General features: G+C 59.6%; 106 protein-coding genes and 1 tRNA gene (1 of these 107 only partly in view). 55 read left to right on the top strand and 52 right to left on the bottom strand.

The window, feature by feature from the left end; genetic code table 11:
* Positions 1–173 precede the first annotated feature (173 nt).
* The 11 genes from V7650_RS10555 (at position 174) to V7650_RS10505 (ending at position 7,283) form a co-directional block, all read left to right on the top strand.
* Positions 174–1,019 (top strand): pyruvate, water dikinase regulatory protein, encoded by an 846-nt coding sequence (locus V7650_RS10555; protein ID WP_335656206.1) that lies wholly within the window; start codon positions 174–176, stop codon positions 1,017–1,019.
* A complete protein-coding gene (locus V7650_RS10550) occupies positions 1,012–1,617 on the top strand; it encodes a Maf family protein (protein WP_335656205.1) in 606 nt (201 codons plus the stop codon). Before V7650_RS10555 ends, V7650_RS10550 begins: the two co-directional genes overlap by 8 nt.
* The gene (gene aroE / locus V7650_RS10545) at positions 1,614–2,432 is read left to right on the top strand and encodes a shikimate dehydrogenase (RefSeq protein ID WP_335656204.1); all 819 of its coding nucleotides are present in this window, start codon (positions 1,614–1,616) and stop codon (positions 2,430–2,432) included. Before V7650_RS10550 ends, aroE begins: the two co-directional genes overlap by 4 nt.
* Positions 2,429–3,037, top strand: a complete 609-nt coding sequence (gene coaE / locus V7650_RS10540; protein WP_335656203.1) for a dephospho-CoA kinase — start codon at positions 2,429–2,431, stop codon at positions 3,035–3,037. The genes aroE and coaE overlap by 4 nt, the downstream gene beginning before the upstream one ends.
* A gap of 27 nt (positions 3,038–3,064) precedes the next feature.
* Positions 3,065–3,763 carry a DNA polymerase III subunit epsilon gene (dnaQ, locus tag V7650_RS10535; RefSeq protein WP_335656202.1) on the top strand — a complete coding sequence of 233 codons (699 nt, stop codon included), beginning with the start codon at positions 3,065–3,067 and terminating at the stop codon, positions 3,761–3,763.
* 46 nt (positions 3,764–3,809) lie between these two features.
* Positions 3,810–4,382 (top strand): ribosome hibernation-promoting factor, HPF/YfiA family, encoded by a 573-nt coding sequence (gene hpf, locus V7650_RS10530; RefSeq protein ID WP_335656201.1) that lies wholly within the window; start codon positions 3,810–3,812, stop codon positions 4,380–4,382.
* Positions 4,383–4,506: 124 nt separating this feature from the next.
* A complete protein-coding gene (locus V7650_RS10525) occupies positions 4,507–4,974 on the top strand; it encodes a PTS sugar transporter subunit IIA (protein WP_335656200.1) in 468 nt (155 codons plus the stop codon).
* A 7-nt stretch (positions 4,975–4,981) separates the two neighbouring features.
* Positions 4,982–5,449 (top strand): PaaI family thioesterase, encoded by a 468-nt coding sequence (locus V7650_RS10520; RefSeq protein ID WP_335656199.1) that lies wholly within the window; start codon positions 4,982–4,984, stop codon positions 5,447–5,449.
* Complete coding sequence (locus V7650_RS10515) at positions 5,442–5,780, top strand: DUF1491 family protein (RefSeq protein ID WP_335656198.1); 339 nt, start codon at positions 5,442–5,444, stop codon at positions 5,778–5,780. The genes V7650_RS10520 and V7650_RS10515 overlap by 8 nt, the downstream gene beginning before the upstream one ends.
* 204 nt (positions 5,781–5,984) lie before the next feature.
* The gene (locus V7650_RS10510; RefSeq protein WP_335656197.1) at positions 5,985–6,692 is read left to right on the top strand and encodes a cell wall hydrolase; all 708 of its coding nucleotides are present in this window, start codon (positions 5,985–5,987) and stop codon (positions 6,690–6,692) included.
* A gap of 75 nt (positions 6,693–6,767) precedes the next feature.
* Positions 6,768–7,283 (top strand): MmcB family DNA repair protein, encoded by a 516-nt coding sequence (locus tag V7650_RS10505; protein WP_335656196.1) that lies wholly within the window; start codon positions 6,768–6,770, stop codon positions 7,281–7,283.
* A 10-nt stretch (positions 7,284–7,293) separates the two neighbouring features.
* On the opposite strand, the gene V7650_RS10500 is transcribed toward V7650_RS10505, so the two are convergent.
* The gene (locus V7650_RS10500) at positions 7,294–7,947 is read right to left on the bottom strand and encodes an ankyrin repeat domain-containing protein (protein WP_335656195.1); all 654 of its coding nucleotides are present in this window, start codon (positions 7,945–7,947) and stop codon (positions 7,294–7,296) included.
* 94 nt (positions 7,948–8,041) lie between these two features.
* On the opposite strand from V7650_RS10500, the gene V7650_RS10495 reads away from it, so the two are divergent.
* The 3 genes from V7650_RS10495 to V7650_RS10485 are packed head-to-tail and all read left to right on the top strand — an operon-like array spanning position 8,042 to position 9,841.
* Positions 8,042–8,674 (top strand): SCO family protein, encoded by a 633-nt coding sequence (locus V7650_RS10495; RefSeq protein WP_442955282.1) that lies wholly within the window; start codon positions 8,042–8,044, stop codon positions 8,672–8,674.
* On the top strand, positions 8,662–9,108 hold the full coding sequence (locus V7650_RS10490) for a YcgN family cysteine cluster protein (protein ID WP_335656193.1): 447 nt from the start codon (positions 8,662–8,664) through the stop codon (positions 9,106–9,108). Before V7650_RS10495 ends, V7650_RS10490 begins: the two co-directional genes overlap by 13 nt.
* Entirely contained in the window at positions 9,095–9,841 is a 747-nt protein-coding gene (locus tag V7650_RS10485; RefSeq protein WP_335656192.1) for a M48 family metallopeptidase, read from the top strand. Before V7650_RS10490 ends, V7650_RS10485 begins: the two co-directional genes overlap by 14 nt.
* Before the next feature lie 9 nt (positions 9,842–9,850).
* Here the strand turns inward: V7650_RS10485 and V7650_RS10480 are convergent, their stop codons facing one another.
* The gene (locus tag V7650_RS10480) at positions 9,851–11,965 is read right to left on the bottom strand and encodes a transglycosylase domain-containing protein (RefSeq protein ID WP_335656191.1); all 2,115 of its coding nucleotides are present in this window, start codon (positions 11,963–11,965) and stop codon (positions 9,851–9,853) included.
* 85 nt (positions 11,966–12,050) lie between these two features.
* Positions 12,051–12,449, bottom strand: coding sequence for a peptide-methionine (R)-S-oxide reductase MsrB (gene msrB / locus V7650_RS10475; RefSeq protein WP_335656190.1), 399 nt, complete (start codon positions 12,447–12,449; stop codon positions 12,051–12,053).
* Between the two features lie 116 nt (positions 12,450–12,565).
* Between msrB and V7650_RS10470 the strand changes: the two genes are divergently transcribed.
* On the top strand, positions 12,566–13,111 hold the full coding sequence (locus V7650_RS10470; protein ID WP_335656189.1) for a DUF4402 domain-containing protein: 546 nt from the start codon (positions 12,566–12,568) through the stop codon (positions 13,109–13,111).
* Position 13,112: 1 nt separating this feature from the next.
* Here the strand turns inward: V7650_RS10470 and holA are convergent, their stop codons facing one another.
* Genes holA through V7650_RS10450 form a run of 4 tightly spaced genes read right to left on the bottom strand, consistent with a single transcriptional unit; the run spans position 13,113 to position 17,715 of the window.
* The gene (holA, locus tag V7650_RS10465; RefSeq protein ID WP_335656188.1) at positions 13,113–14,141 is read right to left on the bottom strand and encodes a DNA polymerase III subunit delta; all 1,029 of its coding nucleotides are present in this window, start codon (positions 14,139–14,141) and stop codon (positions 13,113–13,115) included.
* A complete protein-coding gene (gene lptE / locus V7650_RS10460) occupies positions 14,138–14,659 on the bottom strand; it encodes an LPS assembly lipoprotein LptE (protein ID WP_335656187.1) in 522 nt (173 codons plus the stop codon). The genes holA and lptE overlap by 4 nt, the downstream gene beginning before the upstream one ends.
* The gene (gene leuS / locus V7650_RS10455; protein WP_335656186.1) at positions 14,656–17,238 is read right to left on the bottom strand and encodes a leucine--tRNA ligase; all 2,583 of its coding nucleotides are present in this window, start codon (positions 17,236–17,238) and stop codon (positions 14,656–14,658) included. Before leuS ends, lptE begins: the two co-directional genes overlap by 4 nt.
* Before the next feature lie 27 nt (positions 17,239–17,265).
* A complete protein-coding gene (locus V7650_RS10450; RefSeq protein WP_335656185.1) occupies positions 17,266–17,715 on the bottom strand; it encodes a DUF3576 domain-containing protein in 450 nt (149 codons plus the stop codon).
* A gap of 353 nt (positions 17,716–18,068) precedes the next feature.
* Here V7650_RS10450 and V7650_RS10445 point away from each other — a divergent pair, with 353 nt between their 5' ends.
* Complete coding sequence (locus tag V7650_RS10445) at positions 18,069–18,812, top strand: hypothetical protein (RefSeq protein WP_335656184.1); 744 nt, start codon at positions 18,069–18,071, stop codon at positions 18,810–18,812.
* On the opposite strand, the gene V7650_RS10440 is transcribed toward V7650_RS10445, so the two are convergent.
* Entirely contained in the window at positions 18,809–19,396 is a 588-nt protein-coding gene (locus tag V7650_RS10440; RefSeq protein WP_335656183.1) for a thiamine phosphate synthase, read from the bottom strand. The genes V7650_RS10445 and V7650_RS10440 overlap by 4 nt on opposite strands.
* Before the next feature lie 35 nt (positions 19,397–19,431).
* Between V7650_RS10440 and V7650_RS10435 the strand changes: the two genes are divergently transcribed.
* Positions 19,432–20,112 carry a YggS family pyridoxal phosphate-dependent enzyme gene (locus V7650_RS10435; protein ID WP_335656182.1) on the top strand — a complete coding sequence of 227 codons (681 nt, stop codon included), beginning with the start codon at positions 19,432–19,434 and terminating at the stop codon, positions 20,110–20,112.
* A 9-nt stretch (positions 20,113–20,121) separates the two neighbouring features.
* Here the strand turns inward: V7650_RS10435 and V7650_RS10430 are convergent, their stop codons facing one another.
* The 5 genes from V7650_RS10430 to pdeM are packed head-to-tail and all read right to left on the bottom strand — an operon-like array spanning position 20,122 to position 25,803.
* Entirely contained in the window at positions 20,122–21,969 is a 1,848-nt protein-coding gene (locus tag V7650_RS10430; RefSeq protein WP_335656181.1) for a cation:proton antiporter, read from the bottom strand.
* A 57-nt stretch (positions 21,970–22,026) separates the two neighbouring features.
* Positions 22,027–23,292 (bottom strand): adenosylmethionine--8-amino-7-oxononanoate transaminase, encoded by a 1,266-nt coding sequence (locus tag V7650_RS10425; RefSeq protein ID WP_335656180.1) that lies wholly within the window; start codon positions 23,290–23,292, stop codon positions 22,027–22,029.
* A complete protein-coding gene (bioD, locus tag V7650_RS10420; protein ID WP_335656179.1) occupies positions 23,289–23,918 on the bottom strand; it encodes a dethiobiotin synthase in 630 nt (209 codons plus the stop codon). Before bioD ends, V7650_RS10425 begins: the two co-directional genes overlap by 4 nt.
* Positions 23,915–25,057, bottom strand: coding sequence for an 8-amino-7-oxononanoate synthase (locus V7650_RS10415; RefSeq protein ID WP_335656178.1), 1,143 nt, complete (start codon positions 25,055–25,057; stop codon positions 23,915–23,917). Before V7650_RS10415 ends, bioD begins: the two co-directional genes overlap by 4 nt.
* A gap of 17 nt (positions 25,058–25,074) precedes the next feature.
* A complete protein-coding gene (gene pdeM / locus V7650_RS10410) occupies positions 25,075–25,803 on the bottom strand; it encodes a ligase-associated DNA damage response endonuclease PdeM (RefSeq protein ID WP_335656177.1) in 729 nt (242 codons plus the stop codon).
* An 81-nt stretch (positions 25,804–25,884) separates the two neighbouring features.
* On the opposite strand from pdeM, the gene trhO reads away from it, so the two are divergent.
* Both trhO and V7650_RS10400 read left to right on the top strand, forming a co-directional pair.
* The gene (trhO, locus tag V7650_RS10405; protein ID WP_335656176.1) at positions 25,885–26,823 is read left to right on the top strand and encodes an oxygen-dependent tRNA uridine(34) hydroxylase TrhO; all 939 of its coding nucleotides are present in this window, start codon (positions 25,885–25,887) and stop codon (positions 26,821–26,823) included.
* Positions 26,820–27,476, top strand: coding sequence for a glutathione S-transferase (locus V7650_RS10400; RefSeq protein WP_335656175.1), 657 nt, complete (start codon positions 26,820–26,822; stop codon positions 27,474–27,476). Before trhO ends, V7650_RS10400 begins: the two co-directional genes overlap by 4 nt.
* Before the next feature lie 256 nt (positions 27,477–27,732).
* Here V7650_RS10400 and V7650_RS10395 read toward each other — a convergent pair whose 3' ends face one another.
* The 4 genes from V7650_RS10395 to V7650_RS10380 form a co-directional block, all read right to left on the bottom strand.
* Positions 27,733–28,704, bottom strand: coding sequence for a retroviral-like aspartic protease family protein (locus tag V7650_RS10395; protein WP_335656174.1), 972 nt, complete (start codon positions 28,702–28,704; stop codon positions 27,733–27,735).
* Between the two features lie 103 nt (positions 28,705–28,807).
* On the bottom strand, positions 28,808–29,758 hold the full coding sequence (locus tag V7650_RS10390; RefSeq protein WP_335656173.1) for an aspartyl protease family protein: 951 nt from the start codon (positions 29,756–29,758) through the stop codon (positions 28,808–28,810).
* Between the two features lie 60 nt (positions 29,759–29,818).
* The gene (locus V7650_RS10385; protein ID WP_335656172.1) at positions 29,819–32,338 is read right to left on the bottom strand and encodes a ligase-associated DNA damage response DEXH box helicase; all 2,520 of its coding nucleotides are present in this window, start codon (positions 32,336–32,338) and stop codon (positions 29,819–29,821) included.
* A gap of 23 nt (positions 32,339–32,361) precedes the next feature.
* On the bottom strand, positions 32,362–33,306 hold the full coding sequence (locus V7650_RS10380) for an MBL fold metallo-hydrolase (protein ID WP_335656171.1): 945 nt from the start codon (positions 33,304–33,306) through the stop codon (positions 32,362–32,364).
* Between the two features lie 220 nt (positions 33,307–33,526).
* Here V7650_RS10380 and V7650_RS10375 point away from each other — a divergent pair, with 220 nt between their 5' ends.
* The gene (locus tag V7650_RS10375) at positions 33,527–34,618 is read left to right on the top strand and encodes an AI-2E family transporter (RefSeq protein WP_335656170.1); all 1,092 of its coding nucleotides are present in this window, start codon (positions 33,527–33,529) and stop codon (positions 34,616–34,618) included.
* On the opposite strand, the gene V7650_RS10370 is transcribed toward V7650_RS10375, so the two are convergent.
* From V7650_RS10370 to V7650_RS10345, 6 genes are all read right to left on the bottom strand, one after another.
* Positions 34,602–35,522, bottom strand: coding sequence for a histone deacetylase family protein (locus V7650_RS10370; protein ID WP_335656169.1), 921 nt, complete (start codon positions 35,520–35,522; stop codon positions 34,602–34,604). The two genes, V7650_RS10375 and V7650_RS10370, sit on opposite strands and share 17 nt — an antisense overlap.
* A 12-nt stretch (positions 35,523–35,534) precedes the next feature.
* Entirely contained in the window at positions 35,535–37,238 is a 1,704-nt protein-coding gene (locus V7650_RS10365; protein ID WP_335656168.1) for an N-acyl-D-amino-acid deacylase family protein, read from the bottom strand.
* 13 nt (positions 37,239–37,251) lie between these two features.
* Entirely contained in the window at positions 37,252–37,650 is a 399-nt protein-coding gene (locus tag V7650_RS10360; protein ID WP_335656167.1) for an MAPEG family protein, read from the bottom strand.
* A 108-nt stretch (positions 37,651–37,758) separates the two neighbouring features.
* Positions 37,759–39,168 carry a phosphoglucomutase/phosphomannomutase PgmG gene (gene pgmG / locus V7650_RS10355; protein ID WP_335656166.1) on the bottom strand — a complete coding sequence of 470 codons (1,410 nt, stop codon included), beginning with the start codon at positions 39,166–39,168 and terminating at the stop codon, positions 37,759–37,761.
* Positions 39,169–39,259: 91 nt separating this feature from the next.
* The gene (locus tag V7650_RS10350; RefSeq protein ID WP_335656165.1) at positions 39,260–39,694 is read right to left on the bottom strand and encodes a J domain-containing protein; all 435 of its coding nucleotides are present in this window, start codon (positions 39,692–39,694) and stop codon (positions 39,260–39,262) included.
* 3 nt (positions 39,695–39,697) lie between these two features.
* Positions 39,698–40,522: a division plane positioning ATPase MipZ gene (locus tag V7650_RS10345; protein ID WP_335656164.1), complete on the bottom strand. Its 825-nt coding sequence runs from the start codon at positions 40,520–40,522 to the stop codon at positions 39,698–39,700.
* Between the two features lie 101 nt (positions 40,523–40,623).
* Between V7650_RS10345 and panC the strand changes: the two genes are divergently transcribed.
* Positions 40,624–41,463 (top strand): pantoate--beta-alanine ligase, encoded by an 840-nt coding sequence (panC, locus tag V7650_RS10340; RefSeq protein ID WP_335656163.1) that lies wholly within the window; start codon positions 40,624–40,626, stop codon positions 41,461–41,463.
* 173 nt (positions 41,464–41,636) lie between these two features.
* On the top strand, positions 41,637–41,933 hold the full coding sequence (locus V7650_RS10335) for a hypothetical protein (RefSeq protein ID WP_335656162.1): 297 nt from the start codon (positions 41,637–41,639) through the stop codon (positions 41,931–41,933).
* On the opposite strand, the gene V7650_RS10330 is transcribed toward V7650_RS10335, so the two are convergent.
* The 5 genes from V7650_RS10330 to V7650_RS10310 are packed head-to-tail and all read right to left on the bottom strand — an operon-like array spanning position 41,930 to position 45,300.
* Positions 41,930–43,090, bottom strand: a complete 1,161-nt coding sequence (locus tag V7650_RS10330) for a GNAT family N-acetyltransferase (protein WP_335656161.1) — start codon at positions 43,088–43,090, stop codon at positions 41,930–41,932. The two genes, V7650_RS10335 and V7650_RS10330, sit on opposite strands and share 4 nt — an antisense overlap.
* Before the next feature lie 14 nt (positions 43,091–43,104).
* Positions 43,105–43,863 carry a glycerophosphodiester phosphodiesterase family protein gene (locus V7650_RS10325; protein WP_335656160.1) on the bottom strand — a complete coding sequence of 253 codons (759 nt, stop codon included), beginning with the start codon at positions 43,861–43,863 and terminating at the stop codon, positions 43,105–43,107.
* Positions 43,860–44,327, bottom strand: coding sequence for a RidA family protein (locus tag V7650_RS10320; protein WP_335656159.1), 468 nt, complete (start codon positions 44,325–44,327; stop codon positions 43,860–43,862). The genes V7650_RS10325 and V7650_RS10320 overlap by 4 nt, the downstream gene beginning before the upstream one ends.
* Before the next feature lie 12 nt (positions 44,328–44,339).
* The gene (locus V7650_RS10315) at positions 44,340–45,017 is read right to left on the bottom strand and encodes an HAD family hydrolase (RefSeq protein WP_335656158.1); all 678 of its coding nucleotides are present in this window, start codon (positions 45,015–45,017) and stop codon (positions 44,340–44,342) included.
* Positions 45,010–45,300, bottom strand: a complete 291-nt coding sequence (locus V7650_RS10310; RefSeq protein ID WP_335656157.1) for a DUF3572 domain-containing protein — start codon at positions 45,298–45,300, stop codon at positions 45,010–45,012. Before V7650_RS10310 ends, V7650_RS10315 begins: the two co-directional genes overlap by 8 nt.
* A gap of 52 nt (positions 45,301–45,352) precedes the next feature.
* On the opposite strand from V7650_RS10310, the gene V7650_RS10305 reads away from it, so the two are divergent.
* On the top strand, positions 45,353–45,721 hold the full coding sequence (locus V7650_RS10305) for a response regulator (RefSeq protein ID WP_335656156.1): 369 nt from the start codon (positions 45,353–45,355) through the stop codon (positions 45,719–45,721).
* Positions 45,722–45,738: 17 nt separating this feature from the next.
* Here V7650_RS10305 and rpmG read toward each other — a convergent pair whose 3' ends face one another.
* A complete protein-coding gene (rpmG, locus tag V7650_RS10300; protein ID WP_332042690.1) occupies positions 45,739–45,906 on the bottom strand; it encodes a 50S ribosomal protein L33 in 168 nt (55 codons plus the stop codon).
* A 198-nt stretch (positions 45,907–46,104) separates the two neighbouring features.
* On the opposite strand from rpmG, the gene V7650_RS10295 reads away from it, so the two are divergent.
* From V7650_RS10295 to V7650_RS10275, 5 genes are all read left to right on the top strand, one after another.
* Positions 46,105–46,440 carry a hypothetical protein gene (locus V7650_RS10295; RefSeq protein ID WP_335656155.1) on the top strand — a complete coding sequence of 112 codons (336 nt, stop codon included), beginning with the start codon at positions 46,105–46,107 and terminating at the stop codon, positions 46,438–46,440.
* Positions 46,424–47,011 carry a TMEM165/GDT1 family protein gene (locus V7650_RS10290; RefSeq protein WP_335656154.1) on the top strand — a complete coding sequence of 196 codons (588 nt, stop codon included), beginning with the start codon at positions 46,424–46,426 and terminating at the stop codon, positions 47,009–47,011. Before V7650_RS10295 ends, V7650_RS10290 begins: the two co-directional genes overlap by 17 nt.
* Before the next feature lie 121 nt (positions 47,012–47,132).
* Complete coding sequence (locus tag V7650_RS10285; protein ID WP_335656153.1) at positions 47,133–47,597, top strand: Dps family protein; 465 nt, start codon at positions 47,133–47,135, stop codon at positions 47,595–47,597.
* Positions 47,598–49,022: 1,425 nt separating this feature from the next.
* Positions 49,023–50,309, top strand: a complete 1,287-nt coding sequence (locus V7650_RS10280; RefSeq protein WP_335656152.1) for an autotransporter outer membrane beta-barrel domain-containing protein — start codon at positions 49,023–49,025, stop codon at positions 50,307–50,309.
* A 135-nt stretch (positions 50,310–50,444) separates the two neighbouring features.
* Entirely contained in the window at positions 50,445–51,392 is a 948-nt protein-coding gene (locus tag V7650_RS10275; protein WP_335656151.1) for an autotransporter outer membrane beta-barrel domain-containing protein, read from the top strand.
* Between the two features lie 140 nt (positions 51,393–51,532).
* On the opposite strand, the gene V7650_RS10270 is transcribed toward V7650_RS10275, so the two are convergent.
* Complete coding sequence (locus tag V7650_RS10270) at positions 51,533–52,204, bottom strand: cold-shock protein (RefSeq protein WP_335656150.1); 672 nt, start codon at positions 52,202–52,204, stop codon at positions 51,533–51,535.
* Between the two features lie 440 nt (positions 52,205–52,644).
* Here V7650_RS10270 and V7650_RS10265 point away from each other — a divergent pair, with 440 nt between their 5' ends.
* The 5 genes from V7650_RS10265 to rpoN all read left to right on the top strand — a co-directional run bounded on the left by V7650_RS10265 (position 52,645) and on the right by rpoN (position 56,984).
* Positions 52,645–53,262 (top strand): ribonuclease D, encoded by a 618-nt coding sequence (locus tag V7650_RS10265; protein WP_335656149.1) that lies wholly within the window; start codon positions 52,645–52,647, stop codon positions 53,260–53,262.
* Positions 53,263–53,319: 57 nt separating this feature from the next.
* Positions 53,320–53,964: an LPS export ABC transporter periplasmic protein LptC gene (gene lptC / locus V7650_RS10260; RefSeq protein ID WP_335656148.1), complete on the top strand. Its 645-nt coding sequence runs from the start codon at positions 53,320–53,322 to the stop codon at positions 53,962–53,964.
* Positions 53,965–54,513: an LptA/OstA family protein gene (locus V7650_RS10255; protein WP_335656147.1), complete on the top strand. Its 549-nt coding sequence runs from the start codon at positions 53,965–53,967 to the stop codon at positions 54,511–54,513.
* A 198-nt stretch (positions 54,514–54,711) separates the two neighbouring features.
* Entirely contained in the window at positions 54,712–55,473 is a 762-nt protein-coding gene (gene lptB / locus V7650_RS10250) for an LPS export ABC transporter ATP-binding protein (protein WP_335656297.1), read from the top strand.
* Between the two features lie 2 nt (positions 55,474–55,475).
* Complete coding sequence (gene rpoN / locus V7650_RS10245) at positions 55,476–56,984, top strand: RNA polymerase factor sigma-54 (RefSeq protein ID WP_335656146.1); 1,509 nt, start codon at positions 55,476–55,478, stop codon at positions 56,982–56,984.
* Here the strand turns inward: rpoN and V7650_RS10240 are convergent.
* From V7650_RS10240 to V7650_RS10215, 6 genes are all read right to left on the bottom strand, one after another.
* Positions 56,981–57,499: a GNAT family N-acetyltransferase gene (locus V7650_RS10240; protein ID WP_335656145.1), complete on the bottom strand. Its 519-nt coding sequence runs from the start codon at positions 57,497–57,499 to the stop codon at positions 56,981–56,983. The genes rpoN and V7650_RS10240 overlap by 4 nt on opposite strands.
* Complete coding sequence (locus tag V7650_RS10235; RefSeq protein ID WP_335656144.1) at positions 57,496–57,684, bottom strand: DUF5818 domain-containing protein; 189 nt, start codon at positions 57,682–57,684, stop codon at positions 57,496–57,498. The genes V7650_RS10240 and V7650_RS10235 overlap by 4 nt, the downstream gene beginning before the upstream one ends.
* 17 nt (positions 57,685–57,701) lie before the next feature.
* A complete protein-coding gene (locus tag V7650_RS10230) occupies positions 57,702–58,673 on the bottom strand; it encodes an oxidoreductase (protein WP_335656143.1) in 972 nt (323 codons plus the stop codon).
* A gap of 115 nt (positions 58,674–58,788) precedes the next feature.
* Positions 58,789–59,901, bottom strand: a complete 1,113-nt coding sequence (ald, locus tag V7650_RS10225; protein ID WP_335656142.1) for an alanine dehydrogenase — start codon at positions 59,899–59,901, stop codon at positions 58,789–58,791.
* An 86-nt stretch (positions 59,902–59,987) separates the two neighbouring features.
* Positions 59,988–60,968, bottom strand: a complete 981-nt coding sequence (locus V7650_RS10220; RefSeq protein ID WP_335656141.1) for a peptidylprolyl isomerase — start codon at positions 60,966–60,968, stop codon at positions 59,988–59,990.
* 533 nt (positions 60,969–61,501) lie between these two features.
* Positions 61,502–62,476 carry a peptidylprolyl isomerase gene (locus V7650_RS10215; RefSeq protein WP_335656140.1) on the bottom strand — a complete coding sequence of 325 codons (975 nt, stop codon included), beginning with the start codon at positions 62,474–62,476 and terminating at the stop codon, positions 61,502–61,504.
* Between the two features lie 219 nt (positions 62,477–62,695).
* Between V7650_RS10215 and V7650_RS10210 the strand changes: the two genes are divergently transcribed.
* A tRNA-Ser gene (locus V7650_RS10210) sits at positions 62,696–62,783 on the top strand.
* A gap of 157 nt (positions 62,784–62,940) precedes the next feature.
* Here the strand turns inward: V7650_RS10210 and V7650_RS10205 are convergent.
* Positions 62,941–65,568 (bottom strand): DEAD/DEAH box helicase, encoded by a 2,628-nt coding sequence (locus V7650_RS10205; protein ID WP_335656139.1) that lies wholly within the window; start codon positions 65,566–65,568, stop codon positions 62,941–62,943.
* Positions 65,569–65,571: 3 nt separating this feature from the next.
* Positions 65,572–67,380: a site-specific DNA-methyltransferase gene (locus V7650_RS10200; protein ID WP_335656138.1), complete on the bottom strand. Its 1,809-nt coding sequence runs from the start codon at positions 67,378–67,380 to the stop codon at positions 65,572–65,574.
* Between the two features lie 125 nt (positions 67,381–67,505).
* Here V7650_RS10200 and V7650_RS10195 point away from each other — a divergent pair, with 125 nt between their 5' ends.
* Entirely contained in the window at positions 67,506–68,159 is a 654-nt protein-coding gene (locus V7650_RS10195) for a GIY-YIG nuclease family protein (protein WP_335656137.1), read from the top strand.
* Between the two features lie 111 nt (positions 68,160–68,270).
* Here the strand turns inward: V7650_RS10195 and V7650_RS10190 are convergent, their stop codons facing one another.
* The 5 genes from V7650_RS10190 to V7650_RS10170 all read right to left on the bottom strand — a co-directional run bounded on the left by V7650_RS10190 (position 68,271) and on the right by V7650_RS10170 (position 70,062).
* Positions 68,271–68,765: an ImmA/IrrE family metallo-endopeptidase gene (locus V7650_RS10190; protein WP_335656136.1), complete on the bottom strand. Its 495-nt coding sequence runs from the start codon at positions 68,763–68,765 to the stop codon at positions 68,271–68,273.
* Positions 68,758–69,156, bottom strand: a complete 399-nt coding sequence (locus V7650_RS10185) for a hypothetical protein (protein ID WP_335656135.1) — start codon at positions 69,154–69,156, stop codon at positions 68,758–68,760. Before V7650_RS10185 ends, V7650_RS10190 begins: the two co-directional genes overlap by 8 nt.
* Before the next feature lie 53 nt (positions 69,157–69,209).
* The gene (locus V7650_RS10180; RefSeq protein WP_335656134.1) at positions 69,210–69,623 is read right to left on the bottom strand and encodes a hypothetical protein; all 414 of its coding nucleotides are present in this window, start codon (positions 69,621–69,623) and stop codon (positions 69,210–69,212) included.
* Between the two features lie 104 nt (positions 69,624–69,727).
* Positions 69,728–69,877, bottom strand: a complete 150-nt coding sequence (locus tag V7650_RS10175) for a hypothetical protein (protein ID WP_335656133.1) — start codon at positions 69,875–69,877, stop codon at positions 69,728–69,730.
* A gap of 5 nt (positions 69,878–69,882) precedes the next feature.
* Positions 69,883–70,062 carry a terminase small subunit gene (locus V7650_RS10170; protein ID WP_335656132.1) on the bottom strand — a complete coding sequence of 60 codons (180 nt, stop codon included), beginning with the start codon at positions 70,060–70,062 and terminating at the stop codon, positions 69,883–69,885.
* A 906-nt stretch (positions 70,063–70,968) separates the two neighbouring features.
* On the opposite strand from V7650_RS10170, the gene V7650_RS10165 reads away from it, so the two are divergent.
* A complete protein-coding gene (locus tag V7650_RS10165; protein ID WP_335656131.1) occupies positions 70,969–71,271 on the top strand; it encodes a hypothetical protein in 303 nt (100 codons plus the stop codon).
* A 238-nt stretch (positions 71,272–71,509) separates the two neighbouring features.
* On the top strand, positions 71,510–71,830 hold the full coding sequence (locus V7650_RS10160; RefSeq protein ID WP_335656130.1) for a hypothetical protein: 321 nt from the start codon (positions 71,510–71,512) through the stop codon (positions 71,828–71,830).
* A gap of 329 nt (positions 71,831–72,159) precedes the next feature.
* On the opposite strand, the gene V7650_RS10155 is transcribed toward V7650_RS10160, so the two are convergent.
* The 4 genes from V7650_RS10155 to V7650_RS10140 form a co-directional block, all read right to left on the bottom strand.
* Positions 72,160–73,497 carry a phage/plasmid primase, P4 family gene (locus tag V7650_RS10155; RefSeq protein WP_335656129.1) on the bottom strand — a complete coding sequence of 446 codons (1,338 nt, stop codon included), beginning with the start codon at positions 73,495–73,497 and terminating at the stop codon, positions 72,160–72,162.
* A 2-nt stretch (positions 73,498–73,499) separates the two neighbouring features.
* Positions 73,500–74,465: a toprim domain-containing protein gene (locus tag V7650_RS10150; protein ID WP_335656128.1), complete on the bottom strand. Its 966-nt coding sequence runs from the start codon at positions 74,463–74,465 to the stop codon at positions 73,500–73,502.
* Between the two features lie 179 nt (positions 74,466–74,644).
* Complete coding sequence (locus V7650_RS10145; RefSeq protein WP_335656127.1) at positions 74,645–74,833, bottom strand: helix-turn-helix domain-containing protein; 189 nt, start codon at positions 74,831–74,833, stop codon at positions 74,645–74,647.
* Between the two features lie 108 nt (positions 74,834–74,941).
* Positions 74,942–75,544 (bottom strand): hypothetical protein, encoded by a 603-nt coding sequence (locus V7650_RS10140; RefSeq protein WP_335656126.1) that lies wholly within the window; start codon positions 75,542–75,544, stop codon positions 74,942–74,944.
* Positions 75,545–75,901: 357 nt separating this feature from the next.
* Between V7650_RS10140 and V7650_RS10135 the strand changes: the two genes are divergently transcribed.
* Entirely contained in the window at positions 75,902–77,512 is a 1,611-nt protein-coding gene (locus V7650_RS10135; RefSeq protein WP_335656125.1) for an AAA family ATPase, read from the top strand.
* A gap of 281 nt (positions 77,513–77,793) precedes the next feature.
* Here the strand turns inward: V7650_RS10135 and V7650_RS10130 are convergent, their stop codons facing one another.
* Positions 77,794–79,047, bottom strand: a complete 1,254-nt coding sequence (locus V7650_RS10130; protein WP_335656124.1) for a tyrosine-type recombinase/integrase — start codon at positions 79,045–79,047, stop codon at positions 77,794–77,796.
* A 334-nt stretch (positions 79,048–79,381) separates the two neighbouring features.
* On the opposite strand from V7650_RS10130, the gene V7650_RS10125 reads away from it, so the two are divergent.
* Entirely contained in the window at positions 79,382–80,557 is a 1,176-nt protein-coding gene (locus V7650_RS10125; RefSeq protein ID WP_335656123.1) for a tyrosine-type recombinase/integrase, read from the top strand.
* Between the two features lie 1,910 nt (positions 80,558–82,467).
* Here the strand turns inward: V7650_RS10125 and V7650_RS10120 are convergent.
* Positions 82,468–82,632, bottom strand: a complete 165-nt coding sequence (locus tag V7650_RS10120) for a hypothetical protein (protein ID WP_335656122.1) — start codon at positions 82,630–82,632, stop codon at positions 82,468–82,470.
* Positions 82,633–83,679: 1,047 nt separating this feature from the next.
* Here V7650_RS10120 and V7650_RS10115 point away from each other — a divergent pair.
* Positions 83,680–85,593 carry a M1 family metallopeptidase gene (locus V7650_RS10115; RefSeq protein ID WP_335656121.1) on the top strand — a complete coding sequence of 638 codons (1,914 nt, stop codon included), beginning with the start codon at positions 83,680–83,682 and terminating at the stop codon, positions 85,591–85,593.
* Between the two features lie 55 nt (positions 85,594–85,648).
* On the opposite strand, the gene V7650_RS10110 is transcribed toward V7650_RS10115, so the two are convergent.
* Together V7650_RS10110 and V7650_RS10105 are read right to left on the bottom strand one after the other, a co-directional pair.
* Entirely contained in the window at positions 85,649–86,656 is a 1,008-nt protein-coding gene (locus V7650_RS10110; protein ID WP_335656120.1) for an NADP-dependent oxidoreductase, read from the bottom strand.
* Positions 86,657–86,672: 16 nt separating this feature from the next.
* Positions 86,673–87,878 (bottom strand): lipid-transfer protein, encoded by a 1,206-nt coding sequence (locus V7650_RS10105; RefSeq protein ID WP_335656119.1) that lies wholly within the window; start codon positions 87,876–87,878, stop codon positions 86,673–86,675.
* 117 nt (positions 87,879–87,995) lie between these two features.
* Between V7650_RS10105 and V7650_RS10100 the strand changes: the two genes are divergently transcribed.
* The 11 genes from V7650_RS10100 (at position 87,996) to V7650_RS10050 (ending at position 107,833) form a co-directional block, all read left to right on the top strand.
* Complete coding sequence (locus tag V7650_RS10100; RefSeq protein WP_335656118.1) at positions 87,996–90,692, top strand: LuxR C-terminal-related transcriptional regulator; 2,697 nt, start codon at positions 87,996–87,998, stop codon at positions 90,690–90,692.
* 111 nt (positions 90,693–90,803) lie between these two features.
* On the top strand, positions 90,804–92,678 hold the full coding sequence (locus V7650_RS10095) for a hydantoinase/oxoprolinase family protein (RefSeq protein ID WP_335656117.1): 1,875 nt from the start codon (positions 90,804–90,806) through the stop codon (positions 92,676–92,678).
* A 2-nt stretch (positions 92,679–92,680) separates the two neighbouring features.
* A complete protein-coding gene (locus V7650_RS10090) occupies positions 92,681–93,091 on the top strand; it encodes an acetone carboxylase subunit gamma (RefSeq protein ID WP_335656116.1) in 411 nt (136 codons plus the stop codon).
* Complete coding sequence (locus V7650_RS10085; RefSeq protein ID WP_335656115.1) at positions 93,088–95,244, top strand: hydantoinase/oxoprolinase family protein; 2,157 nt, start codon at positions 93,088–93,090, stop codon at positions 95,242–95,244. The genes V7650_RS10090 and V7650_RS10085 overlap by 4 nt, the downstream gene beginning before the upstream one ends.
* Positions 95,241–97,502 carry a hydantoinase B/oxoprolinase family protein gene (locus tag V7650_RS10080; RefSeq protein ID WP_335656114.1) on the top strand — a complete coding sequence of 754 codons (2,262 nt, stop codon included), beginning with the start codon at positions 95,241–95,243 and terminating at the stop codon, positions 97,500–97,502. The genes V7650_RS10085 and V7650_RS10080 overlap by 4 nt, the downstream gene beginning before the upstream one ends.
* 3 nt (positions 97,503–97,505) lie before the next feature.
* Positions 97,506–98,240, top strand: a complete 735-nt coding sequence (locus V7650_RS10075; protein ID WP_335656113.1) for a hypothetical protein — start codon at positions 97,506–97,508, stop codon at positions 98,238–98,240.
* Positions 98,237–99,814: a long-chain-fatty-acid--CoA ligase gene (locus V7650_RS10070; protein WP_335656112.1), complete on the top strand. Its 1,578-nt coding sequence runs from the start codon at positions 98,237–98,239 to the stop codon at positions 99,812–99,814. Before V7650_RS10075 ends, V7650_RS10070 begins: the two co-directional genes overlap by 4 nt.
* Before the next feature lie 162 nt (positions 99,815–99,976).
* A complete protein-coding gene (locus V7650_RS10065; protein WP_335656111.1) occupies positions 99,977–102,244 on the top strand; it encodes a TonB-dependent receptor in 2,268 nt (755 codons plus the stop codon).
* A gap of 241 nt (positions 102,245–102,485) precedes the next feature.
* Positions 102,486–103,817: a surface lipoprotein assembly modifier gene (locus V7650_RS10060; protein WP_335656110.1), complete on the top strand. Its 1,332-nt coding sequence runs from the start codon at positions 102,486–102,488 to the stop codon at positions 103,815–103,817.
* A 31-nt stretch (positions 103,818–103,848) separates the two neighbouring features.
* Entirely contained in the window at positions 103,849–106,770 is a 2,922-nt protein-coding gene (locus V7650_RS10055; protein ID WP_335656109.1) for a hypothetical protein, read from the top strand.
* 226 nt (positions 106,771–106,996) lie between these two features.
* Positions 106,997–107,833: an SH3 domain-containing protein gene (locus V7650_RS10050; protein WP_335656108.1), complete on the top strand. Its 837-nt coding sequence runs from the start codon at positions 106,997–106,999 to the stop codon at positions 107,831–107,833.
* Positions 107,834–107,908: 75 nt separating this feature from the next.
* On the opposite strand, the gene V7650_RS10045 is transcribed toward V7650_RS10050, so the two are convergent.
* Positions 107,909–110,704 (bottom strand): CHAT domain-containing tetratricopeptide repeat protein, encoded by a 2,796-nt coding sequence (locus V7650_RS10045; protein ID WP_335656296.1) that lies wholly within the window; start codon positions 110,702–110,704, stop codon positions 107,909–107,911.
* A gap of 333 nt (positions 110,705–111,037) precedes the next feature.
* Here V7650_RS10045 and V7650_RS10040 point away from each other — a divergent pair, with 333 nt between their 5' ends.
* The 4 genes from V7650_RS10040 to V7650_RS10025 all read left to right on the top strand — a co-directional run.
* Positions 111,038–111,721 (top strand): response regulator transcription factor, encoded by a 684-nt coding sequence (locus tag V7650_RS10040; RefSeq protein WP_335656107.1) that lies wholly within the window; start codon positions 111,038–111,040, stop codon positions 111,719–111,721.
* A 2-nt stretch (positions 111,722–111,723) separates the two neighbouring features.
* Positions 111,724–113,061, top strand: coding sequence for a sensor histidine kinase (locus V7650_RS10035; RefSeq protein ID WP_335656295.1), 1,338 nt, complete (start codon positions 111,724–111,726; stop codon positions 113,059–113,061).
* Between the two features lie 4 nt (positions 113,062–113,065).
* Positions 113,066–113,692 carry a hypothetical protein gene (locus V7650_RS10030; protein ID WP_335656106.1) on the top strand — a complete coding sequence of 209 codons (627 nt, stop codon included), beginning with the start codon at positions 113,066–113,068 and terminating at the stop codon, positions 113,690–113,692.
* 299 nt (positions 113,693–113,991) lie between these two features.
* A protein-coding gene (locus V7650_RS10025; protein WP_335656105.1) for a TonB-dependent receptor crosses the window boundary here: on the top strand, positions 113,992–114,735 show its beginning. The gene runs 1,554 nt beyond the window's last position; 744 of the gene's 2,298 nt are visible here — the first part of the coding sequence; its start codon is at positions 113,992–113,994; the stop codon falls past the right edge of the window.

Below are 114,735 nucleotides of genomic sequence, written 5' to 3'. Positions count from 1 at the left end.
AAATTTAACCGATTCCCGAAATCCATGCCCGCTATCCACAGACTGTGGATGGAATCTGTCAATGTTGGCGGGCTGTGGATGGATTGGCCGGAATCGGGGATGAACCTGGCTGGAGCCGTTATCCCCGCTTTCATCCCTTGCTTTATCCCCCGTGAAATCACAAAGCTTAGGCCATGAATCGTCTCCACCTCCATCTGCTGTCGGATTCCACCGGCGAGACCCTGGAAAATATTGCCAAGGCCGCGCTGGCGCAGTTTGATGGCGTCGAGATCATCAAGCATTTCTGGCCCATGGTCCGTTCCGAGAAGCATCTCAACCGGATCCTCGCCGAAGTGGCAGACAATCCCGGTCTGGTCATCTTCACCATCGTTAATCGCGACATCCGGGCCAAGCTCGAGCGCGAATGCCGCCATCTCGGCCTGCCGTCGGTGCCCGCTCTGGATACTGTGACCGATGCGCTGTCCAACATGCTCGGGCAGGAAGCCAAGGCAAGGCCGGGCCGGCAGCATATTCTGGACGCTGCCTATTTTGCCCGGGTCGAGGCAATTCAGTTTACGATTGCGCATGACGATGGCGTGGGCTGGGAGAACTGGGAAGCGGCCGATATCGTGCTGGCCGGCGTATCGCGAACCTCGAAGACGCCAACCTCCATCTATCTGGCCAATCGCGGCTACAAGACTGCCAACATCCCAATCGTGCCGGAATCACCGCCCCCGGATTCGCTGTTTCACCTGAAAAATCCGCTCGTGGTTGGCCTGATCACCGGTGCCTCGCGGCTGGTGCAGGTCCGGCGCAACCGCCTGCTGTCACTGAACCAGGCCCCCGAAACCGATTATGTCAACGAGGAGAAGGTCAAGGCCGAGACCCAATATGCTCGCCGGATGTTCGCTGACAACGGCTGGCCGATGATCGACGTCACGCGGCGTTCGATCGAAGAATCGGCAGCGGCGATTATCAATCTCTACAATGAACGGCATGTCGAATCCGGCAGCGGCGAGGGGGGCGGAGGCGATGAATGACCGAGTCCTCATCCTTGCTTCGAACAGCAGCGCGCGCCTTGCCATGCTTTCGGCGGCGGGGGTCCCGGTCGAGGCGATGGCGCCGAATGTTGATGAAGACGCACTGAAGGCGGGACTGCGAGAGCAAGGCGTCACCGCGCGCAATCTCGCCGATGCGCTCGCCGAAGCCAAGGCGGTTCGCCTGTCCCGGCGGGTTGGTCCCGGTTTGGTGCTGGGGGCCGATCAGGTGCTGGCGCTGGAAGACGGGACGATGCTCGACAAGCCATCCGATCCCGCCGATGCCATCGCGCATCTGAGGAGGCTGTCGGGCAAAAAGCACAAGTTGTTCAGCGCGGCGGTGATCGCGGACCAGGGTCTTCCGGTATGGCGGCATATCGATGTGGCAACCCTGGCTGTCCGGCCGCTCAGCGATGATTTCATCGCGCAATATGTTGATTCGGAGTGGGACCATATCCGTCACTGCGTGGGCTGCTATGAAATCGAGAGAAAGGGCGCGCAGATGTTTTCCGCGATCAGCGGCAGCCAGTTCACGATCATGGGTCTGCCGCTGCTGCCCGTGCTGGACTATCTGCGCATCCGGGCTATTCTGCCTTCATGACCAATCCCATTCCCTATGCCGAGGTGATCGGCGACCCGATTGCGCACAGCAAGTCGCCGCTGATCCATAAATTCTGGCTGGACCGGCTGGCCATGGAGGCCGATTACCGTGCCTGCCATGTCTCGCCCGGGGAGTTGGCCGGCTATATCGCGGAGCGGAAAGCCGATCCGGCTTGGCGCGGCTGCAACGTCACCATACCGCACAAGATTGCGATGCTCGACCTGGTTGCCGATCCTGGCGGGGTGCGTGAAAAAATTGGCGCCGTGAACACGGTCTTTCGGCAGGAAGACAGCAGTCTGGTCGGCACGAATACCGATGCTGCCGGCTTCCTGGCACCGATCGCCGACGGGGACTGGACGGGCAAGCATGCGATCGTGGTCGGCGCAGGAGGAGCCGCAAGGGCCGTGATATTCGCTCTCAAGCAGGCCGGGATCGGGGAGATAACGCTGCTCGCCCGCAATGGACTGAAAGCCTCAGGCCTGCTGATGCAGTCGTCCGTGAAGGGCGGGGTATTGGCCATGGATGCGCGGTTGCCGGAGGCGGATCTGCTCATCAATGCGAGTCCGCTCGGCATGACGGGACAGGCGGCGCTCGAGGTGAATCTGGATCCCCTGCCGGCCGATGCGCTGGTTTATGACTTGGTTTATGCGCCTCTGGAAACCGGTCTCTTGCGGGCCGCGAAACAGCGGGACCTGACGGTTGTCGATGGTCTCGAGATGCTGATCGGTCAGGCGGCGCTGGCATTCGAACTGTTCTTTGGCGCGACGCCGCCCGTGGAGCATGATGCCGAACTGAGAAAATTGCTCGTTGCATGATCGCGCCGGATCGACCTTTCGTCATCGGCCTGACGGGCTCCATCGGCATGGGAAAATCGACCGTCGCGCAGATGTTCGTCGATGAAGGAATTCCTCTTTTTGACGCCGATGCGGCGGTGCACCAGTTGCAGGGACCGGACGGCGCGCTGGTCGATGAAATCGAAGTATTGTTCCCGGGCAGCACGACCGGCGAAGGCGTCGACCGGCAGAAGCTGGGTGCTGCGGTGCTCGGAGATCCGGGTGCCTTGCAGAAGCTGGAGCGCCTGATCCATCCGGCGGTGGGGGAAATGCGAAAGGCCTTCTTGGAAAAATATCGCGACCAGCCCTTGATCCTGTTCGACATCCCGCTGCTGTTTGAGAAGGGCGGGGCCGACCGTGTCGACCATATCGTCGTGGTGTCGGCTGGCCCCGACCAGCAGCGGCAGCGTGTCCTTTCCAGGCCCGGCATGACGGAACAGCGGTTCGAACAGATTCGGGCGCTGCAAATGCCTGATGCGGATAAAAGACAGATGGCTCATTCGGTCATCGATACCTCGCTGCCCCACGCGGAAACGCGTCAGCAGGTGCAGAAACTTGTCCAAAAACTGAAAGCCTCTCTTGCGTAACCCTCGTTTCGGTCCGATATCGTTCTTATGCGGGAAATAATATTCGATACCGAAACGACCGGCTTTGATCCGCAAAGCGGCGACCGGATGGTCGAAATTGGCTGCATCGAAATGATCGACCGGATCGAAACCGGCCGGACCTTCCATTGCTATTATAATCCCGAGCGGCCGATGCCGAAGGCGGCCGAGAATGTGCATGGCCTGTCCGATGTGTTTCTTTCGGACAAGATGTTGTTTGCTGCCGGCGCGGAAGAGCTGCTGGCCTTCCTTGGCGATGCCAAGCTTGTCGCACACAACGCCCAGTTTGATTTCAATTTTCTCAACGCCGAGCTGGTTCTCTGCGGATATCAGCCGATTTCCCGCTTTCGGATGGTGGATACGCTGGCGATCGCCAAATCCAAGCATCCCGGTGCCAAGCTTTCGCTGGACGCGCTGTGCTCGCGCTACGGCATCGACCGCAGCCACCGGGTGAAACATGGCGCCCTGCTGGATGCCGAACTGCTGACCCAGCTGTATATCGAACTCACCGGAGGCCGCCAGATCGGACTTGGCCTAGCAGAGGACCGGAACGATAGTGCTGCTATGGCCAGTGCGCGACCGGTGCTGAGGCAGCCCGAGCGGAAGATATTTATCGAGCCGCGCGCGCACGCCGCAGATGCAGATGAACTCGCCAGACACGCGATGTTCATTCAAGGGATTGAAAATGCCCTGTGGAGAGAGATTTGACGGTATCGCCGTTGGCGCAAGAGTACAGGAAGCGAAGGAGAACAAAATGGAAATTCGTGTTTCAGGACATCAGGTAGATACCGGCGATGCGTTGCAGACCCACGCCGAGGACCGCATGAATGCGATCGCCAGCAAATATTTTGCCAAGGCCATATCGGCCAATGTCACGATCAGCAAAGCGCCGCATGCGCATTTCCGATGCGATATCGTGACCCACGTGATGCAGGGGCTGATGCTGAAGGCAGACGCCGAGGCGGGCGACGCCCATCAGGCGTTCGAACAGGCGGCCGACAAGATCGAAAAGCAGCTGCGCCGCTATATGCGGCGGCTGAACGATCATCACGTTCAGGCGCAATATGCCGCTAAGCAGGAAGAGGCCGCCTATCGGGTGTTTGAATCCTTCGAGGAGGAGGATGAAAGCGAGTTCAACGGCGAATCGCCGCCCATCATTGCCGAAACCAGCACCGACATCCCCGAAGCAAGCGTCTCCAATGCGGTGATGATGATGGATCTGCGCAATACCAGCGCACTTTTGTTCAAAAACTCTGGCACTGGCGCCCATAATATGGTTTATCGCCGCTCCGACGGCACCATCGGTTGGGTCGAACCGCATCGCTGACCGCGATGAGGGCTTGTCATCAGGTCCGACCAGCGGTTTTGATACCGGCCTGAAACCTGCCGATATCTGCAGTCAGGCCTGATTGCTGACCGACGGAAATTTGCGGGGACAAAAGGAAAGATTGATGACTGACTTGTCCGTTCGCTTGGAACTCGCAGCAGTGCGGGATTGTCCGGAGGTTGCCGGCAAGGGGCAACTTCTTCGGATGATCGCAAGCATAGCGCAGGACTGCTATGGTCTTGATGCGGAAGCCATCCACTCCGGTCTGACGGCACGCGAGGGTCTGGGGTCGACGGGCTTTGGCCGCGCCATTGCCATACCCCACGCAAAGCTGGACGGCCTCGATCGATGCGTGGGCATTTTCCTGCGCCTCGCCGAGCCGGTTGACTTCGCCGCCCATGATGGAAAGCCGGTCGACCTGATTTTTGCCCTGCTGTCGCCGCAAAAGACCGGCGCAGAGCATCTGAAGGCGCTGGCGGCCGTATCCCGCTTTCTTCGGGACGACCAGATGGTGGCCAAACTGCGCGGTGCAACGGGCCAGGATGCGCTCTACGCGCTTTTGAACCGCCAGCCGGAACAGCGGGCAGCCTGATCGGGCAATGATCGGCAATATCGACAATGATGGCGCACAAGAGCATTTTCGCGCCTTGGAGCGACTCTATGACGCGGCGCCGATAAACCAGTTGTTCAATTCGCGCCTAGAAATTGCCAAGGCCGGCGAAGCCAGGATCTTCTTCGACGTCGACCAGCGCTATTATCACGCCGCCGGCGCGGTCCACGGCACGGCCTATTTCAAGATGCTCGACGATGCCGCCTTCTATGCCGCCAACAGCCTTGTGACAGACCGGTTCATCCTCACCACTGCCTTCAACCTGCTTTTTACCAAGCCGCTCAGGTCCGGTCCGGTCACCGCCGAAGGACGCTGGGTCAGCGGCAAGAGGCGGGTGTTCGTCGCGGATGCGCGGCTGATCGATGCCGAAGGCGAGGAAATCGCCCGGGGGACGGGAACGTTCATGCGTTCGCATATCCCGCTCGCCTCGTTGCCGGGCTACAAGAAGAATGATTGAACCGCGGCTTTCTGCCGAAATGAAGATCCAGACGCTTCTGAGGCTGGTCAACCAGAACGGCGGCTTTGGGACTGTTCTTAAAAAGGGCGACAGAATATCCGGCTCGCTGCTCATTCAATGCATGGAAAAGGGCCAAAACCCTAGGCTCCTGGAGAATATGCCGTCGCTGGATGGTCGTCCCAATTGGCAACGAATCTGGCCCCAAGATACTGATAATGCTAGAGAATTATCCGAATATCTGGCTCAGCGATTCCGCTTTGACCCCGATATCTGGTTAATTGAACTGGACATCCCGGATGCGGAACGGCTCATCGCCGAAATGGGTCAGTAAACTTGACTTTATATCCCCCGGCCATATTTGGCGCTCAACTTTGATGCGCAGGTGGCCGGCAGGGTGTCAGAAATGACGGGCGGCAAACACGCAGACGGGGAGAACAGAAACAGGTCCGCGCTTTGGGTTTTCAGGGTCTGTTTTTTGCGGTTTCGACGAGAATGTCGGGGCTGCTCTGGTCTCACCGCATAATGTTATAGGTTAATGAGCAAAATTTTTCGTGCAACAAGCGCCTTGTCGCTTGCCTTTACCGCGGTGGTTGCCTTGTCCTTCACCGATGCGTCTTTCGCGTTGGAAGCAACCGACGAGACGCCTGAAACCGAGATTTTCGTTGATCCCGCCTTGCTGGCCGAAGACGAAGCGGATCAAGCCATTATATTTGGCGACCATCAGGAAGTTGTCGCAGACATTCCCCAGGATGTTGTGCAGTCGGACAGAATGGCCAACGGCGAAGTCCCGAGCGACCTCGCTGGCGGAGACACATTCAACAACGACGGGGCGGTTTCCTTGCAGCAGCTGGTGCGCCAGCAGTCGACAACCGGATCCCTGGACAAGGAAATGCAGTGTCTGGCCGGAACCGTCTATTTTGAATCCAAGGGCGAGACCCTGCAGGGCCAGCTGGCGGTGGCAAGGGTTGTTCTGGCCCGGGTCGAATCGTCCCGGTTCCCCGACAGCATTTGCGGCGTTGTCTTCCAGCGCAGCCAGTTCTCCTTCGTTCGGGGTGGTAAAATGCCTCCGATCAGAACCAGCCAGCGGCATTGGCACGATGCCGTGGCGATCGCCAAAATTGCGATGAACGATGGCTGGGAAAGCTCCGCAGAAGGCGCGTTGTTCTTTCACGCCCGCTATGTATCGCCGGGCTGGCGGCTGAAACGCATGGCCGCGATCGACAATCATATTTTTTACCAATGATTGTCCGCAACGACAAAGCAAAGGCTCCCTCACGGGGGCCTTTGCTTTGTTCTTTTTATGTTCTAGTCATCGCTGATGACGATGGATCCTGATTCGCTTGGCCTGTTGACCGCTTCCGGCGAGCTGACCGCAGCTCAAGCCGTGGCGCGCGGCGTCGCGCGCATGTTCTTGCGCCACGATATCATGGTGCTTCCCGAGGTGAGTTTGCGAAACCGGCGCCGTGCGGATCTCATGGGAATCGACGCCAGAGGCCAGATCGTCATTGTCGAGATCAAGGTGGCACGGAGCGACTTGCTGAGCGATGCGAAATGGAGCGAATATCTGGAATATTGTGACCGGTTCTACTGGGCGCTGCCGATCGGTTTCGACGCCTCTCCAGTCAACCGGCCGGAGTTCCTGCCCGAGCGGACGGGGTTGATCATCGCCGATGCCTATGACGGGGAGATGGTGAGGCCGGCAGCGACGGAAACGCTCGCCCCGGCCCGGCGGAAGACGGAAACCATGCGACTGGCGCGCCGTGCCATGCAGCGTTCAGCCATCTGCGAAGGATGGACCGGTCCGGCCTCGGAACTGTTCGACCGGGGTCGCTGAGAACAGTCGTTCACCCTTCGGGCCCGAAAAACCGTCCTTCGGATTCGGGTTTCTGGCTGGCGTCGGCCTTCTCTATTTCAGCCAAGATACTCGCAGCACGGCGATCCCGCTTGGCATAGTCCCGTGCCGACAGGCCCGCCAGCGTGTCGGTCCGGTCCGGGTTGGCACCGCTGGCAAGGAGCAGCCTGACCAGCTCCGAGTCTCTCAGTTGTACGGCCCGAATGAGCGCCGTTTCGCCCTGCTTGTTGGTCTCGTCCACCGCCGCGTCCTTGGCCAGAAGGATCTTCACGCCTTCGACGAAACGAAGCTGCGTCGCCATCATCAGCGGGGTCAGTCCTTGCTTGTCGCGAATATTGGGATTGGCTCCCTTCTGCAGGAGGAACGCCAGCCAGGTCGAATCCTTGCGATCCACCGCGATGTGCAACGCACCGCGTCCGGTTGAATTGTCCCTTGTGTTGATGATCACCGTGCCGGGCCGGTTGAGAAACTTGTTGGCTTCCTCGCCATCGCGGTCGTCAACCGCCTTCAGGAAATTGTAGCTGTCCGAGAATTGCGCCGCCGCCGGAACGGCAAACGCAAAGGCAAACGCGGGGATCACTGCACAGCGCAGGAAGCCAAGCAACTTCCCGCCCAACATCATCCGTGACAAATTTTTACTGAACATGTTTGGCCCCGTTTCTTCCGTCGGCAACATCTCGCTAGCGTCGCTGGCTTTGCCGCTCATCGATTATCTGTTGAATTTCATGCCTTAGCAGACCATGTCTGGCCCCGTAATGAACAAATTCAACGATATCGCAAAAAACCTGATGGCTGCAGGGCTTCTGCTGCTGGTGGCCGCCTGCAATCCTGCGCCTGGAGGCGGCGCTTCGGCTGACGCCGAGCCGCCTCTTGCAGGAGCAAAAATAGGGGGTCCGTTCACCCTGACCAATCAGGATGGCGGAAAAACGTCCGACGCCCAGTTCAAGGGTCAGTATCGGATCATTTATTTCGGCTACAGCTATTGCCCGGATGTGTGTCCCGTGGATCTGGCCAATATCATGCTGGGATTGAAGCAGGCGGAAAAGGAAGATCCCTCTCTTGCCAAGAAAATCCAGCCGATTTTCATATCGGTCGATCCCGGCCGCGATACACCAGCCGTGCTGAAGCAATATGTGGCCGCATTTCATCCGCGGCTGATCGGCCTGACCGGGAGTTCCGAGGAAATTGCCGACGTCGCCAAAAAATATCTTATCATCTACGATATCCGCAACGACGAAGGCGCGAGCGAATATCTGGTGGACCACAGCCGCCAGGCCTATCTGTTCGGTCCCGAGGGAGAACCGCTGGCGTTGCTCCCCTTTGACGGCACACCGCGGCAGGTCGCGGACGAAATCGCCCGATGGGTGCGCTAGGATCTGAAAAGCCGTTCTGGGAAGCACCGCTCGAATCCTTGGATCGCGGCCAGTGGGAGGCGCTGTGCGACGGTTGCGGCAAGTGCTGTCTTCTGAAAGCCGAAGACGAGGATGACGGCCAGATTTATATGACGAATATCGCCTGCAAGCTTCTCGATCTGCAGGATGCGCGGTGCAGCGACTATCGCCACCGGAAATTTCATGTGCCCGATTGCGTCCGCCTGACCCGCAACAAGCTAGAGGAATTTGACTGGTTGCCCGACAGTTGCGCCTATAAATTGCGGGCGCGCAACCTGCCGCTGCCGGCTTGGCATTATCTGGTTTCCGGCGACCGTGAAACGATCCATGCCGCAGGCCAGTCGATCCGTGGCAAGGCGATACCGGAAAGCCGGGCCGGACCCCTTGAACAGCATATTGTCGATGCGCCTTTTTAGGACATCACTGCCCGAGACGCTTGCGATCAGTCTGGACGGGGTCAGCTATCCGCTGCACCTAAGGCGATCAAGGCAGGCCCGGTCGATCATCGTTTCGGCGGATACGGTGAAGGGCATCGTTCGGCTGACTCTTCCTGCGCATGCCTCGGAGCAGCAGGCGCTGCGCTTTGCCCAGTCAAAATCCGCATGGCTTCACGCGCGCTTTGCTGAAGCCGTGCCGCCGGTTCCGGTGGCGGATGGTAGCCAAATTGCCTTTCTGGGCGAACCGCGTGTTATCCGCTGGTCTCCGGAATTTTCGCGCAATCCCTTGCTGACAGATGATGAAATCCGGCTGGGCGGACCTGTGGAACATGTCGAGGCGCGGGTGCTGCGCTGGCTCAGAGCCCAGTCCCGGCTCATTTTTGCCGAGGACCTACAATTCTACTGCGCGCGGGCCGGAACCGATTTGCCCCGCCTGGCCGTTGGTGATGCGCGACGGCGCTGGGGCAGTTGTTCCGCACGCCAGTCTATCCGCCTGAACTGGCGCCTGGTCATGGCGCCTCCTCATGTTCGCCGGTCTGTCGTGGCGCACGAAGTCGCCCATCTCCGCCATATGGATCATAGCAAGCGATTCTACGCCCTGCTCGACGAGATATTCGAATCCGATCGCCGGTCGGCGGATCGCTGGCTCAAGGATCACGGGCGCGGCCTGCACATGGTGGGGGCCGAGCGGCAACCCGATCCGCCCCACTGAGGCGGAGGTTTACTGCGGTTCGATGCGCGCCGCTTCGGGCAACAAGGATTCTGGCTGGTTTTGCGGCGGCTGCGGCTTGGGTCTCTTGACGGGGGGTGTCTCAGGCTTGCGCGGAGCAGAATCGCCGCCGCGGCCGAGCACGTTATCGATCCACTCCTGATCGAGCTGCGGGTTGTCGGCAGCCTCGCCATCTTCCAGATCATATTCGACGCCGCCGCCGGTTTCGATCGGCATGCCATTTTCATCGACATAGATCCCGTCCTCCGGCGCGCCGAACAGCTCGCCATCATCCGGTTCTAGTTGCCATTCCGGCAGGACCAGCTCGGTATCAAATTGCTCCACCTTACGCTTGGCCACCGCCATTTTCATGAACTGGGCGAACGCGGACGCGGGAGCACGGCCGCCCTGAAGGCCGCCGACGGGTCTCGCGTCATCGCGGCCCATCCACACGCCCGTCGTCAGGCCGCTGGAAAACCCAAGGAACCAGCCGTCCTTGTTGCTGCTGGTGGTGCCGGTCTTGCCCGCCACGGGTCTGCCGATCTGGGCGGCCCGTCCGGTACCGGTGTTGACCGCGGTTTGCATCAGATCGGTAATGCCCGCTGCGACCCAGGGATCGACCAGCACGCGGCTTCCGTCAAACTTGCTCTGATACAGCAGCTCACCCTTCATCGTCTGCACCTTGGTGATGCCAAAGGGGGTGATCGCGATGCCCTTGGCACTGATCGAGGCAAAGGCACGGGTCATGTCGAGAACCCGCACGTCGGACGTGCCGAGGACCATCGACGGATTGGTGTCGATCGGGGTGGTGATACCGAAGCGACGGGCCATGTTGGCAATGGAGGACGTGCCGATGTCGTTGCCGATCGCTGCTGCCACCGTATTCTTCGAAAAGGCAAAGGCGGTGCGGACATCGATGTCGCCGGCATAGCGGTCGCCGCTGTTGCGCGGCGTCCAATTGCCAATGGTGATCGGTTCGTCGGTTACCGTGTCGTCGGGCGCATAGCCGGCTTCCAGCGCGGCCATGTAGACAAACACTTTCCACGCAGAACCGGGTTGACGAACCGCCTGGGTGGCGCGGTTGTAGTTGGAGGTGACATAGTCGGTGCCGCCGACCATCGCGCGCACCGCTCCATCGCGGTCGATTGCCACCAGGGCCCCTTGCGCGCCGGATGGCACGTTGGCCTGGATAGCCGCCGTAGCGCTGCGCTGCATGTCAAGATCCAGCGTCGTCCAGACCTCGATCGGCTCGACGCTCTCGTCGATCAGCAAATCGAGTTGCGGCAGTGCCCAGTCGGTGAAATAGCGGACGCTGTTTTGCCGCGGCTCGGGGGCCAGCTTGACCGCGGCGGGGTCGGCGCTCGCCGCTTCGCCGGCGGTTATCGCGCCGGCATCCTGCATGACCTTCAGAACCACCGACGCCCGTCCGATCGCCGCGGTTGCGTCTGCGGTCGGCGAATATCGCGAGGGGGCCTTGACCAGACCGGCGATGATCGCCGCCTCGGCGAGGTTCAGTTCTCTCGCGCTGTGCGCGAAGAAGCGGCGGGAAGCAGCATCAATGCCATAAGCACCGCCGCCATAATAGACCTTGTTCAGGTAAAGCTCGAGAATCTGTTCCTTGGAGAATTTTCGCTCCATCGCCAGCGCAAGCAGAATTTCCCGCCCTTTCCTGCCGAACGTCCGGTTGTTGTTGAGGAATATATTTCGGGCGAGCTGCTGGGTGATCGTCGATCCGCCCTGGGCCCAGTGACCGCGCTGCATTCTGACCTGTAGCGAACGCGCAATGCCGATCGGATCCACGCCAAGATGGCTATCGTAGCGCCGGTCCTCGACCGCCACCATCGCCGCTTTCATGACTTCGGGAATGTCGTCGTACTGCAGCCATTCGCCATAGCTGGGACCCATGGAAAATAATTCCGTACCGTTGACGTCAAGCACCCGGATCATCTGGCCGTTGGGCGAAGATTTCATGTCCTCAAAACCCGGGAGGGATGAGCGAACCACCAATATCGCCACCACCAGAGCAATCGCCGCAAGAAGGCCGGCGACCAGCCCGGCTTTCAACAGGCGCCAGCCCCATTTCTGCACCGGCCCCTGTGGTTTGCTGCGTTTTTTGCCCCGTGCCATATTGATCCGTCCGTTATTCGCTGAATTCAAGATTTTCTAGCGAGTTGACGCCTTACTGCAGGCTGAATGGGGAAGCACGGGAAAATCAGTCCGAACTGGGTTCGAAAGCCATGGCAGCGCTGTTCATGCAATAGCGCAGCCCGGTTTCGGTGGGGCCGTCCGGAAAAACATGGCCAAGATGGCCATCGCAATTGGAGCAGCGTATCTCGACCCGACGCATGCCCAGACTGTGGTCCTCGAGTTCGGTAACCGCTTCCGGGTCGACGGGTTCGGAAAAGCTTGGCCAGCCACAGCCGCTGTCAAACTTGCTTTGCGATTCAAACAATTTGTTGCCGCAGCCCGCACAGAAAAACTCGCCGTCGCGATATTCCGTGTTCAGCGAACCGGTAAAGGCCCGCTCGGTGCCGGCTTCGCGCAGCACGTGATATTGTTCGGGGGACAGCTGCTGCCGCCATTCTGCATCGCTCAATATTGTTTTTTCCATATTCCGTAAATGGGCGCTCAAATGCAGTCGGTCAAGGGATCTGCCGAAGAGAATCAGGGTCCGACCATTCCGGCGCTTAACGGGATATTAGGCATATATCGGCAGGATGTGGAGCTATGAAAAGGGTGGGAAAATCGCTGCTGCTGACGATGGCCATGATCGTTTGCCTTGCATGGCCGACGGGCAGATCACATGCCCAGTGCCGCCTCTGCGCTGACACCGGCCCTTCTGGCAGTATTTCCGGTCGAGATGCCGGGACCTCCGACATCCCGCTGCGGATCGAAATTACCACCGATCTCGATTTCTCTCGCCTCGCCGTACTGGGCAGCGGCGGCGGCAGGGTCATTATCGACCCAACGTCCGGAGACCGGCAGATCCGCGGCAGCATCGCCAATCTCGGCGGTATCGCCCTACACGGCGAAGGCCGGCTGACCGGGGAGCCGGGACGCAATGTCAGGATATTCCTGCCACAGCGCATCCAGCTCAGCGCTCCCAATGGTGCGGTGGCAGAACTTGAACGGCTGGAGACCAATTTGCCGGAACTGGCGAGGCTGGACCAGACGGGGCGGCTGAATTTCGCTTTTGGCGGCGAGTTGAGCGTGCGGGGCGACGCCAGCGGGCAGTTCCGGGGCCGGATTGCCATTACCGCCGAATATGAGTGAGCTAGCGCGCGCTGGCGGCCTTGCGCGCGATCAGCAGCAGTTCTTCCTCGAGCAGCACCTGATCGGGCTGGCCGCTGCTTTTCATCGCGATCTCCAGCTGCAAGACGCGCTCGATCAGCCGTGCGATATGGGCTGACGACCAGATCCGCAGCTGGCGCTTGAAATGCTTCTGTTCCTTGAAAAAGACGCTCGGATGGCCCGCTACGGAATCGATCGTGCCGCCATTGTCCACCTTGCTGCGCAGCTCTGCCAGCTTTGACAGATGGCGGAGCATGATCCGTATGAGACCAATTTCGCTGATGCCCTGCGCACGCGCGTCGGCGATTTCCTCGGCCAGACGAGCGGCATCGCCATTGAGCGCGGCTTGAATCAGAAGATTGATGTCCTCTTCATCATTTTCGGCTCCGAGCAGCGAGAGAATATCGGCATCGGGTTCGCTTGGATTTTCGGGAGACGCGTCGAGAAACAGAGCGATTTTTTCCACCTCCAGCCGCGCCAGGACCAGATCATTGCTGGTCAAAACGGCTATTTCCTGCGCCATTTCACGACTGAGCCGTACGCCTTCCCGTTTTGCCATTGCCAGAATCGCCGTCGCTGCCTCTGCCGAACTTGTTTCATAGCAAGTGGCCATCAGGGCATCGGGTGCTGCGGCGATGGTTTTGGCGAGCGCCGTCTTGTCGCCCATGCCTGGCGCAATGACGAACACGGGATCGCCTCCGGTCTCGCTTGCCAGCAGGGTCTCGATCGCAGTGGCCGCCCTCACCGCTTCGCCACTGTTCAAACGCAACACGATGAAACGCTTGTCGCCGAACAGGGAGGCCGAATTCGCTTCATCGTTCAGGCGCCCCGGCCGTTCGCTGATATCACCGATAGACAGGTCGACCCGTTCTGCCGACTGGGCCAGCGGCCGCACCAGTTCGTCGACCAGTGCCTGGCAGCGGGTGACGTTCGGACCGCACAACAAGGTCAGCCGCGGAGGAATCGGGGTGCCGCGATAGCGCCTGACAATATCCTCCGGCTTGCTTTTCATGGTTCGGGAGAGCTGCTGGCCTCGTTTCGGGCGAAGAGCGAAAGCCGCGTCACAATCTGGTTCGAAACTCGGGTCGCCAGATTTTCCAGCGCGGTATCTTCTGCCGCCAGCGTCGCATATTCCGAGGAGACCACGTCGATTCCGGCATCGGAACCCGCGGTGGCATCCAGCACGACGACCGAATCGGAGAGGCGGACCAGCTGATAGCGGGCGCGCAGGGTCCGGCGTTCGCGCGTGATCCGGTCATCGCTGCGCACACCAAAACCGGCGATCTTGTCGTCCAGCGCAACCTTCAGCCGATATTTAATCTCTTGCCCCTCAAAAGTCTCGAGCTGGTCCTTGAGCGCATTGCGCATCAGCCAGCCCGCCTTGCCGGCAATCGGCTCGATTTCGACATTGCCAAGCTCGCTGGCCACCACGCCGCCGGTTCCACCGGCATAAAGCGGACGCAGGTTGCAGCCTGCCAACAGGAGGGACAAGGCCAGCATGGCGGCGATCCGGGCTACCAGCTGCGTCATATAACGATATTGACCAGTCGATCGGGCACAACAATCACCTTCTTTATCTCGGCACCATCCAGACTACGCTGCACCTTCTCGGAGGCAAGGGCAAGGGCTTCAAGCTGGTCCTTGCTGCTGCCCTTTGCGGTGGTCAGGGTATCGCGCAGCTTGCCGCGCACCTGAACCGCGATCGTCACCTCGTCCTCGACCAGCAGGCTTTCTTGCACTTTCGGCCAGGGTGCGTCCGCGATCAGGTCGCTTTCCCCTAGCAACGCCCAGGCTTCCTCAGCGATATGCGGCACCATCGGCGCGACAATCCGGGCGAGCGTTCTGATCGCATCATTGCGGTCGGCGGACGGTGCGGATTTCTCGATCAGGTTGACCAGTTCGAAGATCTTGGCCACTGCCTTGTTGAACGAGAGCGCCTCGATATCATCCGCCACCCCGGCGATGGTCTGGTGCAATTTGCGGTTGAGCGGCTTGTCCTCGGCAGCGGGTGCATCAGCCGCCTCGGCGACCGAGATGAACAGGCGCCACAGCCGCTGGACGAACCGCCAGCTGCCTTCAATCCCGGCCTCGGACCAGGGCAGGTCGCGCTCGGGCGGGCTGTCGGACAGCATGAAGAAGCGCACCGCATCGGCACCATATTGTTCGATGATCGGGTCGGGGTCGATGACATTTTTCTTCGACTTCGACATTTTCTCAATGCGGCCGATATTAAGTTCTTTTCCCCCTTCGATTAGGAACGCACCGTCTTTGTTTCGCTCTATTTCATCAGGAGGGTAGTACGTTATTTGAGCAATAGGTTGCCCATCATCGTCAAGCGGCCCTGCCATCGAGAAATGTTTGATGGAATAAGTCTCGTGCGTCACCATTCCCTGGGTGAACAGGCTCTCGAATGGCTCGGCAAAGTCCAGCTTGCCAATGCTGGCCAGCGCGCGCGTCCAGAAGCGGGCGTAGAGCAGATGCAGGATCGCATGCTCGACGCCGCCGATATATTGCGTCACCGGCAGCCATTGCTTCACGACCTCCGGATCAAAGGGCCGGTCGTCCGGCTGGCTGGCAAAGCGCAGGAAATACCAGCTGCTGTCGACGAAGGTGTCGAGCGTATCGGTTTCGCGCCGCGCTGCTTTGCCGCATTTGGGGCAGTCGACATGCTTCCAGGTCGGGTGCCGCTCCAGCGGGTTTCCCGGCGTTTCAAAATCGATATCCTCGGGCAGCACCACCGGCAGCTGGTCCTTCGGCACCGGCACCGGCCCGCAGCCGTCGCAATGGATGATCGGGATCGGCGTGCCCCAGTAGCGCTGGCGCGAAACGCCCCAGTCGCGCAGCCGCCAGGTGGTCTGGGCCTTGCCCCATCCTTCCGTGTCGGCCCGCGCGATAACAGCTTTCTGCGCGTCTTCGATCGTCATGCCGTCCAGGAACGCGCTATTCACGACCTTGCCGGGCCCGGTATAGGCCTCGTCGCCAGCGAACAAGGCGTCGGCTTCCTCGCCATCCGAAACCACGCGCTTGACCGGCAGATCATATTTGCGGGCAAAGTCGAGATCGCGCTGGTCGTGCGCCGGGACACCGAACACGGCACCCGTACCATAGTCCATCAGCACGAAATTGGCGACATAGACCGGCAGCTGCCAGTCGGGATCGAGGGGGTGGGTGACGGTCAGGCCGGTATCGAAACCCTTTTTCTCCATCGTCTCCAGCTCGGCCGCGGTCGTGCCGCCCGCCTTGCATTCTTCGGCAAACGCCGCGAGGGCCGCGTTTTGGCTGGCCAGTTTCTGGGTCAGCGGATGATCGGCCGCCAGCGCGACGAAGCTCGCGCCGAAAATCGTGTCCGGTCGCGTGGAAAAAACCTCGACGGTGGCAATATCGTCTTGCGGCTCGGCCAAGGCAAAATGGAATTGCAGGCCCTGCGACTTGCCGATCCAGTTTTCCTGCATCAGCCGCACCTTGTCGGGCCACGCCTTGAGCTCGCCCAGTCCGGCGAGCAGATCCTCGGCGAAATCGGTGATCTTCAGGAACCACTGGCTGAGCTTGCGCTTCTCGACCGGGGCGCCGGAACGCCAGCCCTTGCCGTCGATGACCTGCTCGTTGGCGAGCACGGTCATGTCGACCGGATCCCAGTTGACCGCCGATTCCTTGCGATAGACCAGGCCGCCCTCGAACAGGTCGATGAACAGCGCCTGTTCCTGACCGTAATAGTTCGGTTCGCAGGTCGCCAGTTCCCGGCTCCAGTCAAAGGCGAAGCCCAGCGTCTTCAGCTGGCTGCGCATCGCCGCGATATTGGCTCTTGTCCATTCGCCGGGGTGAACCTTTTTCTCCATCGCGGCATTTTCCGCCGGCATGCCGAACGCGTCCCAACCCATCGGGTGCAGCACCTCAAAGCCCTGCATCCGCCGGAACCGGGCCAGCACGTCGCCCATCGTGTAATTGCGGACATGGCCCATGTGGATCCGGCCCGATGGATAGGGAAACATTTCCAGCACATAGCTGCGCGGCTTGCTGCTGGCGTCATCCGCCTCGAACACGCGCGATTCGGACCAGCGCGCTTGCCAGCGTTTGTCCGCCGCCAGTGGATTGAATCGCTGATCGGTCATTGCGGCCCCATTATGTCGCAGGAAAAATTAGTTGGTGATTGCACCGCGCCGCAAGTCGCGGGCCTTGGTGAGGATGATCTGTTCCAGCTTCTGGGTGGTCGCGGCCTTGACCGGCGCGTCCACCCAGGTGCCGTTTGTGGAGACCTGGCGCGAGGCGCCCACGCGCAACGCATCGGCGCGCAAATCCTGATCGAGGATCGAGACGTTGATTTTCATGCGTTCACCGGGATTCTGCGGGTTCACATACCAGTCGGTCAGGATAACCCCGCCATTGCTGTCGGTCTGGGTGAGTGGCATGAAGGAAAGGGCGTCCAGAGAGGCGCGCCACAAATAGCTGTTCACACCGATGGTCGTGACCTGCGAAGCGGCCAGGTCGGCTTGAGGACGTTCCTTGCCTCCGCAGGCAGACAGCAGGGACAAGGCCACCAGACCGATGGTGGCAGGCCGCAAAAAGAGAGACGGTTTGAGGCGGGACATGAATCGCTCCTGATTGTATTTTATCCCGGCACGCATCACTTGCTGCGCACGATTTGTGCCGGACCTGAATTCATTTCAGCGCTCTCTATAAATGCTTTGCCGCAAGGGGCAAGCACAAGCGCATGTTTTGCTCTTGTGCAGACGCGAGTGAACCCCAGTTGAATGGGGGGGTAAATCATCTTTGGTTCATCTTCTTTTTGTTAGGAGGCCGCCCGATCACTGGACAAAAGCGTAACCGAACTGCAACAGAAACTCGCTAGTTTGGGAAAATCGGACAAAAACAGTATGTTGACTCGTGCAGATGGACAGATTTTGTTATATCTACGGTCATACAAAGGGGAAGCATTTTCATCATGACGAAAAAGGTCAGTCATTTCGGATGGTTAGCGACGGGACTCGCGATCTCCGGCCTTGTCATGACTCCTGCTCTGGCGAAGGTGCTTTCTGACGACGACAGCATCGTATCGCTCAAAACCCTTGGATCGATCGGTTCCTTCACGGTGGCGGGTGCTGATCCCGAGCTGGCGGCAAAATATAATCTCAGCGCGCTGCGCGGCAACGCGAGTTTCAAATTCACGCCGGCCGGCGGTATGCGGGACGGTGAACGTTCGGTAACCGTGGTGGTCCGTCAGAAATCCGATGCCGGTGCCGTTTCCATCCGCGAGAACATCCTTGCGGCAACTGCCGGATCGGGAATTGCGACCGCAGCGAAAATCGCACCTGTTTCCTATAGTCTTGGTTCTGCCAAGGGGCTGAAGAGCTTTGCGATCCCGGTCAAGAAGCTGGGCAGCAATCTGCCGGACTTGTCCGAAATCGGTGCCGGTAGAGGACTCGGAGACGACGATGGCGGCAAGAAGAGCCGCTTCAATCCGCGCATGTCGATTGATGCCAGCGCACCAATCAATGCCGCACCGCGCGCGCTCGATGCAAGCCAGAAGGATTACACGCTCGATGTCGGTGGCAGCTATTCGCTCACGCGCAATCTGGATGTGACCGCCGGTGTCCGCATCAATAACGAGCGCGACCGCATGGCTCCGCTGACCGACAATCGCCAGGACAGCCAGGCGGTATATGTCGGAACCCAGTTCCGCTTCTAACCCTCGCTCTGGCTTAATCCATCAATCGCAGCCCAGCCATGGGTCCTGCTTGTTGCGCGGATCTGATAGCGCCGCCGATTCATTCCACCCAGATATATGACCGGGCCATTGCACAGAGCTTCCAGCTTCCTGACCTGATGCGGGTTCAGTGGGCGCTGGCCGGGATGCGATCTGGTCGCAAATAGCGGCGAGAGGAAAAACAGGTCGGCGCCGGTGCGGTTGGCCTGCCGGATTTCCCGCGCGTCATGGACCGGAACGCTAAGCAACAGACCACCCTTGGTCGAGGGGCGCAACCGTCGCCCATGCGCACCATCGGCGCGCCATTTTCGGGCCAGAGCGGCGGACCCTGCCAGAAACAGAATATGTCCCCGACGTCGGGCCAGTGTGCGGACCGTTTCAAATCGCGTCCGCCGCGCTTCCTCCGGCAAATGATAATGCCGAAAGACAATGCCACTGCCCCGCGGCAGACCAAGGATCGCCTTTTCGAGCCTCGCGTCGTTGCGCTTGTCGGTAAACAGCCATATTCGGGGAAGAACCGACCGAGCCGGTTCACGCGAAGGGGGAGAGGGCTGGTCTCGCAACATAAGCCAGCCTATAGACGCAAGCTTCACGAAAGAGAATGACCGAGAGAGGCTTACCCGTGGCACATGCGGCGCTGACAGAAATATCCGAAACAATCGAAAAGGCCTGTCGCATAGCGGACCGCAAGGCGTCCGATATCGCGCTTGTCGCCGTGTCCAAGACCCGCAGCAGCGAGGAGATACGGCCGTTGCTTGAAGGCGGTCATCGCCTGTTCGGCGAGAACCGGGTGCAGGAAGCCGCCGAAAAATGGCCCGCGCTGCGCGCGGAATATCCCGAGGTCGAACTGCACATGGTTGGCCAGCTGCAGTCCAACAAGGCGGCAGAAGCGGTTGCCCTGTTCGATTATATCCATTCCGTGGATCGCCCCTCGCTGATCAAGGCGCTGGCTAGCGAAATGAAACGGCAGGATCGGCATATTCCCTGTTTCGTGCAGGTCAATATCGGCGAAGAACCGCAAAAAGGCGGCTGCGATATCAAAGCGGTTCCCGACGTGCTGGCGCAGGTCAGGGACGCCGGGATTCCCGTAGCCGGACTGATGGCGGTTCCCCCCGATGACGCCAACCCTGTTCCCTATTTCGCGCTGCTGGCCCGTCTGGCGCGCGATGGCGGCGTTGCCGGGCTCAGCATGGGGATGTCAGGCGACTATCCGCAAGCGATCAAGCTGGGGGCTACGCATATACGGGTCGGTACGGCCCTCTTTGGCCGGCGCGACCCGTAGATGGCCTAGTCAGCCGCGGCTCTTGTCACCGTTTTTCTCGCTGTCTTTCGCCGCCCGGTCCGCCTTGCGTTCTTCGGGCGTATCGGCGGCGACATAGCTGATCACGACATCGCCATCTTCTATCACCGGTCGTGCATCGGTCGCGAAAAACAGCAGGCGCCGATCCGGCTTATAGACCGCCAGCGGTTCCTCCCCTTCTTCTAGATTCTTGCGATAATCATCGGCGGTGAATTTCTCGGTAATATTGGTCTTGCTGAACCGCCACCCGGCCAGATCACGGTCGAGCAGCGTGGCAAAGTCGGCACCCGACTGGAACAGCAACCGTCCGTTTCCGACCCGGCTTTTGCTCTGCCCGTCATTGGCCAGCCGGCTGATTTGCTCGTAGCCCATTTCCGGCCCGAGATCGGCCGTGATCAGCTGGTTCTGGCTGTCGTTGTCGGTGGCGGCAATCAGGTGCTGATATTCGCCGAGGTCGATATTGTCGTTGTGCGCCTCGTCCAGCACATCGCCATGACGGATGGCAAGCCCTTCGCTATGTGCACGGCGCAGCGCAAATCTGCTGCTGTCGGTGATGAGAACATCGATATCGAGCGATTTCAGCATTTTGCCGAGTGCGATCGACCAGCGATTGGCACCCGCAATCAGGACGCCCTCGCCCTTGCCTTCCGAAATGCCGAGCCGCTCGGCGACCCAGGATGCGGAAAATCCATGCGCAAATATGGTCGCGATAACAACGGCGAAGCTGAGCGGAACCAGCGCTTCTGCCCCGGGCAATCCGTAGTCGACCAGCCGGATCGCAAACAGGCCGGTGATCGCGACCGCCACGATACCGCGCGGCGCGATCCAGGCGATGAACAGACGCTCGCGCCACGGCACTGAACTGAACAACAGGGCAACCAGCACGGATATTGGCCGGACCACGAACAGCAGCAATATCAGGAATATGACAAACTGCGGCCGGAACTGCTGTACTGTTTCCCAATCAAGCGTGGCAGACAGGATGATGAAGACGCCGGAGATCAGCAACACTGCGAGATCTTCCTTGAAGCGGTAGAGCGCCTGGCTGGAATAGATCTGGCGATTGCCCATGACGATACCCATGACTGTGACCGTGATCAGCCCGGTTTCATGCTTGATCAGGTCGGCGATGACAAAACCGGCAATCACCGTAACCAGGAGAAACGGTGCCTTCAGATATTCCGGTACCATCCCTCGCGGAAATAGCCAGGTGAGAGCGAAGCCAAGGCCGGCGCCGATCAGCCCGGCGATGAAGCTTGCAGCAAGCACATCCATGCTGATCACGGCGATATTGGCGTTGGCGCCCTCGTAGGTGATATAGGCATAAATGCCGACTGCCAGCAGCGCGCCGATCGGATCGTTGACGATGCCTTCCCATTTCAGGATGTTGCGGACCCGCGAAGGAACGCGCAGCGTGCGGAGCATCGGCCCGATCACGGTCGGTCCGGTTACGATCATGATGCCGCCAAGCAAGGCGGAAATCTCCCATGAAAGCCCCGCGCCATAATGGGCGGCGGCCGTCCCGAGCCCCCAGGCAATCGGTCCGGCGATAAACACCATGGTGGTCACTGCGCCGCCTGCCTGTCTCAATTCGCGAAAGTTCAGGCTGAGCCCGCCTTCGAACAGGATCACCGCGACCGCCAGCTTGATGATCGGCTCCTGCAGGGCACCGAAATCACGCTCGGGGTCGATGATGCCGAGCACCGGACCCGCGATAATGCCGACGATTAGCATCAGCGCAATCGCGGGACGACCGGTCCGCCAGGCAATCCATTGGGCGCCGATACCGAGAAGGCCGATCAGCGCGATCTTGACCATGAGTGAATCTATTATTTCCATGTTCAGTCCTTGGCCGGTTTTGCGGGCGGATGCAAAAAGCTTTCCGGTGCGGCGGGATCAGCCTTTGGCAAAATGGTCGATCGCCTCCTCGATAGCATCATAGATGGATTTCAGATCCTCGCCACCGATACAATATGGGGGCATGACGTAAACGGTATTGCCCAAGGGGCGAAGTAAAATGTTACGATCCCTGAAGAAGGCGAGCAGTTTCGGTCCGAGATCCGAAAGATAGCCGTCCGCCCGATTGTCGATTTCCAGAGCGAAAATGGTTCCGCACTGACGCACCCCGCTAATCCCCGTTCTGCCGTTTAGCCTTTCCGCAAACTCGCGGTGGCGGCCGATGAGGCTGTCGATCCGCTGCTGGACGGGTTCGTCGCGCCATATGCCGAGATTGGCACCGGCCGCGGCGCAGGCGATCGGATTGGCGGTGAAGCTGCTGGAATGGAAAAACATCTTCGCGCGATCGTCCGAAAAATGAGCCTGATAGATGGCATCGGTGGCGACAGTTGCCGCGAGCGGGATGACACCGCCGGTCAGGCCCTTGGCCATGCACAGGATGTCCGGCGCCACGCCGGCCTGTTCAAAGGCGAATATCGTTCCGGTGCGACCCCAGCCGGTCATCACTTCATCGGCAATGAACAGCACGCCATGGGCGCGGCAGATGGCGGCCATCTGCTTCAATATGGCAGGTGTGTAGATTTTCATTCCCCCGGCGCCAAGGATCAACGGCTCCACGATCAGCGCCGCCGGCGGGCTTTCGCCATTTCGGCAAAACGCCTCAAGCTGGGCGAGTGTTTCCTGTTCCGTCCCGGCTTCCGGAAAGCCGATGGTGCCTACATCGAACAACAGCGGCGAATAGGCCTGATTGAACACCCCTCGGGCGCCGACCGACATCGCGCCGATCGTGTCGCCATGATAGCTGTGTTCCATGACCAGAATCTTCTGCCGTGGCTCCCCGCGGTTGTGCCAATAGCCAAGGGCCATCTTGAGCGCGACCTCGACCGCGGTCGACCCGCTGTCGGAAAAGAAGATATGGCTGAGCGAATCAGGGAGAAAATCCGCTAGTCCTTCGGCCAGTTCGCGGGCCGGCCCATGTGTCCAGCCGGCGAAGATCATCTGGTCCAGCCGGGCGCTTTGCTGCTGGATAGCGGCGACGATCCGGGGATGGCAATGGCCGTGGGTCTGCACCCACCAGCTTGATATGGCGTCGATGATCCGGGTGCCGTCCGCCTGATAGAGCGCGGCGCCCTCGGCGCGGGCAATTTCCGGAATTGGTTCGCCGAGGCCGTGCTGGGTGAAGGGATGCCAGATACCCAGGCTCATGACCGGAAATCCGCAATATCGAAATGCGCGTCGAAGGCGGCATCGAGAGTTTCGGGCGAGAGGCGGTCGAGCATCGGCAACCAGCCCAGTCTGCGCACCTTGCCGATCCGGCAGATGATATTCTCGCTGTCGGCCTGTTCCGCGCCGACAAAGGCAATACCATGGATGGCTATATCGCGATTGCGCAGAGCCTCGATGGTCAGCAGGCTGTGGTTGATGGTGCCGAGCCGGGTCGATGCAACGATGATCACCGGCAGGCCCCAATGGGCAAAGAGGTCGGCAAACAGCAGCTCGGGATTGATCGGGACCAGCGCACCGCCGGCGCCTTCTATGACCAGCGGGCCGTCGACCGGAGGAATGGTCAAATCGTCGAGACCAATATTGATTCCCTCCTGCGCGGCGGCAAAATGCGGCGAGGCCGGGCTGCGAAGCCGATGGCGTTCGGGCAGGATTTTGTCGGGATCGATCCCGCCAATATGCGCCACCGTCTCGCTGTCGGTCCCGTCTGCCAGGCCCGCCTGCACCGGCTTCCAGTAGCAGGCGCCCAGCGCTGCCGTAAGCGCCGCAGCAAAGACGGTCTTGCCAATATCGGTATCGGTACCGGTGATGACGAATCTTGCGCTCATGCCGCTTCGGCCATTGCCAGCGCTTCGCGCAGCGCGATCGCAAGGCTGCGGATATCGTCCGCCGTGATATTCAGCGTCAGCGAAACCCGCAGTCGCGCGGTACCGGCGGGCACTGTCGGCGGGCGAATGGCGCGGACGTCATATCCCTGGCTCTGCAACCGTTCGGCCATGGCAACGGCCGTCCCGTCGTCGCCGACGATCACCGGGAAGATCTGGCTGTCCTGTCCGCTGGCAAGATTGAGGCCGGCGAAGCAGCTTCGGGCCAGCGCGACATGATCGGCCAGGCCGGACTGAAGCGCGGGATTTTCGGCGACATGGAGGATTGCCTGATGCGCGAGGTGCGCGGTCAGCGGGCTGGGGGCGGTAGAGAAGATGAACGGCCGGGCGCGGTTGATGAAGAATTCGCGCAAAATGGCGGGCATGGTGAGCAGTCCGCCCTCGCCGCCCAGCGCCTTGCCGCAGGTGCGCAGGACGATGACATTTTCCTGCTCGCCGATCCGTCCCGAAAGCCCTGAACCGCGGGCACCGAACACGCCGACGGCATGGGCTTCGTCGATCACCAGCATCGCGTCATGGGCATCGGCGATTCGCGCCAGATCGGCGAGCGGAGCCCGGTCGCCGTCCATGCTGTAGAGGCTTTCGACCGCGATCCACGCGGTCCCGGTGCCGCCTGCCGCGCGCCAGGCCCGGATCTCCTGATCGAGTGCGTTGCAATCATTGTGTGGGAACGTCCGGTATGCGGCACGTCCCAGCTTCATGCCGTCATGGACGCTGGCATGGACCAGCTCGTCGTGGAGCACCAGATCGCCGGTCTGCGGCAGGGTCGCAAACAGCGCCGTGTTGGCGGCGAATCCCGAGCCGAAGAACAGGCTGGTTTCGGCCCCATAATGGGCGGCGGCAAAGGCCTCCAGCGCTTCATGCTCGGGATGGTTGCCGCCGAGCAGCCGTGAGCCGCCGGAGCCGTGCGCGATACCCTTGGCGATGGCTGCTTGCGCCGCTTCTTGCAGAAACGAACTGCGCGCCAGCCCGAGATAGTCGTTGGACGAGAAATCCCTGCCCGCCGATGTCGCAAGCCGCCGCTTGCGACCTGCCCTGTCCAGCTCTGCCAGCTGGTCGCGATAGGGTTTGAATCGATCCATCAGCAGGCCGCTAGCATCTACCGGTGGCCGGAGGCCAGAGGCAATGCCAGCTGTTGGTCATTGATCCGGTCGATCGCCGACTCGGCAAAGGGCAGGGGAAAGCACAGCGGCTGGCCTTTCAGACCGATGACCGCCTCTGCCGGTCCGCCGACACAGGCCTCGATCACCGGATCGCTCGCCGCCATGCCTCCGGTCAGCGCGCCAAAGGCCGGCAGGATCAGATGCTGGCGACCCCGGACGAAGCAGCGCCGCGAGACATGGCGACCGCGCACCGCAATGCGGAGCTTGGGATGATAATGGCCCGATATTTCCGGCAGTTCGCTGTCCGCCGTCGCCTCGTGCCGCAGCGCCAGACCGTCTCCGGTCCATTCTTCGACCACCGACCCGCCCCAAAGCCCGGCCACATCGCGGTCATGGTTGCCGGTGATCCAGATCCATTCGAGCGCCGCGGTCATCGCGGTAAGCTGTCTCGCCGCTTCCGGCTCCAGCCGCGCCTCGCCGCCGCCGTCATGATAATTGTCGCCGAGACAGAAGACGGTCGTGGCGCCGGTATCGCTGACCAGGCCGGCCAGTTCGTCGAGCGTCGCCTGGCTGTCATAAGGCGGCAGCATCTGCCCCTGCCGCGCGTAGAAGCTCGCCTTCTCCAGATGCAGGTCGGCTACCAGCAGCGCCTTGCGGGCTGGCCAGTAGAGCGCGGCCGGAGCGACGATATCGAAGCGGTGACGGGCGAACAGAAGGGGAACCATGGCGCCGCTATGCGATGAACATAGTCGGGATGCAAGCGGCTCTATTGGAATTTTCCGGCCAACCATCCTATATGCCCTGCCATGACCGAATCCGTATCTCCCGTCAAAGTTGCCGCGCTCTATCATTTTGCCGTGGTCGAAGATCCCGCCGCGCTCCGGCTGCAGGTGTTGCCGCTGTGCGAGGCGCATGGCCTGAAAGGCACGATCCTGCTGGCCACCGAAGGCATGAATGGCACGATCGCCGGTGTGCCGGCGGCCATCGATGAGGTCATTGCCGGGCTGCGGTCGCTGCCGGGCTTTGCCGATCTCGAGGTCAAATATTCCGAAGCCAGCACGATGCCCTTTCTGCGGATGAAGGTCCGGCTGAAGAAGGAGATCGTCTCGATGGGTGTCGACGGCGTCGATGCCGCGACCGAGAAGGGGGCCTATGTCGACCCCAGCGAGTGGAACGCCCTGATCGCCGACCCCGCCACCATCGTGATCGACACCCGCAACGCCTATGAAGTGGCGATTGGCAGCTTTGCCGGGGCAATCGACCCGAAGACCGAATCCTTCCGCGATTTCCCGGCCTGGTTCGACGATTTTTCCGAGCAGCTGCGGCAGAATGCCAAGACCAAGCCGAAGATCGCCATGTTCTGCACCGGCGGCATCCGCTGCGAGAAGGCGACCGCCTATGTGAAGGCGCAGGGTTTCGACGATGTGCGTCATCTCAAGGGCGGCATCCTCAAATATCTCGAACATGTGCCCGAAGCCGAGAGTCTTTGGCAGGGCGACTGTTTCCTGTTCGACCAGCGGGTGGCCGTCGGCCACGGGCTGGTCGAGGCCGATTATGACCAATGCTATGCCTGCCGGATGCCGCTGAATGCTGCCGACCGTGCCTCGCCCGACTATGTTCCCGGCGAAGCCTGCCCGCATTGCATCGACCAGCGGACCGACGAACAGCGGGCCCGCTATCGCGAGCGCCAGCGGCAGGTCGAGAAGGCCGCAGAGCAGGGCAGGCAGCATCTGGGCACGGCATGACCGATCTGGCCGAACTGCCGATCCTCTACAGCTTCCGCCGCTGCCCCTACGCGATGCGCGCCCGCATGGCGCTGCTGGTCAGCGGTGCTGCCGTCCGCCTGCGCGAGGTCGTGCTGCGCGACAAGCCCGACGCGATGATCGCGGTCTCGGCCAAGGCCACCGTGCCGGTGCTGGTGCTGCCCGACGGCCAGGTGGTCGACGAAAGCCTGGCGATCATGCGCTGGGCCCTGGGACGCAACGATCCGCAAGGCTGGCTGCAGGGTAATGCCGCCGAAACCGAGCTGATCGCGGAGGCTGATGGCCCGTTCAAGCATCATCTCGACCGTTACAAATATCCCGTTCGCTACGAAAATGTCGACCCGGAGGAGCATCGCGCCGGAGGCCTTGCCTTTCTCGAGAAGCTAGACCGCCTGATCCAGCCGTCGGGTCAGCTCAACGGAACCAAACCCAGTCTGGCCGACCATGCCATTTTCCCGTTTGTCCGCCAGTTCGCCAACAATGACCGCGGCTGGTTCGATTCGCTGCCGCTGCCGGCGCTGCAGCAATGGCTGAGCGACCATCTCGCCTCGCCGCTGTTCGCCGTCACCATGCAAAAATATCCGCAATGGCAAAGCGGGGATGAGGAACCGGTTTTTCGCCTTCCAGACGCCTGAAACCCGAAAAAACAAAATCAGGGTCACACAGGGTCACACCCCCTAAAGCAGAAAAACCTTCTGGGGTGAAAACTGGCTATTTCCTCATAGATTCAATCTCCGCCATGATGATGGAACGCGCAGCTCTGATACCCGGATCATCGCCGATGGACGGAGGGATGGGGGTACCGGACCGATTCTGATGCTGTCGAGTCATTTGGCCAGTGTACCAGAAAGGCGGAGCTGTAGGAAAGAGGCTCTGGGCCCATCGCGGGGGTCAGGATGGGATCAGGCTGTTCCTCGGTTGTTCGATATGCTGGCGCGCATTTTTCGGAGCCAGAAAATGGATTTTCCGATTGGGAAAGTCGATTGCCACCTGGTCAAAATTGCGCAGCACATCCATGCCCAGCAACAAGGTTGGCTTGTCGGCCAGTCCGAACCGTTCAAACGGCGGCGGATCCGCAAAGGCCACCAGCAGGCTGGCAAAGCGCGCGCGGCCGATGCGGAATTCCCGCAATCTGCCAAATTCCACACCGAGTGTCTCGCCGGTAACAGCGATCAGGAGATTGTCGTCGCCGAGTTCCTTGGCCCGGCTGAGCAGTCTCTTGTGCAGTTTTCTGTTGGCGATCGACACCTGTGCTCCGGTATCGACGATAACATTCACCTTGATTCCGGAGACCGTGGCATCGGTGAAAATCAGTTGGCCAGACCGGCGCTTTGCTGTGACCACAATTTCGCGGGAGGTCGGTCGGCTACGAGATTCGTCCGCATTTTCGATGACAATCTGATTGGCGAGAAAATCAAACAGGATGCGCTGATCCTGAAGGCCGTCGAGGCCCAGGATGCCATCACCGCCGATATGCTGCGCTGCGAGGACTGGCGAAATCAGGCCGTTGTAGCTTTTCCTGCCCATGGTCAGGCTGGGCACAAAAACCATGTCCACCATGCTGGTGCCGGCAATGCTCATCAACATGGCGGGATCTTCGCGCTCCAGTGCCAGCTTGTCCGCGACCCGGCGAGAGATCACGGTGCGTTCTGCGCCGGTATCGATGACAAAGGAGAAGGGCCCCTTGCCCTCGATGCTGACCGGTACGGTCATCCGTCTGGCGCGGTCTTCGTCAATATCGACGATCTCGCCTTCCGGACTGATTCGGTCACCCGGTTCCACCGGCTGACCGAAGGGCAGCGGATAGGCCATCGCCAGGATCGAGGCCGCCAAGGCAGGCAGGCTCGCCAGAAATGAAGACATGATCTTTCCTCTCCCATTTCCTTTATTGCGTCAGCATAATATCAGCCGCGGCGATTGCCAGCGCAATATCGCCGACGGTCGTCCTGCCTCGACCAACAACGGTCTATGAACCCTCCGGCAGCAGGAAATAGATCTTCCGCTGGGCAAAATCGATGGCGACCCGGTCAAATTTGCGCAGCGCGTCCATGCCCAGGAACAGCGCCGGCGTCTTTTCCAGCCCCAGGGCCCCGAAGGGCGCGATGTCGGCGAAGGCGATCGGGATGACGCCGAAGCGGGCGCGGCCGATCAGCAATTCCTCGGCGATACCATAGTCGGCCGGGATCGAGCGGCCGGTGACGTCGACGAGACTCGTCTGTTGCATCGCGGAGGATTTCAGGCGCAGGCGCCGTTGCAGCATCTTGTTGCCGATCGACAGCTCGCCGCCGGTGTCGATGATCACGCTGGTCTTGACCCCGGCAATCGTGGCGTTGGTGAAGATCAATTGTCCCGAGCGCCGCCTTGCCGTCACCACGATTTCGCGGAGCGAGCGGCTTTTGAGCGGTTCGCCGGTATCGCCGACGGAGATATTCCGGGCCAGAAAATCGAACAGGATGCGCTGCCCCTGCAGGCTGTCGAGACCGAGCACGCCGTCCGCGCCGATATGGGCGGCGCGGAAGGTGGGCGCCACCAGCCCGTCGTAGCTGCGCTGGCCAAGCGTCAAGCGGGGGACATAGACGGTCTGCACCACCGTGGTGCCCGCCAGTGCCACGATCGTCACTTCGTCCTCGATATCGAGCGCCAGCGCGCCGGCAATTTCGCTGGACAGGATCGTTCGCTGCGAGGCGGTATCGATGATGAAGGCATAGGGGCCACCGTCGTCGATCCGGACCGCGACGGTCATCCGGGCGATCCGGTCCTCGGCTATCGCGATCCGTTCGGCATCCGGCTGCAGAAACTGGTCCGGCAGGCTGTCCGCTATATGGGCTTCGGTCTCCGGCTCGATCGGGCCGGACGCCGCCAGCTGCGCCGCGAACAGTGACGCACACGCGGAAAACAGCAGGATCGGACTGGTCATGCGGCCATATTATGCCAAAAAACGGATTCCGCCAAATGGCATCCGGACCGGCGAGCGCGGCTAGTCGACTTTCATCGCCTCGTTGATCAGCGATTCCGCCTCGATCAGCAGCGCATCGTCGGTCGCGCCCTGGGCGACATGTTCGCGCCCGATCATCACCAGCACCGGCACCGCCAGCGGGCTGACCCGGTCGAGTTCGACATGGATCATCGACCCGGCGGCGCGGTCGAGCAGATCCCCGAGCCGCCCGACATCGGTCATCCGCGCCCTGGCATCGGCCCAGGCGGCCTGCATCAGCAGATGGTCGGGTTCATATTTGCGCAGCACATCGAAGATGAGATCGGTGGAGAACGTGACCTGCTTGCCGGTCTTGCGCTTGCCCGGATGCTGCCGCTCGACCAGGCCGCTGATCACGGCCACTTCGCGAAAGGCGCGTTTCAGCAGATTTGATCCTTCGACCCAGTCGAAAAACTCGTCTTCCAGGATGTCGGCGCTGAACAAGGGTGCGGGGTGGGTCACCGGCTCGACGCTGTAGCAGGCCAGCGCATAGTCATTGGCTACAAAGCCGACGGGTTTCAGTCCGCGATCCTCCATCCGCCGGGTCAGCAGCATGCCGAGCGACTGGTGCGCGTTCCAGCCCTCGAAGCTGTAGGCGACCATATAATGCAGGCCCCTGTGCGGGAAGGTCTCGACCAGCAGCTGTCCGGGTTCGGGCATCACCGACCTGAAATCCTGCATCTCCAGCCATTCGCGGACATCGTCCGGGAAACGCGCCCAGCCGGCGCGGTCGGTCAGAAAGGCGCGCACCCGGTCCGACAGATGCGTGGTCAGCGGCAGCCTTGCCCCCATATAGCTCGGGATCATCGCGGCTTTCTTCGCGGCGCGGACGATCACGTCGCTGCTGTCCATCTTGATCATCTCGAGGCTGAGTCCGGCGAAGAAGAAGGTGTCGCCGACCGACAGCATGGCGGCAAAGCCTTCCTCGACCTTGCCGAGGCTGCGGCCGTTCTTGAACCGCACGGTCATCATCGCCGCATCGACGATGATCCCGGCGTTGAGGCGGTGTTGGGCGGCAAATTTCGGGTGGGTCAGGCTCCACACCCCGTCCTTGTCGCGACGCAACCGCTGGAACCGGTCATAGGCCTTGAGGGCGTAGCCGCCATCGCGGGTGAAATTCAGCACCCGCTCAAACTGCTCCTTGTGCAGGGCGCTGTAGGGCAGGGCGGACTGCACCTCGTCGAGCAGCGCATCTTCCTGAAAGGGCGCGGCGCAGGCGCAGCTCATCACATGCTGGGCAAGCACGTCGAGACCGCCGGGGCGGAACGGCTCGCCGTCGCGGCGGCCCTCGTTGACTGCGTCGAGCGCCGCCTGCGCCTCCAGATATTCGAAGCGGTTGCCCGGTACCAGCAGTGCCTTTGACGACACGTCGAGCCGGTGGTTGGCGCGGCCGATCCGCTGCAGCAGCCGCGATGATCCCTTGGGTGCGCCCATCTGGATGACGCAGTCGATATCGCCCCAGTCGACGCCGAGGTCGAGCGAGGCGGTGCAGACCAGGGCCCGCATCCGGCCTGACGCCATGGCGTTTTCCACCTTGCGCCGCGCCTCCCGCGACAGGCTGCCGTGGTGGATACCGATGGCGAGCGTCTCGTCGTTGATGTCCCACAATTTCTGGAAGGTCAGCTCGGCGAGGAAGCGGGTGTTGCAGAAGATCAGCGTCATCCGGTTGGCGCGGATCTGCTGCATCACCTGCGGGATGGCATAGGCACCGGCATGGCCAGCCCAGGGCACCCGCACCGGATCGCCCTCTGGCGTTTCCGGCAGCATGATCGACAGGTCGGCCGGCGCCCCCTCGGCACCGAGGACATGGGTGACGGTGTCGATATCGCCATAAGGCGCGAGCCAGGCGCGGAAATCATCCGGCTCGGCCACGGTCGCGGACAGCGCGACACGCTGCAGACCGGGAGCGATTTTCTGCAGCCGGGCCAGCGACAGGGCAAGCAGGTCCCCGCGCTTGCCGGTGGCAAAGGCGTGGACCTCGTCGATCACCACCCGCCTGAGTCCGGCAAACAGCGTGAAACTTTCCGGCTGGCTGAGCAGCAGATTGAGCGATTCGGGCGTGGTCAGCAATATCTGCGGCGGTTTCACCCGCTGCCGCGCCTTGCGGCCCGCCGGCGTGTCCCCGCTGCGGGTCTCGACCGTGATCGGCAGCCCCATTTCCTCGATCGGGGTCAGCAGGTTGCGCTGGACATCGACCGCGAGCGCCTTGAGCGGGGAAATATAGAGGGTGTGAAGTCCGCTTCCTGACCCCCGTTCGTGCTGAGCCTGTCGAAGCACCTGGCCGGGCGTGCGGGACCCTTCGACAGGCTCAGGGCGAACGGGTTTCTTTTCGGTTTGCTCGACCAGATCCACCAGCGTCGGCAGAAATCCGGCCAGCGTCTTGCCCGCCCCGGTCGGCGCCGTCAGCAGCGCATGGCGTCCCGCCCGCGCCGCCGCCAGCATCTCCAGCTGGTGCCGCCGCACCGTCCAGCCACGGGCGGCGAACCAGTCGCTGAGAATGGTGGGAATATTATCTTCGGCCATTGCTCTGGAATGGCGCTTCGTTGCTATTGTTTCAACTCCGCCATCAGCCCGAACAGCTGCACGACATCCGGCGGGGAGGAATCCCCGGCATATTCGCGGTAAAGCGTCGAGACATTGACCGCGATCCGCTCGCTGTCGCCCCAGGCAGAAAAATCACCCAGCCTTATGTCATGCGCGGCATCCCGCACCGAAAGCCCGGCGTCGAAGCGCTTGCGCGCTTCCTGGTCGATATAGCGCAGATAATCCTGGACCCGCCGCACGCCGTGGACATCGGTGATCGGGCCGTGGCCGGGCACGATGGTTTCGGCCTTGAGATCGATAATCGTGTCGCAGGCGGCGATCCAGTTGGACACCGGCCCCGCCCACATGATCGGCGTGCCCTCGATGAACAATATGTCGCCGGTGAAGACGGTCCTGTCGCCCGGGACATGGACCAGCACGTCGCCGGAGGTATGCGCCGGTCCGACCTCGATCAGATCGACTTTCTTGTCGCCGACCGAAAGACCGTGATGGCCGCTGAAGGTCTGGGTGGGCAATTTCTCCTCGACATCGGTAAAGTCGAAGCTGCCGAATATATCGACCAGATATTGCCCGGCGGGCCCCATCGCCCGCGCCTGCGCCATGATCGCGGCGAGCTGGCTGGCCGGCAGTTCGGACATTTCGCGCGCGCTGGCTTCCGAGGCGATCACCTCGGCATGGGCGCAGCAGCCGTTGCCATGCGTATGGTCGCCATTGGCATGGGTGTTGACGATGACCCCGATATCGTCCGCTGCCACCCCGGCCGCATCCGCCATGACGCCAAGCATCTCACGGGTCAGGCTGGCATCGAACAGGGTATCGACGAGCAGGGATTCGCCGTCATCGGTGATCAGGCCGGCATTGGACCAGCCCCAGCCGCCATCGGGCTGGAGATAGGCGTATAGGCCGAAGCCGGTCTCCACCAGACCTTTCTGAAAGGGAATCGCCATCTTCGTCTCTCCCGCCTTGCCGGCAATGTGCCAAATATTGTTACAGCATTTGCGCGATTTGAACAGGGCGAACAGGCCGCAGGTGCGAGCCGCCGTGGCGCTGCAAAATCGGCGCGCCGGATTGCGGGCCTGCTTGCCGGGGCCGCAATAATCCCGTATCTGTCGGGCCGGGTATTTTCAGCACCAGCCCCGTATCTCACCCAAACACGAGCGACAGCCAATGGACAATCCCCCAACCTCTAGAAGGCGCGTTGAATGGGGCTTCATGATCGCGCTGCTGGTGATCATCTCGCTCGCCTTTGCGGTCCTGATCGAGCCGTTTTTCGGCGCCATCGTCTGGAGCGTGGTTGTCGCCGTGCTGTTTCGTCCGGTCTACGAAAGCCTGCTAGGCTATTTCCCGGGACGCACCAACCTGGTCGCGGTGACGACCCTGATCCTCATATTATTGCTGGTCGTGGTTCCGACGATATTGCTCGGCATGGCGCTAGCCCAAGAAGCGGCGAGCATCTATTTGCGGATTCAGGAAGGTGACATCGATTTCGGGGCGGTATTCGCGACGTTTGAAAATTCCCTGCCCCGCTGGATGCAGTCGCAGCTGGCGGCTTACGGCTATGGCGACTTCGCCAGTATCCGGGCCGAGATCGAGCAGTCGATTTCGGCGATTCTCGAATTTCTGGTCAGCCAGTTGCTGAGCGTCGGACAGGGGGCGTTCGAGCTTTTGCTCGGGCTTGGCGTGATGCTCTACCTGACCTTTTTCCTGCTGCGCGACGGACGGGCGCTGAACGAGCGGATCGGCGAGATGATCCCGCTCGACAAGGAGAAGCGCCAGATATTGATGGAGCGGTTCCTGGTGGTGATCCGGGCGACAATCAAGGGAAGCCTGGTGATCGCGATCATCCAGGGCGGTCTCGGCGGCCTTGTGTTCTGGGCGCTCGATATCCGCGGCCCATTGCTCTGGGGGGTGCTGATGGGCGTGTTCTCGCTGGTTCCGGCGATCGGCACCGGCTTTGTGTGGGTGCCGGTAGCTTTGTACCTGCTGGTGACTGGCGATATCTGGCAGGGGATCGCGCTGATCGCCTGCGGCGTGTTCGTGATCAGCATGGTCGACAATATCGTGAGGCCGATCCTCGTCGGACGGGACACGCGGATGCCCGACTATGTTGTGCTGATCTCGACGCTCGGCGGGCTGCAGCTGTTCGGCATCAACGGCATCGTGATCGGACCGCTGGTGGCGGCTCTGTTCATTGCGATATGGAGCATCTTCGCGGAAATGCACCGGGGGCCTGCCGGCCCTGTCAGAGCGGACGAATAGCCGGCGTTCGCACGGCCTCGTCGGCCATCGCGATCATCGAGCGGGCGTGGCGCAGCGCCACCGCGCGCTGGTCCCGGCCATAGCCGCCGCCGAGGGCGCTGGCGACGGGGATGGCGCGGTCGCGGGCGTGTCGGATGACCATGCGGTCGCGGCGGTCGAGCCCCGCATCGCTGAGCGCCAGTCGCCCGAGCCGGTCATCGACATGTGGGTCAACCCCGGCCTGATAGAGCAGCAGATCCGGCTGGAAATCGGCCAGAATCTCAAGCAGGGCGGCATCCAGCAGGGCGAGATAGGCATCATCGCCGATCGCATCGGGCAAGGCGATATCCCGGGTGGAGCGGGCCTTTCGCGTCGGGAAATTGCGCTCGCCATGAAGGGACAGGGTGAAGACGTCCTCGCGCCCGGCAAGCAGCTGCGCGGTGCCATCGCCCTGATGCACGTCGAGGTCGACGATCAGGATCCGGCGCGCGTCGCCTTCCGCCAGCAGCCGGTTCGCGGTGATCGCCAGATCGTTGAACACGCAATAGCCGGCGCCGGTGTCGGCCAGCGCATGATGGCTGCCGCCGGCGCTGTTGGCGGCATAGCCATGGTCCAGCGCCAGCCGGGCGGCCAGCCAGGTGCCGCCCGAGGTATAGCATACGCGGCTGGCGATGGCGGCGGATACCGGAAAGCCGATGCGGCGTTCCTTGTCGCGCGGCACCGTGGCGGTCAGCACCTGCTCGACATAGGCGGGGTCATGGATCGCCTCGATCCACACCCGCTCCATCGGCATCGGTTCGTAACTCTTGTGGAGCGGGGCATGCTCGCGGACCGCGTCCATCACCAGCTGATATTTGTCGAAGACAAAGCTGCCGCTTTTCGGGCGCGGCGCAACATAATCGGGATGGTGGACGATATGCAGCATGATTGCGCGGAGTCAGGCCCCCCGGATCAGCTGCCCCGGTCGTGCACCGGTGGACTGGTCAAAGCGCCGGATGATTTCCCCCGAGACGATGGTGGCGTCATAGCCGGTCGCCCTTTGGTGGAGTCGCTGGCCGCCCGCCGGCAGATCCCGGACGATTTCGGGCAGGTGCAGTTCCAGCCGGTCCATGTCGATGACATTGATATCGGCCTTGGCACCGACTTGCAGCAGCCCGCGCCCGTTCAGGCCGACCGCGCAGGCCGCCTTGTGCGACAGCATGTGGACCGCTTCGGCCAGGTCAAAGCGATAGCCATTGGCCTTCTGCACATATTGCTTGAGCAGATAGGTCGAGTAGCTGGCGTCGCAGATTGCACCATAATGGGCGCCGCCGTCGCCGAGGCCCGGGATGCAGTGCGGGTGGCTGAGCATTTCATGGGCGCTGGCCAGCGTGCCATTTTCATAATTGCCGAGCGCAGCGAGAAACAGGCCCTTGCCGTCGGTCTCGAGCAGCCGGTCATAGGCGATTTCCTGGGGCGTGCAGCCCTTGGCCGCAGCCTGACCGGCCATGCTCATTTCCTTGGGCGGCGCATAGTCGGGCGGATTGTCGAGCGGGAACAGCCAGTTCCAGTCGCGGGCCAGCGCGTTAAACGGATGTCCGGGCTCGAATTCCTCGCTCAGCAGGGCTTCGCGCATGCCGGGGTCGCGCATCGCGGCAACCTGCTGGTCGATCGGCAGCTTGGCGATCTTCGCCCAGCTCGGGCATAGGATGAACGGGTGGACGGTCAGTTCGAGCCCGGCGATCAGCCCGATCGGGCGCGGCATGATCTGCGCCGTGGCCTTGCCGCCCGAAGCATTTGTGCGATCGATCATTTCCAGCACCCGGCGCCAGCGCGGCGGCCCGTCATTGCCGGACGCGAGCGTGAAGGTGGCGGGCCGGCCCGAGCTTTCCACCACCCGTTCGATCACCTGATATTCCTTGTCCCAGCCGACAAAGGCATCGAGCACGACCTGGAAGGTGCCGGTCCCGGCATCGGCCATGCCGCCGCAAATTGCCTCCAGTTCCGCGATATCGGCCTCGAAGGTCGGTATGCTGCCACCGTCGGCGGTCTTGTGGATCGACAGCCGCGAGGTAGCGAAACCGAGCGCGCCGGCCTCCATCGCTTCGCGGCAGAGCTTGCGCATCGTCGCCAGATCGTCGGCCGTGGCCGGTTCGCGCGCTGCGCCGCGAGCGCCCATGGCGTAGACGCGCAGCGGCGAGTGCGGCAGATAGGCGGCGACATCGATATCGCGTTTGCCGCTGGCGACAACGTCGAGATATTCGGGAAACGTCTCCCAGTTCCACGGCAGGCCGTCAGACATCACCACGCCCGGAATATCTTCCACGCCCTCCATGACATTGATCAGCATGTCGTGATCGCCCTTGCGGCAGGGCGCAAAGCCAACACCGCAATTGCCCATGATCGCCGTGGTGACACCGTGCGACGAGGACGGGCTGAGTTCTTCCGCCCAGATTGACTGGCCGTCATAATGGGTGTGGACATCGACAAAGCCGGGGGTGACGATCTTGCCGGAGGCATCAATCTCTTCGCGCCCCTTGCCGGCCACCTTGCCGATGGCCGTTATCCGGCCGCCACTGATCGCGATATCGGCGTCGAGAAGTTCGCCGCCGCTGCCATCGGCGATGGTCCCGCTGCGGATTACCAGGTCATGTTCGCTCATCTTATAATGCCTCTCAAGCTTGGAACCAGTGTACAATGCTGCCGACCAGCGATCCCAGCACAAAAATATAGATGGGCGGCATGCTGACATAGAGCCAGCGCAACCGTTTCTCGGGGGCCTTGTGATAGCCCAGCGCATAGCCGACCCGCATGAACGGCCAGATCAGGCCGATGCCCGCGGCCCAATAGGGGCTGACGACATAGGCGAACAGCCACAGTCCGGGGAGGAACAGCACCAGATGCTCCAGCGTGTTCTGGTGGGCCCGGACATAGCGTTCATATTCCGGCGGACCGTTATGCGACGGCACCGCGATCTTGAACCGGCCGCGCGCCAGACCCGCCATCAACAGGGTGAAATAATAAGCGAGCAAGGCAAGCGCGCTGACAAAGCTGACGTAGATATAGGGGTCCATGGCCGATGCGCTTCCTCTCTCAAGCCGCCGATCATAGGAGGCTCAAAGAGGATGGCCATACTGCAAATGGATAAGGCGCGGACGGGTGGATCGGCGGGTTCGCCCCGGTCAGTGCCCCGCCTGCTCGCCCCGCTCGAGGCCAGACAGGGCCAGCTGCTCGTCAATCTGCGCCATCAGCCGGTCGAGACCGTCCTGCGATTTGCCTTCGGCGCGGGCGACCAGCACGTCCTGGGTGTTGCTGGCGCGCAGCAGCCACCAGCCGTCCTCGGTGTTGACCCGCGCGCCGTCGGTGTCGTTGACCTCCGCGCCACTCGCCGACAGGCGCTCCAGCACTTCTTCGATGACCGCGAACTTGCGGCTCTCGTCGACCTGAAAGCGCATTTCCGGGGTGTTGATCATCTCCGCCATGTCACTGCGCAATTGCGTCACGCTCTTGCCGATATTGGTTGCCGCCTGGATCAGCCGGATCGCGGCATAGGGCGCGTCGTCGAAACCATAATAGTCATGCTTGAAAAACACATGGCCGCTCATCTCGCCGGCCAGCGGCGAGCCGGTTTCCTTCATCTTCGACTTGATCAGGCTGTGGCCGGTCTTCCACATCAGCGGCTGGCCGCCCAGTGCGGCGATCCGGTCGTAGAGCGCCTGTGATGCCTTGACGTCGGCGATGATCGTCGCGCCGGGCTCGCTTTTCAGCACATCCTCGGCATAGATTTGCAGCAGCTGGTCGCCCCAGATCACGCGGCCTTCGCCGTCAATCGCGCCGATGCGGTCGCCATCGCCATCAAAGGCGACGCCAAAGTCGAGTTTCCTGTCCGCCACCAACGCCTTCAGATCGGCGAGATTCTTTTCCTCGGTCGGGTCGGGATGGTGGTTGGGAAAATTGCCGTCGACTTCGGTATAGAGCAGATGATGCTCGCCGGCGCCGCGTTCGGTCAGCAATTTGGTCAGCTTCTCGATTACCGGCCCCGCGGCGCCATTGCCGCAGTCCCAGCCCACCCGGAACGCGTCGCCGGTGAAATTCTTCAGTAGCCGCCCGACATATTCGTCGATGATGTCATGGCTTTCCGATGTCCCGGTGCCCGTATCCCAGTCGCCATTCTCTGCCATTGTCCCGAGCCCGAGAATATCGGCGCCGAAAAACGGGCGGCCCTGAAACACCATCTTGAAGCCGTTATAGTTGGCCGGATTGTGGCTGCCGGTGATCATGATGCCGCCCTGGACCTGAACCAGCACGCATTCGGCATAATAGAGCATGGGTGTCGGGCCCATGCCGACCGAAACAGCACTGACCCCGGCGTCGTTGAGGCCGCGGATCAGCGCCGCTTCCAGCATCGGCGAACTGGTCCGGCCGTCAAAGCCGGTCGCCACCGCGGTGCCGCCATCGCGCGCGATCAGCGTTCCGAAACCCCGGCCGATCGCATAGGCATCCGCCTCGCCCAGCGTTTCGCCGACAATGCCGCGGATGTCATATTCACGGAGCGACGTGGCATGGAAATTGTGGGAGGTCGGAGCGTTCATTGCGGGGGTCCTGACTTGTTGGATTCTGCCGGTATCTCTAGGAAAGGGACAGATAAAAATCCAGTGCTACTGTCGGCGTGCGACAGCTTGATTACCGCCGGCTCGATGCCTCGAGCTCTGCCAGCAATATGTCGCGGGCCCGGTTGATCATCTTGGCCAGCTGCTCGTCGCCGCCATTATCAGGATGATGTTCTGCCAGCCGCTCCCGCCAGGCCGCGTTGATCTCGATAAAGCCGGCGTCATCGCTGACTCCGAGCAGGGAGCGCGCGCGGTCGAGTTCGAAGCTGCGCGGCTTGCGTTTTGGCTCTTCGCTGTCGCGGGCGGGGATCAGGATGCGCCATCCGCTCAGGAATGCGGCGCCGGCGAGCATCGCCCCGCCCATGACCCAGCTGCCACCGCGCAGGAAATTCGCGCCGACCAGCGCGACGACCAGTGCCAGCCACTGGTTGGCGGTCATCGTCTTTGCCTTGCCCGACAACACCAGCCAGGCCAGAATGGCACCGCCAAAGATGAGCAGCGGCCACATCGATCAGGCTACCAGCTTGGGCGTCGCCACGCCCGACTCTCCGCCATCGGCAGACCGCTGAGCGCTGTGGGGCAGGGCAAGATGCTTGATCAGCTCGCGCAGTTCCTGCCGCGCCGCGAGATGGCTGGTTGCCAGACGGCCGAGATGTTTCTTGTCGAGCATCGTCAGTCCGGAGGGAAACAGTTCGCGGTAGATGACCCGCTCGCTGAGGCCGGGAATGATCCGGAACCCGACGCGCTGTGACAGCTCGGCCAGCGCGGCAACGATCCGCTTCATGTTATGCGCCTCGACATATTGGGTGCGGTTGCGCAGCAACACCCAGTCGATGGTCGCGCCATCCGCCTTGGCTCGCGCCTTGCGCGCATCCCACATCAGTTCGGCGTAGAAACTCAGCTTGCGGACCTTGTAGGTTTCCGGATCGACCTGGCCGATCAGATCGAAATCGACAAAGCTGTCGTTGATCGGCGTAACCAGAGTGTTCGCCCGGGTGGCGACAAAGCGGGCAAATTTGTCGTCGCGACCCGGCGTGTCGTACAGCAGGAAATCGACGCCGTGGCCCATTCGCGCGATCAGCTGCTCGAGCCGGGCCAGATTATCCTCTTCGAATACGTCGTAGCTGGGCTGCGGAATGTCGATGTTCAGCCGCTTCATCGTCGCGTCGCGATTCTCGAGATAGCGATAGGAGGTGCGTTGGCGCGGATCGAGGTCGATAATCGCGACCTTGTGCCCCTGATAGGCCAGCGCCACCGCGACATGGACCGCCGTGGTCGACTTGCCGGTCCCGCCCTTTTCATTGGCGAATACGATATGATGTGTTGTGCTCGTCACGTTTTGCGCGATATCCCTGTTGTTGACCCTTGCGATGGACGCCCCCCGGTCCCATAGCCTAGACCGGCTGTACCACAAAATCTAAACGCAAAGAGAGATGCATGCAAATTGTTCGACAGCTTGCCCCGCTGCGGGACGCCTTGGCGGAGTTTCGCAAGGCCGGGCTGACAATCGGCCTGGTACCGACAATGGGCGCGCTGCACGCCGGCCATATGCGACTGGTCGAAGTGGCGCGGGCGCAATGCGATGCCGTGGTCGCTTCGATCTTCGTCAATCCGACGCAGTTTGGCGTGGGCGAGGACCTCGATGCCTATCCGCGCCAGGAAGCCGCCGACGCCGCGCTGCTCGACGCGGCCGGGGTGGAGTTGCTGTGGGCACCGACGGCGGACCAGATCTATCCAGCCGGCTATGCGACCAACGTTGGCGTCACCGGGATCAGCGAAGGCCTGTGCGGCGCGGCCCGACCGGGACATTTTGACGGTGTCGCGACCGTCGTGACGAAACTGTTCAACCAGATCCGCCCCGATGCAGCGTTTTTCGGAGAGAAGGACTATCAGCAGCTGGCGGTCATCCGGCGGATGGCACGCGATCTGGATTTTACCCATGATATCGTCGGTGTGCCGACGGTGCGGGATCCCGATGGTCTCGCGCTGTCGTCGCGCAATGCCTATCTGACCAAGGAGCAACGGGCGAGCGCCGTCGCCCTTCCAGACGCCATGCGGGATGCGGCGCGCCAGATTGCCGACGGTGGCAGGGTGGCGGCGATCCTGGCTGATGCCAAGGCCCGGATACAGGCGGCCGGCTTTCATGAAATTGACTATCTCGAGCTGCGCGATGGCGATACGCTGGCGGTGCTGGACGATTTTACACCGCAAGCCCGCCTGTTTGCCGCGGCCCGGATCGGCACCACCCGGCTGATCGACAATATCCCCGTTTCCTGAGGTCCCGGTGGGCAATGGTTAACCAGAGGATATCGGAAAAACAGCTGATTTCTCAGACTTGTGCAGGAACGAATCGGATTTTCCGGCTCGGTCGTTAACCATTTCTTTAGGACCTTGCGGTGAAAGTCGCCCCGTCGCTGAATTTTCCGGCGGCGAAAACAGGGACTAAACATATGGGCAACAGCATGAAAAGCGCGGCCTTTCTTATCGAAAGCCGGCTCGCCGAAGCATCGCATGGCAGCAGCAATGCATATTTCGATCTCGGCGTGATCTATTCCACCGGATCGGAAGGCGTGGCGGTCGATCTGATCGAAGCGCACAAATGGTTCAATCTGGCGGCCTTGTCCGGCCATGATGAAAGCAAGATCTGCCGGGCAGAAATCTCGCTTGAAATGACCGCACGGGACATCGCCGAAGCGCAGCGCGAAGCGCGCAACTGGCTGCAGGACATCACCCGCCGCGCAGCCTAGGCCTGATCCGACTTTCTGAATGGCCCCATGTCGGCCAGAAATTCTATATCGGCAGCGACCGCCTCGCGCTCGCGCCCCAGATAGTCGGCAATGGCCGACCGAAAACCCGGATCGACGATATAATGTGCTGACCAGGTCGGCACCGGCTGATAGCCTCGCGCCAGTTTGTGGCTGCCCTGTGCTCCGGCCTCGACCGTTTTCAGACCGCGCGCGATCGCCGCATCAATGGCCTGATAATAGCAGATCTCGAAATGCAGGAACGGGATATTGCGGGTGCATCCCCAATAGCGGCCGTAGAGCGTATCGGCCCCGATAATATTGAGTGCGCCAGCGATCGGAACGCCATCCTGCATTGCAAAGATCAGCAGCAAGCGGTCCGCCATTTTCTCCTGCAGCAGATCAAAGGCGCTGCGCGTCAGATAGGGCTGCCCCCATTTGCGCATCCCGGTATCCTGGTAAAATTCCCAGAAATGGTCCCAGTGCCGCGGTTCGATGTCGTCGCCGGACAGGTGGATGATATCCACCTCCTCCTGCGCCTTCGCCCGTTCCCGGCGGATCGCCTTGCGCTTCCGGGAGGACAGGGCGGCGAGGAAATCGTCAAAGTCGGCATAGCCGTCGTTACGCCAGTGGAACTGGCTGTCGGTGCGGATCAGCCAGCCGGCATCGCGAAAATGGTGCAACTGGTCCTCGTCGACAAAGGTGGCGTGCACCGATGAAATCCCGTTGTTTTCGGCCAGCTGTTCGGCGGCACGCAGCAGCGGCACGGCAAGCGTCTCGTCGCGCAGCAGCAGACGCGGTCCGGGCACCGGGGAAAAGGGGGCGGCGATCTGGATCTTCGGATAATATTGGCCGCCGGCATTTTCAAACGCGTGCGCCCATTGCTGGTCGAATATATATTCGCCCTGGCTGTGCGATTTGAGATAGCTGGGCAGGCAGGCTGCGATGTTTCCGGCTCCATCCTCGATCAGGATCGGCAGGGATTTCCAGCCGGTTCCCGGACCGACACTGCCCGATTCCTCCATCGCCGACAGAAAGGCATGGGAGACAAAAGGATTGGCCGAGCCTGCGCAGGCGTCCCACTGGTCCGCGGGAAGGCCGGCGATATCATCGCCGACGCGCGCAACAATTTCGGCAGGATCAGCGGGAGAATCGGGCATATGGCTGCATGCTATCAGGTCTGCGGCAGCTCATAAACCGGTTCGTCTGCATGGCGGAAGGCGGTTTGTTCCTGTTCGGCGGACCGGACCGTCCAGGTGACCAGTGGCAGCCCGCGGGTTCGCTGGGAAGCGGCGAAGCGCGATGGCAGATCCCGGATATCATAGGCGAGAAAATCCGGTTTCGCGATCCACAGGTTGCGGTGGCGGGTCAATCGGCCGCGCCAGTTCCGGTCATGCTCTTCGGTCACCACGAGGCCGCGGACAACATGCCCCGCGTTGCTGCGAAACCAGGCGCTTACCAGCGGGTTGAACGACATGATCGCGGCCTTGCCGCCATAGCCTTCGAGCGCCCGCCGTACCGAGAGGCAGAGCGGCCCCACGCGCCGGTTGCGGGACTTGATCTCGATCAGCACCGGCACCCGTCCGGCGATCTGGGCCAGGGTCTCGCGCAGGCGCGGGATCTTGCCATGGCCATCGCGCAGCTGGATCTGATCTATATCCTCGGCGCGCAAGCCGGCTATGGGGCCCGAACGCTCGGTCAGCCTGTCCAGTTCATAGTCGTGAAAGACAAAGGCGCGCCCGTCTTCCGCCGCCTGGACATCGCATTCGATCCCGTGACCAAGCTTGATCGCGGCTTCAAAGGCAGCGGGGCTGTTTTCCAGCACGCCATTGCCGTGCAGCCCGCGATGGGCATAGGGCTGGCCTTTCAGGAAGGCCACGCGGCCGGCGGGCGGCGCCGGTGCGAAAAGATTATCGAGTATAGTCGTGATCACTCGGGTTTCAGGGCAATGATGGCGTCGACCTCTACGGCCACGCCGAGCGGCAGCGATGCCACGCCGACCGCGCTCCGGGCGTGCTGGCCGGCAGCGCCGAAGATCACTTCCATCATGTCGGAGCAGCCGTTGGCGACCTTGGGATGGTCGGTATAGTCGGCGGTGCTGTTGACGAAGACGCCCAGCTTGACGATCCGGTCGACCCGGTCGAGCGACCCGGCGGCCTTCTTGATCTGCGCCGCGATCATCAGCGCGCAGGCCTTGGCGGCCTGCTGCCCTTCTTCCAGCGTCATATTGTCGCCCAGCCGGCCGGTGATCAGCTGGCCGTCGCTCATCGAGACCTGGCCGCTGATATGCAGCAGGCCGTTCACTTCGACGGCGGGAACATAGGAGGCAACGGGAGCGGCCGGTGTCGGCAATTCGATGCCCTTGGCGGTCAGGGCTTTTTCAATATGGTTGGTCATCGGACGAAACTCTCACGCATGGTTGGCAGGGTCAAGCTCTTGCGACGGCAGGTCCATCGCAGGAGCGGGTTCGGCATTGTCGAACTTGTGCGATATCCAGGCCACCGCTTCGCTCCAAAAGTCGATACGGGCGTGAGCGGCAGGATTGGTCTGGATATGTTTGGCCATGATCGGCTCGCCGACCATCTGCAGCCGCCAGACATCGGGCGCGTGCTTCGCAACGCTGCCGTGCTGGTGGCCGAGATCATCGACAAAGACGGTAACCGACGGTTCGTATTCGGCGAGAATATCCTTCAGCAGCTCGCCCTTGCCGCCCTGGTTGGTGTAGACGGGAAAATCGATGCCAACCGCCCTGAGCTGGTCCGCGCGGGCTTTCCGGCGGTCGTCCAGCAGGTTGGTCAGGATCACCACATTGGCGGTGTCGGCGATCTTGTTGATCGATTCCACAGCACCTTCGATGGCCCCTTGCCGGTGCATCTCGCTGTCGAAAAATTCCTTCAGCATCGGCCAGATCTGCTCGGGCAGCACCTGCGTGCCGTCATGCTTGTGGCGCAAGGCGTTGGCGAAATCGCTGCCGTTTTCAAGATCGAAATGGATATGCTTGTCGCTGTCGAGCCATTGCTGGAACGGCACCACCATGTGCAGCAGGACTTCGTCGCAGTCGCTGATCAGGAGCGGCTTTTTAGTCATGAAAATCTCCGGGGGAGTTGAGGTGATGCGCGGCCGCGGCCAGCGTGGCGGGCGCGACGCCGATGGCATCCGCGCAGGCGAGCAGATCGGGTTCGTGATTGGCGAGAAATCCGAGCAGCGATGCCAGCATCGCCGGATCCTCAAGGCCGGACCTAAGCTCGCGCGGATCGAGTCCGGTCAGGGCGAGCAGGCGCTCCGCCCGGTCCTGATCCTGCAGCACCCAGCCGAGCGCCTGCAGGGCGATGATTTCGCTGTCGGGCGGAAGATTGGGATTTGTTTCCATTGCCGCTTTCGCCTAATGGTTCGGCGGCAAGTTTGAAAGGGCAAATCCGGTCGTGGCAAAAAGAGTGTTGGTGGTTGAGGACAATGAACTGAACCTCAAGCTGTTCTGCGATCTGCTGCGGGCCCACGGCTTTGTCGTGGAGCCAGTCAGTGACGGCCGGGAAGTGCTCGACAAGGCGCGCAGTTTCGTGCCCAATCTGATCGTGATGGATATCCAGCTGCCCCATGTCAGCGGGCTGGAGCTGATCGAGCAGATCAAGAAGGACGGCCAGCTCAAGATCATCCCGATCATGGCCGTCACTGCCTATGCGGGCAAGGGTGACGAAGACCGGATATTGAGTGCCGGAGCGGAGGCCTATGTTTCAAAGCCGATATCGGTCGCGAAGTTCATCGAGTCGGTGCAGCAGGTGCTGCACCGCTAAAGCTGACCCGACAGGGCTTACTTGATCTTGGCTTCCTTGAACTCGACATGCTTCCGGACAACCGGATCATATTTGCGCTGCACCATTTTCTCGGTGAGATTCCGAGGGTTTTTGCGGGTCACATAGAAGAAGCCTGTGTCCGCCGTGCTGACGAGTCTGATCTTTACATTGGCTGGTTTCGCCATGGTGCATTCCTTAAGGCAGAAGCTGAAATAAAAACAGCGACGCAATTCGGCGCCGCATTCGTTCCGCGCGCTAATGGTGAAATTGCCGCGCCATGTCAAGAAAAAGCCTGCAGCGCCTCACCGCCAAGGCTGCCGATCTGATTTACGGCTTTTTAACCATGTTTGTCCATGGTCACGGGGAAGCGGGAGGCCATTGCCATGAATCATGATCAGAATCCCTTTGTCCAGGCGGAAATGCTTAATTTGCTCGACAATCTGTCGCCTGAGCTCGCGACCCGGCACCCGCTGCAATTTCTGATCCATCTCGACCATATTCGGCAAAAGGCCATGCAACATGGCCTGTTAGCGCTGCGCGATCTCAGCTGTGCCCTTGAAAGTGCGCTGCATCCCGCCATGCACAATGGTGGCGGCAGGACGATCGCGCGAACCTATTTGGAAGCGATGCGCGCGACCCTTGATTGCGCCGAGATCAATCCGGCGATGACCGAAGCGCTGATGGCCAATGTCGCGCTGCGCCTTGGCGGACAGCCCTGACCGCGTGGATGCGTTCCTAACGTCCCTTTTTGCTCTGGCGCTCGCGGAATTCGGCGACCGCCCGCAGATCCTGTGCGCCGCGCTGGCCCTGAGATATGGTCGAATGTCTCCGGTCGTCTGGGGGCTAGGGCTCGCGACACTCTGCAACTGCCTGATTTCCGCGATCGCCGGCGCTGCAATCCATAAGTGGATCAGCGAAGATGCGCTGCAGCTTTTCTATGCCCTGTCTCTGGTTCTGGCCGGCTTCGGCATGGTGGCGTGGCGGCGTCCGGTCGACTTGCTGGAAAATTGGCGAATCGGGCCGTTCGGGACGTCCTTTCTCGGTCTTTTCATCTTGCAGTTCGGCGACAAGGGGCAGTTTGTTCTGGCCGCCACTGCCGCGCGGACCGACATGTGGGCCTTCGCTGCGGCCGGCGGCTGGATCGGGGTCATGATGGCATGCGTGCCGGCAATCCTGTTCCGCCAGCAACTGGCCGAGTTTGTGCCGATGGCCGCGATCCGCTTCGCAGGCGGTGTCGGGTTTGTTCTGGTCGGCGCTATTCTGGCGCTGGGCGCATGGGGAATTTTCTGATCGCGCGTCGGCCTGCGAGACCATCGATATTCTCAATCTGTGATAGCAGATATTCCCGTTGGATCAGGATCGCATAAACCTGTATTCCCGCGGCATAGCAAAACCCTGCAAGGAGAATATCATGACCACGGGCGACAATGCAAAGAAGGCGGTGGCCGAAGCGCTGAACGGAATATTGGCAGACAGCTTTGCGCTTTACCTCAAGACCAAGAATTTTCACTGGCACGTTTCCGGTCCCCATTTCCGGGACTATCATCTCATGTTTGACGAGCATGCGGCGCAAATTCTCGCGACCACCGACCTTATTGCCGAGCGCGTACGCAAGAACGGTCACCGCACGCTGACCTCGATTGGCGATATCGCGAAGCGGCAGACGATTGCCGACAATGACGATGCCAAGGTCGCGGCTCCGGCTATGCTAGAGGAGCTGCGCGCCGACAATATCAAGCTCGTCGACAAGCTCAGGGAAGCCAAGGAACTGGCCGGAGAAGCCGGTGACAATGCCACCGATGGCCTGATCGACGACTGGACCGACCAGGCAGAAGAACGCGCCTGGTTTCTGCTGGAGATTGCACAGAAGGACTAAGCAAAGGAAAAACGTAGTTTTCCTGGTCTGCCAAGTATTCACAGGGCGGAGTCGATATCCCGCCACCGGATTTTCAATGTCGACTGGTGGCGGGTAATTTTATGGGCGATTCTCAAGAATCTGCCAAATCATGTTGCGGATTCGCCACATATGTAACCAAAACTTTGCCTTCTGTCCTGATTTTTCGCAGAAACAAGCTCTTTTTAGAGCGCCGAGTCTCTATAGTAGTTTTAGCTTTGATTCACTGGGCGAACTCAAGCAGAATAATGCCACGGGAGCAATTCTGGTTAGTTACTATGGGGTGATTACTTCCATGAAAAAATTTCGGACGTTCCAAGCGCACTGTACTTCTGCGGCCTGCAGCAGCGGGTGCAATCGCCACGCTCGCTCTTGCGGTACTAGACCAGGCCATTGTGCCGAACGACAACTATACACCTGTGGATATTCTGGACGAAGAGGGTGGTGTGAACGGCGTGGGCATGATCGCTCGCGGGGACGGTTTTGTCTGCTCCGGTACCCTGATCAATCCGCGCACTGCGTCAATGATCGTCCCGAACGCGACTATGGCACGTTAGTCAATACCGCATGGTCATTTGATTTTGATGCCAACCAGCTCCTTAATTTCATTCGCGATGAATTGGGGATCACCAACGGCACATTTGAACGGTCGATCAACACGTTCTTGGTCAACCAGATATACTGGAACGTTCAATCCAGCGAGCAGGCGGCCAGCTAAGGGTTTCTTGAGGGCGATATAGCCCTGGCAAGCCTGGCCACTCCCGCTGGCAATATCCCGACCTGGGCGCTGCTGTTCTCGCCTCTTCCCACGCCCGATTCGATCAGCGACGAAGATGGCACGGGCTATCACGTCAAGATTACCGGCTACGGACGCACCGGCAGCGGAACCGCCGGCTCGAATGTTGGTATCGATTTCCGTCGGCGCGCCGCCGAAAACATGCTCGGATCGTTGTCGTCTTTTGATTCCCCGGATTCATGGCTGTTCGAGGATGATGCAGGCGGTTTGCCCCAGATTCTTTATCGCCTCGATTTTGATGATCCGAACAAGACCAATCCATTTGACTTCAACTTGTACAAGGACGACCCCCGCGAAGTGGAAGGCACGAACGCTGGCGGCGATTCGGGTGGCCCACTGATCCCGGACGCTGCAAACAACAGCCTTTCGAGCGAAGATTTGCAGATCGGTGTCCTGTCAGGGGGGGGTCCCGCTTCTTCTTCGAACAAGTATTCAGCTACTACGGCACGGAAGGCTTTTATCAGCCGCTGTTTCTGTTTGCCGATTATATCGCCGCGAACAACCCGTACCGTTATGTCAGCGCGACAGCGGGCGACGGCGCGTGGGAAGATGCAACGCACTGGCAGACCGACCTGGACCCCGCCTACCGCATCATTGACGCCGATGGAAATGTGGTCAACGGCTTCCCCGACACCCAGTCGGCGGGTCGCTTTGGCGACAGTCCGGAATTTGGTCAGGTCTGCTTCGATCTGGAGGGTGCAGATCCCGGCGATGCCTGCTTTGATTTCGCCACCGGAGAAGATGCGCCACCATCGCGCCCGGCGCCAGCCCCGACTCCGACTCCTACAGCCGCGGGTGGTGGCAACCTGACTTCGGGCATCGGGATGATCGAATTGGGTGAAGACGCCGGATCTGCGGGTGTGAATGCCCCGGCCGCCGTTGGCACGGCGTCTGTCCAGGCCGCCTCCGCAACCGCTCCGGGAACCCGCGCGGGCATGATCTCGGGTGCGGAGCACCAGGCGCAAGGCAATGGTGTGGATTTTGCTATCCAGGCACCGCATAATGGTGTCGAAACTGCCGAAGAAGAATCACAAGCTCCTGGTGATCCGCAGCCTGCACCGACGCTGAGCAACGGATTGCCCGGCGCCACGGATTTTATCCCGGACAATATCGATCCGACCATCAGCGCCGACCCGGCGGAACAGGTCAATGCGCGCTATTATGATGTGACGCTCAGCGAGACCGGTACCACGACCTTGAGCAGCGACAGAACCATAGATCGCCTCAGTGTTGGTGGATTGGCTGGTTTGAATATCGCTGCCAATGGCAGCTTGACGTCGCTGATCGATGTCACGCAGACGGGTGGACGGATATCGGTTGATGGTAGCCTTACCAGCGCGGACGACTATTCCCTGATCATGGGCCTTCTGACCGGTTCTGGTACCATATCAGCACCGATGGTCACCAGTGTCGCAGGCGGAATCGCCCCCGGAACAATGGGTACGATCGGAACTTTGACGGTTGACGGCAATCTGATCCTGTCATCGGGCACGACCTTGTTCATGGATCTTGGTGCTGCCAACAGTTCCGATCAGATCGCGGTGACGGGCGAGGCGAATCTTGGTGGCAATGTCGCTATCGGCAACGTTGGAATCACTCAGACGGCAACGCCGAACACCTATCGCATTCTGACCGCTGATGGCGGCATAACCGACCAGTTTGACGGCGTGTCGAACCTGTCGGCGATCCTGCTGTCCAGCCTGATCTACAGCAGCAATGCCGTGGACCTGCAGATTCGGGCGCAAAGCTATCAGAATGTGATCGACAGCACCAATGCCGTGCAGGTCAGCTATGCCGCACTGCTGGACCGCAATCGCGGCAATGGCGACGTATCGGAGTTGTTCTCATTCCTCGATTTCACCGATGCGGCAACGATACAGTCGACCTTGAACAGCTGAGCACCAACGACCGAAGCCACGGTCCGTTCGATCGGCAAGTCGGCGGCGACCAATATCGCCAACTTCTATGATTCCCGCATTGCATTGTCCGATCGGGACTCCAGCGGCGGCACGATTGCTACGATCGGACGGCCGATGCAAACCGCAGCCATGGCTCTGAACGGCGGGGTTGGCGGCAATGCAGCGGTGATGACGGACTTTGCAGCCGCCAGCGCCGCGCAGGATGTCGAAACCATATCCAACGGCGTCAACGAGGATATCGCCGTTTATCTGGCCGGCGGATATCTGGACGGTGAGGGCCGTTCGATGCCACTGGCTGGTCAGCCACAGGGCAATGACGAGTTTGACGGTTTCTTCATTGCCGCCGGCATCGAGCATTTCCTGTCGGATACCAGCATGCTCGGACTGGGCTTCCACTATACCGATCTGGACGCGACGGCTGCCCTGGGCAACACCTCCAGCGGCAAGACGATTACGGGTTCGCTCTATGGACGTACCATGATCGGGCCGCTTGCGCTGGATGCCCAGGTGACCGCAGGCGTCTACGAAGCGACCACGCAGCGCAGCCTGGCACTGGGTCCGCAGACCTACACGCTCAACAGCCAGGACGATAACCTGCTGTTCACATCGTCGGTCGATCTGTCCTACAAGTTGGGCTCTGGCGGCTTCACCTTTGCACCAACGGCAGGCATGCGGGCGACGAAGATTGATTTCAGCAATGTGATCGAGACCGGTGGACCGATGGCGCTTACCACGTCGCGGCCCGACTATGACAGCCTGCAAGGCCGTGCCGGCGTCGAGTTTGAAGGCGGCGGAGGCGGCAACGTGCAGTTCTTCGGTTCGGGATATTATGTCCACGAGTTTGAAGATGCGCAGACCAATGTCGCGGCGAACTTCACCAATGGTGTTGGCTTGCTGGCCCCATTTGCTCTGGCCGGTCAGGATGATGACTGGTTCGAGGCTTCTGCGGGCGTTCGCGTCAATACCGGCAACATATCGTTCGGACTCAGTGGATTTACCACCATCAAGCGTTTCGACGCAGAGGCCCGCGGCGTGTCGGCATCGGCGTCGATCCGCTTCTGACCGACGACTATACGAAGACAAAAGCCCGCCTGGTAACAGGCGGGCTTTTTTGTATCCGCGTTGCGGGCTTGTTTGATCAGACAGTCAAAAAAATGGCGGGACAATGCCCGCCATTTTTTTCATTTTGATTCAATTGGGTACTATTTTGCGACCAGATTGACGGCAGCGGTCTTCCCGCGCTGATCCACTTCCAGCTCGAACTCGAGCTTGTCGCCTTCTTCCAGACCGCGCATCCCGGCGCGTTCAACGGCTGAAATATGGACAAACGCATCGGGTTGTCCGTCATCGCGCTGAATGAAGCCGAAGCCCTTGCTGCCGTTGAAGAATTTCACGGTGCCAGTGGCCTTCTCGCCGGTCAATTCGCGCCGCGGAGCACCGCCGCCCCGATCTTCGCGCGGCCGGCCGCCAGCGTCCTGAACCTCGATCAGTTCGCCTTCGATCTGAATATCGGAAGCCGAAACCTTTCCGCCCCGATCCACCAGTGAAAAGCGCAAGGTCTGCCCTTCGGCAAGGCCCTTCAGCCCGGCGCGCTCGACTTGGCTGATATGGACGAAAACATCCTCTCCGCCGCCATCTTGCACGATGAAGCCGAAGCCTTTCTGCGCATTGAAGAATTTTACGGTCCCGGTGCTTTCGCCGACGACCTGGTCCGGCATGCCGCCACCACGTCGGGGCGCGCCGGAATCACTGTCAGGCCGCGTGTATCTTTCTACGGGCGGACCGTTATCACCTTGATATCCATCGAAGTTTTCGTCACCGAAGCCGTCGCGCTTATCCCGGCCTCTGCCTCGCCGGTTTCTATCAAAACCCATTCTTAATTCGTCGCTTTCAATTCGCCCTGCCCAGAAATATCAATGTCGCAACGGACGATTTCCGCGACATTGTTTCGCACGAATCCCATTGTCGTGCGGTCCAACTATATCGAAAAATTGACGAATAAGCGAACGAATTCGGTATTGCGATGACAGGGGATGGTTAAGATCAACGCCGCTTGCCGACCAACACCGGCGATTCTGATACGATATTGGCCGTTTCCGCACATGCCGATGCGGTCGCGCCGGAAAAGGTGGTCAAACTAAACTTGCTGTTTGAACCGGCCTGCGGCACATGGCATAGCCAATCCCCGGGACTGTTCATTTTCTGAGGCTGCGATGGACCCGGGTGCGATGATTGGAAGACAAGCCGGACTCGCGGCGATCCGATCTTGGCAGAACGACGTTGGGCCAAAGATATGACAGGCAGGCAAATATAGATGACGGTTTTTTTTCACGAAGAAGATATTCCACCAGACGTGCTCGGCGAGGGCTCGCTTGCCGTGGATACCGAAACGATGGGATTGCAGACGCCCCGCGACCGTTTGTGCCTGCTTCAGATATCGGACGGCCGGGGTGACGAGCATCTGGTACGATTTGGCCCGGACAGCGACTACAAGGCCCCCAACCTCCGCGCGATTCTCGCCGACAGGGGTCGACTCAAGCTTTACCATTTTGCCCGGTTTGACCTCGCTGCCATCGAACATTATCTCGGCGTGATGGCGGAACCCGTTTTCTGCACGAAGATCGCATCGCGGCTAATCCGCACCTATACGGACCGCCATGGCCTCAAGGAGCTGGTGCGCGAGCTTCTCGGTCAGGATATTTCGAAGCAGCAGCAGTCGAGCGACTGGGGCGGGCCTGAGCTGAGCGAAGCGCAGCGGGAATATGCCGCCTCGGATGTCCGTTATCTCCACCGGCTGAAGGACGAGCTGGAGCTCCGGCTGGAGCGGGAAGGCAGAATGGCGCTCGCCCAGGCCTGTTTCGACTTCTTGCCGGACCGGGCGCGGCTGGATCTGGCCGGCTGGCCGGAAACCGATATTTTTGCGCATGCCTGAGGCGACGGAACCCCTGTTCGACGCCGGTCGCCTGCAACCGGGGCTGGCCGGCTAGCCATGTCAACCGCTGCCAGACTTGTCCGCTCCAAGCGCCAGGAATTTGCCGCGCCAAACGGGACGCATGATCGCAACGTCAAATGGCTGCGGATCATACTTCCGGTCGGCGTCGGCGTGCTGGGGTCGATGCTCGCGCTGGCTCCGTTCACGATGAGCGGCGAGCTCAGTTTTGTTCTGGACAAGAACAGCGTTGATGTTGCCAAGGAACGCATGCGCGTGACCGAAGCGCTCTATCGCGGCGAGGACAGCGAAGGGCGTCCCTTTTCGCTCAAAGCCGGTTCTGCGGTGCAGAAAAGTTCGAGCGAGGCAGTCGTCGAGCTGAAAGATCTGTCTGCACGGATATTGCTTCAGGACGGGCCAGCCCAGATCCGCGCAAGAGCGGGCCGCTACGATATGGACAAGGAAAATGTCAATGTGCCGGGACCCGTTCAGGTCGAGGCTGCCAGCGGATATCGCCTGTCCACCACCAATGTGACGATCGATCTCAAGGAGCGGCGCCTGCAGAGCGGCGGCGCCGTGGAAGGGCGAACCAACATCGGAACATTTCGCGCCGACCGGCTGGAGGCAGATCTGGCGGAGCGGACGGTAAGCCTCAATGGCAATGCGCGTTTGCGGATCGAACAAAATGGATTAAGAAGACCTTAGATGAAACTGAATCTATCTCTTGTGCTGGCCGGCGGTACGGCTGTTGTTGCCGCATCGGCCTTGCTGTTTTCCGGCCCGGCACCCGCTCAGGTCTTTGGCAGCCATGACAGCAACGCGCCGGTAAACTTCAACGCCGGACGGATCGAGGTCCAGGATCGGGCGGACCGGGTGGTGCTGTCGGGCGCTGTGCGGGTGGATCAGGCCGGAATGGTACTCAATTCGGCAAGGATGACCGTAGCCTATCGCAACAGCGGGGGCATCGAGATTGACCGGATCGATGCATCGGGCGGCGTTACCATTCGCAAGGCGGGCGACACCGCTACCGGCAATGTCGCGATCTATGATCTGAACAGGCGGCTGATCACGCTGATTGGCAATGTAACGCTGACGCAGGGTGCCAATCGTCTCTCCGGCGGCCGGGTCGTTATCGATCTGGCATCCGGTCGGTCGACGATAGACGGTCGGTCGGCCGGCGGTTCTTCGGTCGGCACATCCGATTCCGGCGGACGGGTTTCCGGCACATTCACGGTGCCGCAGCAGAAAAACTGAAGCCGCGACCAGAACGAACATGCAATTTCCATCCAGATAATCATTGATTTACAGTGATATTTGTCGATTCATCGAGTGGTCATGCACAAAGCTTGCCAATTCGGTTCCGGATCGGGCATGCTGGCAGCCGATGGACAAGTCAGCCCATGCGAATGAGGACGAATGATGAACGATTCCCCCGTGACTGAAGTGCCGCAGATGGCCGACCCCGGTGCCGCGATGGCCAGCGATGCCATGGAGCACGGGCTCGCGGTCGTCTCCATCGCGAAAAGCTATGACAAGCGCTCGGTACTGTCCGACGTCTCGCTGTCGGTGGGGCGCGGCGAGGTGGTCGGCCTGCTGGGTCCGAACGGTGCCGGCAAAACGACCTGTTTCTATTCGGTCATGGGGTTGGTGCGACCCGATGCCGGCCGGATCATGCTCGATGGCGAGGATATAACCTCGCTGCCGATGTACCGCCGCGCCATCCTCGGTATCGGCTATCTGCCCCAGGAAACGTCGATTTTCAGAGGGATGACCGTCGAACAGAATATCATGGCGGTGCTCGAGATGGTCGAGCCGGATGCGCGCGCACGACAGGAAACGCTGGACCGCCTGCTCGACGAATTCGGGCTGACCCGGTTGCGGAGCTCGCCCGCCATGGCGCTGTCGGGTGGCGAGCGGCGCCGCTGCGAAATTGCCCGCGCGCTGGCCGCCAGCCCGTCGATCGTGCTGCTGGACGAACCCTTTGCCGGCATTGATCCGCTGTCGATCGCCGACATTCGCGATCTGGTCTGCCAGCTGCGCGAGCGAGGCATCGGCGTGCTGATCACGGACCACAATGTCCGCGAAACGCTCGATATCGTCGATCGGGCCTGCATCATCTATGACGGTCAGGTCCTGTTTGCCGGCAGCCCCGAAGACCTGGTGGCCGACGCCAACGTCCGGCGCCTCTATCTCGGCGAAGGATTCGCGCTATAGCCATGGCTCTCGCGCCTCGTCTCGATTTGCGACAAAGCCAGTCGCTGGTGATGACGCCGCAGCTGCAGCAGGCGATCAAGCTGCTGACCTTGTCCAATCTCGAACTCGAAAGCTTTATCTCCGACGAGATAGAGAAGAATCCGCTCCTCGATACCGGCGAGCTGTCCGTGGAGAGCGGCGACCTGCCCGAGACCGATGCAGGACCAAGCGAAGCCGCGGCGCAGGGCAGCGACGAGATCCTGACCTCCGGACCGGCAGAATCCGAATCGACCCTCGACATGCAGGGCGATACGGACAGTTTCGCCAATGGCGGCCTTTCCGAAAGCGATGGCGCGCTGGACGGCCAGCTCGGTCTCAATGGCAGCGGCTCCGGTGCCGGAGCAGCGGGAGAGGCGCCGGATTTCGAGAATATGCTGGTCGCCGAGATCACGCTGACCGAATATCTGATGGATCAGGCCGGAGCGGTGCTTTCGGGTGCCGATCTGTTCGTCGCCCAGCATATCATCGACCAGATCGACGAATGCGGCTATCTGCAGGCGGAATTGCTCGAACTGGCGCAGCGTCTGAACGTGGGCCTGGCCGATGTGGACCGTATCTTGGGTGTGGTCCAGACGCTCGATCCGGTCGGGGTGGGCGCCCGCAATCTGGCGGAATGCCTGGCGCTGCAGGCCAAGGACGCGGATCGCTACGATCCCGCAATGGCGCGGCTGATCGACAATCTCGACCTGCTGGCCAGGGGCGCGCTGCCGCAACTGAAGCGGATCTGCGGGGTCGACGATGAAGATCTGATGGATATGATTGCGGAGCTGCGCAACTACGACCCGAAGCCGGGCTGCAAGATCGGTGGCGGGGCGGTGCAGTCGGTGGTGCCCGATGTATTCGTGGCGGAGCGGTCGGGCAAGTGGATCATCGAGGTGAACAGCGCCACGCTGCCGCGCGTGCTGGTCAACCGCAGCTACTACAGCGAGCTGAAGGACGGCGCGCAGGACAAGCAGTCGAAGGAATGGCTGAACGAATGCCTCGCCGACGCCAACTGGCTGGTCAAGGCGCTCGACCAGCGGCAGCGCACGATCGTCAAGGTCGCGACCGAGATCGTCAAGCAGCAGGAGGCGTTCTTCCGCCAGGGTGTGGCGCATCTCCGGCCGCTGACGCTGAAGAACGTGGCCGAGAAGATCGAGATGCACGAGTCGACGGTGAGCCGGGTGACGTCCAACAAATATCTGTCCTGCTCGCGCGGGACGTTCGAGCTCAAATATTTCTTCACCAGCGGCATCCAGTCATCGACCGGGGGCGAGGCAGCGTCGGCGGAGGCGGTAAAGAGCCATATCAAGTCGCTGATCGACAGTGAGGACCCCAAGAAGATCCTGTCCGACGACAAGCTGGTGACGCTGCTGCAGGCCCAGGGCTTCGGCATTGCCCGCCGGACCGTCGCCAAATATCGCGAGGCGCTCGGCCTCGGCAGCTCGGTGCAGCGCCGCCGGCAGAAGGCGCTGGAAGGCCGCGCCGGCTAGATTATCTTCCGCAGCACCGCGAATTCCAGTTCGAGCGTTTTCGGCCGCCCGAAGCGCGGATCGCCGTGCGGAAAGGGCCGGTGCTCGCCGGTCCGCACATAGCCGCGCCGCTCGTAAAAAGCGATCAGGTCGCTGCGCTGCCGGATCACGGTCATCTCGATGGCCGTTGCCTGCCAGTGTTCGCGGACAAAGTCTTCCGACCGGCCGAGCAGTTCCTTGCCCAGCCCGGCCGCCTGACGCGACGGATCGACGGTCAGCAAGCCGAGATAGGCCAGCCCGTCGCCGAGCCAGGAGAGCTGAACGCAGCCGCGGATGGCGTGCTGCTGTCTCGCCAGCAGGATCACCTGATCACCGGCCGCGATGATCTCGCGCAATGCCTTCGCATCGGTCCGCTGACCGTCGAGCAGGTCGGCCTCGTGGGTCCAGCCGCGCCGGGCGCTGTCGCCGCGATAGGCGCTTTCGATCAGCACGCGCAGCGGTTCGACATCACCGGCAGTGGCGCGGTCCAGCTTCACGCCGGCCGCACCCCATCGGCTTCCAGGACGCTGTCGTCCCGGACCCGGCCGGTCACCACCACGCGTTTTTCCACTTCGTCAATCGGCGTCCGCAGCAATTCCAGCCGGTAGCGGTCGCCATCGTCGCATTGCAGCAGGAAGCCGGCGGCATCGCGCTGCAGCAGGCCGGCATATTCCTGGTCCATTTGCTGATCCGTCCCCATCAGGCTGCGGCGAGCAGAGTCTCGCTGATCTCCCAGAGCCTTTCGGCATCGGCATCATCGGCAATATGCGGGGCGCAATGCTGGAACGGCAGCGAATCGGCTCCGGCCAGCTGCGCGACATCGCAATCCTCGCAATAGACACCGGGCATGTCATCCAGCAGCGGCGAGGTGGCGGCCCATAGTGTGGTGGTGCAGCCCTGCGCCGGTGTCTTGAAGATATCGGCGACCGCCGCGGGGATGGAGCCGTCCGGGTTGATCCAGCCCAGCTCGATCTGTTCCTCCTGCGGCAAATGGCGCTGCAGCGGCGTGAAGATCCCGCCCGGATGGACCGAGAATGCGCGCCCGCCGAAGGGCTGCATCCGGCGGCTGAGCGCATTGGCGAACAGGGCGTTGGCGCTCTTCGCCTGGGCATAGGCGACCCATTTCTGATAGTCGCTGGTCTCGAACTGGATATCGTTCCACAGGATGCCGTTCCGCTTGTGGGCCACCGAGGACAGCGCCACCACGCGCGGTGCATCGGCCTTTTCGAGCAGCGGCAGCAGCGCGCGGGTCAGCGCGAAATGGCCCATGTGGTTGACCCCGAACTGGCTTTCCCAGCCCGGACCCACCCGTTCCAGCGGGCAGGCCATGATGCCGGCGTTGTTGATCAGCAGGTCCAGCGCATCGATGCTGTCATAGACCGAGGAAGCAAAGGCGCGCACCGAGTCGAGATCGGCGAGATCCATTTGTGCCGAAGAGACATCGCCCTCGATGGTCGACAGATTCTCCTCCGCCTTCGCCGGGTCGCGCACCGGGACGATTACCGTGGCGCCTGCGTTGGCAAGCGCCCTTGTGGTCTCGAGACCGATACCCGAATAGCCGCCGGTGATGATCGCTGTCTTGCCGGTCAGGTCGATGCCGGCGAGGACCTCGTGCGGCTCGCTCTTGGCGTGGAAGCCGGAGCCGAGCGGTTTCTGGTCTGCTGCTGCCATTTCATATTCCCTTGCTTTTGCCGTTAGTCCTGAGCCTGTCGAAGGACGCCTGTCGACGGGAAGCGTGGTTCGACAAGCTCACCACCAACCGATCAATGCCACAATCATCCGCCCTCTACCCCAGTATCTCGGCCGCCGACATATATTCATAGCCGAGATCCTCGGCGACCGCCTTGTAGGTGACATGGCCGTTCCAGACATTCAGCCCCTCGGCGAGATGCCGGTCGTCGCGCAGCGCCGCCTCCCAGCCCTTGTCGGCGATTGCCAGAGTATGGGGCAGGGTGACATTGTTGAGCGCGTAGGTCGAGGTGCGCGAGACCGCACCCGGCATGTTGGCGACGCAATAATGCACGATATCATCGACGACATAGGTGGGGTCTTCGTGGGTGGTCGCTTTCGAGGTTTCGAAACAGCCGCCCTGGTCGATGGCGACGTCGCAGAGCACAGAGCCCGGACGCATCGTCGCCAGCATGTCGCGGGTGACCAGCTTGGGCGCTTCGGCGCCGGGGATCAGCACCGCGCCGATTACCAGATCGGCCTCGGCCACGCATTCGGCGAGATTGGCCTTGTTCGAGAAACGGGTCTTGGCGCGCGTCTCGAAAAAGGTGCCGACCGATTCCAGCACTTCGGGATTGCGGTCGAGGATGGTCACGTCGGCGCCGAGGCCGGAGGCCATTTGCGCGGCGTTGAAGCCGACCACGCCGCCGCCGATGATCGTCACCTTGCCCGGTGCAACGCCGGGCACGCCGCCGAGCAGGATGCCCCGGCCGCCATGAGCCTTTTCCAGCGCGGTCGCACCGGCCTGGATCGACATGCGGCCGGCAACCTGGCTCATCGGCTTGAGCAGCGGCAGGCCGCCGGTGCCGGTGACCGTTTCATAGGCGATGCAGATCGCCTTCGACCGGACCAGATCGGTGGTCTGCTCCGGATCGGGAGCCAGGTGGAGATAGGTGAACAGAATCTGGCCCTCGCGCAGCATCGCCCGCTCGACCGGCTGCGGTTCCTTGACCTTGACGACCATGTCGCACTGTTCGAAAATCTCCGCCGCGGTTTTGGCTATTTGCGCGCCGGCGGCGACATATTCCGCGTCCTCGGCGCCGATGCCGAGCCCGGCGCCGGTTTCAACCAGTACCGAATGACCATGGGCGACCAGTTCGCGGACCGACTCGGGGGTCAGGCCGACCCGATATTCGTGATTCTTGATTTCCCGTGGGGTTCCGACGCGCATGGGGAGGCTCCTGTTCTGCTCTATCTAGTGGCATCGCGTTACCAGCAAATGACGGGTCGCGCGAGATGCTCTGTAATAATATTACCCTATTTTGAAACTTTTCGTATCGGCACCGGGACGGTACAAATATTGCCATAGCCGCCATGGGCTTCGATATATTGCAGGATCGCCGGGCTGTAGCTGGCGAGATATTCGTAACGCGGCTGGTCGGCCAGCGGCAGCTCGAGGGCGGGCCGGATCGAGCGGATCGGGACATGCTCTGCCTTGTCGGCATAGAAGCCGCCGGGGTCGGTGCCGAGCGGCAGATCCTGCAGATGCTCGAGTCCGTCGATCACCCGCCCGACCATGCCGAAGGTGGTGTCGAGGTTGCGCGCCGCCTCGCCGGTGATCACCGACATCTCGGTGCCGCTGCCGGTGTCCGGCGGATCATAATGGGCCGGCGACAGCGCGCCGCGGCAGGTCAGCGGGTAATATTTCGCCTCGCCGTCGATGGTCTGGCTGCCGATCGGCCAGCCGCCGCCGAAGCCGACCTTCTGCGCACCGGTATTTTCATAGATCATCTTCATCAGCGGCCGGATTTCCGTGCCCTGATACTGGTTACTGTAGGCGACCGCTGCATCGAGCGCTGCCATGTCGGCGTCGCGCCGGGTGCCCAGCGCGGCGTTATAATATTCGCTTTCCGGCACGGTCTCGAGCGTCTTGGGCGGGGACTTGGAATCGGGATTGCCGCCGAACTGGGTGACGAAATCCTTTGCCACGCGGTAGATCTTGGTGCCGTCCCACCAGTGGCTTCCGGCAAGCTTGCCGACGTTGCGGACATGGCCGCCCGACAGTTCCGCCGGCAGCAGCTGGATCACCGCCTGCCGCTTGGTGCCGTCGGCGGCATCGGGCAGGGTCAGAACCAGCAGGTCGCTGACCGGGATGGGCAGCCAGTGCTCGGCGGGCGCGGCGGCGAGGATTTCCGCGGGCGTGGCGCTGGGCGGTTCTTCCTGCGCCAGTGCCGGTGACAAAAAGGCGGCGGCAATGGCGAAAAAAGCGATGGGTGCTAATAGAAAGCGGTTTGGCATGCGATATGTCCCGGGACGAACTTTACAAAGTTTACAAGGTTAAGAAAAAGAACGCCCGCTGCGCCAAAAAGGATGCAAAAGGGCTGGAATGAGGGGCAAGGCGGTCCTGCTTTTCATAAGTCCTGCTTACCCAATTTGCGGGATGTAGGAAAGGCGATTTCCGTGCCCCGCCGCAGGGCGGGGTCGAGGCGAGTCCTGACGGTGGGTTTGCAACGCAAGTCCAGGACTGTTCTGGGCCCCGGCCTTCGCCGGGGAACAAAGTCATCTCAGCATATACCGTCCTTGCCCTGGGTCACACAGGGTCACACCCCCTATTGCGGAAAAGGATTTGGCCGGAAAATGGTTAGAAACTGCGGGTGGAATAGAAAGGACCGGGGACGGAGCATGGAGTGAGAGTAACCGAATTGGGTGGGTGTAGGAAAGGGGGAATTGCCAGACTGTGTCCCCGCGAAGGCGGGGATCCATCTCGGGAACGCGCGGTCAGACGCAAGGGCTGGAGATGGGCACCTGCCTGCGCAGGTGCACGGCTTGACTCACTCCGCCTTCACCCTGCGCACCGGCACCGGAATATTGCAGATGTCGGCGCCGCCGGCGGGGAGGTTGAAGAACGGATCGCGGCGGTTGGCGCGGGCGTCGGCATATTTGGCGAAGGTGTCGCCGTCGGTGTTCAAGTATTCGAAGCGTGGCTGGTCGGCTGTCGGCAATGCGCTGGCCAGCCGGATCGAGCTGATCGGCACGCGCTTGCCTTCATCCTCATAAAATCCCAAATCCCCCTTGCCGCGCGGCAGGCTGGAGAGATGCTCGATCCCCTCGATGACCCGCCCGACCACGGCAATATTGCGGTCGAGATGGCGCGGCGCATGGCCGATCACGGTATAAAGCTCGGCGCCGCTGCCGGTGTCCGGGGAAAGATTGCGGCCGACGCCGACCGCGGCGTAGCAGTGGACGGGCGAAACGCCATTGTCGGCAAACCCGAATGGCCAGCCCGTCATGAAGCTGGTTTCATTGGTGTAGGGATCTTTCCCGTTGGACGGGAAATATTTGTCATTGGATGCCTGGCTTATGATATGGGTTGCCATGCCATTGATCACCATATCGTCGGCGATGGGCGTCACATATTCGCTCTCCGGCACCGTCTCCAGACCCTCCGGCAACGCCTTCTTCTCGCTCGCATCGCCCCATTGCACGACATAATTGTCCTGCACCCGGTTGATCGAGGTGCCATCCCACCAGTGCGCGGCGGCCAGCTTGCGGATATTGCGGATCCAGCCCTGCGAAAAGGGTTCGGGCATCAGCTGGATGATCACGCGGCGGGCCTCTCCTGCTGCATCCGGCGCGAGGTCCATCACCAGCAGGTCGCTGGGCGCGATCGCCAGCCATTCTTCTGGCGTGGCCTGTTTGACAATTTCGCCGGGGCTGGGATATTCCGGTTTGTCAGCTTCCTGGGCGGAAAGGGGAGCCGCCAGGGCAAGAGCCGCGAGCGATGCGATGGAGCATAATCTGTTCATGGTGATATCCCGGCTTGTCTCGCTAGTCCTGAGCTTGTCGAAGGACGCCTCGCGTCCGGAGGCGGGGTTCGACAGGCTCACCCCTGACGGGTTTCATTTCTGACATTATGTGCCCGATCACCCTAACCCGACACTATCGCTTGCGAAAGCCCGATTCCGGCATTAGGGGAGCAACGCTGTCTGACAATCGACCAGATTCACGGGTCAGGCGGCATTTGCGGAGACGTGGCAGAGTGGTCGATCGCGCACGCTTGGAAAGCGTGTATAGGGCAACCTATCGAGGGTTCGAATCCCTCCGTCTCCGCCATTTACCATTGATTTTATTAGATAATTTCCCAAAAATGGAGTTTGTTCCCATAATGGTAACCAAAAAGAATTTGCGTTACCCGATACTGCAACTGCACAAAACGCAACTCTATTGCGAGAGCAAGCTCCGAGCACGCTCGAAACGTCGCAGAAAACCGTTACCCTTTAAGCAATTTCGGCACTTCGGCTTTCCACTCACTGAACAGCACGACCGCCGCTTTATAGTCAATATCTTTGCCGCCAAGCTCGAGCTTGCTTTCATCTCCCGCTACTACGGCACCATAAGCGCTAGTCAGTTTTTCTAGCAATTCTCGCTTGTATTCCGTGTCCAGATTGCCCGCCAGTTGATCGCCCTTGCTTTCGAGTGCCACAATCCGTTCGCCGCTATCATCACGCAACGCAGCAAAAACAAAGTCTGGATAGACATTCCCTTTCCGCCAGCCGCGTAACGAGTAGCTGGCGCGTTCGGAGCCATTGCGGTGCCACCATTTGACGACTGTTTCGGCGTCCAAATAGACGGCAACCCCTGTTTCGTCAGGATTCAATTCCCCAGCATAGACCGGCAAAAACAAGCTACGTTCTAATGCGCCATGCGTTTTGCTTAACAATGGCGCTGCATTTTCCGCCGCCGTGGTCCAGATATGATCGGGCGCAATCCAATCGCCGCCATCGCCGCGAATACGAAACTCGATCTGGCCGCTATCCAGCCGATCACCAAACAGCTTTGCCGCTTCGCGTTCGCGCCATTTACTCAACGCTTTTCGCATTTGGTCGATTATGAAAGCTGATAGCCGCCCAATTTTGTCGGCATCAAAGCCGCGCTCGCCCAGCCGCGCCAATACGCGCCCGACCAATTCACGCGCGACATAGGCATTCGGGACAATATCAATCAGCATTCGCACCGCGTAGGCAGGATCAAACTCTGCCTCTCCGCCATTAATGTTTTTTGTATCGGTTACAAAGTCGCCATCATCACTGGATCGCACCTTGATAATCTGACTTGCCGCCGCGTGAGCATTTTCTGGTAAGCTATCAGCAAGGGCCTCCATATCGCTTGCTGGCCAGTCAATCGCAGGGAATAGATCGCTCTCAGCGTCCAGCGGCCGCGCATTCTGTCCTTCCTCAATCCATAACACTTGTGGCAATGCAATATCGGTTTGGCGAAACTTGTCGCGGCGCGTCACCTTGCGTTTGGTTGCCAAGCCAGCCGCCGCACCCGCTACGCTTACATCCTGAATCAGATCGCCTAGGCCGTCTGCCTCTAGCCCCGCCTTGATCGCTGTCACCACAGCCGCTGTCTCAGCGCGGTGTGTAAAGACATAACTTTCATCCAGATCGGGAACATCGGTTCGCAAAGCATGCGGCTGGCGCAGGATACGTCCCACAAGTTGAGTCATAGCGCTTTCATTGCCCGAAGCGGCCAAGGAACACAGGACATAGGCAAACGGGCAATCCCAACCCTCCTGCAAAGCGGCTTTGGTGATAATCACGCGCACACGGCACATTGGCGAGAGCAAATCTTCATTTTCCGGCTTGTCCAGATCATTCACCTCGGACGTTTTCAACGCAATTTCTGCTTCATTCAGTCCAGCCGCTAGCAGCCACGCTTTTACGTCATCGGCATGAATAAGACCGGCGTCTCTTTGCTCCGCGCCAGTGCGTTCCGCTTGCACCAATAGAATTGGACGAATGTAGCTGCCACCTTCAGCGCGATAGGTTTTAGCACTGGAATCAAGCACGTTCAGCTTGTCCAGTGAAGCGCGAAGCGTGTCCTTCCAATCCGTGCCAGTCATCGGCTGGATATTGAGTGGCATTTTTATCATGCCCTCTTGCTCCAGCTCTCTACCTTTGATTTCGACTAGCACATTCGCCGTTCGCGCTGGCATCGCCTCCAGTGCTTCAGTTGCCTTTTGCGCTTTCACATCTTTGGGGGTCGCGCTTAACTCCAACACGAATGTTGGATTGAAGCCGTACAGCGTCTGGAAAGCCAAATTGGACGTGGCTTTCTGCCCTTCGTCCATCACCACAACCGGCTGAATTATTCGCAGGGCATTGCCGACGCTGTCTTTTACCATCGGCCATTGGGGGCCACCATCACCTAAGTCATATTGGGAGAGGTTAGACACTGCCTCCAGCAAATCCTTGTGCGCCGCTTGTTCCCCTTCCGCTGGCGTGAAGCCATGCACATCGCCCCGGTCTTGAAACAGCTTCAAACTGTTTTGGTTTTGCCGGTTAGACGATTGCAGCATAAGCACCATGACGCAGAGATTGGCGTCCACATCGGCGCGGTGCAGCGGGTCGCCCTTTTCCAATATCTTGACCTTCCCAGCCGCCGCCCGGTCTAGCGTTTGACGGTAAGGGTGCTGGCGGTCGCGCAAGGTTCGCACTGTCTGGCTGTAAATCGCCTCATTCGGCACAATCCACAACACGAAGCCAGTGTTCTTCTGCAGGTAGCGTCCAAATATTCGTGATACGCCCGAACAAGCCAGATAGGTCTTGCCGCCGCCCGTGGGCACTTTTAGCGTGGCATTGGGCACCGGCTGGCCGTGACCGCTTTGGCGCGGGGAATATGGCACTTCAGCGCGGCTGGCGGGTAGCTTTCCATTGGCCTTCAAGGTATCCCATGCTTTCGCCGGATAATCGGGCAATTCGAAGCCCAGATCGGGATTGTCGGCAATCACAGCCGCAACCTTATCCGCCTTTACCTTTTCAGGCTCCAAAGCCTCCAGATAGGCATCCAGCGCATTCAAAGCGCGGGTTTGATAGTCTAACTCGCGAAACGCCATCTATCAGGCCGTTTCAACACGGTAGAGTGCGTACGGAAGCGGCGCATATTCCACAGGCAGTTTTTGCGTTTCCAACAATTCACGCGATACAAATTTTGCTGGCGCAAATACCAAATGATCACCCGTTTCCGTTGCTGCGATTGCGCGGGCATTAGACAAGGTCAAAGCCGCCTCGCCCGATTTCAGCCAGTCCAGTTCGGGCTTGTAGAAGAGCCAAAAATGTCGCCCGTTGGCACTGCCCAGCCGGTGCACACCTTCACCGATATCGGGCGAAGCGACAAGTTGGCTTGGGTCGAAGGCCTGATTGGTGGCCGTGTGAAAAAGCAATCCAGCCAGAGCATTTGCGGCTGGCAGTTCATCGCCAGTTAGCAGCCCATCCATGTCTATGGGATTACCCAGCGTGCAATAGGTGAATGTGCCGCCAAGGCCTTTCGTTTTCTTATCAACCGACCGTTCGCCAGTTACGATAAGCGCACCCTCCTTTACCGTCTTGGCTATCTTATCGTATTTTGGGCCGTCCAGCGTTTCGATTTTTTGCACCTGCTCCATAAGGCCAGCCGCGTTTTTCAGCTTCGTGAATGTTAGTGGTTCCCTGAGCAGCTCGTCTTTCTGGGATCCTTTAAAAGCATAACCATTTATAGCACGTCGCACGCGTTCGGCAGTTAGCTTGTCCGCGTAGTCCTCGCCCTCAATCATAATGAATTTTCTGCACCCCCCATCTCGCAGATTAGCATCAAGAGTGGCATGCGCCGTCGTGGCCGATCCAGCGAAAGAATCTAAGACTATAGAATCCTTGCGAGTAGCAATTTCAATAATTCTCTTGAGCAATCTCTTTGGCTTTGGCGTGGGGAAAGCGTCTTCTTTTCCAAAGATGCTGTGCATTTCCTTCTTGGCTTCGTCGGTGTGCCCAACTTCGTTACTCGGCCACCACGTCCAAGGCACAAATCCCTCAACTTCATCAATATACCTGATAACATTGGGTTGTCCCAAATCGTCTTGGCCAAACCAAATACGTTTCTTCTTTTCGAGCAACTTAAACTCGGATTCAATCATACTCCAGCAACGACCTTCAGGTGGCAAATGAACAGCCCCCTTTGGCGTTTTGATTGGATACATCTGATTTTTGCGACTACCCTGTGCCGTCATCGGAATCCCGCGCCAACGACCCTTCGGATCATTGTTGGCGTTGGTGTAGACCTTTAGCTGCCCTTCCGTTGGAGTCAGCTTATTTCGGAGAGCTTTAAACACTCCTGGTGACTTTGAATATACCAATACGTAATCGTGCACGTCACCAATTGCTTCGCGATTTTCACGTGAATAGCGTTTTTGCCAAACACAGCATGCTATGAATTTATCATCGCCGAATACACCGTCTAGAAGTTGTCGTGCGTGATGTATTTCATTATCATCGATCGTCATCCAAAAGCTGCCGTCATCAGAAAGTAACTCATGAAGTAGCCTTAGCCTTGGCCACATCATGGATGCCCACTTGTCGTGACGAAGTCCGTCGTCAATGCCAATCGGGTTGTCAGTCAGCCATTCTTTGATCATGGGTGAATTAACGTTGTCGTTATAGCACCACTGCTCTTCGCCCGTGTTATAAGGCGGGTCGATAAAGATGCAGTCCACTTTACCCGCGTGCGTGGGCAAAAGCGCCTTCAGGCCGTGCAGATTATCCCCGTGGATTATCAGATTGCCGTCCAGTGTAGGTTCGCCAATCCCCTTGTCGGGGTGAATTTTAAGCGGACGGAAGGGCACCGTCAAATGATGGTTATAGACAAATTCTTTACCCTTGAAATTCAGTTCTGGCACGCGAGACACCCCCTTTTTGCCCAATGTGCTTAGCAGGATATTCGAGCTTGCCACAAGCATTCCATTCAGCTTACTTGCTGTTCAATAATATCAAAGAATCAAGTTGAATTGAAAAGGTGAGATGAATGATAGGCGGTATTGTCTATATACTTACAAATGAAGCGATGCCTGGATATGTCAAGATTGGCCTAACGCAGCAAAATGACATTGGCGATAGGGTTAAGCAGTTGGATAATACTTCCATACCTGTCCCATTTGAATGCTATTTTGCCGCCCATGTTGCGGATTGTCGCAAGGTTGAACGCACTTTGCATTTTGTATTCGGTGAAAATCGGGCGAGGCGGAATAGGGAGTTTTTCACAATTGAGCCGGACTTGGCGAAAGCCATCATAGAGTTAGTGGCCATCGACAAAGTTATAATCACAGATGAAGAGCAAGACATTGATGCTAATGAACGTCAAGATATTGAGGAAATGCGATCCCGACGTGAAGTACGTACATTCAAAAACTTGAACGTGCCATTGGGCAGCACGCTTACATTTGTTAAAGACGACCAAATCACTTGCACTGTTACCGGCGCTAGAAAAGTTCTGTTTCGCGGGGAAGAAATGAGTTTGTCGGCTGCTGCCTTGGCTGTTGTAAATGAAATGGGCTATGATTGGACCGCAATCCAAGGCCCTGCCTATTGGGCTTTTGATGGGGTAAAGCTCTGCAACATTAGCAAACCAAGCCTAGAGGATTTGGACGATAATTTGGACTACCGTAGAGGCAACGGCTAGGGAGGCGGCAACCATGTGGCCAAATGTTGCCCCACCGGATAACTACGATGGACCGGATTGGCGATAAGCCCGCCTTCAAAGCCCAGTTGACGCAATGAATCGGATTATTGATTAACTGGCTAGACCCAATGTTTTTAATCTGATTTCCATAGCTAGTTTTGAAACCTGAAATTCAGCAGCTAGCGCGGCAACATCATTTTTGGCGCTATGCCTTTCTCGGACCAAAGGGCCAGGCATAACTATCTGCGCTGCAAGCCTATTGGCCTGCACCTCGTGTTGCCGGGTGAATGGAGACGCTGGATTGTCTACTGGTAAGCCATATAGTCTGTCTATGTGCCTCATCATCCGATCGCCGTCATTATGCATAAGATCGCGGTGCAGAAGATAGTGCGCCAGTTCATGTGCCGCGCTGAAGCGCTTCCTAGCTTCTGGCTCACTTGAATTGACTACAACACTGAAGCGATCGCCATTGCGCTCTATCCATGCAGACTCGCCAGTGGCAATATATTGCTCGCTGTAGTCAATGCACAAATCAGAAAATATTGCACCTAGATCGACGGGGGCACTAGCAAGGTGGCTAGCTACGATCTGCATTTCATTATCCATTACCACCCTCCTCTTCAGTGTCACCAGTTGCGCTGACTATCGCGTCTAGATCTGTATCTGATATAGTGTCTCTCGGTAAGTTCCGCAAACTTTCTATGACTTGCCTTCGGACAAGGGGTGGAGCGATCTTATTAATCTCTCTTTCAGCAACATCTTCCGCCTTTTCCTTAGTCAGACCTCTTAGCGCCCAAAATCCGTAAAGCGCAGCGATTCCAAACAAGGTCTGGAAGACCGTCATCGACACCGCAATATGATCAAAATTAGGAGTCCCCTCTTGCCCCCAAAGGACAAGAATAGCAGCCGTGTCGAATAACATAATGACCATAAAAATCAAAAGCAGATACCCCTGCTGGTCTACAGTCTTCTCTAGTTTCTTTAATCTGTTCTCCATGTCTTTAGCTACTCGACCGACAGACAAAAAGTCAATCTACCTAATTGCCGTGGCTAGTCAGGTATATAGGTCCCTTCGCGGGCGCCTTCCAGTTTTTCGCCGAAATCCTCAATAGGTTGGGATGGCGGTGCATTATCTCGTGCGTCAGCGTCGCTGCCGGCTGCGTCGGGAGCCACTTCTCCGTTTAACTCGGCAAGCCGTACCTTGCCTTTTTCTGTCAGCCGCCCGCGTCGGTAGCCATCGACCGGACCAATATCTGCATAGCCTCTTTCAAGAGCCCATCGCGGATTACCCATTTCCAGCATGTCGCCGTCACGGATTAAACCGCGTTCGATTGCGTCGAGGATAGTCTGCTGCACATCATTGTCGCTGTCGGCCCTGTCAAATCCAGCCTTCATATTGGGTTTGGGTGGATCGACGTCGGCTGCCGTGTAGGTATCGTCTGCGCGCCCACCAAGAGTTTGCATCCCGCTACTGCTTGTCGCCGGGAGCTTGTCCTTCTTGCTTTCCTGCGTGTCAGCCGGCGGGGCATCTGATCCAGCACTTTCACCGGGATCAGCGTTACCTGTTGTTACGCTTTCGCTTGTGCTTTCTTGGCCAGATTGCGGAAGTGTGCCCGCTCCGTCGCTGACGTCGCCGTCTCCGCTGTCCGCTCGAACACGCGGGCCATCAGCGCCATTTTCAGGCTCTCTGGCTGCGGCGAGGAGGTCTTCTTGTCCATTGTCGCTATTTTGCCCTATTTCCTTCGTTCGTGCAAGGATATTGCTTGGCTCGATAACTGCTTGAACTATAGCCAGAGCGGATTGCAGCCTGAATTGCGTTCAGGTCGATCAGATATTCCTCGACGAAACGAGATTGCTTGTAGCCCAGCGAGCTGTGCGGGCGTCTCCCTTCATTGCATTTCATTGATTGGCCAAGGCCTGACAGTTCGTTCTGCCAACTTGTTCATGTCTCATTGTCCGGCAAGCTATTTGGCCGCTCCAATAATTGCTTGTGATATAGATTGTTCGTCGACAAAATGACCATTAGCGAACGATTGTTCGATGTCATCCAATAGACTCCAGATCAACAGTTCTGCCGCATGCCGAGGCAGTTTTTCGATTACTGCGGCACAAGGCCAAAACAAAGCATGAGCCCACGCATGTCCTCACCAATCGTAAGCGCCGCGCAATGACGCAAGCGCTCGCCCTCGCATCCCGTGCGCCTCGCCCCGTTGGTCGATCACAGGCGCCGCTCTGGGCGCGATATTGGTTCGGCAAGGGGGGTTGCTAGTTTGTCATCAATGGCGCTGTGTGGGCCTTAAAATCGGTCATAGCGCCGTTTAGCTTTAGGGCTAGCCTAGCATCGTTGATGTGCAAGAGAAGGTAAGACCACAATATCGCCATTACCACCAGCGTCTCGCGCGCGCGCGCGAGAGGGACTTAACCCGGCCCCGGCCGTCTCTTTAGTTCTTGATAAGCTCAAAATGAACCCGCACCTTAAAGGATTTATACTCGCCTTCCCGCTGGTCGGCACGCCCGGCTGGATTCTTTATTTCCTAACCTCAATCAGCTTCCAATATTGTATAGTTTGCAATCACAGATGCTGATCCTATAAAACGTCATGGAGCCCGTCACTCTTTGGGAACTAGTAAGGCGCGTATTCACAGAAGCCGCCGAGTTCGTTCGTTGGCATAAAGTTAGTGCTATAATAACCTGTATCGTCGCAGCCGTTGGTGCCGTTGTGGCAACATGGCTAACTACCGGGCAGTACCCAATATCGGCATTCGGTGGAATAATGGCGCTCGTTTGCTTGTTCGCACTAGTGGTTATCGTGAAACTTTTCACAGTGCCGATCGCAATGACAAATGAAGCTCGCAAATTAATCACAGTTACACCAGATAGAGAACCGGACGGGATTTATCAGTTCGGCGAACTTGTGGGCCGCGCTGTCGGCATTGAGCGCATGACCGGAGCATACTGGTTTGAGAAAATTATTGACGTTGGCGGTTTTGACCCTGAGCGAGAGTTCGAATACGGCAACGTTGTCCTTTATAACAATGCAACGGTCAATAAGCCCGTGCTGATAGATGAGACTTACTACCGTGTATTGGGCGGCTTAGTCCGCGAACGATAGCCCAGTGTCGTCCGCGATCTGTTGATTAATGTTTTTGGGCCAGGGGGCCGGATTATAGCCTGATCGGTCAGCATCCGCCGTGCCGAATTATTGATTGCAATGGGCGATCCAGTTTTCTGGTTTCGGCTGGTGAAAATACCCTATGATTACGCTGGATCGGTGGGCCAATAACGAGAAAACCGCTTCCGGCGCAGAAATGGTTTCTGCCTAGCGGATTTAGATTGCGGAGGATATTCCAATGATAGACCTAGTATGGAAGACTGATCGTGAACGGCGGCCTGAAGAAAAGGATTGGCCCGCGCACGTTTTTACGATGGACGTGGATCGGCTCGGCTACCTTGGGGTCGATAAAGAGGGAAATCTATATTGGGACGGCAAGCTGGTCGAAGTTAGGAAACTGATTTCCTTTTCAGGATGGCAGGTTATTTTTGGTGTCGCGGGCCTCGCTATTGCAGGTATCGGAGCAGGAAGTGCGGCTGTTTCTGCCTACGTCGATTTACAAACTATCACTCAAGCCACGCCGCCGTCGAAAGCGAACACGCCGCCTTTTGTCGAGTGACTAACCGATAACGTTGCCGTTGCCAAAGGCAATGTTGTCCGTGTCTGGCAAGTCATCAGAATTATCGAAGCCGTGAATTTGGCCCGCTGTTGCAGAAGTCATTGCCTGCCTGCTCGATCATTCCCGCAACTCATTTCGTTCTACTACTGGCTGAAAATTGAATAACACTACCACCTCGTGGCCCCACGTGGCTCCAAGAAACGTTAGAAAACCGGGATTTTGCTTGCATTGGGGCCACGTGGGGCCAGCAAAACGCCATTATCGGCTTCACGCGCGCGGGTGAAGCGCTGTCAGTTCTTCGTGGCCCCACGTGGCCCTCGTGGCCCCAATCAATCATGAGAAGCTTTCTGGAGAGAAATGCCGCGGTAAACTTTCAGGCCCACAGTCTTGGCTCGATGAATGCCGCGCCGCTCCAGATTTGCTTTGAAGTCCTTTGCGTTGCCAGGATGTTCGCCTGCATCTACAGCATAATCAGACCATGACTTGAATAGCGGGGTAGGCTGCTCAAAAACACCGTCGGCGCGTTCGCACTGATCGTCCATCCACTGGCCAAACACGTCTTGATCGCTAAAATAGCGGTCCGTCGCGCCCGCCACAGCATCGGGCCGCTGCAACCCCTTGTGCTGCCACTCCACGCAACCTTCGATCATCCAAGCCAACATCTGGGGCCATTCCGCGCGCAGTTTGTTTTCAAGTTCGCGGTCGGGATATGCAGGCTTCCCCACGAAGGGCAGGATGTTAAGCCGCCGCCGCATGGCATCATCGACGTTGCGCAGGCTAGGGGCATGGTTGCCCGCGATCATTAACTTGAAGTGCGGAGTGAAAGTGAAATTATCTTGCCGCATGAAGCGTGCGGTGATCGGGTCGCCGCCAGTGATCGCCTTAACCTTGGACTCTGCCCAGCCGCGCCCTTGCTCGGTTTCGCTAGCAGTCACGAGCCGGGCACCCTTAAGCATGGCCAGTTCAGTTGAATGCCGGTCGTTGCGCGAATCCGCGAAAGTTTCCATCGCCGCTGTCGCCGCATATTCGCCCAGTATTCCTGAAACGGCATTGAGGAACACAGACTTGCCGTTGCCCCCCGGCCCATGGATAAAAGCAAAGGCGTGCTCGCGGGTGGAGCCCGTCAGGCAATATCCGCACCAGCGCCGAAGAAAACCGATAACTGCCTGATCGCCCGCCGCCGCTTCAGACAGAAACCGCAACCATAACGTGGGCGTGCCATCGCCGGGCGCTACAGCCGCCAGCTTGGTGATTTGCTGACCTGGATCGGCTGGAAAGATTTTGCCGGTGCGCAGATCCACAGTGCCGGAAGGCGTCCCCAGCAACCATGGATCAACGTCCCATGCATCATGTGTTCGGGCGATGGCCGGATTCGTGCTGGCGAATATCTCCACACCGCGTGCGGTCTTCGTGCTGGCGATGCTGGTGGATTTTGTTGCAGCACCAGCGGCCCGCAAATGTTCCGCCAATAGATAACCTATAAGACGGCAATCATCTTTCGACCAGCGTTGGCCGTCCCAATGAAGCCACTTTCGGGCGGTATGATCGAAACGCCATTCCCTGCCATGCAGCGTCACCCATTCGCGCGCCAAGGATTCCTCGGTGGGTTTGCCATCGGGTGATAACCAACCGGGCTGGACCTGCGGGATAATCTTGACCTCGCCCATAATTACGCCTCCCTGCCGATAGCACGTCGGATAAGTGCAGCAGCTTGATCGCGAGGAATGTCCGCGAAATCGATTTTAAGACTCGTACAGGCCGTTGCCTGTCCGGGGGGCGTTGGACTGGCCACAATCGCTCGACTGGCCTGTGCGGCCTTTGTCGCGGCGATCAGGCCGACATTGTCGCCGGATCCGCCATCATGGTCGGCAGCAATGACAATGCAGCGATCAGGAAACAGACGTCGCATTGTCTCGGCAACCGGGATGAGGTTGTACGCGTTCATCGCCGCTGCCACGCCAAAGCCCGTTGCCTCATGAACTGCTGCCGCTGTCGCCCAGCCCTCGGCAATGACAAGCGGACCAGCAACCGGCTTGCCATCCAGCGGCCAAACACCGAAGGGCCAGAATAAGCCCTTGGTGCGCCCGCCCTTCACAAACAGCTTTTTACCATCAGGTCCAATGCGCTGGACGGAATGCAACAGCGCGGCGTCATCCACCAGCGGTACGATTAGACAGCTGGCCTGTTGCCGAATGCCGAACGGGTGCAGGTATTTGCGCGCAAGATAAGGGTGGGCTGGGTCGGCATTGCTAGCACTGCACCACATATTGCGGGCAAATACTGCGGCACGTTCAGTCGCTTGATGGCGATCAGCTTCGCGGCGTCGGGCAGCATCGGCCATGACGCGGCGTTCGTGGGTGCTGAGCGAATGCCCATTTTTGCCAAATCGCCACTTGTTGCCCTTGCCTGAGCGCCAGTTGCCAAAGGCTCCGCAAGCGACCCCGCTGTCATAATGCAGGACGGCCCAGCCATTGCGTCTGCCCATATTATCACCAACACAGCGAAAGCGGCACAGTTCGCCTGAGGTGAGGCTGATCGGTTCCATTGGGACAATGCCGGCCTTCGCCATTGCATCAATGAAGATGTCAATCGCTTCAATCGGGCACCGCCTGCCAACCGAGTAGCTACGATTCATCGCGGCCTCCCCTCTGCCAACCGGGCTAGTTCAGCTTCGCCAATGTGAAGGGTGATGAGGTAAGGGATTTCTTGCGATTGGGAAGCGGTTAGGGTATGAGGATCACGGAAACAGCCGCCACAGCTATTCCGCGATGCCCGCGCCTCAACCGCGCGGGTTTCGCTTTTGTGGGGCATAGCTCATACCTCCCCGGCAATCAGGGCGCGAAGGCTCTCTGCGGGAATTACAGTGCGCCCTCGAATATGCGTTGCATCGAGGCGCCCGTTAGCAATATGGGCATAAATTGTCGTCCTTCCCAGGCTAGAAACCTGACAGGCCTCTTTGATGCTATAGGCCAGTTTTGGCGGGTAGTTGTTTTCATTTTTCATCGAATGACTCCGTTCAAGTTCGAGAACGGCCATCCAGATATGTTGTAAATCTGAAGTCTGCAAAACTATTCAGCTTCACGAAACCTGTTCAGGTTTTAGCAAAACAACTCATTTATCTAAACCCAGCTTCGACTTTCTTGCTGCTTTCAGTATTTTCTCGCGTCGTAGTTGAAGTTCCAGAGTCCGCTCTTCCTGCTCTAGCTGCACGGCCTCGGCAACAACCTGAGTGGCTTGATAATCGGCAACGTCCCGACTAAATCGATAAACCTTACCCGTTGTTATTTCATACAAGTCAGCGACTTGCTGAGCGGCAGATTCGACTTCACCCGGTCTCTTTGCAGCCCGAAATTCGCGGGCAATTTTGAACTTTTCTTCGGACGGCCTTTGCATCTTTTTTAGAGGTCGCCCACCCTTTGATTTCGGCCGGTCTGGATGTTCGATGACAATCAGCCGAAATTTGGATCTATAGCGCGAACCGGAAATCAACTTGCGGAGCTCCAAGGCTACCTCCCGATCGGCTATACCTTTGTTTTGCTTGAGGTAGAGATCAAGGCTGGCAAGCGAGCCAACCCGAAGATCAGCAATTACGGACAGCGGATGTACCAATTTGGGGTTGATGCGTATTGCAGTTTGGAAAACTCGCCTGAAAATTTTGCGCACCATCCCTGGGTTCTGGACTGGTCGAACTTGGATGCGTTTTTGCTTTGTCATTTGTCAAACCCTGGTTTCTTTGTACGCAACAAATTGCAGTAGAGCGAAATCAAGTTAATGAACGTATCAGAACATGATCGAACGTGCACGTGAGGTCTTTTCGAAGTTACTGAAAAACTTGACCACATTCCCGCCAAGAGAAATACTGATTGCCTGACGGCCGCGGCAGCTGATGACTCGTATGCAGACATCACCACGATCCAATTTTAATATCGGATTTGCGCCCTCATTTCGGTCATTGCCGTATCTTGTTTAGTCTCCCGATAACGGACATTGAAACAAACGGTTTGCTCTACAGCAGCGGGTTGGACTAGTTGAGTTTGATGACGGCCTTGGCATAATTAACTGAGCACTACGATGAGCTTTGATCTGAACTTTCCCAGAAGCAATGGTGACGCATTTGAGTTGACGCTTGAAGCGGGTGAGATGATCTTCGTCCTAGGTGCGAACGGGACTGGAAAGTCGAGCTTGATGCATCGCTTTGCGAGCCAGAACCGAGAACAAGTCAGAAAAATTGCAGCGCATCGACAGACTTGGATGAACACTGATGCCTTGGATATGACACCTGCGGCCAAGGTTCAAACTGAGAAAAATATCCTGAACGAAGATAGGCAAGAGCAATCGAGGTATAGGGACTCCTACGCTGCTCAGCGCGCCAGTATGACAATTTATGAATTGATAGACGCTGAGAATGTGCGGGCTCGAGCAATAGCGAAAGCTTACGATCAAGGAGAGATGGAAAAAGTTGCCGAGGCAGCCAAGGTCGAAGCCCCCATTGCCGTAATCAATGAACTCTTACGCCAATCGAACATTCCAATCATCATTAGCATCCAGGCCAATGAACGCGTGATGGCGAGCAAGAATGGCGGGCCGGAATACAGTGCAGCTCAATTATCTGATGGAGAGAGAAACGCGCTGTTGATCGCCGGGAATGTGCTAACTTCTGCCCAAGGAACTCTCATCGTAATTGACGAACCCGAACGCCACCTGCATCGCTCAATAATAGCACCTTTGCTGAGTCAACTCTTTGAGAGACGGCCTGACTGTGGATTTGTCATTTCGACTCACGACCATGACCTACCGCTTGAAGTTGATGGCGCCAGATCACTACTCATTCGAAGTTGCAACTTCAACGGAACGAGCGTTCAGGGATGGGAGGCAGACGAGCTTCCAGCGGACGCGCCTCTCGACGACATCTTGAAGCGAGACCTTCTTGGGGCAAGAAGAAAGATGCTGTTTGTCGAGGGCACGGAGAGCAGCCTCGACAAGCCCCTCTATAGCCTTATTTTCCCGATGGTTTCAGTGATCCCGAAGGGAAGCTGCAAAGATGTTGAGCAGGCTGTCGTAGGTGTCAAAGCTGGTGAAGGCTTTCACTGGCTTCGCGCGTTCGGCATAGCTGATGGGGACGGGTATCAGCCAGAGCAGCTCCATTCGAAGCTCGAGAGGGGTATCTATTTGGTCCCTTATTATTCGGTGGAGGCTATCTATTTCCATTCTCAGATAATTGCCTGGGTATCGGAGCGCAAGGCAGAATCATCCGGCGGAGACCCAACTGCCATGTCAAGTGTGGCAATCGCGGCAGGGGTTGCCGAAATAAAAGATCACACTGAGCGGCTAAGTCGGAATACAGCAAAAAAATCGGTCAGGAAACTGATATTAGAGCAGATTCCGAACGATGATCAGTTGCTCATTGGATCAAATCTGAACATCCAGAATGATGCAGCCACGATATGCGGGAGCCGCAAAGCGGAGCTGGACACAGCCGTTGCCGGTGGTGATTGGGAAACAATTCTACGAACGTGTTCCGTTCGAGAGTCGGGGGCGTTACTTAAAATCACGGCAGCACTAGGTTTCCGAACTATATCCGACTATGAGAAAGCTGTCCGGCATTTGCTATCGGTGGACAAGACTGCCTTAACTTTCGTCCGGAAATTGTTCGGCGATTTGGAGTCGAAACTGGAAATCTGAATCATATCTCAGAAGTAGTCTCCTAGAAAACCTTCACTGATAAATCTGAACGTCAGGTTGCCACGCGCAAAGAAACCGAACGGGGGGCAATCGTCGTGTCGGGAGGATGGCCATTGCCACACCTTTGCAGAATTTTCTCGCCGCTGATGAGCATTCGATCATACGGCAGCTTTTCTCGGTCCAGCTCTCGAGAAGCGACTGTTAGCTTACGGCCCAGAACCGGAAATTTACGCTGAGCGATTGGAATTGTCTCGGATGGGGGTCGCATTGTCGCATTCAACTTATGGCGCGGCGCAATAACCTGCCCAAGCGTCCATCAATTTCCGCCGCTTATCGAATAGATCACCGCGCCGGTAAGCTGCTTCAGATTGATTGCCAATGACATGGGCAAGTGCCATTTCGCAGGTTTCGTGCGAATAGCCGGTGCTTTCCGCTGCCCAATCCCGAAAGCTGGACCGGAAGCCATGACTCGTTGCTATCCTGTTTTGCTTGGGATCAAAATAGCCCTTTTGGCCCGCTTTGATCTTTGCCTCGTGCATCCGGCGAATCATCATGGCCATTGCCATGTTGGACAGCTTGCCGCCCCTTGCGCCAACAAATAGATGATCACCGCCCAAGGCTTTCGTGGTTTCCAATATTTCGATTGCTCGGGTAGACAGGGGAACGCGATGTTTTTTGCCTGCTTTCATACGTTCGGCTGGTATGGTCCAGATAGCCTTACTCAAATCCATTTCATCCCAAGTCGCGCCAATGGTTTCGCCGGAGCGAGCGGCAGTCAATATCGTAAATTCTAATGCCAGTGCGGCCATTGCATCGCGGGACTGCAAATCGGTTATGAACGAATTTACTTCGTCATAGGGCAATGCTGGATGTTTGCCGCGTGACAGACGGGTCCGGGTCGGGAGCATAAGCCCGATATGACCGCGCCACCGTGCCGGATTTTCGCCCTGACGATAGCCGCGAGCTTTTGCTGCATCTAATATGGTTTCAATCCTGCCCCGAACGCGACTTGCAGTTTCAGGCTTGGTTTTCCAGATTGGCTCGATAACAGCCATGACATGCTCGGTTGAAATATCGGCAACGGGCAAATCTCCCATGACGGGATAAACATAGGTTTCCAATGTCGCTGGCCATTGTGCTCGATGCTTGGCATTCTTCCAGCTATCCGAATGCGCCGTGATATAAGCCTCAGCGGATGCTTTGAATGTTATTCCGGCAATATGGGCTGCCTGAGCCTTGGCTTCGCTTTCAGCGTCTATTCTGGCGCGTTCCTGCAAGGGATCAATGCCGGATTGCACCAGCCGCCTTAGATCAATCGCTTTGTCTCTAGCCTGCGCAAGCGAAATATTATCGGGACCGGTTGCGGCTCCCAATCCAATATCACGCGATTTGCCATCCAACATGAAACGAAAAACCCATGATCGCGCACCGCTCTTTTTGACAAGCAACTGTAAACCACCGCCATCAGTGTGGCGACCGGCTGGCAGGGCCTTGACCTGCAATGGCTTTAAAGCGTTGCTAAGTTTTTTAGGCATCCAAAATTCTCTTCGTTCCCATAACCGTTACCAAATAATAGCGTGGTTTTATGGGAACGCAAGCGAACAGTCTTGAACGAATACGGAAGGCTGCTCTTCAGAGGAATGGCCATAAACCTCATGATAAACGGCCATTTGCGAACCTAAGTGAACATCTATGAACAAGTATGTTAGGCGGACTCCGTCTCCGCCATCCACCTATTTCTCGCTATTCCTGAAAATGTCTGAACCCTAGCTCTTACTAGAGAATTTGCGGCCATTCGTGTAACTGGTTGTCGCTTGCTATTCCCTGCTAACCCGATTATGATGTGGGTAACAGTGTGGGAAAAATGATATGGGCAATCTGACAGCAACGGCGGTGAAGGCAACAAAAGCGGCTGGCCGCTATGGCGATGGTGATGGGCTTTATCTGGTTGTGGGCGAATCTGGCTCCCGTTCATGGATGGTTCGCGTTCAAAAGGATGGACGGCGGCGCGATATTGGGCTGGGCAGCGCCAAGAAAGTCTCGCTAGCCATTGCGCGAGACCGTGCGACCATTGTGCGAAGCCAAGTTGAACTGGGAATTGACCCGATAGCCGAACGGCGCAAGTCGGCGGGAATTCCGACATTCCGCGAGGCGGCGGCACTGGTCTATGCCGAACAGCGCAAGGCATGGAAAAACAAGAAGCACAACGCCCAGTGGATTTCATCGCTGGAGGCTTATGCTTTCCCTGCCATTGGCGACAGGGCGGTCAACCAGATAGATGGTCCAGCCGTGCGGGATATATTGGCAGCTATTTGGCTAACCAAGAATGAAACCGCAACGCGCGTGCGGCAGCGAATCAATACGATTATTGATTGGGCTGTCGCCAAGGGTTACCGCGATGCACCTTTGTCGATGGCGATTATCAACAAGTCCCTTCCCAAAGTCGGCAAGGGACAGAAAAAACATTTTGCCGCCATGCCCTATTCGGACGTCCCCGAATTTTGTCATGCCCTAAAAAAGAAAGAAAGCATTGGCGCACTGGCCTTGCGCGCGGTGATATTGACGGCGGCCCGGTCGGGTGAAGTGCGGTTGGCGACATGGGGCGAGATTGACTTTGAAGCCGCCACATGGACGATACCAGCCGAACGGATGAAAGTAGGTCGGGAATATATCGTGCCGCTCTCTCCAGCCGCTCTCGCCATATTTGAGGCAGCCAAAGGCCATCGTATAGCAGGAAGCGATTTTGTGTTTCAGGGAACCAAGAAAGGCAAGCCACTGTCCGATATGACGCTTACCAAAATAATGCGGGACCAAGGCTTGCCGTTCACTGTTCACGGTTTCCGCTCGAGCTTCCGCGATTGGGTAGGTGAGGAAACCAGTTTTGCCGGTGACGTTGCCGAAATGGCCTTGGCGCATACCATTAAAGACAAAACCGAGGCAGCTTACCGGAGGGGGAGTATGTTCGACAAGCGGCGCGTATTGATGGATAATTGGGCCGATTATTGCCTAGGTGACAAGCTAACAACCATGAGGGCGGTATCATGAGCACATCAAACAAAGAGCGGAAAGATTTACATGACCTGTTGGACAACCTTTTGGAAGCCCGGGAGGAATTGGAAGGAGTGGATTTTACATCTCTCTAAGGGGGTGGGGAATTCTATTCAACTTGGTCAGAGCCAAGGGAGTAATTGTGTGAATCTGGCAGTAAGTTTTTGCGGCGAGTGATTGGCCCCCACCTTCATTGTCACGAGTTGAGTCTGTTGGATGAATCAGAACTAGTTGAAAATTTTAGAGACCCATCGCACCTAGCGACCATAGCAAATGCTGTTCGATCCTTCATGCCGCTATTTCAAGCCGTCAACTTCGGCCCCACTGGAAACGAGTTCATGTCAAAAATGATGAAGGACTTCATGGGGGTATATTGGGGCGACGAGCCGAGATTTTTCGCGATCTTGCCTAAAAACCAAGGGCAACACAAGCGACCGTTTCGTACAGCGTATATCCGGAACCGTTATTTCCAGATATCATACGGTCGATGACGCGGCGCTGGCTGGTGCGAGTAACGGGACACAAATATACGAAGGGCGCAATCTTGACGCGGGTTATTGGACAGCGAGCCAGCGACTACAAAAACGCGCCGGACATATACCGTGAAAACCTGTCAAAACTTGTGGTCGGCAATTTGCTCAAGGGTGCGTCAAAAGAGGCGGCGCATGAACTCGACTTGCCACGGTGGGAAGACGGGGGCAGGATAGCGGGGAAGAGATGGGGGCGGTTGCAGAATTTGAGGTGAAGACCTAAATTTCAACAGCTTAAAAAAAAGTGCGATTTCGAGGGATAACCAATATTGCCAAGCATGTTTTTGGCCATTTGAGCAATGATAATACCATAGGCACTAAAACCGAGATCAGCAATCTGACGGGAACCAAAACAGCGCTGGCGGATTAAGCATGGGCACGGTCATCGCTATCTCCCCCATTCAATATGTTGACGGTGGTGGCCGTGCAATTGAAACTTCACTGGTTTGCGGTTTGGGCAAAGGACTAACTGAGGTGCCCCAGCCTTTTCTCCGGATTAGGCCCCCGAATAATTTATGTTTGCACCATAGTATGCGATTGTCCAATTTTGTGTTACGTCCTCAATAGTCGATTCCAACATCTTCAGGGTGTCGATTAGGCCGGGGAGACGGGGGGCGCTCCCGCCCCGGCTGTTTCGTCAACTTAGTGCAAGCCAATCGCGCTGCTTTTGGTTCCGGTGCAGCACGAAAATCTCAAAGCTTCGTCTCTTTGCGTTTCAGGCGTTCACTGTATCGTTTGCGCATTTTCTCGCGTTGACAGCGTTCGACGGCTTCCCTGCTGTTATTTCGAAGATAACGAGCGATTGCGATGGCTCCTGCCACCAACAGCGCGATTAGCGCGTAAGCTACTATGGTTCTGGTTTCCACAATTACTACTCTTACTCAAATGCCGTTGTATTCCACAGCCTACTACGAACGTGGGGGGATAAGGTTGCTCAAGATTGCATTTGACCCGACTGCCTAGCTTGAATTTCTGACATCCTTTAGCCGAACATTTTGGGAGCGTACCACCAACGTCTCGCGCGCGCGCGAAGGTAGGACCGCGAATGAGACAAGTGCCGAACCTGTGGAATGATGAAATTGCCGCCTTCACCTGAAACGCGCCGGTCTGTTTTGGCGATTAATGAAACATCGGGTAAGGTTCAAGTCCAGTTGGGTCGCATCAACTAGACCTGAACCTCGCCTGAAAAAATGACACGTTTTCATTCGAGTCGAGTCAAAAACTTCTGGGTATATTAACTGATGTTCACGACAGATTAAATCGACGGATAGGCCAGCAACTGCATTGTCGAGTGCCATGGGAGGTGCAGTTTTCCGGTTTCGGCTGGTGAGCATACGCCAATGATTACATCGGACCGGTGGAGCGCGGAATAGCAAATCAGTGCAACGTCGATGCTCGTTTAAGTGCTTCCATTGCCGTAGTTTCAGCATCGACGTGGCGTTTCAACTCGGCATCGTCGAGTGTCTCGCCATCTTCGATTACCAAAGCATCAGGGTAGGTTTCCAGTGAAGCCTGATAAAGTGCTAACGCTTCAGTAGCCATTTCGGTGCTCGCAACGAACATATGACGTTTTGCGTTCCGCACTCCAACGATTAGATACATATCGGATCCCTAGTTCTAATCCTACCGTAACAACCGATTGATTCGCGAGTCAAGTTGCGTATTCATTGCGGGCTGCGCGCGTGATGAATCTGACAGGCTCGAATTTTCCGTATCCGTAAAAAGAGGCGCAAGGGTGGGGGTGCTGCGATCTCTGGTGTTGTCGACTGGGAAACCGGCTCCAATCCGCAGCGATAACGCTAATACAGTTTTTCGCCCGCCCGCGCGAGGCGGCTCACCAATTTAGGGCCATGCCTCAATTTTAAAGGCGACGAAGCATAAAGTTTCGCGCTGCAGAGATGAGTGCAAAAAGAAACGCTCCGCCAATAGCTGACCCAATAAAGTTTCCGATTAATCTCGCATGATTTGAGGTAGGAGGCTCGCCAGACAAAATATACAGTCGAATAATGCCCCATCCCAACCCTACAACTGCTCCAAACATTGTCGCCCGCGTAACGCTCCATTCCTTTACAGCCATTTCAATTCTACCCCCATCTTTGTTCCATCATATCATGACCCCACATTTCTCAGATGGACTGTAAGATAAACCCGATTCAGGGCAAGGTTGCCGCATGAAGCGGTTGGATGCAACCGCATTTTGGCGCGGCATCGGGTGAAGCGGGGGGGGGGCGCTTTGAGGTAAGGCGACATTCATTGGTCTAGCGCCTTCCAGACAATTTCCGGACACCTAAAAGTGAGGTGACGCGCGGCAAACGTGGGAGATGAAGTGGGAAAAGAATAATCGTCTTTAATTTAATATCATATAATCAAATAGAAATATCAATTATTATACGGACTACGTTTCCGCCATTTCTTTCAGAGCAATGGCGCGGATTGCCGGCCCCGGCAAGGTTTTACCTGCTGCCAAGGGATGATCGAGGATCAACTGACAGCGATGGCGCCGGGATGCCGAACGCATGGCTTGCGTAATCGCTCGCAACCCTTACATCCGTGCCTTACGTCAGAATTTGTCCTTCCCGGAGAGTCCTCATGCGCATGTTTGCCTGCCTGTCCCTGATCATTGGTGCCGTTGCGCTGGGGTCCTGTTCCGTGTCGGACGAAAGGCCGGAAGCGGAGCAAGCACCGATGGTGTCGCCGCTGCTGACCAGTGACGATGCAAAGGATCCCTATAGCTATGCCCGGCCCGAGGTGGCGCGGGTAACGCATGTGGCGCTGGATCTGTCGCTGGATTTTGAGAATGAAAATGTCGCTGGCACGGCCACGCTGGACGTGCTGGCGGAAGAGGGCGCCGATACGGTGGTGCTTGACACGATGGGGCTGGATATATCGTCGGTCACCGATGGCGCCGGCCAGGACCTGCCGTTCCGGCTGGGCGATCGGCAGGAGGGCATGGGTGCGCCGCTGACGATCGACATGGGCGAGGCGCGGCAGATCGTCGTAGCCTATAGGTCAGGCCCGGACGCACGGGCGTTGCAGTGGCTTGCGCCGGAACAAACCGCCGGAGGCGAGCATCCCTATCTGCTCAGCCAGGGCCAGCCAACGCTGAACCGCAGCTGGATACCGACCCAGGACAGTCCCGGCATCCGCCAGACATGGGAGGCGAAGATTACCGCGCCCGAGCCATTGACGGTGGTGATGTCGGGTCTCTCGGGCGGCGATCCGGCGGACGCTGGCGAGGGTCGCCGGGCATTCCGGTTTGCCATGGACAAACCGGTCGCGCCCTATCTGATCGCCATTGCCGCGGGCGATATCCGCTTCCAGGAACTGGGGCCCCACTCTGGCGTCTGGACCGAACCCGCCATGCTCGACAGGGCCGCGGCAGAGCTGGTCGATACGGAAAAGATGATCGACGCGGCGGAGGAGCTGTACGGCGATTATCGCTGGGGCCGCTATGACATGATCGTATTGCCGCCGAGTTTCCCGTACGGCGGGATGGAAAACCCGGTGATGACCTTTCTGACACCTACGTTCATCGCTGGCGACCGCAGCCTCACCGGCCTCGTCGCGCACGAACTGGCGCACAGCTGGTCGGGCAATCTGGTGACCAATGCGAACTGGTCGGACAGCTGGCTCAACGAAGGCACCACCAGCTATTTCGAGAACCGGATTATCGAGAAATTATACGGCAAGAAGAGGGCCGAACAGGAGCGGGCCCTGAATTTTGCCGCGATGGAGGAAACAATTGCGGAAAAAGGGGCGGACGCAGCGATCACGGCGCTGCATCTGACCGGCGACAACGCCGATCCGGAGGGCGGCGCTAGCGGGGTCATCTATGACAAGGGAGCCGCCTTCCTGCACAGCGTCGAGGCGATCGTCGGGCGTGAAAAATTCGATACTTGGCTGGAAAGCTGGTTCGATCGCCACGCCTTCCAGCCCGCGACATCGGCGATGTTCCTGGCCGATATGCGGCAGAATCTGGTCAGGGGGGACGAGCAGCTCGAAGCAAGGCTGATGCTGGACGCTTGGGTTTACGAACCCGGCCTGCCCGCCAATGCGCTGCGGCCGGATCCGGGCGCCTTTGCCGAAGTCGACCAGGCAGCGGAAGCCTATGCCGCGAGCCGCACGATCGACCAGCCGGCGTGGCGCAGCTGGACCAGTGCCGAGCGCCTGCGCATGCTCAGCAAGCTGCCACCGGAACTGCCGGACGCGGACCTGGCCAGGCTCGACCAGAGCTTTGGGCTATCGGCCTCGGGCAATAATGAAATATTGTTCGCCTGGCTGAAGCTTGCGCTGCAGAACCGTTACCAACCGGCGGTGCCGTCAGCGGAAAAATTTCTGGCAACGGTGGGTCGCCGGAAATTTGTCTCGCCTCTGTTTGAAACGCTGATGGAGCAAGGCGAATGGGGCAAGCCAATCGCACGGCGCATCTATGCCCGGACGCGCAGTGGCTATCATTCGGTGACGACCCGAACGGTCGACAAGCTGGTAACCGGCGGCGGTTGATCCAGCAAGCGCTGCCAGAAAAAGCATTCGCCCGGAAGCGGCAGCGACCGGCAGACTAGATCCTGACGAGTAATTTTCCGGTGTTGCCTCCGGTATAGAGCAGGTTGAGCGCCTTGGGCGCGGCCTCCAGCCCGTCGATGATATGCAGCGGCATGGTCAGCCGACCCTCGGCCATCCAGCTGGCCAGTGCGCCCATCGCTTCGGGGAAACGGTCTTCGTGGTCGAGGATTACGAAACCGCGGACGGTGAGGCGGCGCATGATGAGATTTCGAAACATGTATGGGCCGGGGATTGGCTCGCTGCTGTTGTAGGAGGAGATCAGACCGCAAATCACGACATGGCCGAAATCCTTCATATGGGTCAGTGATGCGTCCAATATGTCGCCGCCGACATTTTCAAAGCACAGATCGATGCCGTCGGGACAGAGTACGCCCAGCCGGTCGGTGACATTTTCGCTCTTGTAGTTGATTGCAGCGTCAAAGCCGAGTTGCTCGGTCAGCATCCTGCATTTGTCGTCGCTGCCGGCTATGCCGATGACCCTGCACCCCTCGTTCTTCGCAATCTGGCCGACCATCGTCCCGACCGCGCCCGCCGCTCCGCTGACCACGACCGTATCGCCGGCTTTCAGCTTGCCGATATCGTGAAGACCGACATAAGCGGTGGGGCCAGCGACGCTGAGAATGGCAAAGGCTTCGGCCAGATCGATGCCGTCGAGCGGCGGGAAAACGGAAAATCCTGCGCCATCGGTGACGATATGGTCCGACCAGCTGTGCAGTCCCGCGGCGTGAGCCCCCTCCGGGAAGTCCGGGTTTCTGCTTTCGACAATCTCGCCGAACACGAAGCCGCGCATCGGTTCGCCGATCCGCACCGGCTCCATGTAGATGTCCCAGTCGCTGAGCCAGACCCGATTGGTGGCATCGAGCGAGAGGTAAAGGGTGCGAAACAGGAACTGGCCGTCTTCGAGTGCGGGCACCGGTTCGTCGCGCAGGACCATTGTATCGTCTTCGATCATTTCCTCGGGGCGCTTGCTGAAATACCAGCGCCGGGCCATGGTTCCGTTCATCTTCGCTCTCTCCTGATCAACTTGTGCCGGCTTGGCGCCCGGCCCTGTTTTCATACAAGGTGATGACGCAGGCGCCGCCCAGTCCGATATTGTGCTGCAGCGCCAGACGCGCACCCTCGACCTGCCGGGCCGCCGCGGCACCGCGTAATTGCGTGACTAGCTCGAAACACTGGGCGAGACCAGTGGCACCCAGCGGAGGGCCCTTGGACAGCAGACCGCCCGAAGGGTTGGTGACAACTTTTCCGCCATAGCTGTTGTCGCCGTCGCGGATGAACCGCTCGGCGGTCCCGGTGGCAGTCAATCCCAGCGATTCGTAGCTCAGCAGTTCGTTGCTGGTGAAGCAGTCATGCAGTTCGACCACATCGAGATCATCCGGCCCGATGCCGGCTGATTCATAGACTTGTCGGGCGGCGTCACGCGACATGGTCGCACCAACCGTTGCCGCCAGACTCTTGCCGTCGAAGGAATCGGGCCGGTCGGTGGTCATGGCCTGGGCGGCGATGACGATATCTGGGCTGATCTCGTGACGGGTCGCGAAAGCATCGCTGCACAGGATCGCGGCCGCCGCGCCGCAGGTGGGCGGACAGCACTGGAGACGGGTGAGCGGGCCATACATGCCGGGAGAGGCCAGAATCTCGTCGACGGACAGCGTCTCCCGGAAAACGGCGAGCGGATTGTTGGCTGCGTGGCGCCGCGCCTTTTCCGCAATCAGCGCAAAGGTCCGGTCCTCGGCGCCGTACCGCTGCTGATATTCCAGGCCAGCGCCGCCGAACAGGCGCAGCGCCATCGGGCTGTCGGACGGGCCTAGCCGGGCTTCGCAGGTATCGAGAAAATTCCCCAGCGGGTCCGGACGGTCGTCATAGACGCTGGCCAGTGCACCGCGCTTCATCTGTTCGAAACCGAGCGCGATCACGCATTCCGCCGACCCACTGGCGATGGCCTGGTTAGCGAGAAAAAGGGCCGTCGAACCGGTCGCGCAATTGTTGTTGACGTTGATGATCGGAATGCCGCTCAGACCGCTAGGATAAAGCGCGGCCTGCCCCGAGGTACTGTCGCCATAGACATATCCGACATAGGCCTGTTCGATCTCGGGATAGCCGATGCTGGCGTCGGCCAGTACGGCAGCGACCGCATCCGTCGCCATCGCGCGATAGTCGCGGGCTTTGCCGGGAGTCGCAAAGGGGGTCATCGCCACACCGGCAATGATCACGGAGCGGGCCATGATGCTCTCCTGTAAACTCTGGTGGACCGTTATGGCGACCTTGACCCCTGCCTGTGACCGGACCTAAGTCATCACACCACCCAAAAGGGTGGGGCGAGGACCAGGTTGGCCACTAGAATGGGTAGGAACGAAAATATAATCGGCAAGAAACCGCCGGAAATGGAGAGTGGGCCGGTGGATTTGCGGCGCGAGAGCCTTCTTGATCGTATCCAGTCGAGCAGCGCGCAATTGATCCTTGCGCAGGCACCGGCCGGCTATGGAAAATCCTCGCTGCTGCGGCAACTGGCTGCCGCCGAAGTTGAATCTGGCGGAGCGGTTGGCTGGATCACGCCGGTGTCCCAAGATGGCGACCTGTCGCGTTTTGTGCAGATGTTCATCGCCACGTGCGAGCGTCTGATCGAGGACACCGGCGGCAAGCTGCGGCGGACCACCCGGGATATCCCTGCCCTGATTGCCGCGATCAATGGTCCCGCCCTGCTGCTGCTGGATGAATATGACCAGTTTGCCCACGGCCAGGCTGATGCCCTGCTTGGCCAGATCATTGCCCAATTGCCGCCGGGCAAGCGCATCGCAGTGGCGACGCGGACGATGCCGGATCTCGCCAGTGCTCGGCTCAAGCTGGCGGGCCAGGCCATTGTGCTGGGCAGCATCGATCTGCGCTTTGACCTCGGCGAATCCTATCAATTCCTGTCGGAACGCTGCCGGCTGGGACTGGAGGAGGTGCGCGAACTGCATGGCCGGATTGACGGCTGGCCGGCCGCGCTGCAGTTCATCAACCTCTCGCTCGCCTCCCACAAGCAGGGCGCGGCGAAGGCGCTGAGAAGCGGCATGACCCAGGAGGTTGTCGATTATCTGGCCCAGGAAGTGTTCCTGCTGCAAAGTCCGGAAACGCGGGAAGCGTTGCTTGGTATCTGCCTTGCGGATCGGCTCTGCTCGGAACTGGTAAATCACAAGCTGGGCGGCACGGATGGTCGGGCTCTGCTCGATCGCCTGTCCGATGGTGGACTGTTTCTCGATCCGGTTGACGGGGACCGCCACTGGTTCCGCTTTCATCCGCTGTTCGGCGATTTCCTGCGTAGCCAGTTACAGCAGGAGAGCAGCCCCGATGCACTGACGCAGCGCCATGTCCGGATCGCGGACTGGTTCGCGGCAAAGGATATGCGGGAGGTGGCGATCAGCCATTATCTGGCGGCGGGACGGCAGGAGAGCGCCGCTGCCTGTCTCGAGGAAGTGGCCGAACAGCTGGTCAGGGAAGAGCGGCTGGGGCTGCTGGTCTCGTTGCTGGAACAGCTGGACCAGCATGTCCTGTTCGGCAGCACAAAGCTGCTCGACGCGGCGGTCATTGCCTATGGCTTTCGCCGGCAATTTGCCAAGGCCCATCGGCTGCTCAATCATTGCGAGACCGCGCTTGCCGAATCTGATGGCGACACGGTCGCGGCGGCAGAGCTGGAGGTTCGGCGGTGTTTCGTCCTTGCCGCCGAAGACCGGGTCGTCGAGATGGGCGAACGCGCCCGCGACGCCGAGAAGTGGCTTGGCGATGATCAGGGTTTTTCCAAGGGTGTGGCGTTTAACGCCTATGCCTTCTGGCTGGGCGCTCAGAGCCAGTTTCCAGAAGCGCATGAATTGCTCCTGCGCGCCCGCCCGCTCCATGAAAAGGCGCGCAACTATTTCGGTCGTTCCTATGCGAACGCGATCCACGCCAGCCTGAAGATTTCCCAGGGGCTGCTGGGCGAAGCGATTGACGATCTGCGCCGGGCCTTGCGGGAGCTGGACGTCGAAGGGCCGGGCGGGATCATGGCCGGTGGCGTCGTCGCCGCGCCGCTGGGCGAAGCCCTGTATGAGCGCAACGAGATCGATGAAGCGGAACGGGTGATCACCGACTATCTCCCGCTGATCCAGCAACAGTCGATCGTCGATCCGCTCTGTTCCGGCGTGGTCACGCTCGCCCGGATTGCGCGGCTGAAGGGGAAACCGGAATATGCCCACGAACTTTTCGAATATCTGATCGATTCCGGCCACAAATATGGACTGAGCCGGCTGGTTGACTGCGGACGGGCAGAGCTTGTGCGCGAGGCGGTGTTGCAGGGAGACATCAGCACGGCCGAACGCCGTTTCGGGGCGCTTGCGGCCGAAGCGCGGCTGCCGACCGAAGGGCAGCTGATCTATTCCAGCGGCGAGCTGGAAGTCCAGCGCATCACCTACGTGCGGCTGCTGGTCCACAAGGGCGCCCATGCAGAGGCCCGTGCCGTGATCCAGTCGGAGATTCGCACGGCTACCGCGAAACACCGGGTGCGCCGGCTGATCCGTCTCAAGACATTGCTGGCGATCAGTCTGGAGATGGATGGACAGCTTGCTCACGCCCGGCGCGTGATGATGGAGGCTGTTGCCTTGGCCGCTCCGGCCCGGATGCACCGCATATTTCTTGACGAGGGTCCCGCCGCCATTCGAATGCTCAATCATCTGGCGAACGAAAATCTCACCCATGATCCCGATTGGGCGGTGGACGATGTTGCCCGCTATGTGAAGTTGCTCGTCAAGGCTGCCGAAGGCGGCACTACGGAGGATAGCGCCATTCCCGATTCGGCCGACATGGAAGACAGCCTGCTGTCGCGGCCACATGAAAATCTCACACCGCGCGAAATCGATATTCTGCATTTTCTCGCCCGGGGCCATTCGAACAAGGATCTCGCCGACCGGCTGGCGGTGTCGCAAAATACGGTCAAATTCCACCTGCGGAATGTGTTCGCCAAGCTGGAGGTCGGCAATCGCATGCAGGCGGTGCAGGCGGCCCGGCACTTCAAGTTGATCGAATAGGCAAACCTACCCACCTGGGTGGGGTGAACGGTGGTACCCTGGGCCTAGGAACATTCTCGAACGGCAAAACGGGTGGGAGGACCCACCGGAGCCGCAAGGGAGGATGAGTGAATGGGTCTGCTGGTCAATATCGACAATGGCGGTACATTAACCGATATCTGTGCTTTTGATGGCGAGAAAGTGGTTCACGCAAAGACCGTGACCACACCCCATGATCTTACCGAATGTCTGATGAACGGCCTGCAGGCGCTGGGCGAGCAGCTGGGGCAGGAGGGCGGTCTCACCCGTCTGGTCGCTTCGATCGATCATCTGCGCTATTCCACGACCCAGGGCACCAATGCCATTGTCCAGCGCAAGGGGCCCCGGCTTGGCCTGCTGGTCAGCAGTGATGCGCAAATCGAATCGGCCAGGGCACCGGCATCCGAACTGTTTGAAGCACTGGTCGGCGACCGGGTGGCGGCCATCGGTGGCGCGACCGATGCGCAAGTCGTGCAGGCGGTCCGCACGCTGATCGCAAAAGGCGCCAGCCGGCTGGTCATCTGCCTTGATGGCAAGGAGGCCGCGCAGGTCGAGAGCGATTTGCGCCGCGCGCTCTATGCAACCTTTCCGCGCCACCTGCTGGGGGCGGTGCCGTTACTGTTCTCGACCGACCTAGCGCCAGGTGCCTCATCGCAACGGCGTTTATGGTCTGGCCTGATCAACGCCTTTCTGCATCCCTCGATGGAGCAGTTCCTGCATCATGCTGAGGGCCGGCTACGACAGCACCGGGCACGCAATCCGCTTCTGGTGTTTCGCAATGACGGCGGATCAACCCGCGTTTCACGAACCATCGCGTTGCACACCTATTCATCCGGACCGCGCGGCGGTGCCGTCGGCGCTGCTATCCTGGCAGAGCATTACGGATTCGGGCGCTTTTCTTCGATCGACATTGGCGGCACCACCACCGATCTTGCCCTGTTCGAGGAAGGGCAGGTCGCCGAGCATCGGTTCGGGGACGTCGAAGGCGCACCGATTGCCTTTCCCCTGGCCGATGTGCCGAGCATCGCCGCCGGCGGTGGGTCGATCCTGAGCGTCGCGAACGGCGCCATCCAGGTGGGGCCGGAAAGCATGGGCGCTCTGCCGGGACCGGCCTGTTTCGCCCGCGGCGGGACCAACGCCACGCTGACGGATATAATGCTGCTGGCGGGCATATTGGACCCCCAGAGTTTCTTCGGCGGCAAGCTTGCGCTCGATCTCGAACGAGCCAGAAACGCCGTCCGCACCCATATTGCCGAGCCGCTTGATATGGACCTCGACGCAGCGGTCCTCGCGGCAATTGACGCCTATGAGGCCAAGATTGCCGCAGCGATCAACGGTCTCGCAGGGAAGCAGGGACTGGATGCACTGCTTGCCTTTGGCGGCGCCGGCCCAATGAGCGCCTGCGGCATCGCCGAAAAAGCGAGCATTGACCGGGTGCTCGTGCCCCGCTTTGCCGCAGTCTTCAGCGCCTTCGGCATCGGCTTCAGCCCGATCCGCCACCGACACAGCTGCCCGGTCGATTCGTTCAGCGACCAAGCAGTGGCGGAGGCCAGGCTACGGCTCGAGGAGCAGGCGGACCGGGCCATGGAAAGCGAGGGCTTCGCGCTGCAGGACTGTCAGTGCGACTGGCAGGCGGTGACAGGGGACGGGGACCACGCGCAGGCCATGCCGCTTGCCGAGGTTTCACCCGGCGCATCAGGCTTCGTCGAACTGAATGTGGTGCGGGACATGCCGTCGATTGCCCTCGGTTCCGTTTCTGCCGGCACGGTGCATAGCGCGGCAGCTTTGCACAGCCGGGCCGCGATGGGCGGCATGCCGCTGTACCGGCTGGAAGATCTGGAGGCAGGGGCGAATGCCGCGGGTCCCTGCCTGGTCGAGGAGCGGTTCTTCACCGCCTGGATACGCACGGGCTGGCACTTCACCGTAACCGGCAATCACGATCTGCTCATCGAGCGGAAGGGAGACTGAACATGCATGTTTTTATCACCGACGCGCTCGTCATCGATCTCGAGAAAGAGACATGGCAGTGCCGGGGTTGCGAAGCGGAACTTGGTTCGGCGCGTGAGAATTACAAATCCTTCCTGCGCGTTCGTCCGCGCAACCCGCAGGATATTCATGCACCGATTATCGACAAGGATCGCTATGATTTCACTTTTGCCCCCGATCCGGAATGGACGCGGATCGTGGAATATTACTGCCCGCATTGCGCTCGCCAGATGGAGGCCGAATATCTGCCACCCGGCCATCCGCCGGCTTATGATATCGAGCTCGATATTGACGCTCTAAAGGCACAGTGGGTGGACCGCGATGCGCTGGCCGAGCCGGCGATCGGTCCGGCCTTCGTCCCGCCCCAGCATCATCACCGCAAGGGGGGTGAATGATGGAGCGGGTTTCGGTTGATATCGGCGGTACCTTTACCGATTGCTTCCTGGTCTGGGGGGATCAGTATGTTTCGGCCAAAGCGCTGACCACGCATCAGAATCTGGCGCTTGGTTTCAACGCCGCGCTGGGCCAGGCGATCGGGCAGCTCGATCTTAGCCTCGAACAGGTCATGGGAGAGGTCGACAGCGTTCGCTATGCGACGACGCTGGGCACCAACGCGCTGATCGAGCGGCGAGGGCCAACGATCGGCGTGATCACCACCGCCGGTTTCGAGAGCAGCGTCCCGCTCAGCCGCGGGCGCGGCTATGGCGAAGGGCTGCCGGATCGCTTCCGCAAGGATTTGCCGATGGCCCAGCGGCCCGAGCCGATCGTGCCGATCCCGCTGATCGCCGGCGTGCGCGAGCGCCTGTCGGAAAAGGGCGAGGTCATCATGGCGCTGGACAAGGAAGATGTCCGCAGCCAGGTGCGCAAGCTGGTCGATCGCGGAGCCCAGGCCTTTGTCGTCAGCCTCGTCAACTCGGTCGTCAATCCGGCACACGAACTGCGGGTCGAGGAGCTGATCCGCAGCGAATATCCCGAGCATATGCTGGGCTCGGCACCGATCATTCTGGCCCATCTCGTGGCCGGCCGGAAGGGCGAATATGCCCGGACCTCATCCGCCATTGTCGATGCCTTTCTCCACAAGGCGATGTATCTCGGTCTGTCGACGCTGGAATTGAACCTGCGTGACAATGGTCATGAGCGGCCGATGCAGGTGGTGCACAATTCGGGCGGCATGGCTCAGCTCAATTCGACGGACGCGCTGCAGACGCTTCACTCCGGCCCGGTCGCCGGAATCGGCGCCTCGGAGCATCTCGCCGCCGAGACCGATCTCGGGAATGTCGTGTGCAGCGACATGGGAGGGACCTCCTTCGACATCGGCCTGGTGGTGGAAGGCGGCGTCAAATTCTACGATTTCAACCCGGTGATCGATCGCTGGATGGTCAATATCCCGATGGTCCATCTGGTCACCCTGGGTGCAGGCGGCGGATCCGTCGCCCGGTACGACCGGCTGCGCAGGACCGTCGCGGTGGGTCCGGAAAGCGCGGGCTCTGATCCAGGGCCTGCCTGCTATGACAAGGGTGGCCGCGATGTGACGGTGACCGATGCCGATCTGATACTCGGCTATCTCGAACCGGACAATTATGCCGGCGGCCAGATTGCGCTCAGCGAGAAGCGGGCGACCAGCCTGTTCCAGCGCAATATCGGCAAGCCGCTCGATATCGATGCGGTGGCGGCGGCCAAGCTGGTGAAGCAGAAGGTCGACAATGACATGGCCAATGGCATCGCGCAGGAATTGCGCGCCCGGGGCTATGAACCGGCCAATTTCACGTTGCTGGCCTATGGCGGAAACGGCGCCCTGCACGCCTGCGGCATCGCCGATGCCATCGGCATCAAAAAGGTTCTGGTGCCGCCGTTCAGCGCGATCTTCTCGGCCGTGGGTGCGGGCAATATGGATCAGCTGCATATCCACGAACGCTCCGTCTATCTGCAAATCTACGACAGCGTGACGCGCGCGCTGCTTTCCGACTTCGATGGCTTCAACGCCATTGTCGAGCAGCTGGAAGAACGCGGACGCCAGGATCTCGTGCGGCAGGGCTATGCCGAGGACGAGATCGAGCACCGGCTGGAGCTGGACATGCGCTACGGCAATCAGCTCGCGCAGACCGCAGTGGTGGTCGGGCAAAACCGGATCACGCGCAATCGCGAACTGCTGGAGCTGATCGCCCTGTTCGGGCGCGATTACGGCAAAAGGTTCGGCGAAGGGAGCCAGGCGCCGGAAGCGGGCATCCGGATCAACACGGTGCGCGTTGCCTCCTTTGTCCGAGCGCCGAAGCTGGCCTTTTCGAAGGTCCTCCCGGACCCCGAAACGCTTCGCCCGGCCCCCGAACCGGAAGTGCGCAAATTTTGCCATTTCATCGGCCGAGACGAGCCGACCGATACCGGATTTTATCGCCTTGATTCGTTGTCGCCCGGCCATGTCGTCGAAGGTCCGGCGGTTGTGATTTCTGAATCGACCACCTTTCTGGTCGAGCCCGGCTGGCGGCTGTCGGTCGGCGAATATGGTGCCGGCTGGCTGGAGCGCCAGGATATTATTGGAGAAGCAGAATGACTCTCGATTCGAACGAACTGCCAGGCAGCGAAAATCCCGAAACAGGGGACGAAGGCGTCAGCGAGTTCTTGCGCGACACCAGTCTGTTCCTGGCCCCCGATCCGCTGATTATGAACAACCATGGCATGGAAGAGCGGACCGCGCTTGAGGACCGGAGTCTGGCTGCGGAAACCGATCCGGCGCGGCTCGAAATCGTCCGCGAACGCCTGCTCGCCGGAGCCAACGAGAGCTTCGACATGCTGGAAAGCATGGGCGCGGCGCCTGGCGCCAAATGGGGCGATTGCGTTTCGGCCATCTTCACCGCGAGCGGCGATCTCAGCCTGGCGAGCACCGGCGGCGTCGTCATTTTCTGCAATCTGGTGCAATATCCGATCAAGTTCATCAACAAATATTGGACCGGTGAACCCACGGTCGGCGTCCGCGAGGGCGACGCATTCCTCGTCAACGATGCCCGCTACGGACAGGCGCACAACACCGACCAGTCGATGATGATGCCCGTCTTCTGGGATGGCAAGCTCGTTGCCTGGGTTGGCGCGACCGTCCACGAGGGCGAAAATGGCGCAATCGAGCCGGGCGGCATGCCTTCGATGGCGGAGCAGGTGTGGGACGAAGGACTCAAAATGTCGCCCTTCCGGGTCGCCGAAAATTACACGCTGCGCCGGGACATTGTCACCTTCCTGCAGAATTCGGTGCGCGAGCCCAAGCTGCAATATGCCGACATGAAGGTGAAGATGTTCACCTGCCGCCGACTCGAGCAGCGGATGCACGAAGCGATCAGCGAATTCGGGCTGGAGGCGGTCGTCGCCTGTTTGCGCTCGAACCTTGAAGACACCGATGTCGAGGTGCGCAAGCGGCTGAAGGAATGGCCGGACGGCACGGTGCGCCACAGCTGGTGGACCGACGGCACGCTGCGCGAAAACGCGATGATCAAGATCAATCTGGCGCTGACCAAGAAGGGCGACCGGCTGATCTTCGACTATCGCGGATCCTCGCCGGAATTCACCAACCGGTCGAACAATTCGCTCGATATCACGCTGAAAGGCATGCTGGCGCAGCTGTTCCTGACCTATATCTGGCCGGACCTGCCGCGCAACCAGGGGGTGCTGGCACCGATCGAGTTCATCTTCGACGAACGGTCGATCCTCAAGCCGGATTTCGGCACGCCGAATGCGCAGAGCATGATGTCGGTGTTCACCTCGTGGAGCGTCGCGCAGGTCTGCGTGATGAAATATCTCTATTCTGTGCCGGACAAATATACCCGGGTGATCGCGCCCTGGTTCAACATGATCAACACCTTCCTGTTCGGCGGCGTGACCCAGCATGGCGAGATGGTTGGCAATGTCTGTGCGGACATCAACGGCATGGGCGGCGGCGCGCTGTCCGATCGTGATGGCCAACACAGCTGCGCACCGATTTTCGCGACCATGGCCGATCTCGGCGAGCAGGAATTCATGGAAGAGGAAATGCCCTTCGTGCAGCTCGTCTCCAAGAAACTGATGAAGGACAATCAGGGCTTTGGGCGCCAGCGCGGGGGCATGGGCTATCAGATGATCCTGGCGCTGCGCGACAGCCCGGTCTGGGGTTTCATGCTGACCGCGATCGGGTCGAAATTTCCGAACGTGCCAGGCCTTTTCGGTGGCTATGGCTGCCCGACCTATCCACTGTGCCGAATATCCAATGTTGACGTGTTCGAGACGATGCAGAGCGATCCCTCGCAATTCCGCTTTTCGATCGAGGAGCTGATGAACGAGCGGCCTTTCCCCGAGGGAAAATACAGCACTCACCCGATGTTCATGCCCTATTCGCTGGCCGAGCGGGGCGAACTCTACATGATCGCGCAGGGCACCGGCGGCGGTTTTGGCGATCCGCTGGAACGGGACCCCGAAGAGGTGATGCGCGATTTTCACGAAGACCTTGTTTCGGAGGATGTCGCGTGGCGGATTTATCGCGTTGTTTTCGATCCGGAAACGCGGATCGTCGACGAAGACGCGACCCGTCTGGCCCGCGACGAGGCGCGCGCGGAACGGCTTGCACAGAGCATGTCGTTTGACGACTATTGTGCTGAATTCGTGACCGAAAAGCCGCCCGCACATCTGCCCTATTATGGCTCGTGGGAGGACCCGGCGATGGTCTATGCCGGGTCACCGGACCGCTACTATCCTGCGGGTCAGGTCAACCCGCCGGTGATCATGCCCAACCCACTCGAGGTGAAGATCGCCCGGCTGGAACGCGAACTTGCCGAAGCGCGGCGGGGCTGACCGATGGCGCGGCAGCTTTGGCTCGAGGCCCATGATTATGCCGTGAAGCTGTTGCGCAGCGGCGAGGATCCTTGGCTGCAACCGGACAGTATCGGCATCTTCTGCGACGAGGCGATCCGCTTGCTGGGCGCAGATCGGCTGCTCCTGCCGCTCGCGCCGTTGCTCGACCCCCTTCTGGGCGATGCCGGCGGCGCGGGACAAGACCGCGCCGATGCGCTGGACGAAGCGGTCAGCCAAGCCAAGTTGCTCGACACGATTGGCCGGGGCGTGACCGCGCTGGCGGTATCGGCGGGCTCTGCCAGGGTTGTGCCGGTCCTTCCTGGGGCGTCCGCTTTTGGCGGCAGCGAGGCAGATGCTCTCGACATGGCGGCCATGGCGCTGGGGGATATCCTGCGCGCCATCGCTACGGTCGAGTCCGGGATAGTCGGCCTTGCTGAGCCGGAGCAGGCGGGGCTGGAGGAAGCCGGTTTGCTTTTCCGCATTGCCGAACATGCAGGATGCGCGATCGCGCTGCTTGGTCAGCAGGACCACCAGGCCGCCGACTATTGTTTTCCTGCCGCCGACAGGCTCTCGCCGTTGGGCAAGGGCGCTTGTCAGACGATCGGCGAGGATGGCTTCTCCGCCGACGGCCAAGCTGATCCGGCTGCTCTGCATGTCCGGGTCCGGATTGCAGCCGGGACCCCGCCCGAGTTCGTGCTGCAGCGTCTTTCCGCGCTCCGGGCAGGGGAGGCAGGATGATGCAGTCAGGGCTGCTTTTTCACGACATGTTCGATTTCCAGGTGGCCAGCCGGCCCGGGCAGATGTGCATGGATGACGGCAATCGCACGCTCAGCTTTGGCGAAGCTGCGCTCGAGGTGAACCGGATTGCCAATGGGCTGATCGGACTTGGCCTCGAAAAGGGCGATAGGTTCGGCTATCTGTCGCGCAATTGCGCTGACATGTGGCTGATGTATCTTGCCGCGTCGCGGACCGGAGCGGTACCGGTGCCGCTCAACTATCGCCTTGCCCCGGCCGAGTGGACCTATATCCTCGACAATGCCGGCGCGAAGCTGGTCTTTGTCGGCGCCGGATATGATGCGGCGATCAGCAAGGTCGCGGTCGAGCTGTCATCGGTGGAGACATTCATCTCCTTTGATGCCACGCTCGAAGGGGCACTGGCCTATCGTCCATGGCTGGCGGAACAGGACGCATCGCCGTTTTCATGCTCGGTGCAGTCGGACGACATTTTCTACCAGATGTATACCAGTGGCACCACCGGCCTGCCCAAGGGCGTGGTCGTCAGCCATGCCAATTATGCCGCCAATATCGCCCAGACGACGAACATGATCACCCAGCTGCCCGAGGCCGGAGACACGGCGCTGGTGGTCACACCTCTCTATCACGCTGCCGCGGTCTGGATCGCCGCCTTCTGTACCGCGCGCGGCATGTCGATCATCCTGAAGACCGATTTCGATCCGGTGGATGTGGTGGAAACGCTGGACCGCGAACGCGTCGCCTTCACCTTTCTTGTTCCCGCGATGATTCAGGCATGCCTGACCGGCGTGCCGGATGTGGCCGAGCGGGACTGGTCGGCGCTGAAGATGCTGATGTACGGCGCATCGCCGATCGCCGAAGACGTGTTGCGCCGGGCCGTTTCCTGTTTCGGCTGCGATGTCTATCAGGCCTATGGCCTTACCGAGACGACGGCGATCCTCACCCTGCTGGGCGCTGGGGAGCATCGCCGGGCGCTGGCCGGGGAAGCCCATCTGCTGCTGGCCGCGGGCCGCCCCTTGCCGGGCACGGGGCTGCGGATTGCGGATGAACATGACCAGCCGTGCGTCGCTCGAGAGATCGGACAGATCCTGGCGCATGGTCCGCAGATCGTACCCGGCTATTGGGCGATGGAAAAAGCAACCGCGGATTTCCTCAAGGGCGGCTGGGCGCATACCGGTGACGCCGGCGAAATCGACGAAGAAGGCTATCTCTATATCCGCGACCGGATCAAGGACATGGTGGTAAGCGGCGGCGAGAATATTTATCCGCGCGAAATTGAGAACGTGCTGTTTGATCATCCCCGCATCGTTGACGCGGCGGTCATCGGCGTTCCGGACTCGAAATTCGGCGAAGCTTTGCTGGCTGTGATCGTAACCGACACGGGCGATGACATATCGACGGACGAGGTGATTGCTTTCTGCCGGACAAGGCTGGGCGGATACAAGGTGCCTCGCAGGATCAGCTGTGTCGCCGCCTTGCCGCGCAACGCGAGCGGCAAGGTGCTGAAACAGGAGCTGCGCAAACCCTATTGGACGGGAGGGGAAAGGTCCGTCGGTTAGCCAGGGCGCTCGAACACCATCACGGGGAAACGCATGCGCAAAACCCTACCCATCGGGGTGGGTTATTCCTCTCGCCACTGTTTCAATGAAAGAATGCAGCATCGTCCAGCGGTGCGACAGAGCCCTTCAAAGGGTCGGAATGATTAGGGAGGATTAATAGCAATGAGCATTATTCGTGCAGCACTTGTCGCCGGAACAGCCTTGGCTTTCATGCCCGTGGCAGCTTATGCCCAGACCGGGGAAGCGCCGGCTGCCGATGCAGAGCAAGGGACAGAAGCAGGCGGCATCCGTCCGATCATCGTCACTGCCCAGCGCCGCGAGGAATCGCTCCAGGATGTTCCGCTGGCCATTTCCGCTCTCGATTCCCAGCGCATTACCGAGAGCGGGTTCAACGACGTCGAGGATCTCTCTTCCGCCGTTCCCAATCTCAACATCAGCGCGCTTTGGGGTACATCGAGCCCCAAGGTCTTCATGCGCGGGATCGGGAACAATAATTTCAACCAGACCGCGGAAAGCAAGGTCGCGATTTATCTCGACCAGGTTTATCTGTCGGCGCCGTCCGGCCAGCTGTTCCAGATGTATGATCTGGAGCGTATCGAGGTGCTGCGCGGTCCGCAGGGAACACTTTACGGAAAGAACGCTACCGGCGGGGCAATTTCCGTCTATTCCAAACTGCCTGAGGACCAGCTCGAAGGCTATGTCCGCGCGGGCTACGGGAATTATGACGCGTTCGAAACCGAAGGCGCGGTCACGGTTCCGATGGGTGATACGCTGTCGATGCGCGTCGCCGGCACCTACCAGCGGCGCGACGGCTATGTCACGGACCTCGGCACGGGTCAGAAGGTCAACAATATCGACCAGTGGGCCGCGCGCGGGATCCTGCGCTGGCAACCGAGCTCCGACGTGGATATTCGCCTGAATGTCCATGGCGGTGGGTCGGATACGACCCACAACAACAGCGTCCACCGGGGCATTTTCGACCCGGCACAGCTTGCGCTGGGCAATACCGTGAAACTCCCCGGCCTGGCGATCATCAACGGGCAGGGCGTGGATATTTTTGGCTACAAGGATCCCAACCCGGACCCTTATGTAAATACCTATGAGGGCCCAACCTTCGCCAAAATCGATCTGTTCGGCGTATCGCTGGTCGGCGACTTCACGTTCGGCGACGGCTATACGGTGACCTCGGTCACCGGATATGAAACTTCGCAGCGCCATGTGCTGCAGGAAGGCAATGGCGCGCCGAGCACGATCTTCACCATTAATTGGGGGCCTTCGGACTTTGAGTCCATATCCCAGGAATTGCGACTGTCTTCGCCGTCGGACGACGCCTTCAGCTGGGTGATCGGCGGCTTCCTGTTCCACGAACGCGGCGAAGTGGACAATTTCTACAATCTCACCGATGCCAGCTTCGCGCTTGGCGGGCTGGAGGCCTTTGATCAATTCTATATCCAGTCGACCGATACGTTTGCGGCTTTCGCCCAGGCCGAGCTGGAGATCACCGACCGTCTCAACCTGACCGTCGGCGGCCGGATCAACCATGAGAAGCGCGATCTCCAACACAGCAGCTTTGGTACCGACCGCAACGGCAACAATCTGTTGCCGGGGCCGCTGTTCGATATCAGTCTGCAGGAGAGCTGGACGGAATGGTCTGGCCGCGCCGCCCTCAGCTATGATTTCAGCGACGATATCATGGGCTTTGTCAGCATCAATCGCGGCTTCACCAGCGGGGGTTTCAATACCGGCGCGTTCAATGATCCGGTCGGTGCGCTCAAAATCTACGATCCCGAAATCGTGATCAGCTACGAAGCGGGCGTGCGGACCTCGCTGTTCGACAATCGCGTCCAGTTCAATGTCACCAGTTTTCTCTATGACTATAGTGATCTTCAGGTTTTCACCTTCACCGCCGGCGGCCTCCAGTTCATCGAGAACGCGTCGGATGCCAGCATCAAGGGCCTGGAATTCGAACTGCAGGCGTTGCTGACCGACGATTTCGAAGTAGGGGGCAGCCTCGGCATTCTCGACAGCGAGTATAAGAATTTCAGCCGCACCAATGGCGGCATTACCGAGGACCTGAGCGGTAACCGCCTGATCGGGGCGCCCAATTCGCAATTCAATCTATACGGCCGCTATACGATCCCGACCTCGATCGGCGATTTCGTACTGCGAGGCGACTTCACCTATACCGGAATTCGCTATTATGACGAGCGCGAGCTGGTCGAGCTCAGCAGCGAAGGCGCCACGGTCAATCTGGATGCGCGGCTTGCCTGGACCAGCAAGGACGAGGCGATCGAAGTGGCGCTTTGGGCCAAGAACCTCACCAATGAAGTCAATATCATCGATGTGGTAGAAGTGGGGCTTTTTGGCTATCAGAATGTCTGGTACAACACGCCGCGGACCTATGGCCTGTCTGTCGGATATCGATTTTAGCGATTGGCTGTTCTCGTCGGCAACAAAGGCCGGAATGAACAGCCACTTTCCCTCATTTCAGAGATAATGCCACTGCCCCTGCGGAATTCCAAATTCTAGCCGGCTCATCAGGCTGGTCGTTTCAATCTTCAGGCCTGAAACACTAACCGCCTTTGTAATCTTCAAGTCGATGCTTGTAACAAGCCTGCGCGGCGGCGCTGCCCTATTCCGATTTCATCTGATGAAGTTACAGGGGGCCTGAATGCGCTTTTCCAAAGCTGTTGCGCTGTCGACATTTGCTTTAACCACTTGCTTGCTGCCATTGCCATTGGCGGTAGCAGCTGCACAGAGCGACCCGGATGTCGCGAGCGCGATGGCGCAGGTGAATGGCGGTCAGGCCGACGCCGCCTATGTTGCTCTCAAGAACCGGGAAAGCGAGCGCGCCGGCCGGCCCGAATTTGATATGGCGCTGGGTCTCGCCGCACTCGAAAGCGGTCGCCATGGCGAAGCCATCATCGCCTTCCAGCGCGTGCTGGCGACTCAGCCAGGAAATGCGCGGGCGCAAGCCGAGCTGGCCCGCGCCTATGCCATAGCCGGAGACGTCGACACGGCAAGGGCCGAATTCGAGACCGTGCGCGGCAACCCCGCGATCTCCGATCCGGTCCGCAACCGCATCGACGGGATGGTGCGCCAGCTGGACAGCGCAATCGCGGGCGGCGGCTCCGAGCTGACCGGCTATCTCGATGTCGAGGGCGGATATGACAGCAATATCAACACGGCAACCGACGCGATTTCGATCACCCTGCCGCTGTTCGCCTTCCTCGGTCCCGCGACCCTGAACGGGGCGGCACGGGAACAGGACGCCGGCTTCTACCAGATCCAGGGCGGCCTGTCCGGCTCGACCCCGCTCAGCCGGCAGACCCGCCTGTTCGGATCGCTGCTGGGCAACTGGCGGGACAATATCGACAGCCGTTTCGTTGACCAGGCTTCGGCGGTGGGCACGATCGGCCTTTCGCACAGCCTGGCCAATGGCGATGTCGTTTCGCTTTCCGGTCAGGGACAGCGGTTCTGGCTTGGCCATAATGGCTACCGGACGAGCGTTGGCGGTGATGTACGCTACACCAAGCGTCTGTCGGGCGACCGGGCGCTGTCGGTTAGCGGCCAGTATTTCCGCCTCAACTACGACGGCAGCCCGCTGCAGGATGCAGAGCGCTTTTCCGGCAGCATCACCTATGCCGACAAGACTATCTACGGCGGCCTTGGCGGCGGCAAGGAAGAGACCCGCCGCGCGGGTGCCGACCAATTGAGCTATGCCTTTGCCAGCGCGCAGCTTGGCGGCGAATGGAGTCTCGGCGACAAGGCGGCCGTCATTGCCGGTGCCAGCGTCGAGCACCGCAATTATGACAGCCGCGATCCGCTGTTCCTGAAGGGCCGCAAGGACACGCAATATGATGCGTCGCTGGGCCTGCGATACCGGTTCACCGACAAGATCAGCGTGCGGCCGCGCGTCACCTATACCCGCAACGACAGCAATATCGGGCTCTATGACTATGACCGCTGGACCGCTTCTGTCGGTGCGCGCCTGAGCTTCTAGTTTCAACAACATTACCCGGGGGAGAACCATCATGACCCAGACCCAACACAGAAACACCAGCCTGCTGACCGATGTCAAACTGGCCGGGGCCAGCGCGCTGGCGACCACCCTGTTTGCGATTTTCGTTCCAGGATCACCGCTGTGGGCAGCGGAACTGGTGTTCTCCTCCGCCGCCGATGCACCCTCGGGCGAGAATGGCGATGGCGAACAGCAAGTCTCTTCGGGCATCGTCCAGCTCAAGCTGGATGACGGCACCATGGTCAGTATCATGGGCCCAGCCCGCTATTCGCTTTCCCCGGATGGCCAATTGTCGGTCGCAAGCGGCAGCTTCACCGCCTCTGCCCCTGCCAGTGGCGCACCAAGACCGATTGTCGCCGGCAATGGCAGCCAGATAACCCTGAAGCCCGGCAGCAGCGCGAGCGGTAAGATCGCCGCAGACGGCAGCTTTTCCGGATTTGCGCTCAGCGGCTCGATGCAGGTGGCCAGCAACGGTGCCACCCGCGCGTTCCCTGCCGGCCGCGCCTTTCGTTCGGGCAACGGCTCCGGTCCCTCGTCCACCGTGACGGCTGGTGCACAGCCCAATCGCAGCGGCGTCGCGACGCCATTGCAGCAGGTTCAGCAGGCCCAGCGCAACGCGGCCCAGTTCCTTGCCAACGCCAGCCAGACCACGCCGACCTCGCTCGGCTTTGCCGGCGTATCGCAGACCCAGACTTTCTTGCCGGGCACATTGCAGGCGGCGACGACGCCGGCCCAGTTCCAGGCATTGGTGCAGGCCCAGACAGGGGCGCTTGATCCGGCCGTAGCCCTGCAGCTGTTCAGCGAGATTCTCGCCGCGCTGCAGTCGGCCGGCGGCCTCGGGTCCTACACCGGCCTGACGCCGGCGCAGATTCAGGCATTCCTGTTCAATCTCCAGACCTTCGGCGCGCCTTCGGGCATCTCCCAGTTCCAGTTGGAGCAGTTCCTGCGCGCGCTGGGTAATGCCGGATTCACGATCAGCGGCATTGCCGGCCAGGGGCCGAGCTTTGGTTCGCTCGCCGACCTGCTCGCGCTGGTCGCCGCTGGCGGGACCATTCCGCCCGGCGATCCGACGGTGCAGGCGCTGGTCGATATTCTCTTTGCCAATGCCTTTCCTCCGGGCCTCGATGTGGACGAACTGGCCAGATTGTTCCGGCTGGCCGGCTATATCGTACCGCCACAATTCGGCGGCGGCACCGGCGGCACCGGCGGCACGCCAACGCCGACCCCAACACCGACTCCAACTCCAACTCCTACGCCGACTCCCACGCCGACTCCAACCCCCACTCCGGGGCCGACAGAGACCCGCAGCAATCAGCTGACCTATGCATTCGGGGCGAGCGGACTGGTGGATTTCGGACAGGGCGACGTCGAACTGGTCGATGGAAAAATCCAGAGTTTCGCCAGCATTTTTACCGGGACCACCATGATCGGTGACGCGGAAGTTGCGGAGTTCGGATCGTTTGACGATGTCGCCTTTGCCCGCTGGACCAACGGCACGATCAACGGCATCGTCTATGGGCCCAATCAGGGCTTCCATGTCATGTCCGGAACAGCGTCAACCTCGTTCAATCGTACCGGCCTTTTGACCTACGACCTGGTCGGTTCAACCCGGGCGACCTTGTCCGACGGTAGCGCGGCGCCGGGGACCTTTACCGGTCAGCTGGCGATCTCGACCGGTGCGATCAACCCAATCGGCTGGGATCTGGAACTGAATGTCGGCAATTATATGTGGCGGACCTCCACCGTTGGCGGCGCGGCAGATCCCTCCCAGTCAGACTATGTGGTCCAGGCTGATTTCACCTTTGGCGGGGCTGTACCGATCACCGCATTCGGTGGCGATGCCTGCAAGGGTAGCTGCAACGGTAATGTCAGCGGCCAGCTCTATGGCGCAGATGGCGCCTATATCGGGCTTGGCTTCAATGTGAACGACAGCTCGTCCGCCGGATTTGTTCAAGCCCTTGGTCTCGGAATATTCGCCTTGAATGGCGGTGGAACCGATCCTGTTCCGCCTTCAGGAACCGTCCGCGAAAATCAGCATATTTCTTATGCTGCAGGCGAGAAAGTCGGAATTGATCAGCGCTTCGGCCAGGTTACCTATGGCGTCAGTGGAGCGCCGATCGGTTATGTTTTCAGCGATGAGGAAAATCCAACAATCGGAACCGCCAAGGAATTTGAATCCGGCAGTGTCGGCGGCATTATCGGCTGGACGCGCTGGGCGGACGGCATTACCGGTGGCACGTTTTATGCCTATGAAGACGGTCTGGATTTTATCGATGGCAATGGCTTCCACATAATAACCGGTTCACCGGCGGCCAACTTGCCGACTTCCGGCAAAGTGGATTACACCCTGATCGGCGCCACCAAACCGAGCGTTCGCGTCGGCGGTTTGGGCAATTTCGATGGCAGCCTGTCCGTTGCCTTTGGCGCGCAACCGTTGGTCGGTGTTAGCGCTCAAGTGGATATCTATGACAACAGCTATACATTTGGTACCGCGGGCGGCAGCGCGGATCCGACAAACGGCGGGATGGCCGTCGCGATGGAAGGGGATGCTATCGGGCGCTTTTTCTCCTTCGATCTGGTGGCAAACGGCAGTGGTTCGATCTGCGGGGGGCAATGCAATGCGATCATCGTCGGTTTTCTGGCCGGAGATGGCGGCAAACATGCCGGGTTCAGCTACACTTTTGGCTCGGGGGGACCGTTTTCACAAGTAGATGGTGTCGCTGCTTTCGCGGCTGCCGGATCCACCGCAACTGGAAACAAAACTGCCGGCAGTGACTGGTCCGCCTGGACGGGAGCAGATACCCATAATCCGGGTATGAATTCAGCGCTCGGCCAACTGTCTCGCATCCCTTCGGACAATGGATTCGGAATGTTGACGTCCGACACAATCAGAAACTTCAAAGAAAAGCTGGGCCCTGGTTTCTCGTTCAAATGACTCTCCTCGCCAGACAGTTCCGGCCCGTCGCTGAACATGGTCAGATACGGGCCGGACAAATGCTCCCCATGTTCGATAACAGTCTTTGTCATCAAACTAACAGAAGGTGTAACTGGAACATGCGGCGGTTTGGCGCCAGTTTCCCCTGGCAAAATCGAAAAAGGGAAACGGGATCATGAGCAATTGTAAACGGTTTGCGGGGATACTATCAGCGACCGCCTTAGTCATGGGTTTGTCCGCACCGCTGCACGCAGCGGACAGCGAAGACACCGCGGTGATGAAATGCGATTCCTCCTATGGAACAATCGCGATTACCGACGGTGACACGCAAGGATGGAGCCAGTTTGGCCTGTCGAGTCCGCGCGGCATGCTCGGTGCCATTGTCCAAGAGTCGGGCTGCTTCACGCTGCACACCGGCGCAAATGGCCAGTCCGCACATTATCTGCTGTCGGCAATCGCCGGTTCCCAGGAAGAAGTGGACCAGACCATGAATACGGCGACGGGTCTTTTGAAGGGCGGCCTGGTCCAATCGGGCGCTGCTGGAACGATATTGAGCAAGGTACCGATGGGCGGAGCGTTGATCGGCATGTTCGGGGGCCTGGGCGGCAAGAAGAAAACGGTCTCCGCCGGTTTGCGACTGATGAATCCCGCCAATGGCCAGACTCTGCTTTCGGGCAGCGGTGTCAGTCAGAAATCGACGATCAAGATTCTCAACAGCAGTGACTGGGTGGCCGCAAGCCAAGGCCAATTTGGCCAATATGCTTCCTCGAAGGACGGCAAGATGATGACCAGCGCGTTCATCCAGGCCTATAACAATCTCGCTTCGCAGGCCGGTGCGCTGACAAGCCAGCAACAGACGGCGCCCGCCGGATCGGATGCCGCCTCCTACACGGTTGCGGTCGCCACGGCGATGCGCGCAAGCGCCTCGAAAGCCGGTGCGGAAGTCCGGTCGCTGAGAGCGGATACAGAGCTGACCCCAACAGGCAAAAAGGACGGCCTGTTTGTCGAGGTGACCGACAATTACGGTACAAAGGGATGGGTTTCGGTCGAAGATCTGCGCTAGTTGCGACCCGAGCGCAGGTTCGTCGCTGATGGGAAGGGGTGTCCTCCGCAAGGGAGGGCACCCTTTTCGCAAATGTCAGCTGCCGATCAGGATGAAGGGGGCCCATATTGCAGGGTGAGCGGCGCCCGGAATTGACGGGTCATCAATCAGCTTCAGCTGCGCCTGGCGCAGCGCCTCGGACCGGGGCATGCCGGCAGCGGCATTTTTCACGGTGTTGATCGTGAGCATCGCCGCGGCGTCATCGCGCACTTCCCAGTGCGAGAGCAGCAGCGATCGGGCGCCGGCCAGGCGGAAGGCGCGGGCCAGGCCGGAATAGGTCGGGGCGCTGTTGTTCCTGCCGCCGCCGCTGTTGCAGGCCGAGAGGATCACCCAGTCGGCCGGTATGGTCATCTGGGAAATCTCCGTGGCGGTCAGCAAGCCGTCATTCTCCGGCGTCGTCTGGTCCGGCGGCGTGAACACCAGCGCCGGTTCCAGCAGACCGTTGAGTTCGCCGCTGACCAATCCGTGGGTGGCAAAAGCGATCACCGAATAGGAAGTCAGATCCAAGGCGCGCACTGCCTTTTCGGTCGCTTCATTGCCGGTCAACAGGGTTGAGACATTGGATCCGAAAGCGGTTTCAATCTGTTGCAGTTCCGATCGGGCCTTGGGCAGTTCGGGCAGCGAACGCAGCGATTTTACATCCACCGCACCGCCCCGGAACAGGTTCACCGATGCCAGTTCGACCGGACCTCCTCCGTTCAGGGTCGGCGCCCCGATGCCTGCAAACCGGTCGCGCACCCGCTTCTCTCCCAGCGGCTTCATTTGTTCGCCGAGACTGGAATAAATGGCGACCGATTTTTCGCGAACCAGCCAGGGAAGCTGACTGAGCGGCTCGCCGGCCCTCGCCGGACGGGTCAGCATGATATGCGGCGGCAATTTGGCGATCGCTCCCGAGGCGGGAAACAGCAGTTCCGATTTGTCGGCGATCTGGCCGTAAAGGCTGCCGGGGAAAATCGTCCGGAACAACTGGTGCGCCGCATTGGCATTAAAGCCTGTCTGTTCGATGTCGCCGGCGAACCGGGCATTGGTGATTTCCGACAACAGCTGGCTGGTTTGCCGGTACAGGCGCATGCCGTGATTGTCGCTGGTGTCCCAGTACAGGCCGGTGCGGGTCACGATGATCGTCAGGAACTGATCGCTGAGGGCAACGGGGAAAATCACCGCCTGATCGTCGGACAGATTGGCCCGGATCTCCGCAAGGCTCAGCACGGACGGCCGGCTGAGGCCGGTATATTCCGGGAAGTCTTCTGCCAGCGATTTTTCCAGAGTTTCCAGCGCCGACTGCCGCTCCCGCGATTTCTGGCTGATCTCCTGAAGATTGTCGGAAACTTCGGCTTCGGCCTTCATCAGACTGGCCTTGAGGGTCTGGAGCTCGCTGCGCGTCCTGCGAATGGCCTGCAACCGGTCGTCGAATCCCTTGTCTTTGGCTGCGGCCCGCAGCGCCAGATTGGCGTTGGCGGTCGACAATTCGGACAGCAGGGTCAGCTGCGCCGCCTTGACGGCGGCTTCCTCATCGCCGGCGAGCAGCGCGCTATGGGCAAAGCTGGCAAAGCCGGCGGTCATGATCGGCGAGTAGGAGATCAGTTCCGGTCGCGCGGATGCATAGCCCAGCAATTTTTCCTCGAGCCGGTTGGCGATCGGCAAGCCGCGCGCATAGCCGGCTTCGGCCTGGCCTTGCTGCGCCATCATTTCGGCGATGCGCAAATCCCAGACGATACGATCGCGATGGCCTTCGGGCAGGGCGGTGGTCAAATCGGCAAAGGCCCGCTGCGCCATCGTCAGACCACCGGCCTGGTCATCAGAGCGATAGAGATGATGGGCGTAGGCCAGTTCGGCCAGATGGATCCAGGCGTCACCGGGCTGAAGATCCGCTTTCACTTCCTCTATGCCGGACAGGTAGAGCTGTCTAGATTCGTCATTCGGGCCAAGCTGATCCAGCAGCACCGCCAGCTTCACCGATGAAAAGCCGCGCGCGGAGGGATCGCCGCCCTTGTCCATCTGATGCGCATAGGCGGTCGCATTGCGCTGGATAGCCAGGGCTTCCTCGAGCTTGCCCTGCGCGACCAGAACATCCGCCAGCATCGACAGCGGATTGTAGACTTCCGGCGATTGCAGGCCCCGATTGCGGCGTTCGATCTCGATCTGTCTCTGGAGGATGATTTCCGTTTCGGCATAGCGGCCCAGCAGATTGAGAACGCCGCTCGAGCCGTTCAGCGCCAGCCCGACCACCGGATGTTGCGGTGCCAGATTTTCATAGGCGATCGATGCCGCATATTCCATCGTTTCAGCGGTTTTCGGATCATCGTTGAAATACATGGTGACGCCGCAGGAGACATAATTATTGGCAACCATGGGGTCGCTGAGCGGCAAATGCCGGGCCGCCAGCACCGCCGCGCTGCACATATGCTGCTGCGCAAGTTTGGTATTGCCGGTCTTGTACCCCAGATACCCCTTTGCATTATAGGCCAGCGCCGCTGCCCCGCTTTCCTCGCCGAAGCTGCGCAACGCCTCCGTCATGGAGCGCTCGGCGTAGGCGCTGGCCCGGTCGATCTCTTTCAGGTCGGTGGAGATCAGGCTGGCATAGGCGAGAAGCTCATAAAGAAAACCGCTCGCGCTGCCCGCCGGCAGCGTAGCAATCAGAGCCTCGGCCTGTTCGACCTCGGCCCAGCCCTTGTCATATTCATTGGTATAGAAATAGGAAATCGCCATCCGGTTGTGGACGCGCGCCTTGAGCAGGCCATCAACCGCCGGATCGGCATCGACCTTTTGCTGAAAGGCGGCCCAGGCATCGCGTTCGGCATCGGGCTTTTCGAAGCGGTCGCGGAGCAGCATCCTCTGCAATTCCGCTTCCAGCACGTTATTTTCAGCTTGTACCCCGGTCTCTTGCGTGCTCGCCCAGACAGCCCCTGAGCCCGCCAATAAGAGCAACGACAGAGCGACCGACAACCCCCAACAACGCATCAAAACCTCACTCTCGAAACTGAAAATTCTGGCGCGACCCGGAGCGGATGGTAAACCAGTCACCAGAATAAGCAAAGTGAGATTCGACAGGGGGTCGGGACAGCAATCGCGCAGAAACTAACAGCAATTGTAACTGTCCTTTGTTTGTCGACAGCGGCTAAGGCATGTTTCAATCGTCGCCAAAATACGGGATAAAGTCCGAACATGACCAACCTGCGCATCTTGCACGTCGAAGATGATGAACAAACGGCCAATATGGTGACCGAAACCATGGCGCGCACCGGTGATCGCGTGACTACTGCAAGCAATGGCAAGGATGGGCTGCGTCGGGCTTCGGAGGAATCGTTCGATCTGGTCATTCTCGACCGGATGCTGCCCGATATGACCGGGATCGATATCGTCGCCAAATTGCGCGCGGCCGGCGTGGCCATCCCGGTACTGATGCTGTCGGCGCTGGGCCGGACGGAAAATCGCATCGAGGGCCTGGATGCGGGGGTGGATGACTATCTGGCCAAGCCGTTCGAAGAGGAGGAACTGGTTGCCCGGGTGCGCGCCCTGCACCGGCGTGCCACCGGGCAGGCGCACAGCGCGGTGATCATTTTCGGCGACATGGAATGCCATATCAAGGCGCGGACGGCACATCGGCAGGGACGACATGTTCCGCTCAGTCCGAAGGAATTCGAGCTGTTCAAATATTTCATGCAGAATGCGGGCGAAATCGTCACCCGGGAGATGCTGCTGCACAATGTCTGGAACCTCAATTTCGATCCGCAAACCAATGTCATAGATGTGAATGTCGGACGGCTCCGGCGCAAGCTCGAAGAAGGGTTTGACAAGCCGGTGCTGGAGACCATCTGGGGCGCGGGCTACCGGCTGCACGCGGTTTGACGATGGGGCTCTTCTCCTCCCTCTTTGGTCGTCTGAGCCTGATCGTCATTCTGGTGTCGATCCTGTCCGCGGCCGCCTTGTGGACGATGACCGAATGGATCGTGCGCACGGAGACCCAGGCGCAGATCGCACGCAGCGTCGACACCGATATTGCAGGTCTTGCCGACATCTACATCACGGGCGGCCCGGGCGAACTGCGCCAGCGCATGGATGACAGACTGCAACTGCAGTCGTCCGGCGATCGCCGCTATTATCTTCTGGCCACCCCCAGCGGCATCGCGATCACGGGCAATATCAGGCAATGGCCCGAACTGTCCTCGGAAAATTCCGAGGCCGGGCTGGTGAGTCTGCCCGATGGCACGGCGATTTTTGCCCGCGCCACGCAACTGAACCCGGATCTCAAGCTGCTGGTGGGCCGAGACACCGCTGCACAGTCGGCCCTGCTCAACCGGATCAGGATCGCGTTCCTGATTGCGGGATTTCTGCTGGTGCTGATCATTTTCGTGATTGGCTATTTTTCCACTCGCCGGCTCAAGAACCGGATTGGTGCGATCAACGACGCCTTCCGGGAAATCGGGTCCGGCAATCTCGCTACAGCGGTCCCGGTTGACCAGCGCGGCGACGAGTTGGACGAGCTGTCCCGCCACAGCAATGCGATGACCTCCCGCCTGTCGGCGCTGATCGCCGCGCACCGGGATATTTCCGATCATACCGCGCATGAACTGCGCACCCCGCTGATGCATCTCGACAACCGTCTGGTGGCGGCGATGCGGGAGACCGAAGACAGTGCCCACATTGCGACGCTGGGCCGGGCACGGCAGGATATTCGCGATATTGTCACGATGCTCGACTCGCTGCTCGATATCGCCTCGAGCCGCGCGCAGAAAGGGGACCGGACCGGCTTGTCGGAATGCGATGTGTCCGACATTGCTGCTGAAATCGCCGAACTGTTTGCGGAAAGCGCCGAGGATATGGGCATCGACTTGCGCACCGATATCCTGCCCGGTGTCGAGATGATGGCCAATCCCGCCCATCTGCAGCGGATCTTGTCCAACCTGCTCGACAATGCGCTGAAATATACGCCCCGGGGCGGCACGGTGAAACTGGCGGTGCGGCCCGGTCCGAATATAACGGTACGGGACAATGGCCCCGGCGTTCCCGAGAATATGAGGGACAGGATCTTCGAGCGTTTCGTCCGCGTCGATGCCAGCGGCGCCAAGGGTCACGGACTGGGCCTGGCCCTGTCGCAGGCGCTGGCCGAGCGAAACGGTCTGATCATTGTCTGTCGCGACGCGCAGCCGGGCGCCCTGTTCGAGATCAGACCGGAGGGGAGGGATTGAACGGATGAACTGCAATGGACGGAGTTACGCGATTTTGGGCTGCCTTCTGGTCCTGCCGGGCTGCTCCGGCGCTTCGGGGGAGGGGGGGTCGCCGACAGGAGTGCAGCCTGACCGCGACTGGTCTTCGCTCGACGAAGGACCGGTAATGCGAGCTGCCCATGCGATCCTGATCGGGAAGCAGGGAGAGGAAAACGCAGACGCCGATGCTCTCCGCGCCGCCGCGCAGACGCTTGCGGGCCTGGGTGCCCGACCCGACGCTGAGGAGCAGGAAGACCTGTCGCGGCGCTGGGGGGAGCAAGCAAAGCGGATCGACCCGTTGACCACGCTGCCGGTATATCGCGGACGGGCGCTTGGCCCATCCTATCAGAAAGGGACGGTCTCGGCGGTATCAAAGGTCAGTACAGACCAGATTTTTCTGGCGGGCAAGAAGGCATCGGTCGCCCTGGTGCCTGTGTCGTCCAAGCCGATGTCGATCAGGATCTTTGACGACCAGGGAAAGAATATCTGCAGCCAGAGTACCTCATCAAAGCCGGCAAATTGCCAGTGGTTGCCTCTTTTTACCGAACGATACCGGATCAACATCCACACCAGCGAGAGTCGGCCGGTAAACTATTATCTGGTCTCGAACTAGCCGCAGCGACCCATCTCGAGGGGTGGGTTACGCACCAATCGTCCATTTCCTCGTGGCGCTTTCCGACTGAATCCCCCCATTCTGCCCTGAAAATCAGCCATTTCGACTTTGGCCGCGTGGTTGCGCGCGCAGGACCGCGATCCGCACCGGACTCGGTCAGGCCAGTGGACAAGCGCCGCAGATGACACCGAAAAAAGATACTCACGCACGTGATAGTGAGTATTGACAACAGGTCAGGGGGTGGCGTAAACGATCGCGCAGTTGGTGACGAAGAGCGCCGACGTGGAGGAGAGGTTCACATGAAAGCTTTATTACTGGCGTCTGCATCCGCAGCCGCATTGTTCGCGCAACCTGTATCAGCCCAAACAGATACGGCCGACGCGCCGACCGATCGCCCCGCGACAAGTCAGCAGCGCGGCGAAAAGGAAATCGTGGTCACCGCAACCCGCCGTACCGAACGGCTTCAGGACGTACCGCTCAGCGTGACCGCGTTCAATCAGGAAGAGCTCGACGATCTCGGCATCGTGGGATTTGAAGGCATCGCGCAAAACACGCCCGGCATCGTTGTCAATCGCCCGACCCAGAATTTCAACAATTTCACCGCCCGCGGCATCAATACCAATGGTTATAGTGCCGGCCTGCAGAGCGCCGTCGCCATCTATGTCGACGAGTTGCCGATTTCGGCAAACGGCAACTCGACCATCCTGGATCCCAATCTCTACGACGTTGAGCGGGTCGAATTTCTTCGCGGACCGCAAGGCACGTTGTTCGGGTCGAATTCGCTCGCCGGCGCGATGCGCATCCTGACCCGCAGCCCCGACCTCGATGAATTCCAGGCTTCCGCCAGCGTCGATCTCGGCCTGACGGGCTCGAGCACGGTGCGCCAGCGCTACAATGCCATGATCAATATTCCATTGATGACGGACGAGGCGGCCCTGCGGGTCACCGGCTATTATCGCAACGAGGACGGATGGATCGACAATATCGGTACCGGCGTCAAAGATTCCAACAGTCTCGAAGCCTTTGGCGGTCGCGCGACCCTG

The organism is Parasphingorhabdus sp. (assembly GCF_036964565.1).
In the GTDB taxonomy this organism is placed as follows: Bacteria; Pseudomonadota; Alphaproteobacteria; order Sphingomonadales; family Sphingomonadaceae; genus Parasphingorhabdus.
The sequence above is the reverse complement of the archived record's forward strand: the minus strand, read 5'-3'. Positions and strand labels throughout refer to the sequence as shown.

Excerpts from the sequence above, each read along its gene's own strand:
- msrB (WP_335656190.1), bottom strand. The coding sequence starts at position 12,449 with ATGGAAAAAACAATATTGAGCGATGCAGAATGGCGGCAGCAGCTGTCC.
- V7650_RS10375 (WP_335656170.1), top strand. The coding sequence starts at position 33,527 with ATGGACAATCCCCCAACCTCTAGAAGGCGCGTTGAATGGGGCTTCATG.
- V7650_RS10435 (WP_335656182.1), top strand. The coding sequence starts at position 19,432 with ATGACCGAGAGAGGCTTACCCGTGGCACATGCGGCGCTGACAGAAATA.
- V7650_RS10170 (WP_335656132.1), bottom strand. The coding sequence starts at position 70,062 with ATGAAATGCAATGAAGGGAGACGCCCGCACAGCTCGCTGGGCTACAAG.
- V7650_RS10350 (WP_335656165.1), bottom strand. The coding sequence starts at position 39,694 with ATGTGGCCGCTGCTCATCTTTGGCGGTGCCATTCTGGCCTGGCTGGTG.
- V7650_RS10550 (WP_335656205.1), top strand. The coding sequence starts at position 1,012 with ATGAATGACCGAGTCCTCATCCTTGCTTCGAACAGCAGCGCGCGCCTT.
- V7650_RS10075 (WP_335656113.1), top strand. The coding sequence starts at position 97,506 with ATGGCGCGGCAGCTTTGGCTCGAGGCCCATGATTATGCCGTGAAGCTG.
- V7650_RS10295 (WP_335656155.1), top strand. The coding sequence starts at position 46,105 with ATGAATCATGATCAGAATCCCTTTGTCCAGGCGGAAATGCTTAATTTG.
- V7650_RS10485 (WP_335656192.1), top strand. The coding sequence starts at position 9,095 with ATGCGCCTTTTTAGGACATCACTGCCCGAGACGCTTGCGATCAGTCTG.
- V7650_RS10205 (WP_335656139.1), bottom strand. The coding sequence starts at position 65,568 with ATGGCGTTTCGCGAGTTAGACTATCAAACCCGCGCTTTGAATGCGCTG.
- V7650_RS10190 (WP_335656136.1), bottom strand. The coding sequence starts at position 68,765 with ATGGATAATGAAATGCAGATCGTAGCTAGCCACCTTGCTAGTGCCCCC.
- aroE (WP_335656204.1), top strand. The coding sequence starts at position 1,614 with ATGACCAATCCCATTCCCTATGCCGAGGTGATCGGCGACCCGATTGCG.
- V7650_RS10360 (WP_335656167.1), bottom strand. The coding sequence starts at position 37,650 with ATGGACCCCTATATCTACGTCAGCTTTGTCAGCGCGCTTGCCTTGCTC.
- V7650_RS10480 (WP_335656191.1), bottom strand. The coding sequence starts at position 11,965 with ATGGCACGGGGCAAAAAACGCAGCAAACCACAGGGGCCGGTGCAGAAA.
- V7650_RS10315 (WP_335656158.1), bottom strand. The coding sequence starts at position 45,017 with ATGACTAAAAAGCCGCTCCTGATCAGCGACTGCGACGAAGTCCTGCTG.
- V7650_RS10115 (WP_335656121.1), top strand. The coding sequence starts at position 83,680 with ATGCGCATGTTTGCCTGCCTGTCCCTGATCATTGGTGCCGTTGCGCTG.
- V7650_RS10140 (WP_335656126.1), bottom strand. The coding sequence starts at position 75,544 with ATGACAAAGCAAAAACGCATCCAAGTTCGACCAGTCCAGAACCCAGGG.
- V7650_RS10090 (WP_335656116.1), top strand. The coding sequence starts at position 92,681 with ATGCATGTTTTTATCACCGACGCGCTCGTCATCGATCTCGAGAAAGAG.
- V7650_RS10370 (WP_335656169.1), bottom strand. The coding sequence starts at position 35,522 with ATGCTGCATATCGTCCACCATCCCGATTATGTTGCGCCGCGCCCGAAA.
- V7650_RS10110 (WP_335656120.1), bottom strand. The coding sequence starts at position 86,656 with ATGAACGGAACCATGGCCCGGCGCTGGTATTTCAGCAAGCGCCCCGAG.
- V7650_RS10235 (WP_335656144.1), bottom strand. The coding sequence starts at position 57,684 with ATGGACCAGGAATATGCCGGCCTGCTGCAGCGCGATGCCGCCGGCTTC.
- V7650_RS10415 (WP_335656178.1), bottom strand. The coding sequence starts at position 25,057 with ATGGATCGATTCAAACCCTATCGCGACCAGCTGGCAGAGCTGGACAGG.
- leuS (WP_335656186.1), bottom strand. The coding sequence starts at position 17,238 with ATGACCGATCAGCGATTCAATCCACTGGCGGCGGACAAACGCTGGCAA.
- rpmG (WP_332042690.1), bottom strand. The coding sequence starts at position 45,906 with ATGGCGAAACCAGCCAATGTAAAGATCAGACTCGTCAGCACGGCGGAC.
- V7650_RS10145 (WP_335656127.1), bottom strand. The coding sequence starts at position 74,833 with ATGAAAAATGAAAACAACTACCCGCCAAAACTGGCCTATAGCATCAAA.
- V7650_RS10185 (WP_335656135.1), bottom strand. The coding sequence starts at position 69,156 with ATGGAGAACAGATTAAAGAAACTAGAGAAGACTGTAGACCAGCAGGGG.
- lptE (WP_335656187.1), bottom strand. The coding sequence starts at position 14,659 with ATGACGCAGCTGGTAGCCCGGATCGCCGCCATGCTGGCCTTGTCCCTC.
- V7650_RS10310 (WP_335656157.1), bottom strand. The coding sequence starts at position 45,300 with ATGGAAACAAATCCCAATCTTCCGCCCGACAGCGAAATCATCGCCCTG.
- V7650_RS10220 (WP_335656141.1), bottom strand. The coding sequence starts at position 60,968 with ATGCCAAACCGCTTTCTATTAGCACCCATCGCTTTTTTCGCCATTGCC.
- V7650_RS10285 (WP_335656153.1), top strand. The coding sequence starts at position 47,133 with ATGACCACGGGCGACAATGCAAAGAAGGCGGTGGCCGAAGCGCTGAAC.
- coaE (WP_335656203.1), top strand. The coding sequence starts at position 2,429 with ATGATCGCGCCGGATCGACCTTTCGTCATCGGCCTGACGGGCTCCATC.
- V7650_RS10180 (WP_335656134.1), bottom strand. The coding sequence starts at position 69,623 with ATGCAAACTCTTGGTGGGCGCGCAGACGATACCTACACGGCAGCCGAC.
- V7650_RS10130 (WP_335656124.1), bottom strand. The coding sequence starts at position 79,047 with ATGCCTAAAAAACTTAGCAACGCTTTAAAGCCATTGCAGGTCAAGGCC.
- V7650_RS10500 (WP_335656195.1), bottom strand. The coding sequence starts at position 7,947 with ATGTTCAGTAAAAATTTGTCACGGATGATGTTGGGCGGGAAGTTGCTT.
- V7650_RS10060 (WP_335656110.1), top strand. The coding sequence starts at position 102,486 with ATGCGCTTTTCCAAAGCTGTTGCGCTGTCGACATTTGCTTTAACCACT.
- V7650_RS10440 (WP_335656183.1), bottom strand. The coding sequence starts at position 19,396 with ATGTTGCGAGACCAGCCCTCTCCCCCTTCGCGTGAACCGGCTCGGTCG.
- V7650_RS10505 (WP_335656196.1), top strand. The coding sequence starts at position 6,768 with ATGACGATGGATCCTGATTCGCTTGGCCTGTTGACCGCTTCCGGCGAG.
- V7650_RS10395 (WP_335656174.1), bottom strand. The coding sequence starts at position 28,704 with ATGTCTTCATTTCTGGCGAGCCTGCCTGCCTTGGCGGCCTCGATCCTG.
- V7650_RS10385 (WP_335656172.1), bottom strand. The coding sequence starts at position 32,338 with ATGGCCGAAGATAATATTCCCACCATTCTCAGCGACTGGTTCGCCGCC.
- V7650_RS10050 (WP_335656108.1), top strand. The coding sequence starts at position 106,997 with ATGGGTTTGTCCGCACCGCTGCACGCAGCGGACAGCGAAGACACCGCG.
- V7650_RS10120 (WP_335656122.1), bottom strand. The coding sequence starts at position 82,632 with ATGGCTACTGAAGCGTTAGCACTTTATCAGGCTTCACTGGAAACCTAC.
- ald (WP_335656142.1), bottom strand. The coding sequence starts at position 59,901 with ATGCGCGTCGGAACCCCACGGGAAATCAAGAATCACGAATATCGGGTC.
- V7650_RS10055 (WP_335656109.1), top strand. The coding sequence starts at position 103,849 with ATGACCCAGACCCAACACAGAAACACCAGCCTGCTGACCGATGTCAAA.
- V7650_RS10445 (WP_335656184.1), top strand. The coding sequence starts at position 18,069 with ATGACGAAAAAGGTCAGTCATTTCGGATGGTTAGCGACGGGACTCGCG.
- V7650_RS10525 (WP_335656200.1), top strand. The coding sequence starts at position 4,507 with ATGACTGACTTGTCCGTTCGCTTGGAACTCGCAGCAGTGCGGGATTGT.
- pdeM (WP_335656177.1), bottom strand. The coding sequence starts at position 25,803 with ATGGTTCCCCTTCTGTTCGCCCGTCACCGCTTCGATATCGTCGCTCCG.
- V7650_RS10030 (WP_335656106.1), top strand. The coding sequence starts at position 113,066 with ATGAACTGCAATGGACGGAGTTACGCGATTTTGGGCTGCCTTCTGGTC.
- V7650_RS10515 (WP_335656198.1), top strand. The coding sequence starts at position 5,442 with ATGATTGAACCGCGGCTTTCTGCCGAAATGAAGATCCAGACGCTTCTG.
- V7650_RS10150 (WP_335656128.1), bottom strand. The coding sequence starts at position 74,465 with ATGAATCGTAGCTACTCGGTTGGCAGGCGGTGCCCGATTGAAGCGATT.
- V7650_RS10490 (WP_335656193.1), top strand. The coding sequence starts at position 8,662 with ATGGGTGCGCTAGGATCTGAAAAGCCGTTCTGGGAAGCACCGCTCGAA.
- V7650_RS10230 (WP_335656143.1), bottom strand. The coding sequence starts at position 58,673 with ATGGCAGCAGCAGACCAGAAACCGCTCGGCTCCGGCTTCCACGCCAAG.
- lptC (WP_335656148.1), top strand. The coding sequence starts at position 53,320 with ATGTCAACCGCTGCCAGACTTGTCCGCTCCAAGCGCCAGGAATTTGCC.
- V7650_RS10040 (WP_335656107.1), top strand. The coding sequence starts at position 111,038 with ATGACCAACCTGCGCATCTTGCACGTCGAAGATGATGAACAAACGGCC.
- V7650_RS10275 (WP_335656151.1), top strand. The coding sequence starts at position 50,445 with ATGCAAACCGCAGCCATGGCTCTGAACGGCGGGGTTGGCGGCAATGCA.
- V7650_RS10135 (WP_335656125.1), top strand. The coding sequence starts at position 75,902 with ATGAGCTTTGATCTGAACTTTCCCAGAAGCAATGGTGACGCATTTGAG.
- lptB (WP_335656297.1), top strand. The coding sequence starts at position 54,712 with ATGGCCGACCCCGGTGCCGCGATGGCCAGCGATGCCATGGAGCACGGG.
- V7650_RS10195 (WP_335656137.1), top strand. The coding sequence starts at position 67,506 with ATGATAGGCGGTATTGTCTATATACTTACAAATGAAGCGATGCCTGGA.
- V7650_RS10160 (WP_335656130.1), top strand. The coding sequence starts at position 71,510 with ATGATAGACCTAGTATGGAAGACTGATCGTGAACGGCGGCCTGAAGAA.
- rpoN (WP_335656146.1), top strand. The coding sequence starts at position 55,476 with ATGGCTCTCGCGCCTCGTCTCGATTTGCGACAAAGCCAGTCGCTGGTG.
- V7650_RS10155 (WP_335656129.1), bottom strand. The coding sequence starts at position 73,497 with ATGGGCGAGGTCAAGATTATCCCGCAGGTCCAGCCCGGTTGGTTATCA.
- V7650_RS10270 (WP_335656150.1), bottom strand. The coding sequence starts at position 52,204 with ATGGGTTTTGATAGAAACCGGCGAGGCAGAGGCCGGGATAAGCGCGAC.
- pgmG (WP_335656166.1), bottom strand. The coding sequence starts at position 39,168 with ATGAACGCTCCGACCTCCCACAATTTCCATGCCACGTCGCTCCGTGAA.
- V7650_RS10470 (WP_335656189.1), top strand. The coding sequence starts at position 12,566 with ATGAAAAGGGTGGGAAAATCGCTGCTGCTGACGATGGCCATGATCGTT.
- V7650_RS10450 (WP_335656185.1), bottom strand. The coding sequence starts at position 17,715 with ATGTCCCGCCTCAAACCGTCTCTCTTTTTGCGGCCTGCCACCATCGGT.
- V7650_RS10555 (WP_335656206.1), top strand. The coding sequence starts at position 174 with ATGAATCGTCTCCACCTCCATCTGCTGTCGGATTCCACCGGCGAGACC.
- V7650_RS10065 (WP_335656111.1), top strand. The coding sequence starts at position 99,977 with ATGAGCATTATTCGTGCAGCACTTGTCGCCGGAACAGCCTTGGCTTTC.
- V7650_RS10085 (WP_335656115.1), top strand. The coding sequence starts at position 93,088 with ATGATGGAGCGGGTTTCGGTTGATATCGGCGGTACCTTTACCGATTGC.
- V7650_RS10070 (WP_335656112.1), top strand. The coding sequence starts at position 98,237 with ATGATGCAGTCAGGGCTGCTTTTTCACGACATGTTCGATTTCCAGGTG.
- V7650_RS10330 (WP_335656161.1), bottom strand. The coding sequence starts at position 43,090 with ATGCCCGATTCTCCCGCTGATCCTGCCGAAATTGTTGCGCGCGTCGGC.
- V7650_RS10425 (WP_335656180.1), bottom strand. The coding sequence starts at position 23,292 with ATGAGCCTGGGTATCTGGCATCCCTTCACCCAGCACGGCCTCGGCGAA.
- V7650_RS10495 (WP_442955282.1), top strand. The coding sequence starts at position 8,042 with ATGTCTGGCCCCGTAATGAACAAATTCAACGATATCGCAAAAAACCTG.
- V7650_RS10095 (WP_335656117.1), top strand. The coding sequence starts at position 90,804 with ATGGGTCTGCTGGTCAATATCGACAATGGCGGTACATTAACCGATATC.
- V7650_RS10265 (WP_335656149.1), top strand. The coding sequence starts at position 52,645 with ATGACGGTTTTTTTTCACGAAGAAGATATTCCACCAGACGTGCTCGGC.
- V7650_RS10380 (WP_335656171.1), bottom strand. The coding sequence starts at position 33,306 with ATGGCGATTCCCTTTCAGAAAGGTCTGGTGGAGACCGGCTTCGGCCTA.
- V7650_RS10035 (WP_335656295.1), top strand. The coding sequence starts at position 111,724 with ATGGGGCTCTTCTCCTCCCTCTTTGGTCGTCTGAGCCTGATCGTCATT.
- V7650_RS10320 (WP_335656159.1), bottom strand. The coding sequence starts at position 44,327 with ATGACCAACCATATTGAAAAAGCCCTGACCGCCAAGGGCATCGAATTG.
- V7650_RS10100 (WP_335656118.1), top strand. The coding sequence starts at position 87,996 with ATGGGTAGGAACGAAAATATAATCGGCAAGAAACCGCCGGAAATGGAG.
- V7650_RS10175 (WP_335656133.1), bottom strand. The coding sequence starts at position 69,877 with ATGGACAAGAAGACCTCCTCGCCGCAGCCAGAGAGCCTGAAAATGGCG.
- V7650_RS10365 (WP_335656168.1), bottom strand. The coding sequence starts at position 37,238 with ATGAGCGAACATGACCTGGTAATCCGCAGCGGGACCATCGCCGATGGC.
- V7650_RS10080 (WP_335656114.1), top strand. The coding sequence starts at position 95,241 with ATGACTCTCGATTCGAACGAACTGCCAGGCAGCGAAAATCCCGAAACA.
- panC (WP_335656163.1), top strand. The coding sequence starts at position 40,624 with ATGCAAATTGTTCGACAGCTTGCCCCGCTGCGGGACGCCTTGGCGGAG.
- V7650_RS10400 (WP_335656175.1), top strand. The coding sequence starts at position 26,820 with ATGACCGATCTGGCCGAACTGCCGATCCTCTACAGCTTCCGCCGCTGC.
- V7650_RS10215 (WP_335656140.1), bottom strand. The coding sequence starts at position 62,476 with ATGAACAGATTATGCTCCATCGCATCGCTCGCGGCTCTTGCCCTGGCG.
- holA (WP_335656188.1), bottom strand. The coding sequence starts at position 14,141 with ATGAAAAGCAAGCCGGAGGATATTGTCAGGCGCTATCGCGGCACCCCG.
- V7650_RS10430 (WP_335656181.1), bottom strand. The coding sequence starts at position 21,969 with ATGGAAATAATAGATTCACTCATGGTCAAGATCGCGCTGATCGGCCTT.
- V7650_RS10520 (WP_335656199.1), top strand. The coding sequence starts at position 4,982 with ATGATCGGCAATATCGACAATGATGGCGCACAAGAGCATTTTCGCGCC.
- V7650_RS10125 (WP_335656123.1), top strand. The coding sequence starts at position 79,382 with ATGGGCAATCTGACAGCAACGGCGGTGAAGGCAACAAAAGCGGCTGGC.
- V7650_RS10045 (WP_335656296.1), bottom strand. The coding sequence starts at position 110,704 with ATGCTGCTCCGCGACCGCTTCGAAAAGCCCGATGCCGAACGCGATGCC.
- hpf (WP_335656201.1), top strand. The coding sequence starts at position 3,810 with ATGGAAATTCGTGTTTCAGGACATCAGGTAGATACCGGCGATGCGTTG.
- V7650_RS10510 (WP_335656197.1), top strand. The coding sequence starts at position 5,985 with ATGAGCAAAATTTTTCGTGCAACAAGCGCCTTGTCGCTTGCCTTTACC.
- dnaQ (WP_335656202.1), top strand. The coding sequence starts at position 3,065 with ATGCGGGAAATAATATTCGATACCGAAACGACCGGCTTTGATCCGCAA.
- trhO (WP_335656176.1), top strand. The coding sequence starts at position 25,885 with ATGACCGAATCCGTATCTCCCGTCAAAGTTGCCGCGCTCTATCATTTT.
- V7650_RS10255 (WP_335656147.1), top strand. The coding sequence starts at position 53,965 with ATGAAACTGAATCTATCTCTTGTGCTGGCCGGCGGTACGGCTGTTGTT.
- bioD (WP_335656179.1), bottom strand. The coding sequence starts at position 23,918 with ATGAGCGCAAGATTCGTCATCACCGGTACCGATACCGATATTGGCAAG.
- V7650_RS10335 (WP_335656162.1), top strand. The coding sequence starts at position 41,637 with ATGGGCAACAGCATGAAAAGCGCGGCCTTTCTTATCGAAAGCCGGCTC.
- V7650_RS10105 (WP_335656119.1), bottom strand. The coding sequence starts at position 87,878 with ATGGCCCGCTCCGTGATCATTGCCGGTGTGGCGATGACCCCCTTTGCG.
- V7650_RS10390 (WP_335656173.1), bottom strand. The coding sequence starts at position 29,758 with ATGACCAGTCCGATCCTGCTGTTTTCCGCGTGTGCGTCACTGTTCGCG.